Origin of the sequence: Parasphingorhabdus sp. (assembly GCF_039939955.1) — a bacterium.
GTDB lineage: Bacteria > Pseudomonadota > Alphaproteobacteria > Sphingomonadales > Sphingomonadaceae > Parasphingorhabdus.
Map to the genome: position 1 here is coordinate 918,491 of NZ_JBDVHS010000005.1, position 112,904 is coordinate 1,031,394.

Here is a 112,904-nt window from a genome sequence, read left to right on the forward strand (position 1 = left end):
CGGCGTGACGTCGGGCTTTGAGACGGTCGGACATCGGTTCCACCATCAGGGCGCGGTAACGGTCGCCAATGCGTCTGACTATGCGGGCGCGCTGAAAGCGGCGCATGTTCTCGTCGACCATGAAGAGCGTCAGAATATCGTCCGCGACGGTGCCGCCAAGGCCGCATCGGATGCGGGCCTGGATCTGGTCGAAGACGAAGGGTTGGTGATTGAGAATGCCGGCCTGACCGAATGGCCTGTACCTTTGCTCGGCGGCTTTGACCCGGCGTTTCTGGATGTACCCGAAGAGGTGATCCAGCTGACCGCCCGGGTGAACCAGAAATATTTCATCTGCCGCGACAAAAAAGGGGCTCTGGCTCCGAATTTTGTCTGCACGGCGAATATCGACGCCAGCGATGGCGGTAAAGCAATTGTCGCGGGGAATGAAAAAGTCCTCGCCGCGCGGCTCTCCGACGCGAAATTCTTCTGGGAACTGGACCAGAAGACCAAGTTGGAAGAGCATGCGAAGAAATTGAGCAACATTGTGTTCCACGAGAAATTGGGAACGGTTGCCAACAAGGTAGAGCGTGTGGCCAAGCTGGCTGAGTGGTTGGCGTCTTTAGAAGGGACTGGGTTACTCCGTGCCAACCCGGAACAGACCAAGCAGGCCGCACGTCTCTGCAAAGCTGATCTCGTCACCGAAATGGTCGGCGAGTTCCCCGAGCTGCAAGGCTTGATGGGCGGCTATTATGCAGAGAAAGAAGGGCTTCCCGTGGAAGTCTCAAACGCAATCCGCGATCATTATAAGCCGGTCGGGCAGGGCGATGATGTACCTACCGATCCGGTGACGGTTTGGGTGAGTTTGGCGGACAAGCTGGATACTATTGCCTCATTTTTTGCGATTGATGAAAAGCCCACAGGCTCCAAGGATCCTTTTGCTTTGCGGCGAGCGGCGCTCGGCGTCATTCAACTAATAACTTCCAATGAACTTCGTGTTGGCTTGGAGGGCGCTGTTGCTTTTGCCTACATCAAACTGCTCGAAGCTCATGTCGAGCGCGTAGAGGGTTACCAAGAGGCAGGAGTTGCGAGGCATCCAGAATGGAAGTCACCATTCAACTGGGACGAAGGAGCAGAGGATGAGTTTGTGCGATCCGTCTTGGGATTCTTCGGAGATCGTCTCAAAGTCCAGCAACGCGAAGCGGGCGTCCGCCACGATCTCATCGACGCGGTGTTCGCACTCGGTGGCGAAGATGATCTGGTGCGCTTGCTGGCCCGGGTAAAAGCGTTGCAGGCCTTTGTCGAAACCACGGACGGTGGAAATTTACTCGCAGGCTACAAACGGGCTTCGAATATTTTGAAGAAAGAAGCCGGAGATCGCTCGTCTGACGATCAAAAGGCGCAACCGCTATCCTACACGCCCGAAAAAGCGGAAAAGGCTCTCATAGACGCTCTGGACGCAGCACGACCGAAAGTGACCACGGCGATCGAGGCAGAGCAATTTGAAACCGCGATGACCGCGCTGGCGGTCTTGCGCGCGCCGATTGACCAGTTTTTTGAGGATGTGACCGTGAACGACGATGACAACGATAAGCGTGAAGCCCGGCTAGCCTTGCTGGCGCGCTTCCGTGATGCGGTGCATCAAGTCGCCGATTTCTCGCAGATTGAGGGCTAGAGGATATTTTATTCTTAACAGTGTAAAGTTTGTAAAGTTTAGCTGAGGGCTTTTTTATGACATTGACGGAGCAGGCAAACAAATGACCCAATATGTATATCGTTTTGGCGGCGGTATGGACGCCGATGGTGCTCCGACGGACTCGACAGAAGCCCGCAACTTGCTTGGTGGCAAAGGCGCCAATCTCGCTGAAATGGCCAATATTGGATTGCCGGTTCCTCCCGGGTTCACGATTTCCACGGAAATGTGCACCGAATATATGAACAATGCTGGGCAATATCCCGACAGTTTAACCGCCGAAGTAGCACAGGGCGTCGCCCATATTGAGGCAGTGACGGGAAAGAAATTTGGCGATGCCGCCGATCCTTTGCTGGTTTCGGTGCGCTCGGGCGCCCGCGCTTCCATGCCCGGCATGATGGATACGGTTCTCAATCTCGGCCTCAACGACGAAACCGTGGAAGGCCTCGCCAAGACCTCCGGTGACGAGCGTTTTGCCTGGGACAGCTATCGCCGTTTCATCCAGATGTATTCCGACGTGGTGCTGCAACTCGACCATGACGCATTTGAAGAAGCGTTGGAAATAGCCAAAGAAGACAATGGATTCTTCACCGATACTGAGATGGAGTCTGAGCATTGGAAGACTTTGGTGGGCGAATATAAATCGCTGGTCGAGGAACAATGGGGCAAGCCATTCCCGCAGGATGTGAATGACCAGCTTTGGGGCGCCGTTAGCGCTGTCTTTGGCAGCTGGCAGGCGGATCGGGCGAAAGTCTATCGGCGGTTGAACGATATTCCGGCCGAATGGGGCACGGCTGTCAATGTGCAGGCGATGGTGTTCGGCAATATGGGTGAAACCAGCGCGACGGGAGTGGCCTTCACCCGCAACCCGTCGACCGGTGACAGCGCTTATTATGGCGAATGGCTGATCAACGCACAGGGCGAGGATGTGGTTGCCGGGATTCGGACGCCGCAATATCTTAGCAAAGCCGCTCGTGAAGAAGCCAATGCCAAGCCGCTTTCGATGGAAGAGGCCATGGCGGACACCTATAAAGAGCTGACCGATGTCTTTGACCTGCTCGAACGCCACTATCGCGATATGCAGGATATTGAATTTACGGTAGAGCGCGGAAAACTGTGGATGCTGCAAACCCGCTCGGGAAAGCGCACCGCCAAGGCAGCACTCAAGATCGCTGTGGATATGGCTCATGATGGCCTGATCACCGAAGAAGAAGCGGTCCTGCGCGTCGATCCGATGGCGCTCGACCAGCTGCTCCACCCGACACTGGATCCCGAAGCCACCCGCGATGTGCTGACCACTGGTCTGCCAGCCTCGCCGGGGGCTGCCAGCGGTTTGATTGTCTTTGATAGCGATACCGCCGAGCGGCGCACCGAAATGGGCGATGATGTCATTCTGGTGCGGACCGAGACTTCGCCGGAAGATATTCACGGCATGCACGCCGCAAAAGGCATTTTGACAGCCCGTGGCGGCATGACGTCACATGCCGCCGTGGTCGCCAGAGGCATGGGAAGACCTTGTGTTTCCGGTGCTGGCACGGTTTCTATCAATAACGAAACGAAGACCATGAAGGTCGGTGATCGCGAATTGAAAGAAGGCGACATGCTGACCATCGATGGCAGCAATGGCGAGGTGATGGCCGGTCGCGTTGCAACGATCCAGCCGGAACTGGTCGGTGATTTTGGCGTGTTGATGGTCTGGGCTGACAAAGTTCGCCGTCTTGGCGTCCGCACCAATGCGGAAACGCCTCTCGATTGCCAGGTCGCGCGTGATTTTGGTGCGGAAGGCATTGGCCTGTGCCGGACCGAACATATGTTCTTCGATGCCAACCGCATTACCGCCGTGCGCCAGATGATTCTCGCTTCAGACGAAGCCGGCCGCCGAGAGGCGCTGGCGAAATTGCTTCCCGAGCAGCGTGACGATTTCCGTCAGATATTTGAAGTCATGGTCGGCTTGCCGGTGACCATCCGTCTGCTCGATCCGCCGCTTCACGAATTCCTACCGCATCACCAGTCGGAATTTGAGGAAGTTGCAAAAGCCGCTGATGTCGGCGTGGAGACCCTGAAACAACGAGCCAGCGAGCTCCACGAGTTCAACCCGATGTTGGGCCATCGTGGCTGCCGTCTGGGCGTCACCTATCCTGAAATCTACGAAATGCAGGCACGGGCGATTTTTGAAGCGGCTTGTGAAGTCGCCGAAGCCAGCGGCGAAGCCCCGATTCCTGAAGTCATGATCCCGCTGGTCGCCACGGCGCGCGAGCTGGAATTGATGAAAGATGCGGTCGATCGCATGGCGAAGGAAGTATTTGCCGAAAAAGGTCGGGAGATTGAATATCTTGTCGGCACGATGATTGAATTGCCACGCGCGGCCTTGATGGCGGGTAATATCGCTGAACATGGCCAGTTTTTCAGCTTTGGTACCAATGATCTGACCCAGACGACATTGGGCGTCTCCCGCGATGATGCCGGGCGTTTCCTGACCCAATATGTCGACAAGGGCATTTTCCCGCGCGATCCGTTTGTCAGCCTTGATATTGAAGGCGTGGGCCAGTTGATCGAACTGGCAGCAGAGCGGGGCAGGGCAACCCGACCCGATATCAAACTTGGTATTTGTGGCGAGCATGGCGGCGATCCGGCATCAATTGCATTCTGCGAGAAAACTGGCCTGGATTACGTCAGCGCGTCTCCATATCGCGTGCCAATTGCGCGGCTAGCGGCGGCGCAGGCGGCCCTGTCGGAAAAATAGAATTTATGGCTTGCCAGCGGGTTATTCACCCCCTATCTGCACCGTCTGGTTAGCGCCCATAGCTCAGCTGGATAGAGTGCTTGACTACGAATCAAGAGGTCGGGAGTTCGAATCTTCCTGGGCGCGCCATTTACCGTTTCATTTTTGATATTCACAATCATTGATTGTGAAGGATGTCGGATCAGCAGTTCATTGGTTATGTTGGTTGGTAAGCCCACTCGATGGTGCGGACACTAGCATAGTTCCCGTTCCACGAGCCGGGTTGTTATTTTGAACTGACTCTATAATTTATCCGGGATCGGAGAGAATTATCATGAAATGGATGTTGATGCCTCTTCAGCGATATGCAGATTTCAGCGGGCGGTCGCGCCGCAAGGAATACTGGATGTTCACATTGCTGAATTGTATAATTAGCGCGATTTGGACGGCGGTGGTAAGTTTTCACATCTATCGAGAACTGATTGAAGTTGGAAAAGCGGGGGCTGTGTCGATCGACAAACTCGACCTTCTACCCAGCGGCATGATGACAATATTTGTCGTTTATGCCTTAGCCGCGTTCATTCCGAGCTTGGCCGTAATGGTCCGTCGTTTTCATGATCTCGGCAAACCGGGTTGGTTTGTTCTGTTCGGTCTGATTCCAGTTGGAGGGTTCGTTTTACTTATTTTTATGTGCCTAGATGGCATGCGCGGCAAAAATCAATACGGGCCTGACCCCAAGGCTGATAGCAGCCGCAAAGAAGCTTTTGGCTAAGGCTAGCAGGTAATCGATAGGGTAGTATCTAGAATTTATCGGTACTCAGACCCTTTTGGAGCCCATTCTCAAAGCATCGAAAGTCAGATCATGGCCTAAGGTGCACTTGCGCTTGGCCTGTTGCACGCCTAGTTCATCCGGGTTGCACTTGATCAATTGAAGGACCTGTCTTGGCTGATTATTCCCATTCTATAGAAGAGGCGCTTGCAGAGCGTGAATCCAAGAAAATTGCGGTTCCGGACGATGTTCAGGAGGCGGTGAGAACATTGCTGCGCTGGGCCGGTGATGATCCCGAGCGGGAGGGTCTGGTCGACACGCCAAAACGCGTAGCGCGGGCGTGGAAAGAATATTGCGAAGGCTATGCCGAAAACCCGGCCATGCACCTCGCGCGGACCTTTGAAGAGGTTGGCGGCTATGACGAGCTCGTGCTGCTGAAAGACATTCCGTTTCATTCGCATTGCGAGCACCATATGGCGCCGATTATCGGCAAGGCCAGCATCGCCTATATGCCGACGGATAAAGTTGTCGGCATTTCCAAACTTGCCCGTGTTCTACACGGCTTTGCGCGGCGGCTTCAGGTGCAGGAACGACTGACAGCGGAAGTTGCCGAATGTATCTGGGAAAATCTGAAGCCCCAAGGCGTAGCGGTGGTGATCGAGGCCAGCCATAGCTGCATGACCGCTCGCGGCGTGCGTACGCCTGGTGTCGGGATGGTGACCAGTCGGTTGCTCGGCTGTTTTCTGGACGATGCCCGCAGCCGCAAGGAAGTTATGAGCCTGATGGGCTATTGAGCAGGCGCTTGCCCCGGCGGGTTATGCCGCAGCATGAAATCCTCTGATTATCTGGGCGCTTTTTGATGTCACGCCGCTCAACCGAGTTTGCGGCGGACAAAGAAAAAGCCCGGATCTGGAAAACCGTCTTGCGACAGTTCCGACCCGGGCTTTCAATATCAAAGTCAGAATAGGACTATTCCTTGGTTTCGGCGTCGTCCTGCTCTGCTGTTTCTTCTGTTTCTTCAGCATCATCTGTTGCTTCTGCATCAGCTTCAGCAGCTTCTTCGCCGTCATCTTCGCTATCAGGGGATAGGGCTGCGGCGGCCAGCTCAGCTTGCTCTTCTTCAAACATCTGCGCGATGACATCAATGCCGTCTTTTTGCAGATCAGCTTCGTCGTCCGAACGGGCGACATTTGCTTGAATAGAAACGTTGACTTCCGGGTGGAGGCGAATGCGGACATCGAAAACACCGAGCGTTTTGATCGGTTTTTCCAGAATGACCATGCTCTTCTCAACCGTAGCGCCTTCAGCAGCCAGGGCCTCGACGATATCGCGTACTGAAACTGAGCCGTAAAGCTGTCCGCTAGCAGACGATGCACGGATCAGAATGATCTGCTTGCCATCTACGTTTCCGGATGCCGATTCGGCTTCCTTACGCTTCGCTTCATTGTCCGCTTCAATCTGTTTGCGATTGGCTTCAAAGACCTTCTTGTTCGCTTCATTGGCGCGAAGAGCTTTTTTATTGGGCAGCAGAAAATTACGAGCATAGCCGTTTTTGACGGTGACGATGTCACCAATGCTTCCGAGTTTCTCTACTCGTTCGAGCAAAATAATATCCATTGTTTCGCTCCTATTTCACGAGGTAAGGCAGCAGACCAAGATGGCGGGCGCGTTTGATAGCTCGGGAGAGCTCGCGCTGCTTCTTGGCAGAAACTGCAGTGATACGACTTGGTACGATCTTGCCGCGTTCGGAAATGAATCCTTGCAGCGTCTTCACGTCTTTATAGTCGATGGGTTTTGCGTTTTTGCCGGAAAAGGGGCAGCTTTTGCGGCGACGGAAAAATGGACGTCCCATGTTTTAACTCCTTCTCTGGCTTAATCTTTGTCGAAATCGCGGCGCGGTTTGCGTTCACGATCACGTTCGGGTTTGCGCATCATTACGGACGGGCCTTCTTCATGCTCGTCAACGCGGATGGTGAGAAAACGAATGACGTCTTCACTGATCCGGGTCTGGCGCTCGAGTTCCGCGACAACACTGCCGGGTGCGTCGAGACGCAGCATGACATAATGTGCTTTGCGATTCTTTTGGATTTTATAGGCGAGCGTACGCAGGCCCCAGGTTTCGGTCAAAACGACCTTGCCTTCATTATCTTCAACAATTTTGGTAGCTTCCTGCGCGAGGCTATCGACCTGAGACTGGCTCAAATCCTGACGCGCGAGGAAGACATGCTCATACATTGGCATGCAATCATTCCTTCATTTACCACCGATCGCTGACGCCGCACCATGCAGACACGCCCCTCCGGCTTTCTCTGTTTTCCAGGTGATTCGGACGAGCCGGATCACGCGGAAGCGGCGCCTATGGCGGAATTATGAGGCTAATGCAAGGAATCTGTGGACGGTTTGCTTCATTTTGAAAGCAGACCGCCCAAAATCCATCTTTTGCCAAGTCAGTTGGTCAAGAACCACCATGCTGGCACCGCAAACACAGCGTAGGTCGTGAACATCGCAACCCCTCTGGGCGCGGGCACGAGCGGCACAAATGTCATTGAAAAAGCATGGACGATACGGCCAATGACAAAGGCTCCGCCTAACCAGCAAAGCAGTGTCGCTGGAGCGCCCTGTAATTCCATAAGAGCGATGAGGACGACGGCGAATGGCGCATATTCGATGAAGTTTCCAAAGGCTCTGACGCTATTTCTCAGCATTTCATCGCCAGTATCGCCGAATACCGCTTTGTGAATGACGCCGGCCTTTACGCCTATCATGGCTCTTCGGGCGGATATGTGAATGGTGAGGATTAATCCCAGTAGGGCGAGGCAGGCGGCCATTGTTGAGGTTATCGGTAAGTCCATAATCTATCTCCTGAATTGTGATGAAAGATGCACATCTAATCGGTGAAGGGATCCCTCCCATCCGCTACGGTGGCGTTGGGTCATGCCGGCTCCGTCCAGTCTTGTGTGGGTTAGAGAAAGACGGGTCCCGACCGGGTCGTCAAAAAATTCCACAAGCACATGACTGTCGATGCCGGCATGCGGGTCTGGTTCCTGCCATTGCCACGAGAAGCTCAGGCGATCTGGCGGTTTGATTTCGAGGAACTGGCCAGTGAGCCGTAACTCTCCCTCGCCGGGAACTTCAAACCCATATTCGTAGCCGCCTTCGATGATGAAATTGAATTTGTGGACCGACATATGAATTGCATCGGATGGCGAAAGCCACTGCGCTAAAGCTTCCGCCGAACTAAACGCGTTGAAAACTTTGTTGCGGGGATGGTTATATGTGCGCGTCAGAGCAACGGTGGATGGACTTTTCACTTCACTCATCTAGATAATCTTCCAAACGGTCGAGGCTGCCGCTCCAAAGCAACTGGTGACGCTGGACCCAATCGCCCAATTGTTTCAGCATCAATAGATTGGCTTGGAAATAATGCTGCCGTCCTTCAACACGGCGGTTTATCAGCTTTGCATTTTCCAGCGTCTTAATATGCTTTGATATGGTCGGCTGTGCAGAATCAAAAGCGTCGAAGAAAACGGTCGCCGTTTCTTCCGATCCTTCCTGAAGCATAGACAATATGCTTCGTCTGGTCTTGTCACCGAGGGCCCGAAAAGCCTTGTCCAAATCTTCATCGATATACATAGCCATATAGCTATATATTAGTTTGATTTTGTCAATAGCCCTATTTGGGGAAGAGGTTCAGCTTCCGTGCCTAGCCCAAATATCTCAATTATTTTAACGTCTTATCGAAGATATTCTGGATGGATTCCAAGATTTTATACGAGCAAATATCCACCATCGACCGTTATGATTTCGCCGGTCATAAAGGCGCCAGCCTTGCTGGCTAGCAGGAGTGCCGGACCCATAATATCCTCGTCATTTCCCCAGCGGTGCAGCGGGATCATTTGGATTTCGCGGTCATATTGCTTTTTGTCTTGCTCCACCGTGCTCGTCATTTTCGAATGGAACCGACCCGGCGCAATGGCGTTTACGCGGATGTTGTCGTCGGCAAGCAGGCTGGCGAGGTTGCGGGTGAGCTGGTGAATGGCCGCCTTGGATGTACCATAGCTGATGCCGCTTCCTGCGCTCCCCAAAATGCCCGCTATCGATCCGATATTTATGACCGAGGCGCTATTCTCTGCCGTCGCATTGGCTTTGAGCAGCGGCAAAAGCTGTTGGGTAAGGAAGAAGGGCGTTTTCACGTTCAGGTCCATGACCTTGTCCCAGCCTATTTCTGGAAATTCCTCGACCGAGGCCATCCAGCCGGTGCCGGCATTATTGACCAACACATCAATATGCTCTTCCCGTTCGGCCAGCGCTTTTGCAAATGCGACAATCGCTTCTCCGTTGCTCATATCGCCAGGAAGCGCAACGCATTCGCCGGTGTCTGTCAGGTTGGACAGTTCGTCAGCGGTTTGCTGACATTCTTCGGCTTTGCGCGCAGTGACATATACTCTTTTTGCTCCGGCATTCAGAAAGGCGCGGGCCATGGCTTTGCCCAAGCCTCTGGAGCCTCCTGTGATAACGCAGATTTTGTCGTCCATGGAGAATAGATTATTTTGCATAGGAAGCTTTCTACTAGATTTTGATGCTATTTCTTACGGCCCAAGAAACCGAACATATCGCCGCCAATTTTGCGCATCTGGATTTCCTCTGCACCTTCGGTGATCCGATAGCGTCGGTGATGGCGGTAAATATGTTCAAAGGGCGTGTGGCGAGAATAGCCCATGCCGCCATGGACCTGCATCGCACGGTCTGCGGCATCGCAACATAGGCGGTTCGCACGATAGTTACACATGCTGACCTGAGCCGAGAGATATTTGGCGACATCGGGTTTCGGCATCGTGTCCATCTTGGCGGCCGTGGCATATATCAGCTGACGGAGCATCGCTGCTTCGGTGTGTAGTTCGACAAGCGGGAATTGAATGCCCTGATTGACCGATAATGGCTTGCCGAATGGTTTCCGTTCTCCGGCATATTTCACGGACTCATCGATACAAAATTGCGCCGCACCCAGCGATGAGGCGGCTTGGCGTATTCTATTCTCATGCACAAAATGCTGCGCGCAGGCGAGGCCCATGTCGAGGTCGCCAAGCACCGCATCAGCCGGAATCCAGACGTTGGTGTAGGAGCATTTCGGATGATCGGTGGGCATGTTGAATGTCCACATATATTCACCGATCTCGAAGCCTTCTGCATCTACGGGCACGATGAAGCAGCCAATACCCTTGGCATCGCCATCCTTGCCGCTGTGCCGGGCAAAGGTCATTACGTGCGATGCTTTGTGCAGGCCGGTCGTCCACATTTTATTGCCGTTGATCAGCCAGCCATCCACCCCGTCACGGGTTTCCCGAACGGCGGTTGTGTCCATCCAGGTTGCGTCAGAACCGTGATCTTTTTCGGTCAGGCCAAAGCACCAACCCATTTTGCCCGCTAACATTTCGGGAATATAATCGCGCTTTTGCTGTTCGGTACCGAAGTCCCGCAGCATCAGAGGTTGTACGAGATTGCCGACAATGGAATTTTCATTCTGCAAGTCGTTGTGCAGGCCCAAACCCTTGTGCGCCAGATGTTCGCGGATGCGTGCCATGCCGAGATTAGTCCCGTCTTGCCCGCCGAATTCCTTGGGTAGGGCATAGCGATAATGGCCCGCGGCATCGGCGGTCTTGCGCATTTCGACCAGCAATGCTTCCCACTCTTCGGTCGGTAATCCCTGATCTGCCCAATTGGTTCGTGCATCTTCCCGCCGGTGGTCGAAGAAGCGGATATTGTCATCGCGCTGTTCGATCGGTTTGATTTCGGCTTCGATGAAGCGATCGAGGACGTCGAGATAGTCTTCAATTTCCTGCGGGATTTCGAAATTGCTCATGATGGGTTCCATTTTTTAAGTGCGACTTTCAGACCGGCATATTTGGGTTGATCGATGGATAAACGTTCGAGAGCGGATAGCCGTAGATGATCCCAAATCGCCGGAGCCGTGACAGCGATACAGCCGTTTGAAAGTCCGCTGCAAAGCTGTCCATGATCATATCCGATAGCGGCCAGCCGGCTATTGGCGGCATCCCGGAAAACGGGACCCCATTCGGCTTGCCGTTTTGCGATTCCGAGCGCGTTGCCGGCAACGCGAGACTGGAACTTGTCATGGCCCTTGAGGTCGGGTTGGACCTGTGTGCTGTTCCATTCTGTCAAAGCCGTTAGAAGCTCGCCATAGCCGGTCTCGCCGATGATGGCGGCCTCTTCCGGCGCCGACCAGTCAAGCGGCGTGCAGATGTGATCGGGCAGGACTTCTTCGAGAAGCAAGGCCAGGTCGACTTCCACTTCGGATACACGGCGACCGATGACTGTGCGTTCCAGCGAACGGTCGCCATGGCTACGCCAGATCTGCCCCATCACCATGCAGGCGACCCCCCACCACAGGGTGGAATAGACGAGCCAGAATCGAAAGCGGTCAGGGTCTACATCGGACCCGCTTGCTTTTGCATAGGCCGTTAAAAAGGCTTCCGCGCTGTCGAAACCTCCGGCCAGTTTTTCATAATGGCCGAATCGCCAACTGGGCGTACACAAATAGGCCAAGTCCTGAACAGGGTCGCCGATCCGGACCAGCTCCCAGTCGAGCACTGCGGAAAGTCCCTGATGGTCGATCATCAGATTGCCCATACGAAAATCGCCGTGCACTAGATATTTGTCAGCCGCGTCCGGCGCGTTCTGGTTCAGCCAGTGGAAGGCATATTCATATATGGGAATTTGCCCGCCAATTTCGTCATATTTGTCTTTCTGGAGCTGGATCAGTTCCGCCGGAGAAAAATATTCGAGAGATGAGGGCAGGGCGTCGACAGGTATCTTGTGAATAGCCGCCAGTTCCTGCGCGCAATTTTCGGTTAACTTGCTTTCGGCTTCGGCAAATTCCGGGTTTCCTAGAATTTTATGCGGTAGGGTTTCTCCCTCCGCTTTCGTCATGATGAAGCCTTCACCAAGGCCGTGCTCTGGCCTTATCCGGCCGCGAACCTGCGGGGCGGTGACTCCGGCGGCACACGCCAGTTCGATAATATCGGCCTGGACCGCGAGCGGAACTCCGCGCAACCCGTCATCATCCGAAGACAGACCGTTTGGCAGGCGGCGCAAAACAAATTCTTCGGTGCCATAGGAAAAGGCCCAGCTTTCCATGCTAGCGCCACCAGACAGTCTCCGTAGCTGGTCGAGTTTTCCGCCCGCACCATATGTTTCGGCGCAATATGCAGCCAGTTTTCCTTGAAACCCCTCATCCGTCATAAAGATGGCTTAATCGCGCGATTAAAAATGCGCAATGATTTTACTGAGAGTGCGCGGTACTTGCATGACCAATCAATCGTGCCTAATTCCCCAATCATATTAGAGAACTGGGGGTCATCATGCGTGCATTTATTTTTCCGGGACAGGGTAGCCAGGCCGTTGGCATGGGCAAGGCGCTTGCCGAAGCAAGCAGCACCGCGCGGGAAGTGTTTGAAGAAGTAGATCATGCGCTGGAGCAAAATCTGTTTCAGCTGATGTGCGAAGGGCCTGCAGATGAGCTGACCCTGACGGAAAACGCCCAACCGGCGATCATGGCCAATGCCATCGCGACTTTGCGCGTGATGGAAAAGGAAGGTGATAAATCCCTGGGCGACCTTTGTTCTTATGTGGCGGGCCATAGCCTTGGTGAATATAGCGCATTATGTGCTGCAGGAGCCTTGAATCTGACCACCACGGCGAAATTGCTGAAACTTCGCGGTCAATCGATGCAAAAAGCAGTGCCGGTGGGCGAGGGTGGCATGGCCGCTTTGCTTGGAGCCGATATCAAAAAGGCTTCGGCGCTCGCGAAAGCATCGGCGCAAGGCGAGGTTTGTACCGTAGCCAATGATAATGATCCCACCCAAGTCGTCATATCCGGCCATATGGGCGCGATTGAGCGCGCCATTGCAGCAGCGAAAGAGCATGGCATCAAGCGGGGCATCTTGCTTCCTGTGTCGGCGCCATTCCATTGTTCTTTGATGGGGCCTGCCGCTGAAGCGATGGAAGAGGCCTTGGCAGAAGCAAGTCTGCTGCCACCGGTGGTTCCCGTTTTTGCCAATGTTACCGCAGGACCGGTTCCCGACGTTAATGACATTCGCAATCTGCTGGTTCAGCAAGTGACCGGAACGGTCCGCTGGCGGGAATCGGTCGGTAACATGGCGGAAACTGGCGTCGAGCAATTTGTGGAGTTCGGCGGCAAGGTCCTCACCGGAATGGTCAAAAAAATTGCCCCCGATGCGGAAACCGTCAGTCTTATTTCAATGGATGATATCGAGAGTTTCCTGAAGGACACCTGAATTGACAGACATTGGAGCTATCGAAGTTATTGAGATTACGACTGAAAATCAGTCGGTCATGCATGTTGTCGCCGATGACCTGTTTGATGCACCGGTGCAGTCTAATCTGTTGCAGTCCTATCTGGCTGAAGAAACACATTGGCTTGTCGCTGCCGTGCTTGATGGCGTGGTGATTGGGAAAGCAACCGCCATGGTCCATCGGCGACCGGACAAGGAAGATGAGCTTTATCTGGATGAGATTGATGTAATTCCGGAACTCCGCCGCAAGGGTATTGCCAAGATGATCCTTAAGAAAGTCTTGGAAATGGCCGAAGACTGGGGCTGCGAAGAGTGCTGGCTGGGAACCGAAAAAGACAATATACCGGCCAGGAAACTATACGAATCAAACGGTGCGAAACCGGAAGATTTCGTGCTTTACTATCTTGAATATTGAGGAAATTTGCATGTTTGATTTATCGGGAATGACAGCGTTGGTGACCGGAGCATCGGGGGGTATCGGATCAGCAATAGCCAAATCTCTGGCCGCGCAAGGTGCCACCGTGGCCCTTTCCGGAACCCGTGAACCGGTGTTGGAGGAGCTGGCATCCCAATTGGCGGGCGAGGGACATATTGTCATGCCCTGCAATCTATCAGATGCCGCAGAAGTGGACGCCTTGGTCCCGGACACATTGGCGAAGCTCGGTAAGCTGGATATATTGATCAACAATGCTGGAATCACCCGCGATGGACTGACCATGCGGATGTCAGACGAAGATTTTTCCGATGTCATTCGCGTCAATCTCGAATCCGCATTTCGCCTCATTCGGGCTGCTGCGCGTCCCATGATGAAAGCCCGCACGGGTCGCATCATTTCAATCAGCTCTGTCGTTGGCGCGACTGGCAATCCGGGCCAAGCCAATTATGTGGCATCCAAAGCCGGTCTGGTGGGCATGTCCAAGGCATTGGCGCAGGAATTTGCGTCGCGCGGTATCACCGTCAATTGTGTCGCCCCCGGATTTATTGAATCGCCAATGACCACGGCACTGACCGACGCGCAAAAAGACGAAATCAATCGCAAGATTCCAGCCGGAAAAATGGGAATCGGTGATGATATCAGTGCTGCGGTGGTCTATTTGGCTAGCGAAGAAGCCTCTTATGTTACTGGTCAGACCCTACATGTGAATGGCGGTATGGCGATGATTTCCTAGGGCTTTGCCTAAAAACATGATTTCGGGTGCGATTTCGGCTTCACGGACACTTGCAAGGCGCGCGCCACCGCACTAGGACAAATTTTGAAATTCATTCCTAACGATAAAGGACCTCTCATGAGTGAGACTGCAGACCGCGTAAAAAAGATTGTTGTTGAGCATCTGGGTGTTGAAGCCGACAAAGTAACCGAAGAAGCTGCTTTTATTGATGATCTGGGCGCTGACAGCCTTGACATTGTTGAGCTGGTTATGGCGTTTGAAGAAGAATTCAGCGTCGAAATTCCAGACGATGCAGCTGAAAAAATCGGCACCGTTAAAGACGCGATCGATTTCATCGACAAAAACAAGGGCTAATTGATTTTGGGGTGCTGCTATAGAAATGGCTGCGCCTCAGAGCCAATGATCGCTGAAAAACAGCAAAACGGCTCACCGGCCCGGGAGGAAAGTCCCGAATTCGGTGGCCGTTTTTTGATTGGGGCAAGGGACGCCCGCTAGGAGAAGTTTGATATGCGCCGTGTAGTTGTAACCGGATTGGGCTTGGTAACGCCGCTGGGCGGGGATGTCGAAACGACCTGGAGCAATATACTGGCTTCCAAGTCAGGTGCCGGGAAAATCACACATTTCGATGCCTCCGATCAGAAATGTCACATTGCCTGTGAAGTGAAACCCGCAGACCATGAGTTTGGTTTTGATCCCAATTTGCGCGTTGATCACAAGGTACAACGGCAAGTCGATCCCTTCATCATCTATGGTGTTGATGCAGCAGGGCAGGCGTTTGAGGATGCCGGTTTGCTGGATATGTCGGACGAAGATAAATTGCGTACCGGTTGTTCAATCGGTTCAGGCATTGGTGGCCTTCCGGGCATTGAGAAAGAATCTCTCGTGCTTGCGGAACGAGGCCCAGGCCGCGTCAGCCCTCATTTTGTGCACGGTCGCCTGATCAATCTGATTTCCGGTCAGGTTTCGATCAAATATGGTTTAATGGGTCCCAACCACGCCGTTGTGACCGCTTGCTCCACGGGAGCGCACAGCATCGGTGATGCCGCGCGCATGATCGCTTTGGACGATGCCGATGTCATGTTGGCTGGCGGCGCAGAAGCAACGATCTGCCCGATTGGCATTGCCGGTTTTGCACAAGCGAAAGCGCTGTCCACGAAACGCAATGATGATCCTACGGCGGCATCCCGTCCCTATGACAAGGACCGTGATGGTTTCGTGATGGGTGAGGGCGCTGGTGTGGTGGTTCTCGAGGAATATGAGCGGGCCAAGGCGCGTGGCGCCAAAATCTATTGCGAAGTGGTCGGCTATGGCTTGTCGGGCGATGCCCATCATGTGACGGCGCCACATCCGGAAGGCATTGGTGCGTATAATTCGATGGCTATGGCGCTCAAACGCTCCGGCCTGACAACGGCGGATATTGATTATGTGAATGCCCATGGCACGTCGACCATGGCTGATGTGCTGGAATTGGCAGCTGTACGCCGCCTGTTCGGCGATGATATCGCGACCATGTCGATGAGTTCTACCAAATCGGCAATCGGCCATTTGCTTGGTGGTGCCGGCGCTGTTGAAGCGATCTTCAGTATCTTGGCGATCCGGGATCAGACTGTTCCGCCGACGCTCAATCTGGAAGATCCAGAAGATGATTGCGCAGGCGTTGATCTGGTACCGAAATTTGCCAAGCAGCGCGAAGTCAACGCGGTGCTCAGTAACAGCTTCGGCTTTGGCGGAACCAATGCCAGCGTCATTATGAAAGCGGTCTAGCAATGCGCCGTTTCGGTTGCCTGACATTGGTAGCGGCGGCGATTGTTACGGCTCTGCTCGCGGGAAACTTCCTTTATGGTTGGTACGCTAGTGGGCCGTTGGAACAGCAGCGCACGGTCATTATCAAATCAGGCTCCAGTCTGGCTATGGCGGCTCGGACTATGGAATCAGAAGCGGTTATAGAATCCGCCGATAGCTTTTTAACGCGAGCGAAAATCCTTGGTGGCTCCGAACCGATTAAGGCCGGAGAATTTGAAATACCTGCTGGCGCCAGCAACGCTGTGATTCTCGACATTCTGCAAGGTGGCAAAGCGGTACAGCGCCTGATCTCGATTCCCGAAGGTACGCCCTCAATTCTCGTTTATGAAAAGTTGATGGCCGAAGAATTGCTGATGGGCGATATTGCGGTGCCGGAAGAAGGCTCGGTCCTGCCTGACAGCTATAGTTTTGAACGTGGCGAACAGCGGGCAGCGGTGTTGCAGCGTATGCAAAAGGCGATGGATGAAACGCTTGCTGAGCTTTGGCCCAATCGCACTGAAGAAAGCGTGGTCAAGACGCCTGAAGAAGCCGTCATTCTCGCGGCAATAGTCGAAAAAGAAACCGCCTTGGCGAGGGAACGCCGGACGGTCGCAGGCGTCTATAGCAATCGTGTTCGCAAGAATATGATGCTGCAAGCTGATCCGACGATCATTTATCCCATCACCAAAGGTAAACCGCTAGGGCGCCGCATCCGCCAATCGGAAATCGCGCAGGTCAACGACTATAATACTTATGCGATGGTTGGTTTGCCCAAGGGACCGATTGCCAATCCGGGCAAAGCCTCGATCGAGGCGGTGTTGAACCCCGCGAAAACCAAAGCGCTTTATTTTGTCGCAGATGGCAAGGGCGGCCATATCTTCGCGGAAACGCTGAAACAGCATAATGCCAATGTGGAGAAATGGTTCGCCATTCGGCGCGAACGGGGCGAAATGTAACCCTTTTTTCGTCGGGCTATGCCTTGGTATCCGCACGATTTAAGAGCTTCTGCGCTTCCTCGCTGATATTTCTGATGACCTGTTCAGCGGGCAGGATGTCGTTGATCAGGCCAATGCCCTGACCGACCGTTATATGGGCTTTGTCATAATCGCCTTGTTCTACGCCGTTCAGATAATCGTCGATTGCCGCCGCCGGGTTGGCGCGAAGCTCATCGATCCGGCCTTCCCACTTTTTGTGCAATTGATTTCTGATCGCTCGAAAGTCTAAATGTTTTGGCCAGTTCTTGCTGCGCAAAATATCAAAGATGCTGCTGCGCCCGGTATCATCCCCCGTGGCGGGAAGTGCGGCTCTTTTTGCGCTCGTCGCGGCCAGGGATTCTCTGGTCGCCCATAGTCTGGATCCAATCAAAGCGCCGTCCGCGCCCAACATCAATGCGGCTGCAAGGCCCCCCGACCGTCGGTAATGCCGCCAGCAGCCAGCAAATGCGTATCGGGGGAATGTTTGGCAAGCCAATCGGCAATTTCGGGAACAAAGGTGAAAGTGCTGCGGCCCTCAAAGTCATTCATACCATGGCCACCGGCTTCGGTTCCCTGCGCGACGATGACTGATGCACCGGCATCCACCGCTTGGGGAAGCTGCGCCATCGTCTGGATTTGGCAAATAACCGGTATCTTCCGGTCACATAATATCTTGGAAAAGGGCGTTGGATCACCAAAGGACAGCATCATGGCCGCGGGTCTATGGTCTTGATCCAATATCCAGTCGAATGCGCTTCGGTCCTCTTCGAGTTTCCACGAGATAAAGCCGCAACCAAGCCTCGACAGGTCCTGCTTATTGTCGCCTAGCAGGTTGATTCCATCATTATATTCGCGCTGCGTCCAGTCGAGATTGCCATAGCCGCCGCCGACCAAGCTCAGCGATCCCGCTCGGGCGCAGGCGGCGGCAAGTTTGCCGCCTGTGGCCAAAGCCATGGGCGCCAAAGCAATGGGGCTGGATAGATTGAACCGCTCAGCAAATCTGCCGTTAATCAATGGCTGTTGCATAAGCTGCGATGATATCCGTTCTAATAATCAAACCGCGCTTTCAAACTTTCGCGCGCTGCCCGATATTCTTCCGTAAACTGGTCGACCATGTCCTGTACGCTCATCACGTCGTTGATCAGGCCGATACCCTGGCCGCAGCCCCAGATGTCTTTCCAGGCCTTCTTCTCGGTATTGCCACCAGAACCAAAGTTCATGGTCTTATAGTCGCCCTGCGGAAGATTGTCCGGGTCCAGACCCGCCTGTTCAATCGACTGACGCAGGTAGTTACCCTTCACGCCGGTGAACAGGTCAGAATAGACGATGTCGGAGGCTTTGCCCTCGACGATGCCTTCTTTGTAGCCTTGATCCGCATTGGCTTCTTTGGTCGCGATGAAAGCCGAACCGGCATAGCCAAGATCGGCACCCATGGCTTGGGCTGCCAAGATGGATGCACCATTGCCAATAGAGCCTGAGAGCGCCACGGGGCCATCAAACCATTCTCGGATTTCCTGCATCAAGGCAAATGGGGACAATGTACCGGCATGGCCACCAGCGCCAGCGGCAACCGGAATGAGGCCTGTCGCGCCTTTTTCAATCGCTTTATGCGCAAAGCGGTTGTTAATAACGTCGTGCAGCGTGATGCCGCCCCAGCCTTTGACTGCCGTGTTGAGGTCTTCAATCGCGCCGAGTGAGGTGATGACGATCGGCACTTTCCATTTTGCGCAAGTCGCCATGTCCTGATCGAGCCGGTCATTGGACTTGTGCACGATCTGGTTGACCGCAAAAGGGGCCGCCGGCTTGTCGGGATTGTCCCGGTTCCACGCCGCCAGCTCTTCAGTAATCTGGTGTAGCCATTCATCGAGCATCGACTGCGGACGGGCGTTCAGGGCGGGGAAACTGCCGACGATACCGGCCTTGGACTGGGCGATCACCAATTCCGGCCCCGATACGATAAACAAAGGAGAACCGATGAGCGGTAGGCGAAGATTGTCGAAAATGGCTGGTAAAGTCATAGAATTCCCGATCTGAAAAATGATGCCACCGCAATAAACGATGCGGCGGCATATTCTACTGTTATTTTAATTGAACGCTTAAATGCGGTTCACGGCGCTGAGCAGGGCTTCAACCGAAGCCCGCGCAACATCGCTGTTGATTCCGACGCCATAAAATTCTTTGCCATCACTCGATTTGCATTCCACATAGGCCGCGGCCTGTGCATCTTTGCCGGACCCCAGCGCATGTTCGAAATAATCTTTTATTTCCAGCGTGATACCAAGAGCCGATGATACGGCGTCTACCACACTGGAAATCAGGCCATTGCCACGGCCGCTGACCGATATTTCGCCATCCGGACCTTTTATCTTGCCGACAAATATCCGTTCGCTACCGGTTTTGCGCTCTTCATAGTCGACCAGCTCATATTGACCGCTGCCGTCGAGATGATAGCGCCTTTGGAAGGCGTCCCATATGTCCGTGGCCGACAGTTCGCGGCTTGTTTCGTCGGCCAGTTCCTGCACCGTACGGCTGAAATTGGCTTGCAGACGTTTGGGCAGTTTGAGCCCGTAATCCTGTTCCAATATCCACGCGATACCGCCCTTGCCGGATTGGCTGTTGACGCGGATAACCGCTTCATAATCGCGGCCAAGGTCGCGCGGATCGATCGGCAGGTAGGGAACATTCCAAATTTCGTCATTGCGCTGTTCTTGCGCAGCAAAGCCTTTTTTGATCGCGTCCTGATGCGAACCGGAGAAGGCGGTGAACACCAGTTCCCCAGCATAAGGATGGCGCGCCGGGACCGGCAACTGGTTGCAATATTCGACGGTCTTGACGATCTCATCCATATTGGAAAAATCAATCTCTGGATCAACGCCTTGCGTGTATAGATTCAGGCCCAATGTCACCAAATCGACATTGCCGGTTCGCTCGCCATTGCCGAACAGGCAGCCTTCGACCCGATCCGCACCAGCCATCATGCCAAGCTCGGATGCCGCGATGCCGGATCCCCGGTCATTGTGCGTGTGCAGGCTGACGATAACATGCTCGCGCTTGCTGATATTCGTGCACATCCACTCGACCTGATCGGCATAAATATTGGGCGTTGCCGCCTCTACCGTGGCGGGCAGGTTGAGGATCATCGGCTTTTCTGCTGTTGGTTCGATGATTTCCATGACCGCTTCGACGACTTCCAGACTGAAATCCAGTTCGGCGGTTGAGAAGGTTTCCGGCGAATATTCGAAATGCCAGTCGGTATCGGGATATTTTTCTGCTTGTTCGCGCAAAATCGTTGCGCCTTCCCTGGCAATATCCTTCACGCCCTGCTTGTCGAGCCGGAACACGACATCGCGCCAAGCCGGAGAAACCGCGTTATACAGATGGACAATTGCCGACCGCGCACCTTCGAGGCTGGCAAAGCTGGTTTCTATCAGGTCACGGCGGGACTGGGTCAGTACCTGAACCACTACATCATCCGGTATCTTGCCGGATTTGACGAGACCGCTGATAAAATCAAAATCGGTAGCACCGGCGGACGGAAAGCCGACTTCGATCTCCTTGATCCCCATTTTGATCAGCAGTTCGAAGAAGCGTTGTTTCTTCTGCGCATCCATCGGGTCGATCAGCGCCTGATTGCCGTCACGCAGATCGGTGGAGAGCCAACGCGGGGCCTTGTCTATGGTCCGCGACGGCCATTGTCGGTTGGGCAGGTCGATCTGCGGGAAAGGGCGGTATTTTTGCGACGGGTTCTGATGCATGTCTTCACTCTTATGCTGCTAGAAGATGCGCGCAAGGCACAAATTCGTTGGTTTGCTATAATATCTGGAAAATCATCCCTTAGGCGGGGCGCTGCACCTTTTCGGCAGCAGCATTGGTACGCCTAAGGGCGTATAAGTCGTAGCAGCAAGAGAGCTTGTGACCGTGTCATGCATTTGGTTCTATCTGGACCGGCAGATAAATCAACCACCCGAATTGATTTTTTTGCCGAAGCAATGCTGATCGCTATTGAATGGATGCGAGCCGGAGCGCACGATTGTGACGCCCCGGCTCGCTATGTCCTTAGTTCTTTTCTTTGTCGACCAGTTGGTTGGCGCCAATCCACGGCATCATAGCGCGGAGCTCGGCACCTGTTTTTTCGATTGGATGCGCTTCGGCTTGTTTGCGAGCCGCTTTTAATTCTGGCTGTCCCGCACGGTTGTCGAGAACAAAATCCTTCACGAAACGACCGGACTGGATGTCGGCCAATACCCGCTTCATTTCCGCCTTGGTTTCGTCGGTGATGATCCGTGGACCAGTTGTGATATCGCCATATTCCGCAGTGTTGGAGATGGAATAGCGCATATTGGCAATGCCGCCTTCATAGAGCAGGTCGACGATCAACTTGGTTTCATGCAGACATTCGAAATAAGCCATTTCTGGTGCGTAGCCTGCTTCGGTCAATGTTTCGAAACCGGCTTGGATCAAATGGGTGATGCCACCACAGAGTACCGCTTGCTCGCCGAACAGATCGGTTTCGCATTCTTCGCGGAAATTGGTTTCGATAATGCCGGAGCGTCCGCCGCCAACGCCGGAAGCATAAGCGAGGGCAACATCATGGGCATTGCCGGACACGTCGCGATCAATTGCGATTAGGCAAGGCACACCGCCGCCGCGTTGATATTCGCTGCGCACCGTATGGCCGGGGCCTTTGGGGGCAATCATGATCACGTCGAGATCTTCACGGGCTTCGATCAGTCCGAAATGGATGTTGAGGCCGTGGGCGAAGGCGAGGGCGGCACCCTCTTTCATATTCGCGTGCAGATCATCGGCATAAATAGCTGCCTGATGCTCGTCCGGCGCGAGGATCATGACGATATCAGCCCATTTCGCGGCATCCTGGTTGGTCATCACTTTGAAACCGGCGTCTTCAGCCTTTTTCGCGGTTGCCGAACCAGCGCGCAGTGCAATGGCGACATCTTTGACGCCGCTATCGCGGAGGTTCTGCGCATGGGCATGGCCCTGGCTGCCGTAACCGACAATTGCGATTTTCTTGCCGGTGATTAGGCCGAGGTCTGCATCGGCGTCATAATAGACTTTCATTTTTCTTCCTTAACTTTCAGATGATAGCGAATAGGGTTAGGGCGCCCACTGCGGTCAGCATCGGCCAGCCGATATGTTTGCCCTTGGTAATAATGGCATCATAAATGCCTGAGATTAAGAACGCCGACCCGGTAACCGCCAGCAGGGCGATATCGGCTTCGGCAAAATCATAGGCGGACTTCGCCAGTATAAAGGTCGCAATCAGGCCCAATATGCTGGTGAAATGCCATGCAAAGCGGGTTACCTGTTTTGCGAGATCATTGCTCATGACGCCGTCATTGGAATGGACCAATGGACCAATCAGGCGTTTTTCTCCAACGATGGAATGGACGAGCAACGTCGCAAATCCCAATATCGCAGCCATCGTGAGCAAAATCTCGCTCATGCAGCGTCTGGCCCCCGGCCGATAGCAACAACGCCAGTGCGGCCAACTTCGACCAAGCCAACTTCGCGCATCAGGCCAACGAATGTTTCAATTTTCTCTGGAGCTCCAGTAATCTCGAAGACAAAGCTTTCCGTCGTCGCATCAACAACCCGTGCGCGATAAATATCCGCTAGGCGCATAGCTTCGATGCGATTTTCACCCTTGCCGGCGACTTTTACCAGGGCCAGCTCGCGCTGCACATGGGGGCCAGATTCTGTCAGGTCGCGAACGCTATGCACCGGTACAAGCCGATCCAGCTGTGCGATAATCTGCTCAATGACATGGGGCGGGCCGTTGGTAGCGATGGTGATACGGCTGATCGCATGATCTTCGCTAATGTCGGCGACGGTCAGGCTCTCGATATTATAACCACGCGCGGTAAACATGCCTGCGATCCGCGCCAATATACCGGCCTCATTGTCGACCAATACGGCCAATACGTGACGTTCGACGGCTTCTTCGTGAATATGCATCAGACAAGTGCCTTTGCTTGATCATCCATAGTGCCCTTTACGTCGGCTTCGGAAAGAAGCATTTCGGTATGGGCGGCACCCGATGGGATCATCGGGAAACAATTGGCCAGTTTGGCAACGCGGCAGTCCACGAGAACCGGACCATCGGTCTCTAGCATTCTTTCAATGCCCGTTTCCAATTCCGCGTGGCTTTCGATCCGGATGCCGGTCCAATCATAGCTTTCAGCCAGCTTCACAAAATCCGGAAGGCTATCGCTATAACTATTTGAATAACGGCTTTCATAGGTCAGTTCCTGCCATTGGCGGACCATGCCCATATATTCATTGTTGAGGATGAATATCTTCACCGGCAAACGATATTGGGATGCCGTGCCCAATTCCTGAATATTCATCTGGATGGATGCTTCACCGGCAATATCGATTACCAAGGCATCGGGATTGCCAAGCTGTGCACCAATGGCGGCAGGCAGGCCATAGCCCATGGTACCCAGACCACCGCTGGTCAGCCATTTATTGGGTTTCTCAAAATCAAAATGCTGGGCCGCCCACATTTGATGCTGCCCCACTTCCGTCGTGATTATCGGCGAGCGTTCATGGGTCGCTAGCCACAATTTGCGAATGGCTTCCTGTGGCATGATTTCCTCATTGCTCTCAGGATAATCAAGGCAGTTGGTTGTCCGCCAACCTTTGATCCGTGACCACCATTCCGCATGGTCGGGCGTCGCAAAGCGCCGGCCCTTTAGAACCGCGATCAATTGTTCCATGATCTTACCAACGTCGCCGACAACCGGCAGGTCGACGCGGATGGTTTTATTGATCGAAGATCGGTCAATATCGACATGAATCTTCTTACTATTGGGCGAAAAGGCATCAATTCGGCCCGTTATCCGGTCATCGAAGCGAGCACCGAGGCAGACAACAAGGTCGGCTTTGTTCATCGCCATATTGGCTTCATAGGTGCCGTGCATACCCAGCATGCCCAACCATTTGTCAGAAGAAGCGGGGAATGCGCCCAATCCCATCAGCGTTGACGTCACAGGACATCCGAGCAGTTCAGCTAGCTCCCTAAGGGTCTTGCTGGCTTTCGGTCCGCTGTTGATGATCCCGCCGCCTGTATAAAGGACCGGTGCCTTGGCCTCCATGATCATTTCCGCTGCGGTATTAATCGCTTTGAAATCACCTTCAATCTGCGGCTGATAGCGAGAATTTCCTTTGCCAGCATTGGGGCTATATTCAACCGCCGCAACCTGAACATTTTTCGGAATGTCGATAACGACCGGACCGGGGCGGCCCTGCGTCGCGATATGAAAGGCTTCCTCAACAACACCAGCTAGATCGTCCGGCTTTTTCACCAGATAATTATGCTTGGTGCAATGGCGCGTAATGCCAACGGTGTCGGCTTCCTGAAAGGCGTCTGTACCAATCAGATTGGTTGCAACCTGGCCGGTTATGACAACCATTGGGATGCTGTCCATCAAGGCATCGGTAATGCCAGTCACTGCATTGGTCGCACCGGGGCCCGATGTTACCAATACGACGCCGGGTTTGCCGGTGGAACGGGCATAGCCTTCTGCTGCATGGGTGGCGGCCTGTTCATGACGCACAAGAATGTGCTTCATTTTTGGATGCTCATATAGCGCATCATAGATTGGAAGCACGGCGCCGCCGGGATAACCGAACACGGTATCCACGCCTAGATCCAGCAAGGTTTCGACCAATATGTCGGCGCCGCTTTTTTCGGCCACATCATGCTCCATTGACTGTATGTTTCGCGCTGCTTGCCCGCCATGATGCACTGCAACACAATAGGCAAGAGTTTGTTAATTCGCAGGCTCGGTACATATTTGAATATGTTATGTCAATAACTATTTACGTAATAATATTTCAAATATACCCTCTATATCGTTATTTAATGCCTTATGAATCCGAGGCCAATCCGCCGGACACTGGTTCCGGAACCAGGTATATTGGCGTTTGGCGTAACGCCGTGTTGCAATCTGGGCTTGTTCGACAGCCATTTCTTTGCTGGTTTCGCCGCTAAGCCATCCGGCCAGTTCTGCTACGCCAATCGCTCGCATAACCGGCTGATTATCGGCCAAATTTCGTTCCAGTAGGCGTTCAACTTCATCCGCTGCGCCTTGCTCTAGCATCTGATGCAACCGCAAGTCACAGCGCTGGTACAACCATTCGCGTGGCGGTAGCAGTACCAAAGGATGCAGTCTGATTTGGTCGCCGATGCCACCTAGTTTGTGCTTTTGCCATTGGTCCAGCGTTTGACCGGTGGATTGGACCACTTCCAGTGCGCGTTGAACGCGGGTGCGATCCGCAGCGTTCAATCTTTCGGCGGAAAGGGGGGCAAGGTCCTGGAGGGCATGATATGCTTCCAACGTTTCCATTTTCCTGATTTTCTGCCGAATTTCCGGATCGATTTCTGGAATTGGTGCGATGCCGTCGAGTAGAACCCGGACATAAAGACCGGTTCCGCCAACCAATATAGGTAATTTGTCACGATCATGCGCGTCGGCGATTGCTGCCCTGGCGTCACGGGCCCAGCGTGCGGCTGAGCAGGAGTCTTTGCCGTCAATATAACCGAAAAGCTGATGTTCAATTCCCTCCATTTCGGCATCACTGGGCCGCGCGCTCAAGACTCTCAGATCGCTATAGACCTGGGCGCTATCCGCATTGATGATCACGGAGGGTTGCTTTTTGGCAATTTCCAATGCCAATGCGGATTTGCCGCTGGCCGTCGGTCCAACGACCAGTGCAACATTCTTGTCTTGTTTTGGAGAAATCATGTTCATCGCCACGCTCATAGCAAAAGTTTCTCTGAATGAGAGAGATATTCAATCGGCGATAGCCAGGTTTGATGCAAGCGGTGCAGCAGTCATCCGTCAGTCCGACGTTATTGATGGGCGGGTGCTGGATATCTATTTTCAAGGCGATCCCATCGCGGCACGCGCGCATCTCGAAACGATAGAAGGCGAAATTGACGTTGCGGTACAGCCGGAAGCCAATCGCCTCAAAAAACTGCTGATTTCAGACATGGACAGCACGATGATTACCGTCGAATGTATCGATGAACTGGCGGATTATGCGGGAATAAAATCGCAAATTGCAGAAATCACTGAGCGTGCGATGCAGGGTGAACTGGATTTTGAAGAAGCTCTCCACGGTAGAGTAGCGCTTCTCAAAGGGTTGGAGACCTCTGCTATCGGGCAATGCTTGGACGAGCGGGTTACCAATATGCCGGGTGCAGAAACGCTTGTCGGAACAATGGTGCAGGGTGGTGCCGCGACTATTCTCGTCTCTGGCGGATTCACAAAATTTGCGAAGCCTGTCGCCCAAGCCATTGGATTTGAGTCCTTTCATGCCAACGTCCTGGGAGAAGATGGCGGTCTTCTTACCGGCAAGCTGGATGGCCCGATTGTGGATTCGTTCCGCAAGGACGAGCTGCTGCAATCGGTCGCAAAAGAGCAGAATCTCCCATTGGAGCAATGTATGGCGGTCGGTGATGGCGCGAATGATATCCCGATGCTGCAACGGGCTGGTCTCGGCGTTGCCTATCATGCCAAGCCTAAGGCAGCGCAAGCCGCAGATGTCGCGATCCGCTATAATGATCTGACTGCTTTGCTATATATTCAGGGAATTGCAGCTGACCAATGGGCTGTGAAATAGCCGCTATCTAACGTCGTTTTGATATGCAATCATTGCCCGAGGCTTTCACGCGGGCGCACATGGCGTTGGCTTCCGCTCTTGTTGCAAACGGCCCGGTTTGCAATCGGGTGATAGCGCCAGCCTTGACCAGATAGGGCTGCAGTCCAGACAAAGCAGAAACACTGCCTTCTAAACGGTTCCAGAGGTTTTTTGCTTTGTTCGCATCGCTAAATGCTCCCAATTGGACACGCCAATCGCCGTCCTTTTTCGCCGGAGCAGGGGTAGGAGCCGCGGCTACGACCGGCGCGGCGGGAGCGGGTTGTGGTGTAGGGGCATAGGTCACGCCAGGAGATGTTGGAGCAGGGGACGGTGTCGGAACCGGAGCTGGAGCCGGAATTGGAGTGGGTGTCACTGCTGGGCGAGAAGGCGGCAATTGCGCCGTTTGTACCGCCCCGGTTGCTTGTACAGGTCGTAGGCCAGCAATTTGTGCTGTTCTAACCCGTTTTTCATCCTGCTCCATCTGACCAGCCAGCTCGATGGCCCGTCGCCGTTCTTCTATGGGAATGAAGCGATCCATCTGGGCCAGATTGGATGATGCTTGCGGCAGGCCTTGCGCCGATGACCGGGTCATTAGAGCATAAGCCTTGATCCAATCTTTCTCGACGATATCGCCGTTAAAATATCCTGTGCCTAGAACATATTGCGCTCTTTGCTCACCACGGCTTGCCGATGCCTGTAGATAGGGCAATGCTTCCGTCTGGCGATTGCTTTGAAACAGCAATAGTCCATAGTTGTCATTGGCTTGTAGATGACCTTGGTCCGCGGCTTGTTTGTACCACTTTTCTGCTTGTCCCAAATCCTGAGGAACACCGCGGCCTAGCTTATAAGCTTGTGCAAGATTGAACTGCGCGTCGGCATCGCCGTTGTTGGCAGGTTCGCGCCATTCACCAATTGCCGCTTGATAATCACCACGGCCCCACGCATCGACGCCAGCTTTGACATCTGCAAATGCTGGTGTTGAAAATAAAATCAACGCTAAGCTGAGTAGGGGAGTGATAGGGCGCCTGGCCTTGGTCATGGGACATTCCTTGGTGATCGTTAAACAACAATAACGTGATGTTAGCCACTTTTACAGTGCTAAACCGCGGAGACTCCCCAAGTCTAGCAAAAACTGGGACTGGCCTTGTCGTTTCCTCCAGTTGCTGGACGGAGAATGTAATTTCTAACGGGAAATTCATCGGGTGCTTGTTAACCCTATTTTAGCCCTGTTCTGTCACAAAAGAGCCCGAATAGAGATTTCCGGGCAAATTTTGCCGTGATTGAACAAGGGGAAGAGCGTGCGAGTTCTAGCGATGGCTTCGCAAAAGGGTGGATCCGGCAAGACTACATTGTCGGGGCATCTGGCTGTACAGGCGCAATTAGCAGGGGCTGGTCCCGTCGTGCTGATCGACATCGATCCGCAAGGGTCTTTGGCAGATTGGTGGAACGAAAGAGACGCGGATCTACCGGCATTCGCTCAAACGACAGTATCCCGCTTGGCCGCCGATCTAGCGATATTGCGGCAACAGGGTTTCAAACTAGCTGTCCTTGACACTCCGCCTGCCATCACGATGGCGATCCAAAGTGTGATTTCGGTGGCGGAGCTTATCGTTATCCCAACCCGTCCCAGTCCACATGACCTTAGAGCAGTGGGTGCAACGGTCGATCTGTGCGAACGGGCCGGCAAACCACTGCTGTTCGTCGTCAATGGGGCAACCCCTAAAGCCAAAATTACTTCCGAAGCCGCCGTCGCGCTGTCTCAGCATGGTACGGTAGCTCCGGTTACGGTTCATCATCGCACCGACTTTGCCGGTTCCATGATTGATGGACGGACTGTGATGGAAGTCGACCCCAAGGGTCGCTCAGCGCAGGAGATCGTCCAGCTATGGTCTTATGTTTCTGATCGGCTTGAGAAGAATTTCCGTCGGACAATCTTCAGCACTCCCACGATGGCACAAAATGTCAATCCGGGCGTCCCAAGACCGGGGGGTAATTTTGGCCGCCGGGTGGTTGGTTCGTAATGGGAGAAGCAGAGAAAATGACTGAACCAAAGCCATTCGCGTCTCTTTCGTCCAGCTTGCTGGCTCGAAAGGGTGGTGCAAAACCCGCTATGCGTCGTCAAGGCCTGACAGGTGTTCCCGAAACCCCACCGGCAGAGGCTAGTGATGTGCAGGAGGATCTGGGTTGGAATGATATGGGCTATGATGTTGACCCCGATCATGACGCGCATCCAATAGAGAGCGTTCACCATAATCCTTTAGCAGGAGCAATTCCAAACCCTGGCTCTGCCGTACGGCAACAGCAGGAAGAAATTGCGGCCAAATTGGGCGGTGTGTCGATTGAAGAAGTGGACGATAAAGAGGATGAGGCAGAGCTTATTGGTGTGCCCGTACCACCCACTGTTTCTAGCGAAATTCAGCCGCTGGACGAGAATTCAGTGATATTGGGGCCCGTCGGAAGCCAGCCGCTAAAAAACGACAAACCGAGCCGGGCGAAGAAGTCTCGGACGCGGAAAGCAAAAACGGCATTCACACTGCGTCTTGATGCTGAACGGCACCTGAAATTGCGGTTGGCGACGGCAATAAAGAACGTCTCGGCACAGCAGTTGGTAACCAAAGCTATGGACGAATATTTGAGGACTATCCCCGAATTGGATGACTTGGCCGAGCGCGTTCCATCACGTGGAGCTGCTTGAGTAGGCTTGAAGTGAATATTGAACAGAAACGACTGACTTTTATTGCGAGGGCATAAAAATGAAACGCAACGTAATTTTGAAAATGGCAGCTTCTTCGATGGTTTTTGCTACCGTATTGACGGGCTGCGGGCCTTTTGGAAGTGGCTCTGTCGCGTCGGCTGCAAGCAAGCCTGTATCGGTTAAAGAGGCAGCGAGATATGCAAAGAAGGCGAAAAAGGCATTGGCCAAAGGCAATGTCGACGCTGCTATCTCATATGCTGAGCGGTCGGTAGCCGGTGTCGGAAGTGATCCGGAAACGCGGGCTCTTCTCGGTCAGGCATATTTGTCAGCCGGTCGCTTGGCGTCGGCTGAACGCAGTTTTCAGGATGCGATAGAGCTGGGGCAATATGATGCGCGCACAATATTAAGTCTTAGCCTCGCGCAATTGGGACAAGGCAAGGCAGATAAAGCCAATGCTCTTATCGTCAATAATCGTCAGTTTATTCCAGCTGCCGACTACGGGTTGGCGTTGGCCCTCACCGGCGATAGCAAGACTGCGGTTACGGTGCTTGAACAAGCCATCCGTCAATCGAATGTTACCGGCCGTACGCGTCAAAATCTTGGTTTGGCCTATGCGATGGACGGTCGCTGGAAAGAAGCGAAACTGATGGCGGTGCAAGATGTTAGCCCTGCATCGGTCAACGAGCGCATTATGCAATGGGCGCAAATGGCTCGTCCTGATGCTTATCAAGCCCGTGTTGCGACAATGCTCAACGTGACGCCAATTGCCAATGATCCGGGGCAACCGGTCCAGTTGGCTCTCAGGTCGGCTTACGCGCCTGCGAGCGTAGCAATGTCATCAGAAGCCGATTACGGCCGCGAAGTCGCCAGCTTTGATCGTGATACGCCGCTGCCAGCTATTGGACCGGCGCCGAAGGCGCAAGGCGATGTTGATTTCCTAGCGCAGGAAAATAATGTCAAAGTGGCGACTGTCGCGGTTCCCGCAAGCAAAGCCGCCGTAGAGGCGCCGGCTAATGTTCCGGTGATCAAGGCTGATGTGAAGCCAGTTCGCGTCGCTCCGAAACCAAAATTCGTTGTCGAAAGCACGAAGCCGGTTCCTGTGCGGGCCGCTGCCGTTCAGCCTGCAGCTGTTGCGAAGCCGGTGTTGAGAAAAGTAGCTTATCAGCCGGCCGTGAAGCGCAACATTCCATCATCTGGTACACATATGGTGCAGCTGGGGGCTTTTTCGTCTGCAGCAGCAGCACAACGTGCTTGGGGTATATTGTCCACGAAAAACACCGATCTGAAATCGTTCAACTACGCAAGTTCAAAAATCAACGTGAAAGGCCGAACCCTCTATCGTTTGGCAGCGATCGGTTTTGGTAATGCGCAAACGGCTGAAGCAATGTGTTCCGGCATCAAGGCAAAGGGCGGAAGCTGTATTGTTCGCTACACCAAAGGGGTCAACAAAGTTGCACCTATGCGGATGGCTAGCCGAGCGCCGAGAAAACTCGCTTCGCGCTAATCCGACTGTAATTTCAATGAGGGCGGCGAGCTAATAGGCTCTGCCGCCCTTATATATTGCATATACCCGTCCTTGAACCGGTAAGCCGTCAAAAGGTGTGTTGCCTGCTGATGCGGCCATTTTTCGTTTGTCGACCTGCCAAGGGCTATCCTCGTCGATCAAAATGAAATCTGCTTCATATTCGGGTCGTAATTGGCCGGCTTCAACGCCGAGTATCCTCGCTGGATTGGCAGAGAGAAGTTCAAACAGTCGGCCAATGGAAATCGTGCCGTCTCGTACCAGAGTAAAAGAGAGCGCGAGCAGAGTTTCTGCGCCTGCCATCCCGGGAGCAGCCTCTGCATAAGGTAGTCGTTTGTCTTCTGCGCCGCGTGGATCATGTCCGGATGCAATGACGTCGATCGTGCCATCTTTCACGGCAGCAATGCAGGCTAGTCGATCCTCTTCACTTCGTAAGGGAGGCGAGAGCCGGGTAAAGGTACGAAAATCACTGACGGCAATATCGGACAAGAGGAGATGTGCTGGAGTTACGCCGCAAGTTACCGGAAGCCGGTCGGCTTTCGCGGCACGAATAAGGTCGAGGCCGCCCTTGGTGGTAACTTGACGGAAATGAACATGCGCGCCGGTTTCACGGACCAGCGCAATATCACGGGCGATGGCAATGGCTTCGGCCGCAGCGGTGGCGCTTGTTAATCCCAGTCGGGTTGCGGTTTCGCCATCGGTGGCGACGGCACCATGGGTCAATCCGGAATCTTCGCTGTGAACAATCAACGGCATGTCGAGAGACCGGCAATATTGCATAAGCCGGAGCATGATTCCGCTATCGGATATCCACTGCCTGCCTGTAGCGACGGCCTTTGCGCCGGATTGTTTCATCAAACCGATTTCAGCGAGCTGTTTACCCGCCAGAGCTTTTGTCGCGGCAGCAATCGGGTGCGACCAAAGGTCTGGCTTACCCTCAACGGCATTATGTTTGATCATTGCCGGCAAATCGAGAACAGGAGATTGATCCGGCATCAACGCGGCCCGCGTTATTCCGCCGAAATGGAAAGCCGGTTTGTCGATCGCGAAAACACCAAGATCGATAATCCCCGGCGCCAGTAGCTTGCCTTTGCAGTCGATGTCCTTGCTTGATTCGGAATCTGGGATGGTATCGATAGAAGCGATCCGATCGCCATCGATAACCAAGGCGCCTTCTTTAGGCTGCGCTTCGTCCGGCAAAATCAATCGTGCGTTGGAGAAAATCTGTTTCATGACCAGCCCTCCACATCGCGAGACTTGCGAGTCAATACGTCTAGGCAAGCCATTCGTACGGCGACCCCCATCTCGACCTGTTCGGTAATCGCAGATCGCTCGATATCATCTGCTACATCGCTGTCTATCTCTACGCCGCGGTTCATTGGGCCCGGGTGCATCACCAGCGCGTCCTTGTTTGCGAGCGCCAGACGTTCGCGGGTCAATCCGTATAGATGATGATATTCGCGGGGGCTGGGTATGAAATCACCGTTCATCCGTTCATTTTGGAGCCGAAGCATCATCACCACGTCGCTGCCTTTCAGGGCTTCGTCAAAATTGGTGAACACCTCGACATTGAACCGGTCAAGCGCGGCAGGCAGCAGGGAAGGGGGAGAACAGACCCTTACCTTTGCGCCTAGAGTTGTCAGGCAATAGATATTGGAGCGGGCGACCCGGCTGTGCATCACGTCACCACATATCGTAACTGTCAGTCCGCTGATCTCTCCCTTGCGCCGCTGGATGGTGAGCGCGTCTAGAAGGGCTTGCGTAGGATGTTCATGACTGCCGTCACCGGCGTTGAGCACCGGGCAGTCAACCTTGTCCGCAATCAACTGCACTGCGCCGGAACTGCCGTGGCGGATAACAATAGCATCCGCCTTCATCGCGTTGAGCGTGACCGCAGTATCGATAAGGGTTTCGCCCTTTTTGATGCTCGATTGAGCAGCATGCATGTTCACGACATCGGCGCCCATCCGCTTTCCGGCAATCTCGAAGGACAGCAAAGTCCTGGTGCTGTTTTCGAAAAAGGCGTTGATGACGGTAAGGCCATCCATCCGGTTTGCATGCTTGCTGGATTTCTTGTTGAGATCGACCCATTGTTTGGCCTCCTCGAGCAGAAATAATATCTCCCAGGGGCGCAGTCCGGCGATACCCAATAGATGACGATGAGGAAAAGCATCCGATCCAGCGGGAAACGGTTGCGACGATGCGGTTTTTTTCGATGTCATTAAAGCGGGTTCTATAGAGTCATCATGGCAGTGCGGCAAGCCTATCAATGGCCCCTTGTAAAATATAGGCGGCGGCCATCTTGTCGACGACCTTGGCCCGTTTCTTCCGACTGACATCCGATGCAATAAGATCGCGGGTTACTGCTTGGGTGCTCCACCGTTCGTCCCACAGCAATATAGGAATACCCAGCGGTCGTAGATTTTGTGAAAAGGACCGCGCCGCCTGGGTTTGTTGGCTCTGACTACCGTCAAGATTTAGCGGCAAGCCTCCCACGATCCCGACGATGTTTTGATCTGCAATCACGGTTTTGATGCGTTCCAGGTCTTTGGAAAATTTTCGCCGCTCTATCGTTTCGGCTGCTGTTGCGAAGGTCCAGTGGGAATCGCACAAAGCCATTCCGACGGTTTTCGTGCCGATATCAAGGCCCAGCAGCCGACCGCCGTCCGGGATGGCCTGCGCGAAAGTCGCGACATCATCTGTGATCAATCCGCTAGAAATGACACCATCCTCCTGTGTGCATCGGCGCGTATGTTGGCCCAGAACAGGTTATAGTCGTAAACGTGGTAATTGTTGCCGGGTAAAGCGTAGGGACCGATTTCGGGTGGATCTCCGATTAGCAGAAAGCCACGGTTATCGCATCTTGCCGGAACCGCGCCCGCGACCAAGCTTGCGTCGTTCAAATCTTCGTTCGGAACTAGGGTTCCCAGGTTGCCCGCCGCTTTGGCTGCCGAATCAATATCGCCATTGATCGGGTTGCTACACAATAAGCGGGTGTCTTTGCGGGGTTGACCATTGAAGCCAACGGTCATGTTATAGACGTCGAGAATTCGCTCATAATCAGCGGGTTCTGCAAAGCTCTGCCAAGCCAAAATACAACCTGTTTGGTAAGATGTTTCGCAGATATTGAGACCCATTTCCGGAATGTCGGTTTCTGCGGACACCGGCCAGCCTACGACATAAGCGGCGATAATTCGGTTGGCGAGCGGTGTGCCCGCTACCCGGTCTTTGAGAAGGTTGGTAAGGTGCAGACTGCCTTGGCTGTGTCCGGCCAATAGGATCGGTTGATCATCGGGAATGTGCGCGACGAAATAGTCAAACGCTGCCAATATGTCTTGATACGCGGCGTCTAAAGCCTGCTGGCCTTCCGGTTTGTCGGTTAGGAATGCTCCGAGTGTCGCCTGCCGGTAGCGCGGGGCCCATATGTCCCCGATGGCGCTAAATGCACTGGCCTGGCCTTTCAGGAAGGTTCGCGCGCGATCCTGCGATTCCTTGTCATCCAAAGATGCGTTCCAGCGATTCTTCTTCAGAAATGAAGTCGGATGAGCGAAAAAAACGGCGGCCTTTCTTTCGCCGGGAAATGCTGTGTCCGTTTCCTCAAAGCCTTGAGGAAGCCAAAGGGCAGGGTTGCCTTCGACCAACTCGGGACGCGCAAGCCACATTTCTTCGTCAGCATATAGGCTGGTTTGAAAGGCTTCCTGAGCCGTGAACTCGGTGTCCGGTACAAAGGCTACTTCCATCAACTCGTCGCCATAGAGGCGAAAAACAAATGCGCCGGCGAGCACGAGAACAACCATGCTTGCGACAAAATAGAGAAACTTTCGGGCCAAAATATACTCCAACAAGATTATAGCAGCTTCAATCCGCTTGAAGCGGCTTCGCGCCAGTGCTAGCGGCGCTCGGTACACAATTTAATTCCGAAATACCCGAAAAAAGATGAACTGAAAAAGAATGTATCATGTCAATCGATAAGGAAACCGTCAAAAAGATCGCCAGCCTTTCAAGGATCGCGATTACCGAACCCGAGGCAGATGCCTTCGTGCCGGAACTCAATCAGATTTTGGGTTGGGTCGAGCAATTGAGCGAAGTGGATTGTTCTGGGGTTGAACCGATGACTGCGGTTATCCCGAACAAACTGCGGTTGCGCGACGATGTCGTTACCGATGGCAAGATTCGTGACAAGGTGCTGGCAAATGCACCGGTCGATGAACACGGCTTTTTCGCGGTTCCCAAGGTGATCGAATAATGACCGATATATATGAACTCGGTATAGCCGATATCCGAAATGGCGTTGCTGGCGGCGATTTTACCGCAACAGAAGTTGCCGAGACCTTCATTGCTCGCGTGAGTGCGGCAAAGTCACTCAATGCCTTTCTGGTTGAAACGCCGGAACATGCCCTTGCGGCCGCCGATGCGGCTGACAAAGCAAAGGCATCGGGCGATACGCTAGGCAAGATGGCTGGCGTGCCGATTGGCATGAAGGATCTTTTTTGCACAGAGGGCGTTGCAACGACGTCGGGTAGCTTGATTCTGGAAGGCTTTACGCCGCAATATGAATCGACCGTCTCATCAAACCTGTTCAAGGCGGGCGCCGGAATGCTCGGCAAGCTCAATATGGACCAGTTCGCGATGGGTTCCTCGAACGAGACCAGCGCATTCGGCAACGTGATTTCGCCCTGGCGGCGCAATGATGGCGGTAATGTCGATCTCGCTCCTGGCGGTTCGTCGGGTGGCAGCGCTGCGGTTGTGTCCGGGCGCATTGCGCCCGCCGCAACTGGTACAGACACTGGTGGTTCTATTCGCCAGCCCGCCGCTTTCGTTGGCATCACCGGCTTCAAGCCAACCTATGGCCGCTGCTCGCGCTGGGGCACGATTGCTTTTGCCAGCTCGCTCGATCAGGCAGGCCCGATGGCCCACGATGTGCGCGATTGCGCGATCATGCTGGAATCCATGGCTGGCTTTGATGCGAAGGACTCGACCTCGCTCAACCTGCCTGTGCCGGATTGGGAAGCGGCGCTGAACAGCGACCTCTCAGGCAAGAAAATTGGTATTCCCAAGGAATATCGCGTCGACAATATGCCGGAAGAAATTGATGCGCTGTGGCAAAAAGGCATTGAGATGCTGAAAGATGCCGGGGCGACGATCGTAGATGTCTCGCTGCCGCACACTAAATATGCGCTGCCAGCTTATTATATCATCGCGCCGGCCGAAGCATCGTCCAATCTGTCGCGCTATGACGGCGTGCGGTACGGAATGCGCGACTTGCCGGACGGCGCAGGACTGCAGGACATGTATGCCGCTACCCGCGAAGCCGGTTTCGGACCGGAAGTGAAGCGCCGGATCATGATCGGTACCTATGTGCTCAGCGCAGGCTATTATGATGCCTATTATACCCAGGCGCAGAAAGTTCGGACGCTAATCTCGCAGGATTTCGACAAGGCCTGGAATAGTTGCGATTTGCTGCTGACCCCGACCGCGCCGAGTGCTGCCTTCGGACTGGGCGAGAAAAGTGATGATCCGCTGGCCATGTATTTGAATGATGTGTTCACGGTGCCGAGTTCGTTGGCTGGATTGCCAGCGATGTCGGTTCCTGCTGGATTGGACGGCAAGGGACTGCCCCTTGGTCTTCAGATCATCGGCAAGGCATTGGACGAACAGAGCGTGTTTAACGCAGGCTTGGCATTGGAAGAACGCGCCGGATTTGTCGCGAAACCGGAGCAGTGGTGGTAGAAATGACTGAATCAACATATCTTATACAGGGTGCGACCGGTGATTGGGAGGTCGTAATCGGCCTCGAGGTCCACGCCCAGATCACTTCCGAATCGAAACTCTTTTCCGGGGCTTCCACAGAATTTGGCGCAGAGCCGAATACACAGGTCAGCCTCGTTGACGCGGCCATGCCCGGCATGCTGCCGGTGCTGAACGGCGAATGCGTCCGCCAGGCGGTGCGCACGGGATTGGCGATCAATGCTGAGATCAACAAATATTCGCGCTTTGACCGCAAGAATTATTTCTACGCCGATCTGCCGCAGGGCTATCAGATTTCGCAGCTATACCACCCGATAGTGGGCGAGGGCGTTATCCAGATTTCTCTCGATGAGAAAGATCCCGATGCCCACGGCAAGGCCATTGGTGTCGAACGCATCCATATCGAACAGGATGCCGGCAAGTTGATGCACGATCAACATCCGACCATGTCTTATGTCGATCTCAACCGTTGCGGCGTCGCGCTGATGGAAATCGTGTCCAAGCCGGACATGGCATCCCCGAAGGAAGCGGCGGCCTATGTCCGCAAGCTGCGTTCGATTCTGCGCTATGTCGGGTCGTGCGACGGCAATATGGAACAGGGCTCGATGCGCGCCGACGTCAACGTCTCTGTTCGCAAACCGGGTGGTGAGCTGGGTACGCGGACCGAGACTAAGAATGTGAACTCGATGCGCTTCATCCAGCAAGTGATTGAATATGAAGCCCAGCGTCAGGTCGATGTTATCGAGGATGGCGGTGAAGTGGTTCAGGAAACCCGCCTGTTTGATACGGATAAGGGCGAAACGCGGTCCATGCGCTCCAAGGAAGACGCGCACGACTATCGCTATTTCCCCGATCCCGATCTTTTGCCCCTGGAATTGGAAGATGATTTCATCTTTGACTGCAAGGCAAGCCTTCCGGAATTGCCGGATGAAAAGCGCGCGCGGTACAAGAAGGTTCTTGGCCTCAGCGCCTATAACGCGGCCGTTCTAACAGCAGAGCATGAAACAGCGCTGTGGTTTGAGGAACTGCTCGAAACCACCGATCAGCCGGAAAAAATCGCCAGCAGTGCAGCCAATTGGGTGACGTCCGAACTATTCGGTGCGCTCAACAAGAAAGGCGTCGGCATAGAAGATAGCCCGGTCTCTCCGGCTCAAGCGGCAGAATTGCTGGGATTGATAGCCGATGGGACAATTTCCGGAAAAATCGCCAAGCAGGTGTTCGAAATCATGCTCGAAACCGGCGACGGTGCCGCGAGAATCGTCGAGGAGCAGGGCCTCAAGCAGGAATCCGACACCGGCGCGATTGAAAAAGTGATTGCGGACGTAATGGCGGCCAACGAAGACAAGGTCGCCCAATATCGCGACGGCAAGGACAAGCTGTTCGGTTTCTTTGTCGGTCAGACGATGAAAGCAATGCAGGGCAAAGCCAATCCTCAGGTGGTGAATGAACTGTTGAAGAAGGTTCTTGATAACTGAGATTAATTATTCGATTATGCGCTATAAAGCAGTGTCTGGGGGGGGGGAATGCTAAAATTTCTGTTAGTTGCTTGCACGCTTATATTTTCAACTGCAGCAGTACACGCGCAGGAAAAGGCCGGTATTAGGGAAGGTTTTGAAGCTGCGGATATAAGTGGCGAAAAAATAGTTTTGTTCAGACCAGATATTCAGGTTGGCGAACAGTCTATGGGGGGAATGTTCGAGCCCCGCGCCGAATGGACCACTGAAGCACGACGATTGATAGAAGCCGAATTGGAAAGAGCGCAGGCGCGATTGACAAACGAGGTCGTTAAGTTACCTGAACTTTACGGTGATGATGCCGATTTGCTAGCGGAACATCAAGCTCTGTTCGAAACTGTTATTGACGCAATTGTCGAGTATCAGTTTTTCGTAGGAAACCGCCTGCCGACCCAGAAAAAGGGTTCATTTGATTGGACGCTCGGAACGGGTACCGCGCGGTTGGCAGAGCTTAGCGGCGCCAATTATGGGTTGTTCATTGTTACAGAAGACCATTATGGTTCTACCGGCCGCAAGATTCTACAGTTTGCTGCCGCCGGTCTATTTGGGGCAGGAGTTCAGTCTGGTGTGCACAAAGGAGCTGCAGGATTGATCGATCTCCGCACCGGCAATATTTTATGGTTGAATGCTGATCTTCAGATGGGCGGAGACGTGCGGGATCCAGATGGAGTCGAAAAACGTGTTGGTCAGTTGTTGGAGGATTTTCCGGGCAGTGTGGATGAAGGTGAATGAGGTACCATGGCCCCACACTTAGATTTCTAGGATTAATTGGCTGTTTTACTAGCGCTTGTTTCCTTCCAGCTTATGCTTCTGAAGTTCGCCCAACTCTTCCGCCGTTCGAACATGCCTACGAACCGCGTGACTTGGACGAACGAGGTTTGTGGCAAAAATGGGACGAGTATGAGAAAGAATTCGCACGGAGCCCGGCAGTTTATCACGCACCGGATCTCGTAAACTATGTAAAAGGCGTCTTGTGTGAGACTGTTGGCCCTGATCGGTGCGGTGCGACGCGAATTTACATAGTTCGCGATATAAGTTTCAATGCTTCGATGGCTCCGAACGGCATAATGTCCGTGAATACGGGGCTTTTGTTACGAGTTAAGAACGAGGCAGAGCTGGCGTCAGTTCTTGGGCATGAATTTGCACATTTTGAACAACGCCATTCTTTGAATAGTTTTAAGAAACGGCGGAGGGGCTCGGATTTAGTGAGTTGGATGACTATCGCCGCGGGAGTGTCGATCGCAGCCAGTGGATCGGGAGGCTATCAACATCATCGCGATTATCGAACATCAATTTATGGAGACGTCTATCGATATAAGCGTGATCAAGAGCGCGAATCTGACATTTTGTCATCTCAATATTTGGTAATATCACCCTATTCGAGTGCTGCTGCTGCGCATGTATGGTTGCGCTTATTGGACGAGGATGCTGAACAAGCGCGGGAAAGAAAACGCAGCCGGCGAAGGCAATGGACCGGTTGGGCCGATAGCCACCCATCGTCGTTTGAGCGCGCAGACTATCTTTCCCGATTAGCAGACGAGGCAAATGACGAGGGCGTTTACAAAACTTCGGAATATGTGGAAGCAATAGGTCCCCACTTGCCCGAATTTTTTGACGATCAATTGCAGCGGAACGATTTTTCGGCCACCAAATTTTTATTGGAGCAGATAGCGCAGGATGGTTGGACGCCTGATCTCTTGTTTCTTCAAGGTGAGCTTTATCGGAAACGTGGTAACCCGAGGGATCTGGTAACCGCTGCAACTGCCTATTTAAACGCGATCGAAGCTGGCTATGGAAATGCAAATGCCTGGCGAGGTTTGGGCTTATCGCAAATGCGAAGCGGAGCACAAGCTGAAGGCAGGCAAGCACTGCAAACCTATATCAGTATGGCTCCTGATGCTCCCGATGCATCAATGATGATTATGCTGATCGGAGAGGAACAATGAGTTTGTCTGTTGTCAAAGTGGCTATTGCTGCAACTGTCTCGTTTCTGCTTCTTTCGAGCCAAGTTGTTATGGCAGGTTGGAAACATATTAAAATAGAAAGCAATGAAGTAGGCAAAGGCGGAATGACTGTCGTTCCCCTTACTGAATGGAACCGATGGTCAAGGCGCGAATCTAAGCGGGGGGAATCTTGGACGAAAAACGGGTTTCCATTGAACCGGATTGATTTCTTTACCCAGATTGAAGCCGGAGATTCGATCTACAAAGAAAGAAGCAAAAAATATCAGCCGCTGCCCAAGTTTCAGTCAGATATGCTGCTCCCGGATTTGGCAGAGTTATTTAAAGCGAACTTCAGTATCGTGAATAATGCCACCGGCTTTGAAATTACGAAGCTAGAGCCAGCGAAGCTTGGGGTGGCCCCAGGATTGAAGGTTAGTTATACATATCTTCGTCCAAGCGACCCTCTTACACGTCTTGGAGAAGCGCGTATGGCGGTTCACAATGAACGCCTCTACATTATCAATTACACTGCTCCGCAACTTCATTATTTTGACGGTAGTATTTTAGAGGCACGGGCAATCATGGATAATGTTACCTTGAACTGATCCCAAGATTTGTTTTTGCTGGTATCCAAGGCATCTATCCCCGTTTCCCCTCTTGCCCTCAACGTACCTTTACGCTAGGCGCGCGGGTCAATCGTACTTCGATAGAGTTTTGACGACTTAACTGGGCGGGCGTGGCGGAATTGGTAGACGCGCCAGATTTAGGTTCTGGTATCTTCGGGTGTGGGGGTTCGAGTCCCTTCGCCCGCACCAAGTAAGTCTCAATATCTATCGGAAAACACCGAATATGAAGGCATCAAAGGATAGTCATGCAGATTGTTGAAACGCTGAACGAAGGTCTGAAACGGGCCTATGAAATAAAGATCACCGCGAAAGATATCGAATCGCGTGTTGATGCCGAAGTTAAAAAAATGGCACCGCAGGTGAACATGCCGGGCTTCCGCAAGGGCAAGGTCCCAGCGAATCTCGTGCGCAAGATGCACAATGATGCCTTGATGCAGGATGCTTTGAGCAGCACCGTACAAGAAAGCATCGAAAAAACACTGGCCGATAACAAGCTGCGTCCTGCGATGCAGCCTAACGTCAATCTTGATGACGGCTATGAGCCTGGCAAAGATGCGAATGTTAAGATCGACCTTGAAATCCTGCCGGATGTTCCGACACCGGACGTTGAAGGTCTCAAGCTAGAGCGGCTCCAGGTTGAAGCGGACAAGAAAACCGTTGATGAATCTTTGCAGAAATTCGCTGAGAGCCAGAAGCAGTTCGAAACCGCAGCCAAGTCTTACAAGGCGAAGCTTGGTGACCAATGCTTGATCGATTTTGAAGGCAAAGTTGATGGCATTCCGTTTGACGGCGGTACCGGCGAAGGCATGGCGATCGAACTGGGCTCCGGTCGTTTGATCCCCGGCTTTGAAGATCAGCTGGTGGGTAAGAAAGCCAATGACGAAGTGCTCGTCAAAGTCACCTTCCCGAATGATTATAATGTCGAAGACTTGAAGGGCAAAGATGCCACTTTCGACGTTGTTGTTGGTGAAGTGCAGAAGCCCAAAGCGGCCAAGGCCGATGACGAGATGGCCAAGTCCATGGGACTAGAAGGCATTGATCAGCTTACCGAATTGCTCAAAGGGCAAATCGAGCAGGAGCTTAACGGCCTGACCCGTACGCATATGAAGCGCAAGTTGCTTGATCAGTTGGCTGCAAGTCATGATTTTGAAGTGCCTCCTGGCATGGTCGAAGCTGAGTTTAACCAGATTTGGCAACAGCTTGAGCAAGAAGCTGAGCAGGAAGAAGATTCCGCAGCGGCGCGCAAGGAAATGGAAGACGAGAAGGACGAATATCGCGAAATCGCTGTTCGTCGCGTTCGTCTTGGACTGTTGCTGTCAGAAATCGGCCAAGCCAATGGCGTCGAGGTCAGCCAGCAGGAAATGTCCATGCTGATCCAGCAGGCGTCTCAGCAATATCGCCCTGAAGACCGTGATCGGTTCATGCAGTATATCCAGCAGGATCAAATGGCTGCTGCTCAGCTTCGTGCGCCGATGTACGAAGACAAGGTCGTCGACTTCCTGTTTGAAAAAGCGGACATCACCGATCGCAAAGTCACTCGTGAAGAGTTGGAAGCTGCGATTGAGGCCGAAGACGAAGCGGAAGCTAAGCCCGCTGCCAAGAAGAAAAAGGCACCAGCCAAAAAAGCCGCTGCGAAAAAGCCTGCTGCGAAAAAGGCTCCGGCCAAAGCCGCCGCTAAGAAGGCACCGGCAAAAAAGGCTGCTGCTAAGGCTCCTGCCAAGAAGCCAGCGGCGAAAAAGCCCGCGGCAAAAAAGAAGGCACCAGCCAAGAAATAATGTAATCATTCCACCGGGCAGGAAATTCCTGCCCGGTGGAGAATATTAGAAGTTAGAAGCTAACTTCGCTCGCCTTCTCGATGACCGTACCAAGTATTCCATATTCTTTGGCTTCGTCGGTCGACATCCAATAGTCGCGATCAATGTCCTTCATGACGCGGTCCAGCGATTGTCCAGTTGCTTTGGCAATTTTCTCGGCAATTCTTGTCCGCATTTTGACGATCTCTTCTGCTTGGATAGCAATATCCGAAGCTTTGCCACCGGCGCCGCCAGAGGGTTGATGGATCAAGAAGCGGGTGTTTGGCAGGCAGAAGCGCTGCTCTGGTGCTACGCCCAAGAAAATATGAGTGGCGATGCTGGCGACCCAGCCGGTGCCGACAACGGCGACAGGAGAATCGATATAGTTGATGAGATCATGGATCGTATCACCGGATTCCACATGACCGCCGGGAGAATTGATCATCAAGCGAATGGGATCATTGCTCATATGATCAAGATAGAGAATTTGGGCCGTTACACGTTCCGCCAATTTCTGGTCGACGCCACCAAATATCAGAATAGTACGCGTTTCGAGAAATTTGTTCATCATCATAGCCATTGGATTCGGACTGTCATTGTCCTCTTCGTTGTAAAATGGTGCAATGGATGGCGAAAATTGTGGCATGAAAGTCTCCTGAAAAGGGCGAATATGGTGTTTGGAACCCTCTTAGACTGAGGATAATTCGCGCGCAATGTCATGTTGGTGCAATCGGGGGTTGATTGCGAGGCGTAGAGACCAGATATAGGCTGTCATTAAATAAAGGAATTTTCATGAACCCGTTTGATTTTGGCGATCGCGATCCTGTTGTGGACGCCCTTGTTCCCGTTGTTATTGAACAATCTAATCGCGGTGAGCGCAGCTTTGATATTTTTTCACGCTTGTTGCGGGAACGGATCGTGTTTGTCACCGGACCGGTCGAAGACGGGATGGCATCAATCATCACCGCCCAATTGCTGTTTTTGGAGTCGGAAAACCCTAAGAAAGATATTTACCTATATATCAACTCGCCCGGTGGTGTGGTGACGGCAGGCATGGCGATCCATGACACGATGCAATATATCCGGCCTCGCGTTGGTACGGTTTGCGTCGGGCAGGCGGCTTCAATGGGAAGCTTCCTTCTTGCTGCCGGCGAACCCGGAATGCGGATGGCGACAACCAACGCTCGGATCATGGTGCATCAGCCATCCGGTGGTGCGCAGGGCATGGCCTCTGATATCGAGATTCAGGCGAAAGAAATCCTGCGAATTCGTTCCAGAATGAACGACCTTTATGCGAAATATACGGGAAAACCGGTGGCAGAAATTGAGGAGGCCATGGATCGTGACACGTTCTTGGAAGCCGATGAAGCAAAAGCCTTTGGTATTGTTGACGAAGTCTATGACAAGCGCCCTGTGCCGGCAGAAGATACTAAATAAGGGTTATCGCTCCCCTAAATGAAATTTAAGCCATATTTGATATGGCTTGCTTATTCGCTCGGAAAGCCGCCGAAAAAAGCGGTGGCAATTTGGAATTTGACGGTTAGATTACGACCCTGACCGGTTTTTAAGGACTTTTTATGACGAAATTGACGGGATCTGATTCGAAGAGCACACTATATTGCTCTTTCTGCGGAAAGTCCCAGCATGAAGTCCGCAAATTGATTGCTGGACCTACGGTTTTCATCTGTGATGAATGCGTAGAGCTTTGCAATGACATCATCCGTGAAGAAACCAAAGGTGCCGTAACCGGTCGTAAAGATGGTGAAGTGCCTTCACCGCAAGAAATTTGCGATGTGCTGAATGATTATGTGATCGGACAAAACCGCGCAAAACGCGTTTTGTCGGTTGCTGTTCACAATCACTATAAGCGACTCAATCACGCCGCAAAATCCGGCGATATTGAACTGGCAAAATCGAACATCTTGCTGGTCGGCCCTACGGGTTGCGGTAAGACTTTGCTGGCGCAAACACTGGCGAAGACATTTGATGTGCCCTTCACCATGGCCGACGCGACAACTTTGACCGAGGCCGGCTATGTCGGTGAAGATGTCGAGAATATCATTCTAAAATTGCTTCAGGCATCCGACTATAATGTTGAGAAGGCCCAGCGCGGTATCGTCTATATCGACGAAATCGACAAAATTAGCCGGAAAGCGGAAAATCCTTCGATTACCCGCGATGTGTCGGGTGAAGGCGTCCAGCAGGCGCTGCTCAAGCTTATGGAGGGCACGACTGCAAGCGTTCCTCCGCAAGGTGGGCGTAAACACCCTCAGCAAGAGTTTCTGCAGGTTGATACCACCAATATCCTATTCATATGCGGCGGTGCCTTTGCTGGTCTGGAAAAGATCATCGGAGATCGTCTGGAAGGCAAGTCTATCGGTTTCGGCGCGCATGTCGCTGCTCCCGAAGAACGTCGTATCGGCGAGTTGCTATCGCAAGGTGAGCCCGAGGATCTGCTGAAATTCGGTCTGATCCCGGAATTTGTTGGTCGTTTGCCGGTCATCGCTACGCTTGAAGATTTGGATGTCGACGCTCTCGTGACGATTCTCCAAGAGCCAAAAAACGCACTGGTGAAACAATATCGGAAACTGTTCGAGTTGGAAGATGTCGGATTGACCTTTACCGATGATGCGTTGGTCGCTGTCGCCAACAAGGCAATCGAACGGAAAACCGGTGCACGTGGTCTACGCTCTATCGTTGAGAATATCTTGCTCGACACCATGTTCGATCTACCCGATTTCGAAGGCGTTGATGAAATTGTGATCGACAAAGATGTCGTCGGCGGCACGAAAGAGCCGGTGAAGGTGATCGCGAAAAGCAGCAAGGCTAAGAAAGAAGACGCGGCTTAGCACAGTCTTGGCGGCTAAAACCTCATTTGTAGATACAGCTATCTAGCTTGTCGCGTTTCACAATGTTGATCCGTGCCGCGATTGTATTGCCATAGCGCCGGGTAAAGCCGCTGGCACCGATGACGGCGCGTTTCTTGGGCAAGGGCAGGGCGGCGGCTATGCGAGCGGCCTCTATCCGGGTCAAATCCTTGGCATCTTTTTGGAAGTAACGCTGTGCACCCGCTTGGACACCATAGGTACCAATACCGGTCTCTGCGATATTGAGATAGACTTCCATGATCCGTTTCTTGCTCCAGATAGCCTCAATCAGGAATGTGAAATAGGCTTCCAGCCCCTTGCGAAAATATCCGCCACCTTGCCAGAGAAAGGCATTTTTCGCGACCTGCTGAGAGATGGTTGAGGTCCCTCTTATTCTGCCACCCTTGGCATTTTGCTCAAGCGCTTTCTGTATCGCGTCGGCATCAAAGCCATCATGGCTGCAAAATTTGCTATCTTCGGCCGCAATAACCGCGCGCGCCATGTTGGGAGAAATATCGCCAAAGCTCGTCCATTCCTTGGTGATGCCGTTTTCGTCCATGACCATGGTTGCGGTGATCGGGGGCGGGACCAGCGCGTAAATTCCGACCGATGCGACCGTTATCAGAACAAAATGGATTGATAATTTAAAGAGAAATTTGATGACCCACATGATTACCTGCCTAAATGCAAAACGCCCCGAAAACAAATGCTGTTTCGGGGCGTCTTAGAGTTGGCTTTAGATTAGGCTTGAAGGATCAAGTCGCTGTAAGAAGCTGCTTTTCTCCAGCAATGCGGAGCATGGCCTTTTGCAATTTCTCGAAAGCGCGGACTTCGATCTGACGAATGCGTTCGCGACTGACTTCATAGACCTTGCTTAGATCTTCGAGTGTTTTTGGGTCTTCCGACAGACGGCGCTCAGCAAGAATATGCTGCTCACGTTCATTGAGCGATCCCATTGCTTCGGTTAGCATTTCATGGCGGAAGTCGGCTTCCTGAGCCGCCGCGATGGATTCATCGTGCAACGGGCCATCATCTTCCAAAATATCCTGCCACTGGCTACCTTCGCCATCTTCCGACGAAAGTGTCACGTTCAGCGAAGCATCGCCGCCCATGGACATGCGGCGGTTCATATTGACCACTTCATGTTCGGCAACACCAAGATCGGTAGAGATTTTCTGGACATCTTCCGGAGACAGGTCGCCGTCTTCGAAGGCATCCAGATTATTTTTCATCCGGCGCAGGTTGAAGAAAAGCTTCTTCTGTGCGGCGGTGGTGCCCATTTTCACGAGGCTCCAGCTACGCAGCACATATTCCTGGATAGATGCGCGGATCCACCACATCGCGTAGGTCGCGAGACGGAATCCCCGATCGGGTTCAAACTTTTTAACGCCTTGCATCAGGCCGACATTGCCTTCGGAAATCAGGTCCGAAACGGGCAAGCCATAGCCGCGAAAGCCCATCGCGATCTTCGCAACGAGTCGCAGATGCGACGTGACCAGCTGAGCTGCTGCTTCCTGATCCTTATGTTCAGAATAGCGTTTCGCCAGCATATATTCTTGTTCGGGTTTCAAAATCGGAAATTTACGGACTTCCGAAAGATATCGGTTCAGGCTCGCGTCCCCCCCTAAGGCAGGGATTTTTGCCGGAACATTGCTACCATTAGCCATTTTAGTTCCTTCTTTGTTGTGCCTCCGGGCCTCATCAAGCACCCTTTGGTCAAAAGTAGATATAAGGTGTCTTCCTTATATACGCAACTTTATGAATAGTTCCTGCATATCGTCCGGAAAACCAACAGAAAATGACAGTTTTTCGTCCGTTATGGGATGAACAAATCCAAGATTAGCAGCGTGTAAGGCTTGGCGTCCAAATTGAATATCTTTTCGCCGGGAAAGCAATGATTTTCGACGAGTGCCATATAGGGGGTCTCCAATCAGGCTGTGGCCGATATGAGCCATATGGACTCGGACCTGATGTGTTCGCCCGGTTTCGAGCGTGCATTCTACCAAAGCCGCCCCGTCGAGCGTTTCCTTGACCGTATAGTGGGTCATAGCCGATTTGCCTTTGTCATCGCCCACCACCGCCATTTTCTTGCGATTGACGTTGCTACGGCCGATATTGCCTTCAATCGTCGCGGATGCCGGATTGGGGCGGCCATTGGCGATGGCCAGATAGCGGCGTTCAATATCATGTTTGGCAAACAGGGCGCTCAAACCCTGATGTGCTGCATCGGTCTTGGCTGCAACCATCAATCCAGATGTGTCTTTGTCGATCCTATGGACAATTCCCGGGCGGGCGACACCGCCAATACCCGATAGCTGTCCTTCGCAGTGGTGCAGCAGCGCATTCACCAAAGTGCCATCCGCGTGACCTGCGGCGGGATGAACAACTAGGCCGGGTGGTTTGTTAACGATGATCAGATGGGTATCTTCAAAAACGACATCAAGCGGGATGTTTTGGGGCAAAGCAGGGCCAGAGATTGGCTCTGGTATGGTGAGTTCAAACGCTCTCCCGGCCAGTTTTTTGGCGGACGGATCGGTAAAGACTGTTCCGTCGATCGTCAGGTTTCCCGAGGATATGAGCGATTTGACCCGCTCTCGCGACAGGCCATCCACAACGTCCGTTAATGCAGCATCGAGGCGCTGTTTTTTTTGCGTCTCGGGTAAGTTTCCGGATATGGTGGATTGCTCAGCATTCATCGCGTAGATGTGGGCCATGCAACTCCTTATATCAAGCGCGATGTTGGTCGAACTTCAGCAGTTGGCTCTGGATGCCGCACCAGCGGAAACGTGCGGTATATTATTTGGTGAGGATGGAAAGGTCAGCGGCTATCGTGCAGCGCAGAATGTCGCCGATGATCCGTCTAGGCATTTCGAAATAGATCCAGCAATTTTGATCGAAACGGAGCGGGATAGCCGGAATGGCGGTAAACCGATTTTGGGCTATTATCATTCACATCCGGTTGGACCAGTGAGACCATCTATAACCGATGCTGAAAGCGCAGCTCCCGACCATCGGATTTGGTTGATTTTGAACGGCCGTGATGCTGCGGCGTGGCGTGCAGTGGAAGATGGCGAAATTTACAGTCGGTTTGACGCGATCGTGCTTGATTGCTTTGGAGCAAACGGCCAAACAGTCGAAGAGTAGAAATCATAGTTTGAGGGCGCGTTTATATGTCGAATGATGAAGTTGATCTGGCAGCTCTGCTTTGTTCGAAAATATGTCATGACTTGCTGAGTCCAGTCGGCGCCATAAATAATGGGCTAGAATTGCTTGAAGATGAAACGGATCCGGTCATGCAGGACCGTTGCATGAATCTGTTGGCCGATAGCGCCAGGACTTCGGCAGAAAAGTTGAAATATTTCCGACTGGCCTTTGGCGCAGCGGGCGGTTTCGGGGACCAAGTCGATCCAGCCGAAGCGCGGCAGTTGGTGCAGTCTTTGATCGAAGAGTCTGGAAAAATCACTTTGGGTTGGGCACTGCAAGGAGAGGCTCTACCGAAAAAGGTGATCAAGATTCTTCTAAATCTTGTGCTGATTGCAAAAGAATCATTGGTCCGCGGCGGCAATCTTGATGTTGGCGCCGAACAAGGTGATCTGGGTATCGAAGTTGTTATTCGGGCGGAAGGTACAAGAATTGCGTTGGATGATGGTATTCGATCGGCTTTGGATGGAACAATCGAACCGTCGGAGCTGAGTGCACGGACGGTTGCGGCTTGGATGACCCGCGAACTGGCGTTGAAAAATGGCGGAGATTTACGAATTTCTCCAGAATCAACGACAGAATTGCTTTTGGGCGCTATCGTCACCGCCTGAGTTGAAGAAAGGGAGGCTTCCATGGATGTGATACAAACGCCCTCTCCCAATTACGACGAACGCAAATTGCCAGTCAGTATATTGGTCATGCATTATACGGGCATGAAGGATGCGGCATCTGCGATCAATTGGTTGGCCAATCCCGATGCCAAAGTGTCGGCTCATTATGTGGTGACTGAAGACGGACAGGTCGTTCAGATGGTCGACGAAGAAAAACGGGCATGGCACGCCGGTCGTGGTTCCTGGCGCGGTATAACCGATGTGAATAGCGCCAGTATCGGGATAGAAATCGTCAATCCGGGGCATGAATGGGGCTATGTACCATTTCCGGAAGAACAAATGGATGCGGTCACGCGGCTTGCCCATGCAATTGTTGAGCGACATGCCATAGTGCCATCGAACGTGATCGGACACAGCGATCTAGCGCCGGCCCGGAAACAGGATCCGGGAGAGTTATTCGACTGGGATCGATTGGCGCGTCACGGCATCGCTTTGAAAAAACCCAGCTTGAAACTGGGTGATCCGCCATGGACAGATGGTGGTTTCATGCTGGCGCTGGAGCGTTTTGGTTATGATATTGGCGACCAGACAGAAGCAGTCATTGCTTTTCAGCGCCGGTTTCGGCCCAAGAATATCGATGGCGTGATTGATGGCGAGTGCCGTTCTCTGCTTTTGTCTTTAATGTTGGACAGAGAGCGCGGAATCTCTAAATAGGGCGGACCAGAGGGTCGGCCAGCCGTCCGCCGAAGCTTTAGCGAAGGTGGAAGGAAAGTCCGGGCTCCACGATTAAAAGGTGCCGGATAACGTCCGGCGGGGGTAACCCTAGGGAAAGTGCAACAGAAAGCAGGTCGCGACGATTTCGGTCACGTGACAATGAAAGGGTGCGGTAAGAGCGCACCGCGGGGCTGGTAACAGCTCTGGCACGGTAAACCCCACCTGGAGCAAAACCAAATAGGGGCGGCTTATGGCTTTTTCGGCTTGCTGCCCGGGTTGGTTGCTTGAGCCACGTAGCAATACATGGCCTAGATGAATGGCTGGCTATTCCGTTTCGGCGGATGGACAGAACCCGGCTTACAGACCCTCTGGCTTCATCTTTGCGGTAGTAGTCCTACCCATCTTTTGTTAAAGAGCGTGTCATGCCGAAAGCAAAACGATCCGATAACTGGGGTTTTCCTCGATGGGGAAGCTACGAGAGTTCCCGTGAAGCGGAGCAGGTCAAACTTTGCGACCGTCATGGCTGCAACGAAGTAGGCAATTGCCCGGCACCCAAATCTCCAAATAGCCCGGAGCGCTGGCATTTTTGTCAGACCCATGCCGCTGAATATAATCGGGGTTGGGACTATTTTGAAGGTCTAGGCAAGGAAGAGCGCAAAAAGCGAGAAGCGGATGAGCAGCGCGATGCCAATGCCTATCAGGAGGCCGCGCATTATAGCTGGATGGGGTCGGGTGATGGCAGTCGTTCGCGCGATGAAATGACCGCTCTGGAAATTTTTGACCTAACTCCCGATGTCGATTTTGATGCGGTAAAAAAGGCATGGCGATCGATGGCCAAGGAATATCATCCGGATGTTAATCCTGGAGATGAAGAAGCTGCTAAGAAATTTCAGGCTGCACAGGCCGCTTTCGATGTTCTACGAATTGCCGAAGAACGCCGCGTCTGGAAACCGGTTTAAACCTATTGAAGCCGTGATGCGGTCTGTTGAATAAGCGCGATCATATTGGGAATGCCCTGGGTCCGGTTTGAGCTCAGTTGATTTTTCAGATCAAATGGCTCTAGAACATTAGCAATATCGATGTCGATGATTTGCTCTGCGCTTTGATCTTGTACCGTTTCCAGAACCAAAGCGATAATACCTTTGGTTATCGCAGCATTGCTGTCCGCCAGAAAATGTAGTCGGCCGTCATCCAGTTGTGTGGGATAGACCCAAACCGAAGCAGAGCATCCGCGAACCAGTGTTGCGTCGGTTTTGAGGGCATCCGGCATGCTATCAAGCTGCTTACCAAGGTCAATCAGCAACCGATAGCGATCATCGGGTTCCAAAAATTCATATTCTTCGATCAGGTCGTCAATTTTGCTCATGCGATGCCCGCTAGCAGGGCAGGGGAATGTCGTCATCCCCTTTTGAGCGGTAGTGCCACTAAAGCTCCACGCCCGCCGCAATTGCTTCGAGGTTGCGGATGCGTTCTTTGAGGTCGGCAACCTCGATACGAGATGTTGCTGTCGGGGGATTGTCACCACGTTGCTGTTCGAGCTCGCGAGACTTAAGCGCGATCCAGTCGCGCCATCCGCGTAGAGCAACGAGAGACAAAACAGTGAGGCCGATTAACGAAAAGGCCGCGGTGATCATATAAAGAGCAGGTTCTTGCATTGTGCTTGTCCTTCAACTTTCCAGACCGGGTTAACGGTCGCGCAATTTTTCGATTTCATTTTCCAATTCACGGGCACCGCGATCATCGGTGGCGATTTTCTCGAGAACGGCGACGCGCTCTTTGAGATATTTGACTTCTTCCTTCAGCCGGCCAGAGTCAGGATCTTGAACGACCACTGCATTGCCGTCTTCATCCTCGGAAATCCCATTTTGCGCGCGATAGCGGGTACTAAGGACTTTTCCGACGGTTACGACCACGATGATGGCTACGACCATTTCAAATGGATTCATTTATAAACTCCCTTCAAACTTCTTCGCGTCAAATCAGCTGTCGCGTAGTTGTTCAATTTCACTTTCAAGCTGCTTTGTGCTGTGGCTGTCGGTTGTGATTTGCTCCAGCACCGCGACGCGGTCCTTAAGATATTTGATTTCTTCCCGCATGCGTTCCGCGTCGGCGTCATGCGTAGTTGGCAGCTCTCCCCGCATCTTGAGCATTTTACGCTGATGACCAGTCCAGATCGCTAGGCCTGCCACTGCAAATGCTCCAAATGGTATGAGTAGAGGGATGATGCTTTCCATCAATTAAAATCCTTTAGTTCGCGCGCTTGTCGCGCAGTTGATCTATTTCCTGTGTCAGGCGGTGGCTGTCGTCGGTGACGATCCGTTCGACATTGGCCAAACGGTCTTTCATGGATCCAACTTCGGCGCGCAGCTCGGCGTTTTCATTGGTCAGCAATTTGACCCGCTCGGCCGCTTCTTGATCTGTCTTGGGATAGACTGATTTTCCCCATTGGTTTTCCAACGGATATCCATTTTTGATTCGCATCCAGGTTGTGGCAACCCAACCGACCGTGATGGCAATACATCCAACAGCTAGCATTGGGGCAAGCTGAATAAAAATTGCGGCTTTATCCGGGTCCATTAGTTCTTCTCCCTTAGGGTTTCAATTTCATCTGCGGTACGTGTGGCTGGGTCGGTGGCGATCCGTTCGAGCACTTGTAGGCGATCTTGCAGGCGATCGATTTTACCGACCAGCTCTTCATTCTCGCTGGACAGAAGCTCGATTTTCCGCTGCTCATCCGGACCCGCTTTGTTGGTTTTTCCACCCCATTCATCTTCTAGTTCATAACCATGTTTGGCTCTAATCCAGTTGTTTAGGATCCACCCTCCGTAACTGAGGGCAATGATGGCGATGACAAATTCGGGACTTCCCCAACTCATATTCAATCTCCCTGTTCAGGCGCTCAGCGCAGGTTTTCTATCTCGTTCGACAGCGTCGTGTTTTTGCTGGTGTAGTAAAGTTCCATATCAGCCAGCTTGCGATCTATTTCCCGGAAACGTGATTTGATATCGCGAGTAGTGCGGCGAGGGGACTGACGGACCCCTTGCCAGAATTTGGTGTCTTCTGGATCGCTAAGATATAGGCCGATTGGCTTTGGATCCGATATTTTGGCGGCTACCCAATAAGCGATCAGCGTCCACGGGAAGGCGAAGGTTAACGTGGCAACGATGGCTGCCAAACGAACCCAGGCTACGTTGATCCCCGTATAGTCGGCGATTCCGGCACAGACACCACTCCATTTTGCGCGCTGTTTATCGAGATAAAATTTGGTGCGTGAGGAGCTCATGATGGGTGCCTTTCTTTTTTCAGAAGTTCGTCAAAATTTTCGAGCGATGGGGCGGTGTCGGTGCTCGGAGCAGGAAGTCCGGATTGACGCCAATCAGGATTGTCCGCCGCCATTATCCGTTCAATCGTATCCATCCGATCATCCAGACGACGCGCCATGTGGTGCAATTCTTCCAAGAGGTTCTCGTCCTCGTTGGTAATGGTCGCTGCGGTTTTCCATTTGGTGACATAATGAAAGATCAGCCATGGGAGTCCGATGAATAATGTTCCCATTACGATGGGAACAATGATGAATTCTTCCTGCATTATGCGTCACCTTTTTTCATAGCAGCCTTCATGGCTTCCAATTCTTCATCAACTTTGTCGCTGGATTCCAGTGCAGCAATTTGATTTTCTAAGCTCTGCGGCTCTCCGCCCATATTCAGCGAGTCAGCCCGGCCTTCTGCAAAGTCGACTTGACGTTCAAGATATTCAAAGCGTGAGAAAGCATCTTGAACCTTGTCACCATTGTACATTTCACGAAGCTTCACTCTGTTTTCAGCGCTTTCCAGTCGATTGACCAAGCTGCTCTGGCGCGAGCGCGCTTCTTGGAGTTTCTTTTGCAGTTTTGCGATATCACCTTCGGATGCGCGGAGCGTATCGTCGAGAACCTGAATTTCCGCTTTCAATTGCGCGGACATGTCGTCGGCTTTGCGCTTTTCGACCAGTGCAGCTTTTGCAAGGTCTTCGCGGTCCTTCGATAAGGCTAGCTGGGCTTTTTCATTCCAGTCATCTTTGAGATGTTCCAGCTTATCAATATGCCGACGCATTTCTTTTTGATCGGCGATGGTGCGAGCTGCGGAAGCGCGAACTTCGACCAGGGTTTCTTCCATTTCCAATATGATCATGCGGATCATTTTTGACGGGTCTTCCGCCTTATCCAGCATGTCCGTTACATTGGCGGCGATAATGTCGCGTGTTCTTGAAAAAATACCCATGTACATACTCCGGTTACGTCTATGGTTGTGTCTGAACTTGTTAGAACCTTCGTTCGATATTTGCTCTACATCAACCGTTTCAATTTCGAAAGGTGGCCGGGACCTTACTTCGGCAAGGGGGAAAGAAGTGGTCCCGGCCATTTTGTCTGTCATGCTCGGTAACCTATGGTAACAAAGCTGACAGCGGGGGAACTGGTTTCGTTGCTGGTTGCAGTATCTTCAGCCTGAGCAGGCCCGACTGAACTAATCAAAATGGTTACGCCAAAAAGCAAAACCGAGATGATTGCGGAAACATCGGTGCGGCTCAGTTTGTTCGTTGCGGTCATGTTTTCCTCCAGATGCTGGTGTGTTTCGTATATGAAACCAACATTGCAGAAGCCGTGCCAACTCTTATAATCTATTGATATAATTAGATTATATTGTTTTTGCCGGAAAAATCACATAGTATTAATTGCTATTTAGTGGGATTTTGCACTATATGTTGGCTATGGAACGCGAAGGTCAATTTGTCGGAGAATCGGGTGCCTTTCTCGATGCTGTAGAAAAAGCCAGTCGAGCGGCGCCATTGGATCGCCCTGTGCTTGTAGTCGGAGAGCGGGGGACGGGCAAGGAACTCATTGCCGAGAGGCTGCACCGACTGAGCATGAGATGGGATGGTCCGTTTGTAACGCTCAATTGTGCAGCGATGCCAGAGACCTTGATTGAGGCGGAATTGTTCGGCCATGAAGCGGGAGCTTTCACCGGCGCTACAAAAGCGCGGGTAGGGCGGTTTGAGGAAGCGGATGGCGGAACGCTGTTTCTAGATGAACTGGGAACATTGTCGACGGGCGCGCAAGAGCGATTGCTCCGTGCAGTGGAATATGGCGAGATCACCAGAATCGGATCATCGCGGCCTCAACGGGTCGACGTGCGTATCGTCGCGGCAACCAATGCTGATCTGCCGAAAATGGCGGACGAGAATAAATTTAGAGCCGATTTGCTTGATCGTCTGTCTTTTGAAGTTGTCACGTTGCCGCCGCTGCGTTTTCGCGAGGGCGATATACCGGTGTTAACAGACTATTTTGGTCGTCGAATGGCCGCAGAGTTAGAGTGGCCTTCATGGCCGGGGTTCGGGCGCTTAGCGAACGAAGCACTGAATCGACACGAATGGCCGGGCAATGTCCGGGAATTGCGGAATGTGATCGAACGTGCTGTTTATCAATGGAATGACCATTCGATGGCCGTGGATCATGTTGTATTCGATCCCTTTGAATCTCCTTGGAAACCTAAAGAGGCGAACGCCACGCTGGAATCTGGTGTTGCGGCGTCACCAACGACAGAAGTTCCGCCAACACCCGTCGAGGCGGCTTCGGTAGAACCCGTGTTTCAAGACGTGGATGATATGAAAGAGGCGGTCGAAGCCTATGAAAAACGGATATTGGAGGCCGCGCTGGCCAAATCGCGCTACAATCAACGGCAAACAGCCAAGGCGTTAAACCTGACCTATGATCAGCTGCGTCACTCGCTAAAAAGACATGATTTATTGAAGACATAAAAAAAGGGGCCAGCCGGCCCCTTTTTCTTGTCTTGTCCGAGGGCCTTAGCCGCCGTTGAAGCTTACCATCGTGTAGAACATCGGCAACGACAACAAGGTGTTTGTGCGCGATGCGATCATCGCCATTTTCCCTGCAGCTGCTTTTGCATCCGCTTCAGCGGGAACAATGCCGAGAACCTTCTTTTGGTTTGGCCAAATGATGAACCAGACATTGGCAGCCATGATGATGGCGATCCACATGCCGATACCGATCATCCGATATGGTCCCTGCAGAACCATCGCCTGATGGACGTAGCCTGATAGATAGGCAACGAGCAGTCCGGTGATTACGGTGAACAGCGCTGCCCAGCGAAAGTAGAACAAAGCCGCAGGAGCAATATGCTTCGAAACAGCCGGTTTTGCTTCATCCGGGATGTTGGGCATCTGTGGGACTTGCACAAAGTTGAAATAGTAGAGCAGGCCGATCCACAACACGCCAAAGAACAAATGTGCCCAGCGCATGACAGAGTTTGCCGTTACTTCGCCGGGATGCAGGCCCAGCGCCACCGCGACGGTCAGTAAAAGGCTGACGATCATCACTGCGTTTAGATTTCCAAAAAATTTCGCCATTATTCATCCCCCAAAGAGCTAATTTTAAATTGCAAAGGAACTTTATGCCGCGACCTGCCGGTTGTCACGAAAAAATGGACTTTTTTTGAATAGGCTAGGCGAATAGCCCAACAATTATCCTTGCATATTTTTCGCTAATCATGCGTTGACACGGCGCATCCAAAATCTGGAGAAAACAAGATATGGCCTTTGAACTTCCCCCTCTCCCTTACGAAAAAACAGCATTTGGTGATTTGATCTCCGAGGACACATTCAACTATCACCATGGCAAGCACCATAATGCCTATGTCAGCAAGACCAACGCCGCGATTGATGGCACGGATCACGAAGGCAAAAAGCTATCGGAAATCATTAAAGCTGCGGATGGCGGTCTGTTTAACAATGCTGCTCAGGTTTGGAACCACAGCTTTTACTGGCTGTGTTTGTCGCCGGAGAAAAAGGAAATCACCGGAGCGTTGAAGAGCCGTCTTGAAGACAGCTTTGGTTCGATTGAGAATTTCAAAAGCCAATTCAAAAACGAAGCGACCGGGCATTTCGCCAGTGGTTGGGCTTGGCTAGTGCTTGATGGCGAAGAGCTGAAAATTACGTCCTATCACGATGCCGACACGCCAGTAGCTCATGATGTCAAGCCGTTACTTACGCTCGATGTCTGGGAACATGCCTATTATCTGGATTACCAGAATGCCCGTCCGGATTATGTTTCTGCGCTGCTCGACAATGCGATTGACTGGGACTTTGTTGCGTTGAACCTTGACGGAGAAGGCGTTAGCCGCGCTGACCAAGGCTAAAGACGGATAGGAACATCAGTTAAGCCGCGTCCTGATCTTCAAGGTGTGGCTTTTCTTCGACCGAAAAACCATGTTTTATCAGCATGGGGATATTGGCAATCGCGAAAATGAACGATGCGGCGGTCACGCCCCAGACCTTGATGGTCAGCCACCAGTCAAAGCTCAGCGTGGCAACCATGAGTTCGTTGATCACCGCCATTGCGGTGAAAAACAGAGCCCAGTTACGCGATAATTTCAACCAGCCTTCGTCGGTCAGCCCTTCAAACGCTGCTTGAAGCAGGCTTTTGAGCATAGCTTTTCCGCGCAATAGGCCAACGAACAATATGGTCGCAAATCCGGTATAGATGATGGTTGGCTTGTGTTGAATGAAGCGCGGATCGTTAAAATAGATGGTGAGGGCGCCGAAACCGAGGATCAGGATCGCCGACATCCACATCATCGGAGAGATTTTGCCCAGTTTCCATTTGGAAACGATCATAGCGATGACAATTGCGATCATGAAGGCGATCGTGCCGTATATCGCAGAGGTAATCGGATTACCTTCGGGCGCTCCGAACTTATAGACTAGAAAAAACACCAGCAATGGACCGAAATCAAGCGCGAAGCTTAGGCCTCGCTGCTCTGGCTGCGTTTCTTGAACTGCGGTTTCTTTTGTCATTTTTCTATCCCAGCGATGGCTGCCGCCAAATCTTCCGCCTTGAATGGTTTCAAGTCTTCTATGGTTTCACCGATCCCGATGGCATGGATCGGTAAGCCGAATTGTTTTGCGGCCGCTACCAAGACCCCGCCACGTGCGGTGCCATCGAGCTTGGTCATGATAATCCCGGTCACTTTGGCGACGTCTTGGAAGACTTCTATCTGCGAAAGTGCATTTTGCCCGGTCGTTGCGTCCAGGACAAGAACGACGTTATGCGGTGCCTCAGGATTGAGACGTCCTAATACCCGTCTGATCTTATCCAGTTCATCCATCAACTCGGTTCGGTTCTGCAGGCGTCCGGCCGTGTCTACGATCAGAACATCGGTCCCCGTTGCCGTCCCTTGTTTTACGCCTTCATAGACGATGCTGGCACTATCTCCGCCTTGCGGGCCGCTGATGATAGGAATGCCCAGTCTTTCGGCCCAAATCTTTAGCTGGCCAATGGCTGCAGCCCGGAACGTATCGCCTGCCGCCAGCATGACCTCATAATCCTGTTCCTGGAACAGGTGGGCTAGTTTAGCAATCGTGGTGGTTTTGCCCGAGCCATTGACACCGATGACCAATATCACTTGGGGGCGTGGAAATGCATCTATTTCGAGCGGAATGGCTACCGGTTCCAATATGGCTGCAATTTCGCGCTGGATGATTTCTTTGACCGCATGCTCGCTCAGCCCTTTTTCAAACCGCTCGACCGCAAGCTTCGCGCGGATAGATGCAGCGGTCGCCGGACCAAGGTCCGACATGATCAGCGCGTCTTCTATATCGTCGAGCGTCGCATCATCCAGCTTGGCCTTGGTGACCAAACCTGTCAGGTTCTCGGTAAGCCGTGATGATGTTTTGCTGAAGCCGCCAAACAGACGGTCTTTCCAACTATTTTTTTCGGTCACGCCGTTACCCTGCCAATCAACTGTTTGTCTTGTTCATCAATAATTTCAACGGGGACAATTTCGCCCTTTTTGGCGGTACCATCCAGCCGTACGCGTACGAAATTCTCGGCATAGCCAGTGTTCCCGGAGACTTCGGCGAGTACCTGCTGACTTGAACCCACTAAGGATTGTCGCCATTTTCCAGCGCGTTGTGTGGCGGCTTTGCGCAGTAATCTTGCTCTTTCCTTGATCAACTTGCCATCAACCTGCGGCATTTTCGCTGCCGGCGTGCCCTGCTTGGGGGAATAAGGAAAAATATGACCATGAACAATGTCGCATTGTTCAATCATGGACAGGCTATTGGCGAACATCGCGTCATCTTCGGTTGGAAATCCGGCAATGATATCTGCACCTATTGCGATTTCAGGCCGTTTTGCTTTCAACCGCTCAACAAGGGTGATCGCCTGTTCCCGGCTGTGTCGGCGCTTCATGCGTTTCAATATCATATTGTCACCAGACTGGAGCGACAAATGCACGTGGGGCATGAGCCTTGCTTCTCCGGTCAGCAGATCAAACAGCCGATCATCAATTTCGATACCATCCAAAGATGAAAGCCTAAGTCTCGGCAAGGTAGACACATGTTTCAAAATACGCTCAACCAACATGCCCAGCGTTGGCGCGCCAGGAAGATCCGGACCATAGCTGGTGACATCAACACCGGTCAGGACAACCTCCTGAAAGCCCTTGTCCACCAGATCCTGTACTTGTTCGACCACGATGCCGGCGGGCACAGACCTGCTATTGCCGCGGCCATAGGGAATGATACAGAAGGTACAGCGATGGTCGCAGCCGTTCTGAATTTCAACAAAAGCACGTGACCGATCCGCAAAGGCGCTCACCATATGAGGGGCGGTCTCGGTGATCTGCATGATATCGGAAACCCGGATATCCGGGCGATTGCTTTGCAAGCCTAGTTTGAAATTGGCCGCGTCATATTTGTCGAAATTGCCAACCACGGCGCTGGTTTCTGGCATTTCGGCAAACATTGCCGGATCAACCTGTGCCGCGCATCCGGTGACAATGATATTCTTGTCCGGATTGTCTTTTTTGGCCCGGCGGATGGCTTGTCGGGTTTGCCGGACCGCTTCGTTGGTTACCGCGCAGCTGTTGATGATGATCAGATTGTCACCTTCGATATTGTTGGCGCTCAGGTTCTGCTGCAAGCTTTCACTCTCGGCGATGTTCAGCCGACATCCCATGCTGATCATTTCTGGGCGGCTCATTCGAACTGCGCCCAGTCTGCTTCACCCGCGTAGACATAGGTCGTCGGGCCTTGCATTTCGATGTTCTCGCCATCTTCCCAGGAAATTACGAGCGATCCACCGGGTAGTTTTACTTGTACGGGGCTATTCACCAAGCCGCGCTTGATCGCGGCGACAGCAGTCGCGCAAGCACCGGTTCCGCATGCCTGAGTCAGTCCGACGCCTCGTTCCCAGACGCGCAAATGGATCACACCATCTTCTATGTTCGCGACATTCACGTTCACCTTCTCGGGGAACAGCGGATCAACTTCTATCATGGGTCCTAGCCGATCAAGCTCTACGACAGCGCTATTGTCGGTAAAGAAGATGATATGGGGGTTGCCGACGTTGACGGCCGCTGGGTTTTTCAAATCCTCCCAGCCAACCGGCATATCAAGTGTATCCATTGCGTAGGCGAGGGGGATGGACTGCCACTCGAAACGGGGCTCACCCATATCAACAATGGCGCCATCGGCGGTTTCATTGCCAATGATGGTACCGCCATCGGTTTCGATCCGGGTTGTATCGCCGATCAGTTTCGCGACACATCGCGATGCGTTGCCGCAGGCTTCAACCTCACTACCGTCGGCATTGAAGATCTGCATCTTGAGATCCGCATTTTCGGAGGGGTGCAAGACGATCAGTTGATCACAGCCTATTCCGCTGCGGCGGTCTGCAATGGCTGCGGCCTGCGTTCTCGACAATTCCAATTCTTTCGCGCGCGCGTCGATAATGACAAAATCATTGCCCAATCCATGCATTTTGTGAAAGCGTCCGGTGGTCATGAATGGCGATTTAGGGATGCAGTTCCCGTGTGTCCAGCAATTCGGCTCTCGGCAGCGGCTACTGCGCAGTCTAGCCTGCCTTTTGTTCGAGATTATCCGGCGAAGTTAAGCCGGTTTCTTTCGATTGCAGCGGCTCAGTTGCTTTGAGCTTCTCGGCAACCAGCAAATTGCGCTCGGCCAAAAATTCATGTGTCTGCTGACCAGACAGTGGGCGGCCATAATACCAGCCTTGCCCTTTGGAGCAGCCGATATTGCACAATGCTCTCTCGGTGTCCTTGTCTTCGATGCCTTCTGCTGTAATCGGCATGCCAAGGCTTTCTCCGAGACCCGTGATCGCCTTGACGATTGCTCTGCTTTCCGGATTTTGCAGTATGGAAGTCACGAAGCTGCGATCTATTTTGATCCGGTCAAACGGCAGCGCGCGAAGATGAGCGAGTGAACTGAAGCCCGTCCCGAAATCATCCAGCGCGATTTTAATGCCCTGATTTTTCAGGCTGCCTACAATGGATTGTGCCAAATTGAGGTTCTCAAACAACGAGCTCTCGGTGATTTCAATCTCTAAGCGGCTCGGTGGCAAGCCGGTTTCGACCAGTAGTTTGACGATTTTTTGCGCAACCCACGGATCAAACAACTGGATGGGTGGGATATTGATGGAGATCGTTAGGCTAGGATCCCAGTTTTTGGCATCCTCGAATGCCTGTTGCATGATGCTCAAAGCGAGTTCACCGATCATGCCATTTTCTTCGGCAACCGGAATGAAGATTTCAGGAGAGACAAGCCCTTGGGTAGGAGATTTCCAGCGAGCCAGTACTTCAAACCCGGTCAATTTTCCGGTCGTTAGATCTACTTGCTGTTCATAATATGGTACAAACTCGCCGTCGATGACGCCTGAGCGGATACCGGCTTCCAAACTGCTGCGGGTTTGCAGGACCTGTTCCATGTCAGGATCAAACCAGCGATATCGGTTCCGGCCTTGTTTTTTTGCGCTATACATTGCGACGTCGGCGCGACGCATCAATATGTCGACCCCGGCCGTTTCTGTATCATAGCGTGCCATCCCGATAGACGTTGTCACAACAAGACTGGTGCCATTTTCGAGGATCGGCGACGCGATAGCGTCAATCAAATCGTCGGCTATTTTGTCGACCATTTCCGGTCGCTCCGGATCGAAGATGAATGCGCAAGCGAACTCATCACCACCTAGCCGCGCCGAAACGTTGTTGGGTGGTATGATGCGCGTTATTCGATTTGCCACTTCTTTCAATACCACGTCGCCGGCACTGTGCCCGTGGGCATCGTTGATATTTTTGAAATTGTCGAGGTCGAGCATCATGAACGCAATGCTTTTCCCATTTTGCTGGGCAATATTGATCATGTCGGCAGTTTTTTCGCCAACGGTCCTGCGATTTAGGAAGCCGGTTAGGGGGTCGGTTATCGCAAGAGAATGGGCGATCTCTTCAGCAGCGGCTCTTTCTTTGATTTCCTCGACCAAGTCCTTGTAACGCCGCCATCCGAATAAGATCAGCGCTATGTTCAGCAATAATGCCGAAACCAGCATATTGTCGCCAACGCTGGCCTGACCAGATAGAGAATCAATGGCATCCGATAAAACGCCACCGCCGGTGCTGCCGAATAGTAGAATTGCGAGCAGGACAATGATACCCGTCAAGACATCACGTCTCACGGATATTTTATGTCGGTCCTTATTCAACCTTTGGTTCTGATCGACTACTGGTCGAGCCATCATAATTCCCTGCTATTCTCGTAATACTATTAGCCAATAGTTCTCAATTTCTAGTTAACGCTCGTATGTCTTTGCATGAAAATCCGGGCTTGCGATTATCAAGAAACTGCACTAGTAGCCCGCCAACAACGGCAATATTTATGTTGCCTATTCAGTTTAGAGTTCGAAAAACTCACACGCCGGTCAGCGAGGTTTCGCCCACCGGCGCTTTTTGCGTTGGCCTGTAAAATGGTCATTTTGAAGAAGGAAGGCGGGAACATGTTTGATAAGTTAAGCGACCGCCTTGGCGGAGTTTTTGAAAAGCTACGAGGCCGCGGTGCGCTGCGCGAAGACGATGTTCGTGGCGCTATGCGTGAAGTACGGATTGCGCTGCTCGAAGCCGATGTCGCACTGCCGGTCGTCAAAGAATTTGTTGAAAAAGTAACTGAACAGGCGGTCGGCCAGTCGGTGCTAAAATCGGTGACACCAGGGCAACAAGTGGTCAAAATCGTCAATGACGGTATTGCCGAGATGCTGGGGTCGGAAGTTAGCGCGCTTGACCTATCTGTCGCGCCGCCAGCTGTTGTAATGATGGTGGGCCTGCAGGGCTCCGGTAAAACGACGACGACCGCGAAGATCGCGAAACGGCTAAAAGACAAAGACAATAAAAAGGTCATGATGGCCTCGCTTGACGTTAATCGTCCGGCGGCACAGGAGCAGTTGGCCGTATTGGGCGAGCAGATAGATGCTGCTACGTTGCCGATTGTCACTGGTCAGCAGCCGGTAGAGATCGCCAAGCGTGCGCTGCAAGCGGCCAAATTACAGGGCTTTGATGTCCTTCTTCTGGATACTGCGGGCCGACTTCATGTTGACCAGCAGTTGATGGACGAGATGAAGGCGGTTGCCGACATCTCTACACCACAAGAAACGCTATTGGTTGTTGATGCACTGACAGGTCAAGATGCCGTCAATGTTGCGCAGAACTTCTCTGATCAGGTTGATCTGAGTGGTGTTATCCTCACCCGTATGGACGGCGATGCACGCGGCGGCGCAGCTCTGTCGATGCGTGCGGTGACTGGTAAGCCGATCAAATTTGTCGGTGTCGGTGAAAAAATCGACGCATTGGAAGAATTCCACCCGGAACGCGTTGCGGGCCGGATTCTTGGCATGGGCGACGTGGTCAGTCTGGTCGAGAAGGCGGCGCAAGTCGTCGACAAGGAAGAATCCGAAGCGCTTGCCGAGAAGATGCTCAAGGGGCAATTCGATCTTAACGATCTGCGCTCGCAGCTGAACCAGATGACGAAAATGGGTGGTCTGGGCGCTATGGCATCGATGATGCCCGGCATGAAAAAGGCAAAAGCGGCAATGGCTGGCGGCGCGATGGACGAAAAGGTTCTCGTGCGGATGGACGCGATTATCGGTTCGATGACCAAGGAAGAGCGGACCCGTCCGGGTTTGCTTAATGCCAAGCGTAAACGGCGGGTGGCCATTGGTTCCGGTACCACGGTGCAGGACGTCAACAAGCTGCTTAAAATGCATCAGGAAATGGCCAAGGCGATGAAGCGCATCAAAAAGATGGGTGGAATCAAGGGATTGATGTCGATGTTTGGCGGCGGTGGCGGAGCCGCTGGCGCCGGTATGGGCGGCCAGGATGGCGGTATGGCAGGCATGCCGGGGCTTCCCGATATGTCGCCCGGCGGTCTTCCACCAGATTTAGCGAATTTATTGAATAAGAAGAAATGATCGTAACAATTGAATTTTTGAATTTTTAGAAAGGTTTATTACAATGGCAGTAGCAATGAGAATGTCCCGGGGCGGTTCCAAGAAACGTCCTTATTATAGAATCGTAATTGCGGACGTCCGCGCACCACGTGACGGTAAGTTCATCGAACGGATCGGCAGTTATAACCCGCTGCTCGCGAAAGACGACGAGAAGCGCGTTGTTCTGGACACAGAGCGTGCGAAACATTGGTTGGAAATGGGCGCAAAACCTTCTGACCGTGTTGCTCGTTTCCTTGACGCTGCTGGGTTGATGAAGCGTGAAGCGCGCAACAATCCAAACAAAGCCAAGCCAGGTGAAAAAGCTACCGAGCGTCTAGAAGAGAAAGCTGAAAAAGCAGCTGCTGCTGAAGAAGCCGCTAAAGAAGCTGCTGCGGCTCCAGCTGAAGAAGCTCCGGCTGAAACACCAGCGGAAGAAACACCGGCTGCCGAAGAAGCTGCACCTGAAGCTGCACCTGAAGCTGTCGCTGAAGAAGCACCAGCGGCTGAAGCGGCTCCTGCAGAGGAAGCAAAAGCTGAAGAAAAGTCCGAGGGTTAATCCTTGGATACGGTTGATCCGGACAAACCCGTCCCCCTTGCCGTCATCATTGGCGCGCATGGGGTGACCGGGGAAGTCCGGCTCAAGCTATTTTGCGAAGGGCTGAATAGCCTTAAGCAACATAAGTTGTTCAACGGTGGCGCTCTGACGCTTAAATCCGTTAAACCCCATAAAATGGGGGCAATTGCCCGGATATCCGAAATCACGGACCGCAATGGTGCCGAAGCTGCACGCGGTACGGAGCTTTCCGTTCCGCGTTCCGCTTTGCCTGAACTTGGCGATGACGAATTCTACCATATCGATATTATCGGCTTACGCTGCGTCTCTGACGCTGGCGACGAATTAGGCAAAATATTTGCCATTTACGAATTTGGCGCAGGCGATGTGATAGAGATTGAACGCGCCAACGGAAAAAAATTCATGGTTCCAGTGGGCGCAATCGATATGGGTAATGATCCAGTAATTGTGGAAGCGGAGTTTGTGGAAGAATGATAGCTCCTATATTTTTCATAATATTGATCGTGTTGTTGGTCGCGCTGCCAGCATTTGCGGGTTGGTCTCTGAGTCAAAAATATGATCAGCCTATCCGTATGATTTGCACGATATTATTGGGGCAGATGATCCTGACGCCAGGAATGTTGCTAATTACTCTCTCGGACAATCAGGCGATGACCGAGAATCCAACAAAGACAGTGATGGTTTATGCTGCCATGGCGCTGATGATCTCTATTATGACCTTTGTTATCTTAGAGATCAGGAAAACGCGGCTAGGCAAATGACCTTCACCGCCCAGATTCTGACGCTTTACCCTGAAATGTTTCCAGGGCCGCTCGGCACATCCTTGGCGGGCAGGGCGATGGAGGAAGGGAAGTGGGCCTGCGATACGATCAACCCACGCGAATTTGCGACGGATAAGCACCGTAGCGTCGACGATACGCCAGCAGGCGGCGGTGCCGGGATGGTTTTGCGGGCTGATATCATGGCTGCGGCCGTGGATCATGCGCTTGAGAAACAGGAAAACGCCCCGATTCTCGCGATGACCCCACGCGGCAAACCGCTCACACAGGCGCGTGTGCGTGAAATTGCCTCCGGTCCCGGCGTCACCATAATCTGCGGCCGTTTCGAAGGATTTGACGAACGTTTGTTTGATGCCCGCGACATCGAACAAGTCTCCATCGGCGATTATGTTCTATCCGGCGGAGAAATGGGCGCTTTGGTGCTTTTAGACGCTTGCATTCGCCTGCTTCCCGGGGTAATGGGCGCGTCTTCTAGCGGAGATGACGAGAGTTTCGAACACGGAACACTCGAATATCCGCAGTATACCCGGCCTCAGAAATGGGAAGGGCGTATTATCCCTGAAGTCTTGCGATCGGGGGATCATGCGAAAATTGATGCTTGGCGGAAACAAAGGGCAGAGGAAGATACACGGCTAAGGCGGCCGGATTTATGGGAGCGTCACAGGGACGGTCCGGATCAGTCGCCCTCTGGTGCGCAGGAAAAAGATAAAGATAAGGAATAGGTCATGAACCTGATTCAAACACTAGAAAAAGAAGCTGTCGAAGCATTTGTCGCTTCTAAAGATATTCCCGAATTTCGCGCTGGCGATACGCTGCGCATCGGTGTTCGCGTTGTTGAAGGCGAACGCGTTCGTACCCAGAATTTTGAAGGTGTGTGCATTGCTCGGACCAATCGCGGCATGGGCTCCAATTTCACCGTACGCAAAATGTCGTTCGGTGAAGGCGTTGAGCGTGTGTTCCCGCTTTACTCCCCGAACATTGAAAGCATTACCGTGGTTCGCCGCGGTATCGTGCGTCGTGCGAAGCTATACTATCTTCGTGGACGGACTGGTAAACGGGCCCGTATTGCGGAGCGCCGTTTGAACCAGCCTGCGAAAGGCACTGAAGCAAAATAATCAACGCTTCATACAAGTTTCAAACAGCCGGTTCTCCCCATACGGATAACCGGCTGTTTTAATATCAGGAACAGGAAAAGTTTCATGGGTTACAAAATTGCAGTTGTTGGTGCCACGGGCAATGTCGGGCGTGAAATGCTCAACGTTTTGGTCGAGCGTGAATTTCCCTATGACGAGATCGCCGCTGTTGCGTCATCGCGTTCTCAGGGTAGCGAAATTGAAATTGGTGAAACGGGCAAGATGCTCAAGGTTCAAAATATCGAACATTTCGATTTTGCGGGCTGGGATATGGCTCTTTTTGCTGCTGGCTCCGGCCCGACAAGCGAATATGCGCCGAAAGCCGCGGCTGCGGGGTGTGTTGTGATCGACAATAGCTCGCTCTACCGGATGGACCCGGACGTGCCGTTGATCGTTCCAGAAGTGAATCCGGAAGCCATTAGTGATTATACAAAGCGCAACATCATCGCGAACCCGAACTGCTCGACTGCACAGATGGTTGTCGCACTGAAGCCATTGCATGACGCTGCGACGATTAAACGCGTTGTCGTCTCAACCTATCAGTCGGTTTCTGGTGCTGGCAAAGGCGGCATGGACGAACTGTTTGAACAGTCTCGCGCGATTTTTGTCGGTGATCCCAAAGACAATAATGTGTTCACCAAGCAGATCGCGTTTAACGTAATCCCGCATATCGATGTTTTTCTCGACGACGGTTCGACCAAGGAAGAGTGGAAAATGGTCGTTGAGACCAAGAAGATTCTTGATTCCAAGATCAAGCTCGCCGCCACTTGCGTCCGTGTCCCGGTATTTGTTGGCCACAGTGAGTCGATCAATATCGAGTTTGAAAACGAACTGTCTGCGAAGGATGCGCAGAAAATTCTGCGCGACGCGCCTGGCATCATGCTGGTCGATAAGCGGGAAGATGAAGGCTATGTCACACCGGTTGAATGTGTCGGTGATGGAGCGACTTTCATCAGCCGTGTGCGCGAAGATCCGACGGTTGAAAATGGCCTGAACATCTGGTGCGTTAGCGATAATCTGCGCAAAGGCGCGGCGTTGAACGCGGTGCAGATTGCAGAGCTGCTTGGTCGGAAGCATCTGAAAAAGGGCTAATTTGCTTCGCCGTTTGTCTGTACATAGGTCTGATATTGCAACTTGCCTTTGCAGCCATTCTCGGTGCAGTAACCGTGCATGACATTGAAAGCAGACGTATATTGGTCTTTCCGCTCGCCTTATAGCTATTTGGCGACCCGGCGTTATGTAGCGCTCACTCAGGAATATGATCTTCAGATCAACCAGCGGTTTGTTTATCCGCTGGCAATTCGGGAGCCCGATTTCTTTGAGAAAAATCATCCCAATTGGCTGAGCTATACGTTCAAAGATATTTTTCGCGTGGCCCAGCACATGGGGATCCCGATGGCGCCGCCCAATCCTGATCCGATCGTGCAGGATATGGCGACCCGTAAAATTGCTGACGAGCAGCCCTATATTTTCGAACTGACCCGTATGGGGCAGGCCGCGTCGCGGCGCGGTAAGGGGCTGGAGTTTGCCAATGAAGTTTCGCAGTTGATCTGGGGCGGAACCGCAGGCTGGAATGAAGGCGATCATCTGCAAAAGGCGGCAGAACGAGCGGGACTTGATCTCGCAGAACTGAGAGCCGAAGCGGAAGCACAGGCTGATGACTTGGACGCAGAAATAGCGGGCAATCAAATAGCACTGGAAGCTGCGGGGCACTGGGGCGTGCCGACGCTGGTTTTTGACGGCGAACCGTTTTTTGGTCAGGACCGGATAGATGTCGCGGTTTGGCGTATGGAGCAGCAGGGGCTTAGCCGCCGATGAGCAAGCCAGTAACGGGTGGTTGCCAGTGTGGCGCTATCAGATATGCGTTTCAAGGGCCGGTACCACCCGCTTATGCCTGTCATTGCGGCGAGTGTAAGAAACAAAGCGCCAGTGCTTTTTCGATGTCGATTCCGATGCACTATCAAACTCTTGCAGTGACGGGGAATTCGACCTCATTCCAGACTGAATCCTTCAGTGGGAAGATCAAGCATAATTTCTTCTGTGGCAATTGCGGAACGCGTCTTTGGCATAGCGGCAACAATCCGCCTGACGCGATCACCTTAAAGGTAGGTACTCTTGATGAATCTTCAGGCATAACGCCTCGTGGCCACTTGTGGGTGTCGAAGAAGCAGCAAGGGATTGAACTTGACCCTGCAAGTGATCAACAGATGACGCAGCCAGAGGATTTGATCGAGTGGCGAGCGCAACTGGGAACAAGCAAATGACGACAGTGAACTGGGACTTTTCCTCCTTTGATGGCGTGAAACTCAAAATTCATGAAATGGGAGAGGGGCGTCCCGTACTTCTGCTGCATGGCCTGTTTTCCAACGCCGATACCAACTGGATTAAATTCGGTCATGCAGGGAAGCTGGCGGAAGCCGGTTACCGGGTGATCATGCCCGACCTGCGTGCCCATGGCGAGAGTGAAGCTCCGCATGACCCGGATGCCTATCCCGATGATGTGCTGGTGAAAGACATTTTGGCCTTGATCGAACATCTGCAACTGTCGAACTATGATCTCGGCGGTTTCTCGCTTGGTGCCCGGACGACGGCTCGGCTGCTTGTCAGCGGGGCTCATCCGGCCAAGGCGATTCTCGCGGGCATGGGACTTCAGGGGCTGGCCGGATGGAAGCGGCGTCAGGAGTTTTTCCAGGAAGCGATCCGGCTTAAGGACAGCGCCAAGCGTGGCGACCCGCATTGGCTCGCTATCCAGTTTATGAAGAGCCAGAAGGTCGACCCCGTGGCGGCAAGTTTGTTGCTTGCGACATTTTCCGATATGGATCCCGCCGATGCCGCAAGCATAGAGACCGAAACATTGGTGCTGTGCGGAAGCGAGGATCGCGACAATGGCGATCCGGAAGAACTGGCGGCGATTTTGCTCAATGGCCACCATGTTGCCATTCCAGGCACCCATATGAGCAGCGTGACCAAGGTAGAAATGACTCAGGAAATGCTACGCTTTCTGGTCGGATAGGAGGGACAATGTCGACACTGTATAACTGGCGGAATTTTTGGATTTTCTGGGGCGGTGGATTGCTGCTCTTTGCCTGTATCATCCTGTCCAACGGGGCACTGGAAACGTTGGCATCTCCCAACGGGATACTCGATCACCAAAGCGCGGGAACGGCGGAGCGGGTCAATGCAATCCAGGAAAGCTGGGCAGCTGCCGGGGCGCTCGCAATGGCGCGCTGGGGGATGATCGGCGATCTGATTTTCATCACTCTCTATATGTCCGGCGGCATTATCGGCGGACGACTGATCTGGCAGCAGGCCAATTCGCCAATGCTCAAGAAGGTCGGTTTGCTGTGCGTCGTGAGCTATTTTGTCTTTGGTCTAACCGATTATATCGAAACGGTCTGTCAGCTGATCCAGCTGGTAAAAGAACAGGGCAGCGACATTCTCGCTGCGACGGCTGCTCTGGCGAAGCCATTTAAGGTTGCGAGCTGGATTGTCGGCACGATCGCGATGATCGCCGCGCTCATCTGGAGATGGCGCGAAACGCGGGCTTGACCGGCGGGGAATAAAGTTTCAATTTTAACTAAAATATCAACAGTTGAGGATATCGATATGAAAACTGCTGCTTCGATCGTCGCCATTGCTGCCATGGCGCTTGCCACACCGGCCTTGGCCAAACATCATGAAAATGAAGGGGCTGAGACAAGTGCCCCGACTGCTGCCGACGCCAGACAATTTGTCGAGGATACTGAACAGCAGATGTTCGACTTTTCGATCGATGCCGGGCGGATATACTGGATCAACTCCAACTTCATCACCGACGACACCGATGCCTTGGCTGCCAAGATCGGCGCGGAAGGCACCACGATGTCGGTGAACGCGGCTATCGAAGCGGCGAAGTTTAACGATGTCGAAAATCTGGACGCCGTTACGCGCCGCAAACTTGACAAATTACGCGGCGGAATCGTGCTGCCGGCACCGACGACAGAGGGCGCCGCGACGGAATTGAACGAGATCGCCACGAAGCTCAACTCGGCTTACGGCAAGGGCAAGGGCACGCTGAACGGCGAGGAAATCAACGGTTCGGATATTGAAGCCGCAATGGGCACCAATCGCGACCCCGAAGAGCTCTCCGAAATGTGGGCGAGCTGGCATAGTAATGTAGGCGCGCCGATGAAGGATGATTATGCCCGGATGGTCGAAATCGCCAATGAGGGCGCCCGGGAACTCGGTTTCGCCGATGTCGGCGCGATGTGGCGTTCCGGCTATGACATGCCGGCTGATGATTTTGCCAAGCTGACCGACCAACTATGGGCACAGGTGAAGCCGCTTTATGACCAGCTGCATTGCTATACCCGCGACAAGCTCAACGAAAAATATGGTGACGCTGTACAGCCGGAGACTGGAGCCATCCGCGCCGACCTTCTGGGCAACATGTGGGCGCAGGAATGGGGTAATATATATGATATCGTCGCACCGGAAGGCGCTGGCGATATCGGCTTTGATACAACCGACCTGCTGACGACCAATGGCCATGATGCCATGAAAATGGTCAGGGCAGGTGAGGGTTTCTTCTCGTCACTGGGTTTTGAGCCCCTGCCGGAAACTTTCTATCAAAGATCTCTATTCACGAAGCCGGCAGATCGCGAAGTGGTCTGCCATGCCAGCGCATGGGATATCGATAATAAAGACGATATCCGGATCAAGATGTGCATCAAGGTGAATGGCGATGATTTTGTCACCATCCATCACGAACTTGGCCACAACTACTACCAGCGCGCCTATAACGAGCAGAGCTATTTGCATCTTGATGGCGCCAATGATGGCTTCCATGAAGCGATCGGAGATATGATCGCGCTCTCGATCACGCCGGAATATTTGGTTCAGGTCGGCTTGCTCGACGCGGATAATGTTCCAAGTGCCGATAAGGATGTCGGCCTTTTGCTTCGTCAAGCGATGGACAAAGTCGCTTTCCTGCCGTTCGGTCTGCTGGTCGACAAATGGCGCTGGGGCGTATTCAAGGGCGATATCGCGCCTGCCGATTACACCACGGCATGGCATGATCTGAAACTGGAATATCAGGGCATCACGCCGCCGGTTGAACGGCCTGCTGATGCTTTCGATCCTGGAGCGAAATATCATATACCGGGCAATACGCCTTATTCACGCTATTTCCTTGCCCGGATTTTGCAGTTCCAATTCTACAAGGCTGCTTGCGATGAAGCCGGATGGACCGGTCCACTGCACCGTTGTTCTTTCTACGGCAACGAACAAGTAGGGGCGAAACTGAACGCGATGCTGGAAATGGGGGCATCCAAGCCTTGGCCCGATGCGCTCGAGGCTTTTACCGGTACCCGTGAAATGGATGGATCAGCCATGATCAGCTATTTTGCGCCATTGATGGACTGGTTGAAGGATGAGAATGCCGGAAAATCTTGCGGATGGTAGATACTAAAAGGCCGGCGGGAGAATAACTTCCGCCGGCTCCTATATTATGTGATTTTTATTAAAGCTGGTCGAGCATATATTCTGCTGCACTGACTTTAAAGTCACCAGGTGCCTCGACATTTAGCTCTTCAATAACACCATCATTGATGATCATCGAGAAGCGCTGGCCGCGCGTACCAAGGCCAAAACCTGAACCATCCATTTCTAGGCCAACAGCTTTTGCAAAATCCCCATTGCCGTCGGCGAGCATCGTGATGTCATCCGATCCGGAGGCGCCATTCCATGCGCCCAATACAAAGGCGTCATTCACCGCGGTGCAGGCAATTTCATCAACGCCTTTTGCTTTGAGGTCTGCCGCTTTTTCCACATAGCCGGGAAGATGTTTGGCCGAGCAGGTTGGGGTATAAGCGCCGGGTACCGAAAATAGAGCTACTTTCTTACCCGCAAAATATTCGCTGGAGCTCACTTGCTGTGGGCCTTCTGCGGTTGCCTTCACCAGATTAACTTCTGGAATTTTATCACCTTTGTTGATCATCATTTGCTCCTTATCTCAATTGGGCTTCGAACATTTGCCTCGATAGAGATAGTGGTGTCAGCCGCGGGCAATTGCAAGCAACCAGCCAAACAAATCCCCTGTGCATTTTGCCATGGGCAGTTCATATTTGCATCGCTATGCATATCTAGATGCACAATCCCATCTTCTTTTCCGGACAATTTCTCCTCGCAACACCGGGAATGGCTGATCCCCGATTTGCACGGTCGGTGCTGGCGATATGTTCGCATGATGAGAACGGAGCGCTTGGCATTAACATCGGCGAGACCGTCGATGGCATAAGCTTTCATGGGATTCTGAAACAGTTTGATATCGATCCAGGCAAAGCTCCAGATTGTTCAGTGTTTCTTGGCGGACCAATGGAAACGCAGCGGGGTTTCATCATCCATAGTCTGGATATGAACCTGTCGGATACGCTGCAAGTGGGGGAGTGTTGGGGGTTGAGCAGTTCCATCGATATGTTGAAAGCTATCGCGCAAGGCCGCGGTCCGAAAGAATGGATCATTGCTCTGGGCTATTCAGGATGGGGAGAAGGTCAGCTTGAAAGTGAGCTGACCCAAAATGGCTGGTCTATCGCCGAAGGGTCTCCTGATTGGTTATATGAGAAGAGCTCGGACGACAAATGGCTGATGGCTTGGCAAGCACTTGGCATTGACCCGATGAAACTGTCTGCCGGATTTGGTAGCGCTTGACCGTTTGATTGTTGCGAACTGCGTGGCTGAAGCCTCATAAAATTTCACATATAAAGACATCTTTATATTTGCTTCTAAATTCATGAGGCGCTAAAGGAATAGCTTGTTGCCGCACCGGATCGCCCGTGCGGCATTTCGTTTTTCAAGGAGAATATCAGTGGCCACCGCAGCTCAAGATTATGTCATTAAGGACATTTCCCTCGCCGATTTCGGACGGAAGGAAATTGAAATTGCTGAAACCGAAATGCCGGGCCTGATGGCTCTGCGTGAAGAATTTGGTGCAGACAAGCCTTTGAAGGGCGCACGGATTACCGGTTCGCTGCACATGACCATTCAAACAGCCGTTTTGATTGAAACCTTGCTTGATCTTGGCGCCGAAGTGCGTTGGGCGTCTTGCAATATTTTCTCGACCCAAGACCATGCAGCAGCAGCTATTGCCGCTGGTGGAACACCGGTTTTCGCCATCAAGGGCGAAACGCTGGAAGAATATTGGGCTTATGTTGAGCGTATTTTTGACTGGGGCTCTGATCAAACCTGTAACCTGATCCTCGATGATGGTGGCGATGCTACCATGTTCGCGCTTTGGGGCGCTCGGGTTGAAGCGGGCGAAGAATTGTTCAAACCTGAAAATGAAGAAGAAGAAGTCTTTGTTGCTACTTTGACCCGCTTTTTGGCGGAACGTCCTGGTTATCTGACCAAGACCGTCGAAACCATCAAGGGCGTTTCGGAAGAAACCACCACCGGTGTTCACCGTCTTTATGAACTGGCCAAAATCGGAAAACTTCCTTTCCCGGCGATCAATGTCAACGATAGTGTGACCAAATCGAAGTTTGACAATCTCTATGGCTGTAAAGAGTCATTGGTTGATGCAATCCGCCGCGCGACCGACGTTATGCTTGCCGGTAAAGTGGCAACTGTCGCTGGTTTCGGTGACGTTGGTAAAGGTTCTGCACAATCTCTCCGCAATGGCGGCGCTCGCGTGCTGGTTACCGAAATTGACCCGATTTGCGCGCTTCAAGCCGCAATGGAAGGCTTCGAAGTTGTGACAATGGAAGAAGCCACCCAACGGTCGGACATTTTCGTGACAACAACCGGTAACAAAGACGTTATCACCGTCGATCATATGCGGGCGATGAAAGACCGGGCGATTGTCTGCAACATCGGCCACTTCGACAGCGAGATCCAGATCGGCGGTCTGAAGAATATGAAATGGACCGAAATCAAGCCACAGGTTGATGAAGTTGAATTTCCTGACGGGAAGAAGCTGATCGTTCTGGCTCAAGGGCGTCTGGTTAACCTTGGCTGTGCGACGGGTCACCCGAGTTTTGTGATGTCCGCTAGCTTTACCAACCAGGTATTGGCGCAGATCGAACTATGGTTGCGTCCGGAACAATATAAGAATGATGTCTATGTTCTGCCGAAACATCTCGATGAGAAGGTTGCCGAATTGCATCTCGCTAAATTGGGCGTGAAACTGGATAAGTTGAGCCAGGAACAAGCCGATTATATCGGTGTTCCAGTCGAAGGCCCATTCAAGCCGGAACATTATCGCTATTAAGCGGGTCTACTATTGGAAATCAAAAACCGGGCAATGTGAACGACATTGTCCGGTTTTTTTATTTTAGCGGGATGTGAACCGGGTCTTCCATTTGTCAGGATTTCCGGGAAACTCAGGCCAGAGATTTTGCGATAGGGCCCGTGCGCTGACTGATTTTATGCCCGCTTGTTTTTCATACATCCAATAGTTTCGCAGGATGATCGATACATATCCGCGGGTCTCGACATAGGGAATGCTCTCCATGAACAACAGGGGATCGCCATTGTCCTGTACTTCACTATTCCAGCGCTTAACCGCGCCCGGACCGGCATTATAGGCGGCAGCGATCTTCGGTAGTTTGCCACCGGTGATCGATGATTTTCCAAGATATTCTAGATAAGATTGACCATATTCAAGATTGGTCGATGGCTTGAACAAATCCGTTTTCTTGAATTTCGAACCATTGGCTTTTGCGATATCGCCAGCAGTGCCCGGACGGACTTGCATCAATCCGATTGCATTGGCCGGGCTCACAACTTGGCTGCGAAACGAGGATTCCTGTAGCGTATGGGCATAGACAAGCGCTGGGTCGACCCGCCAGCCGCCGTCGGGCTTCCATTTCGGCGCAGGAAACCGAGCTTGAACATCGGGTTTTGTCCCGCGCGGTGCGTTGTGGGCCAGCCATAATTGGGTGCGCGGTAGATTAATCTCGCGCGCCAGTTTGATCAGGGCAGGGTGATCGCTCTTTGGACCGATCGTGGCCTGGTGACGAAGCACTTCATCTGCCAACTGTTCTTCACCAATCTCAACCAAAGCGATGGCGGCACGAACATTCTCATGACGCTTGAGGGCGCGCCAGTCGGACTTCTCGAATGATTCCGCGGTGTCGGAGCTGCTCGCTTCCATGCCAAGGGTTTGAGCCGCGAGCAGGCCATAAAAGCTGTCGTCTAGCCGCGCAGCGGTTTGCAATTTGCCCTGAACTCTCTCAGGTTGACCGCATTTCAGATCAGCGCGTGCGCTCCAGTAGAGCCCGGCAGCTTTCAATCCCCTATTGGCGGCTGTCCGTCCGACCTTTTCGAAAGCAGCGCTCGCAGAACCGCAATCGTTCAGGCGCCAAGCGGCCAATCCCGCAACCCAATCTGCATGGACGACCCATTCGCCCGCACCATTTTGAGCACGCCGGGCCATTCGTAGAGCGGCGACATTGTCATTTTCAATATAGTGAGACCAAGCAATCCGCTGTTCCAGCTCCGTGCGGCCTTGGGAGGACATGTGTTTCACATTATCGCTCAGCAGTTCTTCGGCGCGTTGTGGATTGTCATTCTTGATAAAATCAATGATCTGGCCACGAACGTTATTTGCAACACTATCAGACGCGACATTCTTTGGTTTGGAACGCACCGGGGAGCCTGGAACCCATGATAGATTGCGTCGCTGTGGAAGGCTTGGCAATAGTTGGGCGCCGCGTTTCTGCGCCAAACGGCCCAATTGGGCGGCTTGTGGTATTTCGGGTGCTTCATTGACTAATGTCAACAACGGACCCAATTCAGCACGGGGACTGTTGGCCGCCAAAAAATATTCTGCCTGTGCGATAGATTTGAGCGGACCCGTCGGTGCGGTGTCCATCAAGTTTTTCGCAGTATCCCATTGATTATCGCTCATCGCCGAGAATAGAGCGCGATAATGGTCGGATTGCTTCCGTTTCAGCTGTGATGGAACATCCTTGGCAATGGACGCGCTATTGTAGAGCACGGCGCCATCATCGGCGAGCGCGGGCGTTGCAACCAGAGTAAGAAGCGAAGCAGTCAGTGCAAATTTCAGTTTCACGAGGCAGAAATCCTTGTCAGCATTTGCAAATCTTTCCAAGCTTCGGCCTTAAACAATGGCCGCTCGATCAAGATCCGCGGATGAAACGTAACGATTGCCTCTGTTTTTGATGAACTATGGTTAATAAATTGTTTATTTTTGCGCGCGGACAACAGGTCTTCGCCAAATATGATCTTGGAAGCCAGATCACCAAAGCAGATGACGCGCTTGGGTCGCACCAATCCGATGTGATGAAGCATGCGCTTATTGAGACTGGACCAATGTTGTTCATCAATTCTGCCGTCAATGGATGCTGATACGGCAATGGTCGCCAGATAACGCTGTTCCGAATCGCATCCGATTGCAGACAGCATCTTGTCGAGAAGCGTCTGATTTTGAGGATTGAACAGTTGCAGCCCAGAATTTTGACTTTTTTCCGGCATCGCGGAAATAACCATGACTTCCGGCTCCAAGACACCTTGCGGAGCCACTCTATTTCTCGACCAGTTCGCTTCAATCAGACCATTGTCATTCGCCAACCACGCGACAAAAGCTTCATGATCGGTAGGCAAGACTTCCTCTGCAACGGGAGCCATCACCTTCTCGACTGCCTGTTCCGTAACGGCAGCTGGTGGCGGCGTTTCCACGACTGGTGTAGCTGGTTCTTCCGCTAATAGTGCCGTCGGTTGATCGGCATAGTTGAGGTCGACGCCAGCCAGCGACCACCAGTTCTGTAGGCTGTGGATCATCGATTCAGTCGATGAATTTGTCGTTGGAGAGGCAATTAATTTCATTTATGTATAGAGTCATGAGTTGACGAATAGGTCAATTGGCGGGAAAGCAACTTCCTGACCAGTGGGTTGCGGTTTGCGACAGACCGAATGTACAGGATAATATAAGTAAGAATTGTAGGAAAAGCGACATGAGCGAACGAGAGTCAATGCCTTATGATCTGGTGATAGTCGGCGGAGGCCCTGCGGGTCTCAGCGCGGCCATCAGGTTCAAACAATTGGCGGATGAGGCCGGTAAAGATCTCTCGGTCTGTATTTTGGAAAAAGGGTCTGAAATCGGCGCGCATATTCTTTCCGGTGCAGTTATCGATCCCAAAGGGCTGGACGAGCTTTTCCCGTCATGGCGCGATGAAGACTGCCCCATTGCAAAAACACCGGTAATCGAGAACCATCACTGGGTCTTGACCAAGAAGAAGAAATTCTCGCTGCCGCATATCATGACACCGTCGTTCATGCACAATAAGGGAACCTACACAGGTTCTCTTGGCAATTTGTGCCGCTGGCTCGGTGAGCGCGCCGAAAATATGGGCATTGAAATTTTTCCCGGCTTTGCAGCCGCCGAAATATTGTACAATGATGATGGGTCGGTCAAAGGTGTCGCCACCGGAGACATGGGCGTGGCGCGTGACGGCAGCCATAAACCAGACTATGAACCGGGTCTTGAGCTTCATGCAAAATATACGTTTTTTGCTGAAGGCGCGCGCGGTCATTTAACCAAGATTCTGAAGAATGAGTTCGCGCTGGATGCCGACAGCCAGCCGCAGATCTATGGTCTAGGCATCAAAGAGCTCTGGGACATTGAGCCAGAGAAACACGTCGCTGGACGGGTAATTCATACACAGGGCTGGCCGCTCAGCGAAGGCGCCAATGGCGGTGGTTTCCTCTATCATCAGGCTGATAATCAAGTCGCACTCGGCTTTGTGACGTGGCTGAACTACGAAAATCCGCATCTTTCGCCCTTTGAGGAAATGCAGCGTTGGAAGCAGCATCCTGAAATTCGCAAGATATTGGAAGGCGGCAAACGGGTTTCCTATGGCGCGCGTGCTATTAACGACGGCGGTTTTCAGGCCGTTCCCAAATTATATTTCCCAGGCGGCGCATTGATCGGCTGTTCAGCAGGTTTCGTAAACGTACCGCGGATCAAAGGTACGCATACCGCGATGAAGACCGGTATGATGGCTGCAGAAGCAGCCTATGAGGCAATTGTAGCCGAGCGTGAAAGTGACGAGCTGACCGCTTATGGAACCGCTTATGAGAATAGCTGGGTCCGGGAAGAATTGCGGGTCGTTCGCAATGTCCTTCCGGCTGTCGAGAAATATGGTGATTTCCTCGGTACGATAATATCCGGGATCAATATGTGGGCAGAGCATCTCAAGATCAAAATGCCGTTCACCATGAAACTGCATCCGGATTGGTCGCGCCTGAAACGGGCCGAACATTGCGTGAAGATTGAATATCCGAAACCGGACGGAGTGATTAGCTTTGACCGCCTGTCGTCGGTTTTCTTGTCGAACACCAATCACGAAGAGGACCAGCCAGTCCATCTGCAACTGAAAGATCCTTCGGTTCCGGTTGATGTAAACCTTCCGGTCTTTGCGGGGCCATCGGCACGCTATTGTCCGGCAGGAGTATATGAATTTGTGGAGGATGAGGCAGGTAATCCGAAGTTCCAGATTAACGCACAAAATTGCGTTCACTGTAAAACTTGTGATATCAAGGACCCGTCCCAGAATATCAATTGGGTTGTGCCGGAAGGTGGCGGAGGTCCAAATTATCCGAATATGTAGTCTCGGTTTCTACTCGCTACTCGCCATTGGGTTGAGCAGTACGCCAGCGATGGCCAATCGCGGAGACGGCGCAGCAGCAATAACTCGATTTGTGGAAGCCCGGCTCGCGGAATCGTCCAATGAGCTGCAGGTGGCATCTGCCCTTTATGCCGAGAGTATGAAAAAGCAGCCAGACAATGCGCTTCTGGCCGGCAAAGCCTATGGCAATGCTATTGAAGTTGGTGATTTCGGGCTTGCGTTGAAAGCGGTTCGTACTTTGCAGGCACATGGTGCACCAGCACCCGAAATGCCGCTCTTGCCGTTTGCAGAAGCTTTCGCTCAACGCGATTGGAAGAGCGCAGATGCGGCGATAAGCAATTTGGAGGCTCTCAAAAACTTTGCCTTCATGAAGCCATTTTTGGAAGGCTGGATTGAAATTGCGCGAGGGCGCGACGGGAATAGAAGCCTTGTTCGGGCGCAGTCCAACAAGACCGGCAAATATTATCTCGAAGAGCATGTTATATTGAGCAAGTTGGCAAGCCGGAAGGAAGCCGATGCAATGGGCTTGCTGGTCAGGATTGTCGAACGCAATGACCCTCGTATGGCGCCGATACGGATAATCGCCGCTCGGCATTTTTGGGCTATTGATGATCCAAAAACAGCGCGGGCCATTCTAAAAACACCCTCTTCCGGACCAGAAGCGCGGTTGTTACAGCAGATCGCAGCCGGTCAAAAAAAGCGTGTGGCACAGAAAGTCACGCCATCCATTGGTCTGGCGTTTCTTTTCGAGAGATTTTCTAATGATCTGGTGGCGCAGCAGGGGCAATTTTTGTCTCAAGTCATGGCACTGGCCGGTGGCCGGATCGCGGTTGCCTCAGACTATGCCCATTTGACGCTTGGGCGAGCCTATTCTGCGGCAGAAAACCATAGATTTGCAGTTTCAGAATATGCGCAGGTTCGCCGTGAGAGCCCTTATTATCTGGTGGCATTACGATCGGAGGTCGCTAGCCTTGATGCCGATGAGCAATATGATCAGGCCATAGCCCGGCTGAACAGCGCCCTGAATGAAAACCCCACTGCTCCCGAACTCTATATGTTGAAAGGCCAAGTCTTGAGAGCGCGGGACGAAGATGCCGCTGCAGCGACTGCCTTTGAATCAGCAATTTTACTGGGCGAGAAATTAAAACGGTCAAATGCGGTTATGGCTACTTATTGGCTGGCTCTTGGCGGGGCTCAGGAGCAAGCGGGTATATGGCCTGCGGGCTTGCAATCCCTGCAAAAAGCGAATGAACTGCTGCCCAATTCACCCACGATTTTAAATTATCTGGGCTATGCCCAACTTGAGCGCCGCGAAAATAAAGAAAATGCCGTCGCTGCGATTAAGCAGGCCCATGAACTACGTTCAACATCGCCAGCAATTACCGACTCTCTCGGTTGGGCCTATTTCATCACGGGGGACTATGAGCGGGCGGTTACCTATTTGGAAACCGCTTTGGCCGGGCAACCACAGGATCCGACGATAAACGAGCATCTCGGCGATGCCTATTGGACTGTTGGACGCGAATATGAAGCGCGCTATGCTTGGAAATCTGCAAAGCTATTCGCTGATGAGGAAAATTATCAGCGTCTAACCACCAAGATAGATGTGGGCTTGCGGCCTGACCTCGTTTCTCCCTGATGTCTGATACAGTGTTGAAGGCCAGTGATAGCGAAACGGCCTATGCAAAAATCAATTTGGCACTGCATGTCCGTGGGCGCCTGGACAATGGCTATCACGATATTGAAACGATATTTGCCTTTCTGGACAAAGGAGACTTGGTATCTGTAGCGCCCGGTGACGGTTTGAAACTCGATATCGATGGGCCTTTCTCTGATGGTTTGAGCGAAACGGAAAATTTGATCTTGCAAGCGGCTCGGCGTCTGGCGGAGGTGTCTGGGGTGGATAAAGGCGCCTACTTGCACTTGGACAAACAGCTACCAATCGCATCCGGGATTGGCGGCGGTTCTGCCGACGCTGCGGCAACGCTCCGGCTGCTGAACCGTTTCTGGGGGTTGGACCTTGCGCTTGATACACTAGCTGAAATAGCCAAGCCGCTAGGAGCGGATGTTCCGGCGTGCGTGATTAGCCAGACTTGCAGCGGGACCGGTATCGGTCATGATTTAACGACCATCGCTGATCAAGATTTACGCGAATGCACCGCGCTTTTGATCAATCCGATGATCCCGGTGTCGACAGCGGACATATTCAATAGCTGGGATGGCGTTGATCATGGTCCACTAAGCAATGACTCGGTCCTTGTGGCGGCTAAAAAGGGGCGGAATGATCTACAACCGCAGGCTGTCGCTTTGGTGCCAATATTGTCGGATGTTCTGCAATTGCTCGGTGAATGCGAACCCGTTATCGCCCGCATGTCTGGGTCGGGTGCTACATGTTTTGCCTTGTTTGATACGCCGGGCGTGACCCATGATGCCGAACGCCACTGCCGACGGGCGATGGATAATAGCTGGACGATGATCGGGAAGTTTCGATGACAGATGCTTTTGAAATATCCGGTACGCCTTCCAAAGGCGGCATATTGGTCGTGGTCGACCATGCTTCCAGTCATATACCGGATGATATTGATCTGGGTATTTTGCCCGAATATGAGAATGATCATATTGCCTTTGATCCGGGTATCGCGCCAATCGCGCGTCTAATGGCTGAGCATAGCGGGTATCTGGCAATTCTCAGCACGGCATCCCGGATGATCGTCGACCTCAATCGCTATCCTGACGAAGCTGCTGTCATCGTCGAAAGCAGCGATACCATCGAAATCCCTGGAAACCGACTGTCCGCGGAGGACCGGCAAGCGAGGCTGGATCGTTTTTTTACGCCCTATCATGATCGGGTGGCAGGGTTGATTGCGGAGCTCAGACCGGCGGTGGTTGCTTCCCTGCACAGTTTTTCTCCAACGCTCCGTTCCCATCCCCAGATGGAGCGGCCATGGGATATGGGCATCATGTATAATGACCATCAGGCGACCCCACATTTGGCCTTGCAGTTTCTGGGGGAAGAAGGAGAGCTGATCATCGGCGATCAAAGGCCCTATTCAGGCAAAGATCTCAACGCGACGATGAACCGCCAATGCGAAGCCATTGATCAGCCCTATTTCGGTGTGGAAATTCGGCAAGACCTGATCAGGGACGAGATCGGACAACGCCGTTTCGCTGATATTTTGTTGCGTAGTTGCGATAAAATAAGAACGGCTCTTGCTTAACCGGCGGACTTTTGGAAGGACGATCCGGAAATTGCCAAATTGGAAGCCAGAATGACCAACAGATTCGATAAATCCCGATTGCCAAGCCGTCACGTCAGTGTTGGCCCTGAACGCGCGCCTCAGCGTAGCTACTATTATGCAATGGGAATGACCGAGGAAGATATTGCGAAGCCCTTCGTCGGGATTGCATCTGCGGGCAATGACAGCGCGCCTTGCAACACATTGCTCGATGGGCAGGCCGATATGGCCCGCGAGGGCGTTGTTGAAGGCGGCGGAACCCCGCGGCGTTTCAACACGATCACCGTCACAGACGGCATCGCGATGGGGCATCAGGGCATGAAGGCGTCGCTGGTCTCGCGGGAAGTCATTGCCGATAGCGTCGAATTGAGTGTTCGGGGCCACTGCTATGACGCAGTTATCGGTTATGCCGGTTGCGACAAGAGTCTGCCCGGGATGATGATGGCGATGCTGCGGCTGAATGTGCCGTCGATCTTTGTCTATGGTGGTTCGATCCTTCCCGGACGTTTCCATGACGAGGACGTTACCGTCGTCGACGTTTTTGAAGCGGTTGGCCAGCATAGTGCGGGCAATTGTCCTTTGCAGGAACTGATCGAGCTGGAGAAAGTTGCTTGTCCGGGCCATGGTGCTTGTGGCGGGCAGTTTACTGCCAATACTATGGCTTGCGTTGCCGAGGCGATCGGACTGTCCTTGCCAAATAGCAATATGGCACCAGCGCCTTATGAGACCCGCGACGATATGGCAAAAGCCGCAGGCCGTCAGATCATGAACCTGATCGAAACCAATTTGCGGCCGCGGGATATCTGCACCAAAGATGCCTTCATCAACGCGGCTCGGGTGGTCGCTGCTACGGGCGGCTCAACCAATGCGGCCTTGCACCTTCCGGCGATGGCCAGCGAAGCCGGCATCGATTTCGACCTGTTCGATGTTGCAGAGATTTTTAAAACCACGCCCTATTTGGCGGACCTGAAACCGGGCGGCAAATATGTCGCCAAGGACATGCATGATGCGGGCGGCGTCTATATGCTGATGAAGACGATGATGGACAATGGCCTGATGAACGGAGACTGCATCACCGTCACCGGCAAGACGCTGGGCGAGAATATCGACGAGATCGTCTGGAATCCGGACCAGAAGGTTATCTATGACGTGCAAAATGCGATCACCCCGACCGGCGGTGTCGTTGGCTTGCGCGGCTCTCTGGCTCCAGAAGGCGCCATTGTGAAAGTCGCCGGTATGGCGCGTCTGCAATTTCGTGGCCCGGCGCAGGTCTTTGAATGCGAGGAAGATGCGTTCACCGCGGTTGAAGAACGAAAGATTGAGGAAGGCTCCGTTGTTGTCATTCGCAATGAAGGGCCCAAAGGCGGTCCTGGTATGCGTGAAATGCTGGCGACCACCGCTGCGCTTTATGGTCAGGGCATGGGCGAGAAAGTCGCGCTTATCACCGACGGCCGTTTCTCGGGTGCGACCCGCGGATTTTGTATCGGTCATGTCGGTCCGGAAGCTGCCGATGGCGGACCGATCGGTTTGATCGAAGAGGGTGATATCATCAATATCGATGCCGAAGCCGGTATCATCGATCTGGAAGTTGATGAGGCGATTTTGGCCGATCGTCGAACAAGATTTACACGACGTGAAACCGATTATGGTTCAGGGACATTGTGGCGTTATGCACAGAATGTCGGCCCAGCCTATAAAGGCGCGGTCACGCATCCCGGAGCCAAAGCAGAGAAGCATGTCTACGCCGATATTTAAAATTACCGCGTTGGCAATGTTGCTAACGGCCTGCGACAATCGGGCAGACAATGGCGCGCGAACGGATGCCGAACAGCAGAGTAAAGACGAACCGATCAAATGCGCGGTCAACGGCACCAGCGAGTTTGTGCGTGATTGTGCCATCGAGCGATTGAGCGGTGACGGCAAGGTTACCCTGATCATTCGTCATCCCGATGGCGGTTTTCGTCGGTTCAATATCCTGACCGATGGGCATGGTTTGGAAGCGGCGGATGGTTTCGAAGCGGCCCGGATTTCGATCGTCGAAGATGGCGAAATTTTGGTTCAAGTGGGTCCCGATCAATATCTGTTACCCGCGCGGATCAAGCCTGGCGCGGAAACCATCGTCGATGAAAATCCCGGCCCAGTCGGTAATTAGAGGCGGGCTTGCTTAACCATGGAAATATATTGACCGCCGCAGAAATGCAGTCGGCGGAACATGTTTTGATGGACAAGGGTATATCGGTTCAGGAATTGATGCGCCGTGCGGGGCAGGGCGCTGCACAAATGATCTGGAGGATTGCGGTTGACCTTCCGACATTGGTGCTATGCGGCCCGGGCAATAATGGAGGTGATGGCTATGTCATCGCACAATGGTTGCTCGAAAAGGGCGTTGATGTTCAGGTCGCTATGGCAGCGGAACCAAAAACAGAGGCGGCTCAACATGCCAAGTCTCTGTGGCGTGGGGAAACACAGAAACTATCCGATGCTCAGCCCAGAACACAATTTGTCGATTGTCTTTTTGGCACCGGATTGACGCGTCCGATTGCCGAGCAGTGGTTCCAGCATATTTTGCGTCTCTCTACCGGAGCAAAACGGCGGGTAGCGATTGATCTCCCCAGCGGCGTTGAATCTGATGGTGGCATATGTGTGAACGAGATACCGGCATTTGATACAACCATCGCGCTGGGCGCATATAAGCCTTCCCATTTTCTGGAACCGGCTCGGTCAAAAATGGGAAATGTCGTCGGCATAGATATTGGTGTCAGAGCAAGCAGCAATCTGGATGTTGTGGCGAAGCCCCGGCTATCTGCTCCGGATGCGCAGGATCACAAATATAGTCGTGGCCTGGTCGCTGTGGTTGCGGGCGCGATGCCCGGAGCAGCGCAGCTCACGGCAATGGCGGCTCAGAAATCGGGAGCCGGTTATATCAAAATCTTTGCACCGCCCGGCTTTGCTACGCCGCACCCCAGTATTGTCGTCGAAACGGTGCGGGATGGAAACGGGCTTCGGGAGAAGCTGGCCGATAAAAGGATTTCAGCCCTTGCCGTTGGCCCGGGACTGGGGCGGGATGAACGGGCAAGCGACATGTTGCACGCGGCACTCGCATCCCGTGTACCGCTGGTGTTAGATGCCGATGCACTGACGGTCGCTGGATCGCGATTTTCAGACTTGGTAGCAACGCGCTCTGCGGACACGATTGCAACGCCGCATGCGGGGGAATTTACTGGCCTGCTCCTTGATGCTTTGCAAAATAGGATCGAAGATAGCCGCAATCTAGCGCGACGCTCGAAGGCCACTATCCTACTCAAAGGTGCGGATACGGTCATTGCGGGTTGCGACGGTAAAACATCCATACCGGCCTCAACCTGTTCATGGCTCTCGACGGCAGGAACCGGTGATGTCCTGACGGGAATCATTGCAAGCCGGTTGGCAAACGCTGTCAGTGGCTATAGGGCGGCCTGCGAAGGTCAATGGCTGCATAGCCGGGCCGCAATATTGGCGGGACCGGTCTTTTCGCCAGAAATGTTGATCGACCAATTACCCGCCGCTCTGCAGGAATGTTTATGACCGAGACGACCGATCCCGACCTTATCATTCGCGTCGCCGCAAAGGGTGACGGGGTAACCTCTGACGGTCGCCATATTGCCTTTTCTGCGCCGCTGGACCGGTTGAACGAAGATGGTGGGCTGATCAAAGGGCCGCATCATGTTGAGGCGCCCTGTCAGCATTTTCAGGTCTGCGGCGGTTGTAGCCTGCAACATCTCGATGAACAGAGCTATACGCAGTTCCTGACAGACCGCGTTGCCTATGCCTTGGAAGGGCAGGGATTGGTCGCAGACGTGATGCATCCGCCTCAGATATCTCAACCAAAGAGCCGTATTCGCGCCAGTTTGCGGGCGGCAAAGCTTGGTGATCAACTCAAGCTTGGGTTCAGCGGCGCGGGTAGTCACCGGATCATCGATCTCCAGCAATGCGAGATTTTGGCACCCGAACTGTTCAGCCTCATCGCGCCTTTGCGGAAATTCCTAAAGAAGGCCGCTCGCCGCAAGCATGATATGAACATTGAAATGACACTGGTTGATCAGGGTGTTGATCTGTTGATCAGCAACTATGAACCGGATGGCTTAGAAGAACATGAAGCCTTGTCCAGCTTTGCCGAAACCAACGGGCTGGCGCGCCTCTCGGTGGATGGCGGCTATGGCCCCGAAACGCAGTGGGAACCAGAGCCGGTGACCGTCAGCTTTGGTGGGATAGCCGTTAGTTTTCCCCATAGTGCATTCTTGCAGCCGACACATGACGGCCAGCAGGTGCTTGTGTCGGCGATGCGCGATGCTGTTGGAGAGGCACGCCTCGTTGCCGATCTGTTTGCGGGACTAGGGACATTCACATTGGCGCTGGGCGACGACAAGAAAGTCTATGCAGCCGAAGGCGCTCGGGACGCGATCGGTGCGCTAAAGATGGTTGCCAATCATTCAAGCCGGCAGATTTTTTGTGAGCATCGCGATTTATTTCGCAGGGCGCTTAGCGTCGAAGAGCTTAATCGCTTTGATGCGGTCATCCTCGATCCGCCACGGGCGGGTGCGCGAGACCAGATCATGCAGCTTGCGCAATCAGACGTCGAGAAAATTTGTTATATCAGCTGCAATCCGGCCAGTTTTGCGAGAGACGCAAAGCAGCTTTGTGATGCAGGCTATCGGCTTCGGCAAGTCTGGCCGGTGGGACAGTTTCTATGGTCCACCCATGTAGAGATTGTATCAAGCTTCACACGATAATTAGGCTCCGGCGTCGGAAATCAGGACGCCAGAGCCCGTTGTTTAGTGGAATACCGCCAGAGCCGCATGGATTGCCAGAGCGATGATGCACAAGCTAGACAGAGCAAATACGCCAAAACGATAGAGCACGCGGTTGCTGGTCACCTGGATAAGGCTGTGGAGGACACGCAAGCCGACATAGACCCATGCGATGGTTAGATTTAGGCCATTTCCCTGTCCGGCAAGGATCAAAACGACACAAACGGCATAGAAAAGCGTCGGTTCGGTAAGCAAATGGTTGTAATTATGCGCTTTCCACTGAACTTCGGGTGGGAGCAACTCGTCAAGATCGCCGCCCTTGCTGCCAACCAGATTGGCGGAGTCGATTTTGGCTTTGTTCATCGCCGGTATTCGCGTGACATACATCCACAGCCACATCAGCATCGTCCACAAGATGAGTGCAACCATAGGCTGTAGCATTGAACTATTATCCATATCTATATCTCCCCGTTAATTGTCGTGATGTATGAAATTTGTGGCTTAGAAAAGCGTTGCCCAGACAGCATTGATCGCCATGATGAATAGGCAAATTGTCGATGCGATGAACAGCAGGAGCCGAAATTTCACTAGATTGACAGTGGCTTGCCAGATGCTGTGAACGATCCTGATGATAACATAGGCCCACGCGAGATACTGGTTGAGGCCATGACCTGCATCGGCAATCGCGAGTATAACAACCGTGGCGTAAAACAGGGTCGGCTGTTCCATTAAATGGGTGTAATTATGAGATTTCCAATTCACCTGATCAGGTATCACACCCTCTAGGTCGCTTCCTCGGCCGCCAGGCTTGGCTTTGGAAAGATCTGTTCCGGTTTTTGCTATGGCGGGAAATCTTGTTCCGGCCATCCAGAACAGCATGATGAGGGACCATAGGACCAGAACAGCCGCTGGTGCCAATATTGCAGTATCCATGATTCTTGCTCCCCTTTGACGAGGAGGAAACTGCGTCAGTTATATTCAATTGTCAAATGCAACTGAAAATGCCGATCAAGCGCCCGGAAATGACACCACATTATCCCGGTCCGAGCGGTCCAGATTTGCGCCGACATATAGGCTCGCCATGGGTTCATCAGCGACATCATATTCTTCGCTGCTGCCATAGCCGTTGAATTTCGTCCGCATGGCCGAACCATAAGCGCCAAGCATGCCGATTTCGATATAATCTCCGGCCTTAATGTCGTCGGGCAGAGCAAAGGGGCCTGCCATGAAATCCATGTCATCGCAGGTCGGTCCGTAAAAACTAAAACCGGTTGTGGTCAGATTGTCTGATTCCACGCCAATTTGCCGGACTGGAAAACGCCAACCTATATGGGCCGCATCAAACAAGGTGCCATAGGCCCCGTCGTTGATATAGAGCTCATTGCCACGACGGCGCTCAACCTTGACGATCAACGAGCTATACTCGGCGGACAAAGCGCGTCCTGGCTCGCACCATAGCTCTGCGGAATAGCTAATCGGTAAATCCTCGAACGTCCGGTCGATGGCGGTAAAATAATGGTTGAGGGAAACCGGCTCCAGATCGGGATAGATTGACGGAAATCCGCCACCCACGTTGACAATATCGACGGTTACTGAGGCGCCGACAATAGCGGTACGGACGCGCTCCAGAGCGTGAACGAAAGCAAGCGGCGTCATCGCCTGACTGCCAACATGGAAGCAAATGCCCAGGCTTTCCGAGGTTTGCCGGGCGCGCTGTAGCAATTCTATGGAATCATCGACATCAATGCCGAATTTAGAAGCCAGACTGATTTCGGCAAATTCCGATGCCACTTTGATCCGTACACAAAGCGTCAAATCATCAGCATGCTCGGTACCAAGTTCGATTTTTTCTAGTTCTTCGAGACTGTCGAGCGAGAATATCCGCACGCCATGGTCGTGATATGCTTCTCGTATCGACGCGAGTTGCTTGATCGGGTTCATGTAGCAAAGCGTTGCCTGTGGCAGTGTCGTACGGACAAGGCGGACTTCGTCGATGGAAGCCACGTCAAAATGGGTAACGCCTTCTTCCCACAGAATTTGCAGCAGAGCCGGCGAGGGGTTTGCCTTTACCGCATAGAGAGATTTTCCGGGAAATTGCTCGACGAAATAACGCGCCGCGCGCCGGGCTGCATGAGGCCGGTTCAGTAGGACGGGAATGTCGGGACTAAGGGCCTTCGTCAGCGCCTCAGCATCATGGTAATTGTGCAACTCAAGGGACCCCCTATCGGCCAAGATCGATTGAGCTGCCTTGCGGTTTTGCAAGCGACCATGGGGCAGCGAAGCGCGGCTATATTGCCGGTTTTCTGATCTGTAAAGACCCGCCGATAGAGAAAATGGAAGAATAGGTCAATTTTCTAGCTCAACCGATCACGAAAGGTCGTCCAATCGAAGCTTTTTAGGCATTTTAGGTCATCATTTTCGCTGTTCCATAGCCAGATCGATGGCAGGGGGACGCCGTTAAACGTGTTGGTTTTGACCATTGAATAATGCGCTTGATCGAGAAAGGCGATCCGCTGGCCGATATGCGGCTCATCGGGCAGGACATAATCGCCGATAATATCCCCGGCCAAGCAGCTGGGTCCCCCAAGGCGGATGGCGGTGCCTTCGCTCCGTTCACCCAGCATTGCCGGGCGATAGGGCGCCTCGATAACGTCCGGCATATGGCAAGTCGCGGAGATATCCGTGATAGCAACGGGCATGCCATTGTCGAAAATATCGAGGATTTCTCCCACTAATATACCGGCATCCAGTGCAACGGCTTCCCCAGGCTCCAGATAGATGTCGCACCCAGACTTGGCTTTTAGATCTTTAAGAAACGCAACCAGCGCCTCCCGATCATAGTCGTCGCGAGTGATATGGTGCCCACCACCCAGATTGATCCATTTCAGCGAACCGAAATGTGGCGCGATGTGGGGCTCCACCTTCTCCCATGTCTGCTGGAGCGCATCAAAGCCCTGTTCGCACAGATTGTGAAAGTGGATGCCGGACAGATGCTCGAAATGATCAGGATTCAGCTGGTTTACGGGAAAGCCCAGCCGGCTATGCGGTTGGCTCGGATCATATTTCTCCGTTTCGCCCAGCGGGATTTGCGGATTAATTCTTAAACCAATATCTGAACTATCGAGTGGAAGATTTTGATTAAAATCATTTTTCCATCGTTCTATCTGAGCCGGATTATTGAATGTGATATGCGCCGATATCTCGCTCAGCTCGGCCAGATCATCCGCTTTATAGGCCGGAGAATAGGTGCTGATCGGTCCGCTGAAATGCGTCTTGGCAAGCCGCGCTTCCCACAGGCCGGAAGCACAATAGCCATCGAGATATTCGTCAATCAGTGGTGCGAGCGACCACATGGAAAAGGCCTTGAGAGCGAGCAGGACCTTGGCCCCCGACCGCTCCCTGATATCGGCAAGAATTTCGAGATTTCGGCGCACCGCAGCCTCATCCACGACAAAGGCAGGCGAGGGCACCCGGCCCAAATCAAAATGCGCAAAAGCGCCGGGATCGCCTGCTTTCGTTTCCATATCAAAAGGCCAAAGATGCTTCCATCTCTTCCAATGTCCACGGCAAGCCATGTTGATTCAGCATGTCCATGAACGGATCCGGGTCGAACTGCTCCATGTTGAAAACGCCATCACCTTTCCACTGACCAGACAGCATCAACGCCGCGCCAATCATCGCCGGAACCCCGGTCGTATAGCTAACGCCCTGATTGCCGGTTTCCTCAAACGCGGCTTCATGACTGCAGATATTCTTGACGTATAGGGTCTTCTCAACGCCGTCTTTCATCCCCGTTGCAATGACACCGATGTTAGTGTTGCCCTTGGTCGTTTCACCGAGGCTGGCGGGCTCGGGGAGCACGGCTTTCAGGAACTGCAGCGGAATAATCTCACGGCCTTCGTACATCACCGGATCAATCCGCGTCATGCCGACATTCTGCAGCACTTCAAGGTGGGTGAGATAGGCATCGCCAAAGGTCATCCAGAAGCGAATACGCTGGATTTCCGGGATATGTGTCTTCAGCGATTCAATTTCCTCATGATACATGAGGTACATATTTTTCTCGCCGACAGCCTCGAAATCAAACGCCTGTTTCTGTGAAAGAGCCGGTGTTTCCACCCAATCCCCATTCTCCCAATGGCGGGCAACCGCAGTGACTTCCCGGATATTAATTTCAGGGTTGAAATTGGTCGCAAAATGCTGGCCGTGATCGCCGCCATTGCAATCCAGAATGTCGACGGTGTCGATCCGGTCGAAATGGTGTTTTTTCAGCCAGCTGGTGAAAATGCTGGTCACTCCGGGATCGAATCCAGAGCCAAGCAGCGCCATGATCCCGGCATCCTTGAAACGGTCCTGATAGTCCCATTGCCATTTATATTCGAACTTTGCTTCATCGCGTGGTTCGTAATTGGCGGTATCGAGATAGTGGGTTCCGGTCGCAAGGCAGGCGTCCATGATATGCAAATCCTGGTAAGGAAGGGCCAGATTAACGACCAAATCGGGCATTTCCTGCTTAATCAATGCAGTCAGCGCCGGAACATCATCAGCATCAATTTGTGCTGTTCGAATATCGACGCCTGTGCGCTGTTTAACCGATGCTGCAATGGCTTCGCATTTCGACAAGGTACGGCTAGCCAACAGGATCGCGCTAAAATGCCCGCTGTTGGCTGCGATCTGTTGTGCCATTTTATGCACTGCTACCGAACTGACGCCGCCTGCGCCGATCACCAATATTTTGCCCATGATTACACTCTAAACGCTGGAGAAAAGATAATCCCGCATATAGAGGGAGACTATGACAGAGCAATACCTCTTGGACCCTGACCGACAACCCACGCTTGCGGGGGTAAAAAGAGCAGCAGAAAAAGTCGCATCTATTCTGCCGCCTACACCGCTTTTGCCGCTTGAAATCGACGGCAAGACGATTTGGTGCAAGGCGGAACCGCTGCAACCAATTGGCGCTTTCAAAATTCGCGGTGGCTGGCATCGTCTCACCGACCTAACCGATGAACACCGTAAAAATGGCGTTGTCGCATTTTCCAGTGGAAATCATGCACAAGGCGTGGCTTGGGCCGCCCGTAAGCTAGGCGTATCAGCGACCATAATCATGCCTGAGGACGCTCCTAAGGCGAAACTAGAGAACACCCGGGCATTGGGTGCCAAAATCATAACTTATGATCGTATGGGCGGTAATCGAGAGCAATTGGCCGCAAATCTATCGCGGGATACAGGAGCGGTCGTCGTTCCGAGCTTCGACGACCCATGGGTTGTTGAAGGGCAGGGGAGCTGCGGCCTCGAAATACGAGAACAAATGATCGCGCGGACCGGCTCCGCGCCCGACCAGCTTGTCGTCTGCTGCGGTGGCGGTGGTTTGGCGAGCGGCTCAGCGCTTGCCAATCCGGATGCAAAAATCGCGGTGGTTGAGCCGGAAGGCTGGGACGATATGAAACGATCGCTGGAAGGGGGCACTATCGTTCCGGTGAAGGAGAATCCACCCGCAACAGATTGTGACGCACTGCAAACGTTATTGGTATCGCCGATTACTTTCGCGATATTACACCAAAGAGAAGCCACTGGGATCGCTGTTTCGACCGCTGAAGTGCATCATGCAATGCGCGTTGCGTTCAAAAAATTGCATATCGTGGTTGAGCCTGGCGGGGCTGTTGCCTTAGCGGCGATATTGGCTGGCAAAGTTGCAATTTCGGATCGGACGGCCGTTACGCTGTCCGGCGGCAATGTCGACAATCAGCTATTTGCGAGGATAATCGCGGACGGTTAAGCTGCAATCGCTAGCTCAAGGTCCATTCGACCCCAAATTTCAACCAATGCGTGGGCCAAGTCTTTCATCATCGCTTCGCTATGCGCCGGACCCGGGGTGAACCGCAGTCGTTCGGTGCCGCGTGGTACCGTTGGGTAGTTGATGGGTTGCACGTAGACGCCATATTCAGCGAGCAGAATATCGCTGATTTTCTTTGCTTTCACAGGATCACCCACGAGCAGTGGAACGATATGGGTAGAGGAATCCATCACCGGCAAACCAGCGTCTGCAAATAGATCTTTCAGCATCTGGGCGGCGGCCTGTTGACCATCGCGTTCTTCGGTCGACTGTTTCAAGTGACGGATGCTTGCCAATGCACCGGCTACAAGAACCGGCGACAGGCTGGTCGTGAAGATGAAGCCGGGCGCATAGGACCGGATCACATCAATGATTTTCTGATCAGCAGTGATATAGCCACCCATCACGCCCACTGCCTTGGCCAAGGTGCCTTCGACAATTGTGATCCTGTCGGCGGCTTTGTCGCGTTCCGAAATACCGCCACCGCGTTTCCCATACATGCCTACGGCATGGACTTCATCGCAATAGGTGAGGGCGTTATATTTGTCCGCCAGATCACAGATAGCGTGCAATGGTGCGACATCGCCATCCATTGAATAGATGCTTTCAAAGGCAATAAGCTTGGGAACGTCGGGGTCTTCGGCAGCAAGCAATTCTTCCAGATGAGCCAGATCATTATGCCGGAAAACACGTTTTTCACAGCCACTGTTCTTGATGCCGGCAATCATCGATGCGTGGTTCAGCTCATCAGAAAAAATAACGCAGCCTGGCAATATCTTGGTCAGCGTAGAAAGGGTCGCTTCATTCGAAACATATCCGGAAGTAAAAAGCAGCGCGCCGGATTTTCCGTGCCAATCGGCCAGTTCCCGCTCCAGTTGGATATGATAATGCGTGTTGCCGCCAATATTGCGTGTTCCGCCTGAACCGGCGCCAACGTCATGAAGTGCATCTTCCATCGCCGAAATCACATCGGGATGCTGTCCCATCGCTAGATAATCGTTCGAGCACCAAACGGTGACGGGTTGCGGGCCATTGTGATGGGCGAAACAACGGGCATTGGGGAAAGAGCCCTTGTTGCGCAAAATGTCGATGAATACCCGATAACGTCCTTCGGCATGAAGCCGGTCAATCGCTTGGGAAAAAACTTTATCGTAGTCCACTATGCACCAAATCTGTTCTTGCGGTCTGCTTGGAAAGGCCCTTAGCGGCCTTTTTCTAGAAATTCCAGCGCAAACCACTCGCAATAAGAGATGTTTTCCATATGGTTACAATGTTTGGAATCTATCGATGCCATATACCTCAAAAGCGGGTTTGTAGGGTTTGATATCGGCAAGATCACCCGTGGTGACAAAGGTCCCGCCTTGGCCCTCACTTGGCCATGAAATCGTTTTTGTCAGATAGGCTATCCGGCGTGCAATGCCTTGAGCGCCATCGATAAATTGAAGCGGTCGGGGGGCGGCCTGCTGCAATTCTTGCCGTAGTAGCGGAAAATGGGTGCAGGCTAGAATGATCGTATCTATCTGCTCGCCCCCGTCCTGATTGAGTAATCCCGATATCGCTTCTTCAATGATTGTGGAATCTGGTTTTTCTCCTCGTAGCTTGGCCTCTGCAGCATAGACGAGTTCAGGTGCCCCGTGGCGGAGCAATAGCTTGTCGGCAGCAAAATCAGCGGCAAGCTTGTCGACATAGGGTTGGCGAATGGTCGCCTTTGTGCCCAGCAGTCCTATTGCTCCGGTTTTTGTCATTTCGCTGGCTGGCTTTATCGCGGGTACCGTTCCGACGACGGGAATGTTCAAAGCAGACCGCACGTGATCGAGCGCGATGGTGGAGGCGGTATTGCAGGCAATGGTTGCCAATCCAGGCTTATATCGCTCAACCAATCGGCCAAGAAGAGCGGGAACGCGCGATGCTAGCTCTATTTCGGATTTCATCCCATAGGGCATGCCTGCATAGTCTGCTGCATAGACAATTGGCGCATGGGGAAGCAATTTGACGGTTTCTTTCAACACAGAAAGCCCCCCGACGCCGGTATCGAAAAACAACAAAGGTGGGCATTCGCCAATCTGCGTTTTGGTCATAAATTGCTCATAGCCAGATTTGCGGAGAAACGGCAACAGCTTCGGTTCGTCTGACAGGCGTTTGACCTTAGCTGTTTTTTACGACCTATTACTTGCTCATCATCAAGCATGAATATAGCGCAGTCGAAACAAGGGGTATTTCACGTGCAGTCTATTTGGATGGAACCAGTATTGGCGTTGTTGTTCGGCTATTTGCTGGGTTCTATCCCTTTTGGATTAGTGTTGACCCGTCTGTCCGGTGGTGGCGATTTACGCCAAACAGGATCGGGTAACATCGGAGCAACCAATGTGTTGCGTACCGGTAACAAAGCGCTCGCGGCCCTGACACTCTTGCTGGACATGGCCAAGGGATATGCGGCGGTCTATCTGGCTTTGCAGGTTTCTGGAGGCCTTGGCGTGCTTGCAGGGCTTGGAGCCTTTATCGGCCATCTCTACCCGGTTTGGTTGAGATTCAGCGGAGGCAAAGGCGTTGCAACGTTGCTGGGGGTCACGGCCGCTTTGATCCCGACCGCAGGGTTGATATTTGCGGTCACTTGGCTCGCATCCCTTGTATTTTGGCGATATTCCTCCGTAGGAGGGATGCTTGCTGCGATATCCGTACCTGTTGCAGCATTTGCCTTGGGGGAATATTCGATGATCCCCATGTTCGTTGGTCTTGCGCTACTCGTGTTGTGGAAGCACCGATCCAATGTTGAGCGACTTATCGCGGGTGAAGAACCAAAGGTTGGAGCCACGAAAAGAGATTGAAGTGGATGGTCTAAGTAAGGAATCGTTCGACCGACTTCAGCTTATTCGATCCGAGAATGTCGGGCCTGTAACCTACCAGCAATTGATCAAGAGATTTGGGTCTCCCGCCGGCGCATTGAAAGCAATTCCTGATCTCGCTGCGAGAGGCAGTAAACGGTCGCCCCGCATCGCAAGCGCCAAAAAGGTCAATGCCGAGCTAGAGGAGGTTCGTAAGCTTGGAGCCGAATTGCTGTTTCTGGATGATCCTGCTTATCCAGCCTTACTGGCCGAGATCGGCAATCCACCGCCGCTGTTACTTTGTCAGGGAGATCTTGAGCTTCTTAAGAAACCGATGGTGGCAATTGTGGGAGCACGAAATGCATCTGCAGCGGCGTGCCGCTTTGCACGCGATCTCGCAAACAACCTCGTAGATGCAGGTATCTCCATTGTCTCAGGTCTGGCGAGAGGCATTGATACTGCGGCGCATCAAGGTTCCTTAGGGAAGGCAACCATCGGCGTTATTGCCGGTGGTCTAGATGTTTTTTATCCACCGGAAAATGAAGCTATTCAACGGACAATATCCGAACAGGGGCTGTTATTGGCGGAACAACCGCCAGGAACGGAACCCCGCGCTCGGCATTTTCCTTATCGCAATCGTATTATCGCCGGGCTGGCTAGGGGAACGGTGATCGTTGAAGCAGCGCCGCGTTCTGGCTCTCTGATCACGGCAAGATTAGCAGCGGAGTCCGGTAGGCAGGTCATGGCTATCCCGGGGTCTCCGATTGATCCGCGATCGAGAGGTTGCAACATGCTGATCCGGGAGGGAGCAAATCTGGTGCAGTCAGCTGACGATATACTGGAACTGATCCGCCATTTTGACGATCGGGCAGAATTCTTGAACCCTGCCAGTGAAACGCAGGGTGATGTGGGAGATGTGATAAACCAAACTGCAGATAGTCTAGGTTCTGACGATTTGGAGGGTGAACCCCTTCTCGACCTCCTCAGCGTGACGCCGGTGACTGTTGATGAGCTCGTTAGACAATCTGGCTGGTCGCCTGCATCGGTGCAATTTGCTCTGCTGGAACTGGAACTTGCGGGGCGTCTGGTACGTCACGCCGGGGCTCGGGTCAGCCTGTTAAACTGAGTGTTCGTCGACAAGCTATATTTTATGCCATTGACAAAAATCTTCAATCAGGGCCTTGACCTATACCCAAACCCTGTCACAGCCTTGCGCGTATACGTGAGAACAACGAAAATCGGAACATATGCAGCTAGTCATTGTTGAATCACCCGCCAAAGCCAAAACCATCGAAAAATATCTGGGATCAGATTTCAAGGTATTGGCGTCCTACGGCCATATCCGCGACCTTCCGCCTAAGGATGGCTCTGTTGACCCAGACGATGGCTTTGCCATGACGTGGCAAAATTATGCCGACAAAACGAAGCAACTGAAAGCTATCTCCGACGAGTCGAAAAAGGCAACGCGTTTGATTCTCGCGACTGACCCTGACCGAGAAGGGGAAGCAATTAGCTGGCATGTACAGGAAGTATTGCGAAAGAAAAAAGCGCTTCCGGAAAAAGTTGACCGCGTTACGTTCAATGCGATTACAAAATCTGCAGTGACGGAAGCCATGGGGCAGCCGCGGTCTCTAGATGAAAACCTTATCGACGCGTATCGCGCCCGTCGAGCGCTCGACTATCTTGTTGGGTTTACCTTGTCTCCAGTGTTGTGGCGCAAGCTTCCGGGAGCGAAATCGGCAGGCCGTGTTCAATCTGTTTCCTTGAAGCTGATTGTTGAACGGGAGCGAGAAATCGAAGCGTTCATTCCAAAAGAATATTGGTCTGTTACCGCGCAGATGGAGCAGGCGGGCCAAGCATTTGAAGCGCGGCTAACAATCCACGACGGCAAAAAACTGGGCAAAATGGATCTCGCGAACGAAGATCAGGCCAATTTGGCGAAAGCCGCGGTGGAAAATGGATTGTTCACGATCGAAACGATCGAAACGAAACCGCTCACTCGGAATCCACCACCACCATTTACAACTTCGACTCTTCAGCAGGAAGCCGCACGAAAATTGGGCTATTCTGCTAGTCATACCATGCGCATCGCACAGCAATTATATGAAGATGGTGCGATTACCTATATGCGAACGGACGGCGTCCAGATGGACGGCAGCGCCATTTCTGCGGCGCGCAAGGCGATCGCGGACCGCTATGATGCCAGCTACGTTCCGGACAGCCCACGCGTCTACAAAAGCAAGGCCAAAAATGCGCAGGAAGCGCATGAAGCCATCCGCCCTACCAGTTTCACGCAAAGAACTGTCGGTAGCGGGGATCATGCAAAACTCTATGATCTGGTGTTAAAGCGCGCGATGGCGAGCCAAATGGCTTCCGCACGGCTTGAACGTACCACGGTGGAAATGCTTGATGGGACTGGAAAAACAGGACTGAGAGCAACAGGCCAAGTCGTGAAATTTCCAGGATTTTTAGCTCTTTATGAAGAGGGCCGAGATGACGATAAGAGCGAAGATGGTGGTTTACTGCCTGCGATGTCCAAAGGGGATAGTCCAGCCAAGAAAACCGTCGATGCGACACAGCATTTCACTCAGCCACCACCACGTTACAGTGAAGCCAGTCTCGTCAAGAAGATGGAAGAATTGGGGATCGGACGTCCGTCTACCTATGCCTCTATCATCAAGACGCTCAAAGACCGCGCTTATGTCCGGATAGAGAAAAATCGTTTCTTTGCGGAAGAGAGCGGGCGCCTATTAACCGGGTTTCTTGAACGGTTTTTCGAGCGCTATGTGGCGTATGACTATACCGCTGGCCTGGAAGATGAGCTCGATGACGTGAGTGGAGGCCGTGCCCAGTGGCAGGCGATCCTGGAAGCGTTTTGGCATGATTTTAAGCCGAAGACCGTTGAAGTCATGGAAAAAATGCCATCTGAAGTCACCGCGGAACTCGACATATTCTTGGGTTCATACCTGTTCCCGGAAAAAGAAGATGGAACAGATCCGCGCCAATGCCCGCGCTGCAACGAAGGTAAATTAGCGCTGCGTGGCGGTCGATTTGGTGCTTTTGTGGCTTGTTCCAACTATCCTGAATGCAAATTCACCCGGCGATTTGCACAAGGTGGTGGCGCGAATTCGGATGAAGATGAAGGCCCACAAGAATTGGGTGTCGATCCGGATACCGATGAGAAAATTACCAAAAAAGTAGGACGCTTTGGTCCCTATGTTGAAAAAGGGGAAGGCAAAGAAGCCAAACGATCGTCCATCCCGAAGGATATTCCCGCCGAAGACTTCGGGCTTGAATGGGCTGTTAAGCTACTTTCTCTGCCACGCGAAGTCGGCATCCATCCCGAAACCAGTGAGCCGGTAAACGCTCAAATTGGCCGCTATGGCCCCTATTTGAGCCACAATGGCAAATCCGCTAGGTTGGAAAACACGGTCGAAGTCTTTGAGATCGGTATGAATGCTGCTGTTGCAAAACTGGCGGACGCCGCAAAAAATGGTGGTGGCCGTGGTCGCGGGAAAATGGAGCCGCTTAAAATTTTGGGCAAACATCCACGTACCGAAGAAGAAATAAAGTTGATGGATGGCCGCTATGGTCCTTACGTCACTGACGGTACAACCAATGCATCCTTGCCGAAGACCGTTGATAAGGATCAGCTGACGCTTGAAGAGGCGGCCCAACTTATCGATGATCGTGCTGCCAAAGGTCCGGCAAAGAAGCGCAAGAAAAAAGCGGCACCCAAGAAGAAGGCTGCCGCAAAAAAGAAACCGGCTGCAAAGAAAAAACCAGCCGCGAAAAAGAAGCCTGCGGCCAAGAAAGCTCCAGCAAAAGATAAAACGGAATAGAGTGCAATTAGCAGTGGTCAGGCCGGTTAGGCTTGCTGATCAGTTTTGCGGGTCAGAATGGCCCCATTTCTCTCTTTTGCGGTAGAGGGTAGATGGGCTGACACCAAGTACCCGTGCGGCCTTGGTTAAACTACCGTTGCACTTATCAATCGCCCGTTGAACGACGAGCTGCTCGATTTCGTTGAGTGTCATGCCATCAAGCGCATCTAGGCCTAGGGACGGTATTTCTCTTTCAGTGATACCAAAGCCATGTGTCTGTTGAGGGGCGGTTTGTTGCGTTGGCGCTGTGGCCGACCGATTGGCGAATTCAGAAATGATGCTGGCCTCTAGATCCGGTCCACTAAACATTACTGTTGCCCGCCGCATAAGGTTCTGCAGTTCGCGCACGTTACCTGGCCAGTTATGGCTTTCAAAACTATGAGATAGTTCAGGCGTCAGGGGGGCAAAGGTTTTGCCCTCCTCTTTTCCAAATTTAGCCAAGAAACTATTGGCAAGTAGCGTTATGTCACTGCCTCGTTCCCGCAAAGCTGGCAGTTTTATTGGCACAACCGCTAAACGGTAGAACAAATCCTCCCGGAACCGACCTTGTGCGACTTCCAATGCTGGATCCCGATTGGTCGCGCATATTATGCGGACATCGACGTTCTCGGGGCGCGTTGCACCAACCCGTTGGACCGTTCCTGTTTGCAGGAACCGGAGCAGTTTGACCTGCAATTTGAGTTCCATCTCACATATTTCATCGAGAAAGAGCGTTCCCCCATGTGCCGCCTGAACCGCACCAACGCGGTCCGAGATCGCACCTGTAAAAGAGCCTTTGAGATGTCCAAATAGTTCTGATTCCAGTAAGTCTTCAGGAATTGCTCCGCAGTTGATGGCGACAAATGGCTTTTTCCCACGGGGGCCAGATTTGTGGATTGCGTCGGCGCAAACTTCTTTCCCGGTGCCACTTTCTCCGGTGATGAAAATCGTCGCTTTGGAATGGGAGACGTTTCGGATCTGGCGATAAACCTCCCGCATTGGGGGGCTGTCACCGATAAAACCTTCAAGCGCCTCATCGGTCTTGGCGGATTTGGGGAGATCGGTGGTTTGTTGTTGTGCGAGCTCTGCTACTTCGGCTGCTCCCTGCATCGCGGTTACTAGCCGGGCAGGGGAGAGCGGTTTTACCATATAGTCATATGCGCCTAAGCGCATCGCTTCGATGGCTCGATTGATCGAACCATCAGCGGTAGCGACGATGACCGATATCTGCCCGATCAGATCGGCCTCATTTTCTAACCAGTCAAGGCCGTTGCCGTCCGGTAACTGCAAATCTAGCAGGGCAGCCGAGAAACTCGAACTGTCTTGCCGGAGCTCGGTGCTGGCATCAGCCAAATTGTCGACTATGACGCATTGAAAGCCGGCGGATTCAAGGTGACCCGCATAGGCAATGGAGAGCGAAGCGATATCTTCGACGATTAAAATTTTCTGGCTAGCCAACTGATTACCCTTTGATCGTAAAAGTTGCAGATTTTCCGTCTTCGGCGCAGTCCCACTCCAAGGTTCTCTGATCATCATAATGACTCATGCACCCTTCAACCAACCCGTGGGCAATGGCGGCCATGGGTCGATGGGACTCGTAACGAACTCTCGTTGTCCCATTTTCAACATCAGCACTCACTTGGGGTGGTTGCGCATCGGGATATAATACACACACTTCAGTATGAATATGGCTGCCGACATGGGTGAGAAGATCTTCGGCTGTTTTGTAGGATTCCATGATGTGAGGATATAGAATGGTGAAGCGATTATAGAGATATTTCCCAAACAACCGACAAAGCTCGGCCGCCTCTATACCCGATTGCTCGGATGCTTGCCCCACCATGGCCAACGCATATTCCGAAGGGTAGTTCCCGATGGACGTGAACGCACCTTCATTGGGTAGCGCCGCCCCGGTTATCACCTGATCGGCAAATTCCGGTGACTGAACCTTTTCCATAAACCGTACTAACTCTGTGAAGATCACGCCCTTCATAATATTTGCTCCTGATTTCAAACTGTCGTTTATTACGGTTTACAAGCAGTATTTATGCCAAAATGCGAATGGCGGAATTCAGCCACTTTCAAAGCCTTTATTGCAAAGTGAATATATCTCTAATTGCAATATGCAACAAAAAGCTTTGCAAATTGCAAATATACACCAGGATTTTTCCGTCAGAAACCACATTAGCACTGTAAATCGCGCAAAACTGCAACTGGCATGGTGGTTGCAATTCTAGACCTGAACGAAAAAATTTAGGTATTTGACCATGTACAAATCAATTTCGCTTTTGGCTTCCGCGTCACTCCTCTCGGCTTGCGCAACAATGGAACGTCCATCGAACGTAAGTGGCAGTCAATATGCGCCGCAGCAATTTGAACGCTCAAGTGAAACCTATGCCCAATGTCGGACAGCCTTACCTCCAATTGCAGACTTGCCAGCTAATGAAGTGGCTTCCCACGTTCTTACCAGCACGCCAGATTTACTAGCATCGGGTGACCGCGTCCGGTTGAAGGTTGCTGGCGACGAAGAAAGCCTGTCGCGGGTCTATGTACTGGCGGCGAATGGCACGATTGCCTTGGATGGCAGGTTGCCGGTTCATATTGCAGGTAAATCAATTGTTGAGGCCGAAAAGCACATCTCGCAAAAACTGCTGTCGGAAGGCCTTATCCGTGGGCTAAAAAACAGTGTTCGGCTGCAACTGCTCGAACTAGGCGGGGTCAGCGTCGCTATAAGTGGCGCAGTGTTCCAACCCGGCATGATCAAGGTGGGACAACGCAATGCGGAGACCCGCGGGGTCAATTTGAACAATAGCGATTCTGGCGATCAGAATGCCAATCGATCGCTTACAACGACGTTGCGCGCTGCGGGCGGTGTGCGTCCAGACGCCGACCTTTCTTCAGTGTATGTCATTCGAGGCGACCAATGGTCCAGAATCGACGTCAGCGGTGCGATTTACGGAAATTCTATCGACGACGTCCCGTTGACGGCAAACGATCGCATTATCGTTGGATCGCGTGAATGTTTTCAAGAAGCCTTGGTGAAGCCGTCTCAGATTACCGCACCGGGAATCAGGGTATATATGTCAAACCTTTCTCGTCCGGCGAGCAACAACGCGTCTTCCGCGATCAACCGCGATGCGACGAACCTTCCATATGGAACGCGGCTTTCGCAAGCAATGTTGGCTGCGAACTGTGTCGGTGGATCTGCAATGAACGCTGGTCGAAGAGTGGTGTTGATGTCGCGAAACCCGATCAACGGCAAGTCGGTCGTTATCCAACGGTCCGTCGAAAAGTTGGTCCGGAATGCCGACCGCGATAACAAAGACCCGTATCTAATGCCTGGCGATGGCCTGACTTGCTACGATAGCTTCGCGATGAACCTCCGCGATGTGATTAGCTTGGTCGGGCAAACCGCGTCTCCTTATGTCCTTCTGAACAGTATTGATTGATCATGAAACACGAACTTATCGAACTGCCGGGATTGCCCGAACGTCTTTGGACTGCCCTCAAAAACAGGCCGCCGATGCGTATGCGTCACAAGCGTTACCTGAAAACTGCCGGGATTTGGATCGCGGTGATCTGGGTATTGACGGCGTTATATCTTGCTTTGGCGCCCGATCAATATCGGAGCAAATTCACTCTGATATTGCCAGGTTCCGGAGCAGGTGGGTCGCTAAATGTCGAGAACATCGGACAGGCGCAATCCTCCGTATCCTCTGCGTTCTCTAGCGCTAGTCTGAGTCCTACTGAAAATTACAAACGTCTTTTGATGACGGATATTACCATAAGAGAAAGTGCCGAGAAAACCGGTGACGAAGCAAAATCTTTTCCTAGTCCCAAGGTTCAGCTGATTGATCAGACAAACTTGATTCAGATCGAGGTATCGGGGCGAAGCGGCGAGCAGGCTCATAAACGGGCGATTGCGCTGAAAGACAGCTTTCTCGAGCAACTCGATAATCTCCGGAAAGATGAAGCAGCAATGCGGGAAAGTTCCGATGAGAAGAATCTTGTTTCTCTAGAAAAGAAAGTGCGGACAACACAGCAGGCGCTTCTGGATTTTCAAGCGAAAACGGGATTGGTGTCCTTGGATCAGTTCAACACACGGATCGCCGATATGGATGCTTTGCGCCAACAAGAGCGGGAAGCTCGCGTGGCATTGTTGCAAACCTCAGCGGAGTCCGGACGTTACGCCTCGATATTGGGTAAAGGCGTAGGCGGCGCGAATACCGCATTGCGTTTGCGTTCTGATCCTGTCTTTCAACAACTCGCTGATCGTTACGCAAAAATGGAAGTTAGCGCGCAAGAGAAAGAAGCAACACTGGGAGATAATCACGGTGACCTGGTTCAGGCCAATAGTGAGCGCGACCAACTAAAGAGTGCATTGGTTAAACGCGGCCGTGCTCTAACCGGTTTGAAGGCCGACGTGATATTGAAGAACGTCGATATAACCGTATCGGATGGTCGCGCGAACTTGATGCAGGGTATGGTTATCGCCAATTCCAAAAGCGCCGGCGTAAAAGCCGGGCTTTCTGAAATTCGTAAGGATATTGCGCGGCAATCCCAAAAAAGCGAGAAGCTCGTTCAACAGGCTTCCGAGTTAGCGGATTTGGTACGGGATCATCGAGTGGCGGAGGCGGTATTTTCGTCTGCTTTGGCGCGGATAGATACCAATAAGCAGGATCCCTTTGCATCCTACCCCTTGGTACAAACTCTCGAACAACCATCGCTACCGCAATCTCCATCGAGCCCGTCGGCCATACTCGCGATTGCCGGAGCTATGGGTAGCACAATCATCATCTTGATCGGACTGGGACTCTTATGGTTCAGACGACCAATCATCCGCAAAATAGCTCCGAACGTATAGTCCACCTGAGCATAATAGCCACATGGCTATTATGGCTGGTTGGTGGACTATATATTGCTGGGCCCGTTTTGGGCGCCGTACTCGCGCTTCAAGCGGTCTATTTCTATTATATTACGCCGGCGTTGCCGAAAGAAAAACGCCTAGCGTCACCACATAAGTCCATCAGCATATGGTTGATTGCGATGTTTGCGATGCTGGCAATCCTTGTTGTCGGCCATTTGAATTTTGGCCTTGGAACCGCGGCAACAATCAAATCTTCTATTGGCTGGGCCAAGGGATGGTTGTTGATCGCGCTCTTTATCTTCGCTGGCGCTGTCCTGCCGATCCGTCCTGAAATTATTTACCGGGCGATTTGCAGAGTAGGCAAATATACGATTTTTCTCCTACCGTTGTTTTTGATCGCTCCTTTCATCGGATTACCGGACACTCTCTGGGTTTCTCCTTTGAAAGTTTTTGGTGGTTCGGGCTCGGAATATTTCAAAGCAACGCTCTACACGTTGGAGCATGGCTCTGGAACGCCGCGCTGGCAGTTTTTTGCGCCATGGTCTCCTGCTGCTGGGATGGTCGGCCTAGTCTATTTGATCTGCTCCTTACAAGAACGAGATACGCGGTGGAAAGCTTGGGGCGTTGCTGCTGCGGTGGCGATCATCCTCATGTCGCAATCCCGACTGGCGTTAGTCGGGTTGATCATCATCGTGCCGATACCTTTGATTTTCAAACAAATCACTCAACCGATGATTTGGTTTTTTGTGTTGCCGTTCGTTCTTTTGGCCGGTTGGTTTGCTTTGGACATTTTAGAGATGCTTAATCTAGCCAAAGCGGAGTTTTCAGGAGCGCGCGCGGATTCTACCCGTGTGCGCGAAACGCTTGGACGCATTGCGGTCGAGCGGTGGCAAAGTGAAGCATTTTGGTTCGGGCACGGTGTCGTCGAACGCGGCCCGCATCTGGTCGAATATATGCCCATTGGGAGCCATCATACGTGGTATGGATTGCTCTTCGTGAAAGGCATATTGGGCCTTATCGCATTGGCAATGCCGCTCTTCCTGAGCTTCTTCCTGTTACTGCGCTCCGCATTCAGCTCAAATCTTGGTCGAGTGGGGCTATCGATGGTCACCCTTTTGCTGATGTACAGCTTCGGCGAAAATTTGGAGTCACTGGCTTATTTATATTGGCCAGGCCTGGTGGTTATCGGCATGGCTTTACAAGCCTGCCAAGCAAAGCAGTCGAGCTAATTCAGAACATATAGGTGGTTGAAGACCCGATTGTAGCTATGAGCTGAGCAGGCCTCTCTGCAAACGGTGATCAACGGGAACGGTCGCCGTCACGCCATGATAGTTATTCGCTATACCGATCTGATCGTTCGAGCTATGGATAGCCATGCGTCAACAGCGAACTGTAGATATCAATCAACCTTATAGAACGCGTTCATGCTTGGTCGCCCGGTGTACCCAATCCATTTCATCAACATATGTGATTGTTTCTCCGCTGCACGGCGTACTCCACTACTCATAGTCGGACCGTTGCACGAAAAATGGCCCCCACGATCGTGAGGGCCATTCTTCTGGTCAATCGGTAACTGGTGGTGTTATTATCCAGTCATGCTGCTTTCAATTGGGGCTTATCAAGCTCGAGCTTTGATAGCATATCAAGCCACGCTTCGATGCGTTGTTCGGTAACGCGAAGGCAGTCATCTCGGCCAGCAACTGACATTTGGACAAGCGGCAAATGCCGTATCTGCTTTAGCAATCTAACCACCACTGCATTGTCCTCAAAATCGACAACCAGGCCGGCATCGCTAACCTGCTCTGGTAAGCCGCCGGCGTTGGAAACAAAGATCGGACGGGCGGCCAAGCGAGCTTCTGTCGCCACTAGGCCATAGGCCTCAAACTGTGATGGCACAGCGATGATGTCGCATTGCTTATAAAAATCGGCCAGTCGGCCCACCTTGCCAAAAAAGGAGATATTGGCATTGTCGGCAGCGAGCTGCTTCAACTTTGTCTCATCCGGTCCAAATCCGCCGATGCGTAATTTGACCTCGCTCTGTTCACCCAAGGAATTGAACGCGTTTATCAGTTGTTCGAATCCTTTCTCTTGAACAAAACGGCCATAAGTACCGATGGTAATGGGATCTTTCTGCGAAAAATGCGGACGGAAAAGTTGTGCCAGACCCTGCATGTCACTCCAGGGATAGATCACCGCCAATTTAGGATCTTCCAACCCAGTCGCGCCTTGCAGCCACATAGCCTGTGCTTCAGAAACACATATTACGCGATCGAAAACTCTATGCGCGAGTTTTAACATTGATCGAAAGCGTCCTTTCTCTGGCACATTTATCTGCTCCCATTCTTCCGAATAGCTATGCTGCATAAGGATGAGCTTCGCTTTGGGGTTTTTTGAAGCCAGAGAGTATAGAAACGGCATCGTTTTCCAGCTGACGGAAAAATGTACCACGATAGCTGATGCATCAAATCTTGGTGCGATGCTCCACTCCGGATGCACCTCTTCGACAGAAAAACTATAATGCCGTTCCAAGGTGGGGTTTCGGAATAGTTCTAAACTCTTGGTGACGCCCCCTAGGGAAATATCATCTAATAAATGGACGATTTTTGGCAAATTGTTCATGCTACTGCCTTTCCGCCGGTCCACGTTCCCGCGAGTTTCCTAACAAAGGTTGTCGGTAGATATCTCATCGCGGTTGCGGCCGATAACGTGACGAATGACTTAACTGGTTCTTCTATGATCGGGGTTGATGAGAAGGAGAATGATTCCTTGAATAATGACAGTGCGAATGCTCCTTCGCCCATTTGAATGGCACGCCGTGCAAGATATCGTAGCTGATATGCCCGCGCCTCGGCGCCAAATTGCTGGATAAATCCAGGTGCATAACTAGCGGTCTTGTCGATGACGCGGTTCCAGCTGTCATATTGCGCCGCAATATTCGCGGATAGGCCGCCGGAAACAATCCGATAGCGGGTAAGTAAACCATTGATGCCTTCAAAAACAATTCGGCCAGTCAACGCCATCCGTATCCAAAGCTCGATATCTTCAGATTGACGATAAGTTTCGTCAAAAAAGCAGAGACGTCTTGGTTCGTCGCGGTGATTGAAAGCGATCGCTTCTAGTGCGGACCGTCGGATCACCGGTGCGGATCCGTTGCCGATCGGATTACGGGTCAGCACATCTTTTGCGGTAATATTTTCTAGCTTGGGACGCTGCGCTTGGCGCAACATGGCACCATTTTGGTCCATGAATCGCGAACCGCTATAGCTGACGCCGACGTGGGGATTGTTATCCAGATGGATTTTATGCAGCGCCAGTTTTTCAGGTTCCCAGCTGTCATCGGAATCCAAAAGTGCGATATATTCGCCCCGTGCTTCCATTATACCGGTGTTTCGAGCGCCCGCGAGACCGCGATTGGCTTGCGATACAATACGGATTCTGGTGTCATCAAATGATGTGCAAATTTCGACACTCATATCCGTTCCGCCATCATCGACGATGATCAGTTCAAAGTCGTCAAACGTTTGCGCGAGAACCGATTCAATCGCTTCTGCGACATATTTTTCGACATTATATACGGGCATTACAACAGAGATTGCTGGGTTGTTCATAACGGGTTCCTTGTCTGTATCTTTGAAAATTAGGCGAACAGGTTGATGCGAGCAAAACGTGGCATCGCGAGCGCTGCGAAGGCGGACAGAACGGTCAACCAACCGCGTTTTGGATCATCGAGAAACGCCGAGCGATCTGATCGAATGCCTTTCAGCGCATAGGCCAGCGCTGTTTTTGCTGGAGCGCCGGCCCGAAGGGCACGCCGCGAGAGATAGCGACAGAATATCGCTTCTGCAGATCGAACAGCATTTCCATTCGCATATTTGGCGGCAAGTCTCCGCCAGCCGGCGTACATAGCCGGCAAATCGACCGAAAGACCTTTTGGACTTAGTCGATAGTCGACAAGCTGGGCATCGAACCCTTGAATGAGATGACCAGCATTCGCGATGCGTGCCAACCACTCCTGATCTTCTGCATAAGACATGTCGGGGAGGAAATTACCCACTGCATCAATCACTTTTTTCGACACAACAACATTGGACATTGTGCAAGTTGGGTTTTCCGCGATGACTTGATCAACGGTCAACGGATCTCGCTTGATTTTCGAGTGTGTCTTTGCGTCGTGACCATCAGCAGCTTCGCTGCCGATAAATGCTATTTTTGCATAGCTTGCAGAAATTTCACTTCGGCGATCGTGAAAAACACTGTGGATTGCCAGCTTGTGAGCCGTCCACATATCGTCGGAGTCCATAAATGCTACCAACGTGCCGCGGGCCAACTCTAATCCAAGATTGCGCGCTGCAGAGACGCCCTTATTCTCCTGTGACACCAACTTGATACGTTGATCTTCAGCAGCGAAAGCCATCATTATCGACAGGCTATCATCGGTCGAACCATCATCAATCATGATGAGTTCAAAATCACGGAAGGACTGGGCCAACACGGAGCGAACCGTGGCTGGCAGATGGTTTTCCGCATTGTAGACAGGCAGAATGACTGAAAAATGTGGATTGTTCATGATAGTTTCTCCCGGCGAATAGAACGCCAATCGGTGGTGACTGTGATTAGAAAAAGGATGATGATTGATGTTGTGCCGCTGACCCATCCGATCGCGGCTTCGATCAGACCGAGTTGAGCACCGGCGAACATCGCGCTTAATGTTGCGACACAGACCGTAAGGCCTATCCAGACGTCGAGGTTCGCGCGGTCAGTGGCCCTAAGAAAGGCAGATGTAATGGCACCCAAGACCAGAGGGATTCCTGCAAGAGACAGAATTTGAATGAGTGGAATAGCATGAGCCCAATGATCGCCGAAGATCAGTGGAACATATATAGGCGCGAGGATGAACTGTGCCGCGGACAAGCCTCCAAACACAATCAGTCCCATACAGATAATGAAGTTTAGGGCGTCTTGCCGTTGGGTTTGAGCGCCCGGGTTGCAGAGATACGGATATATCACGGTACCAAAGGCAGTGGCCAAGGCTCCGATGATCCCGATCCCTGCATTAAAAGCGAAATAGTAGCTGCCGAGAGCGGTAACGCCCAGAAACCCGCTGATGATCAGCTTATCTAGATTATTTCTCAGAGCGAGAAGAATGTCCGTGGCCAAAATCGCAACGCCAAAGCTCAATATTTCTGTACGACTGACAAAACCCTTGGCCGGGTCAAACGACCAGTCCTCAGCCTTGCGCATCATGATTAACCAAAGGGGGGCCGTAAGCAGTTTCGGCAGAACAATAGCCCAGGGATTTGCCCATGCGAGAACCAGTACGCCGGTGATAAGGTGATCAGCGATCGTTTGAGACGCGCCGATTTTTGCTACCGTTGGGAGCTTTTTTGCGCGCATCAGGCGGAAGCATTGGACTAGCCCTCCGGGCATGAAGAAGTAGACACCGCATAGTGCGGCAAGCATTTTGGCAGCGAGGGGCTGATCAAAGCCCATATGAAGAATGCCTGCGACACAGAACTGGATAAGCGCCACTGCGGTGCACCATTTCCAAAAAATCTTATAGGCGGAATTGCATATGCGTTCGAGCAAGGCTTCTGGAGCAACGATAATTTTTTGACCGACGCCGATATTGGCGATGACGCGGATCAGCTCAAATAGACTGAGGGTAAGAGCTGCAACGCCGACAAGTTCCGGGACCAGTTGTCGTGCAATGACGACCACAACCAATATGCGAACGATGCGGTTCACCATCTCGGCCGATCCAAACGCCATCAATGCACGGATTATAGGCCGTGCATCAGAGCTTTTGAATTTTGCTAATGTGAAAGTCATAAATATGTTCCCGAATTGGATCGGGATACACAGTTCAAATGCCATGCCAGTTTGCAAAAACACCGGAATTCAGCCTGATTCATTGGTTACTGCGTTTTTTGGAACCTTGAACCTTTCGCAAAGTGGGCGGGATCTATTGCATTTTGCAAAAAGAGTAGCGTTTTGCGTTGTCGGTATTGGAGCCGGTTCCAGCGTTAACCTAATAATCTATTGATATTTAAGGATTACTGAAATCTGGCACGGGAAATGCTCAGTAGGTTTCAAATCAAATTTGGAGTTTCATCATGAGCCTTTATCATTCCGCTGCCAGTTTTTCCGAAAGTGAAGCTCGGCAAGTCTCACATCACTTGATCGGTCGTTCCTCAATATCGGAACTTGCGGTGTCGCTGTACGATGATAACGCCACTTCACTTTTTGATCTCACACTAGCCAATGGTTCGTTGGATCAAGTCGGAACGCAGATTGTTGATGCGGCATCTAACGGTGATCGCAATATCATCCAGTTTGTAAACGCGCACTGCGTGAACGTTATGCACAAGGATAAACAGTATCGTGAGGCGCTGAACGAAGCGGGTGTTCTACTGCCCGATGGTTCAGGCTTACGCCTTGCCGGAACGCTGGCGGGGTCTGGCGAGCTTAGCAACCTCAACGGAACGGACCTTTTTCCTCATATTTGCAAAGCGGCAGCACGCGCGCAGCAGTCGATATTTCTCCTAGGCGGTAGCCCTGGTATCGCGTCTGCTGCAGCCAATAATATGCGCAAAAGATTTCCAGGGCTGCGTTTCGCAGGAACTCAAAACGGATATTTTTCAGATATATCAGATGAGCAGGTCATTGATATTATCAACAATTCGGGCGCATCAATCCTGATGGTTGGCATGGGTGTCCCTATGCAGGAAAAATGGATTGCCAAATATCGCAATCAGTTGACCGTACCCGTTATCATGGGTGTTGGTGGACTGTTTGACTATTATTCCAACAGTATCGCTCGTGCTCCCCAGATATTGCGCGATATGGGTTTGGAATGGGGCTGGCGGTTGGCCATGGAACCCCGGCGCTTAGCAAAGCGCTATATATGGGGTAACCTCCGTTTCATTGGCCATGCCGTCGCCCATGCTTTCGTCGCTCGCGGGCATGCAGAACGTTATGCTGCTGCATCAAAACGTAGCTTAGATCTATCTATAGCTTTGCTCGCGTTGGTAGTTCTTGGACCTTTGGCAGCTGCAATTTGCCTGTTTATCACCATGGAGGATCGAGGTTCGCCTTTCTTCCGACAAACCCGGATCGGCGCCGATGGTAAACCGTTCAAAATATGGAAGTTTCGTTCCATGTATAAAGACGCAGAAGCGAGAAAGGCTGGTCTTTCAGAGCAGAACGAACGAGATTCGGTATGCTTCAAAATGAAGAAAGACCCACGCGTAACATATGTTGGGAAATTTATCCGTCGGTTGTCGCTGGATGAACTCCCTCAGATTTTGAACATTATCTCTGGTGAGATGTCGATCGTAGGTCCGCGTCCAGCTCTACCAAATGAAGTGCTATCTTACGCTGACAAAGAGCGTGGCAGACTACGTGGCAAGCCAGGATTGACATGTATTTGGCAGGTTTCGGGTAGGGCGGATATCCCGTTTGCGAAGCAAGTCGATATGGATCTAGATTATCTAACGAGCAAGTCTCTGCTCAAAGACCTAAAACTAATCACCCAGACCGTTCCTGCTGTTCTTACCGGAAGGGGTGCCTATTAAGCTCCGGGCACCTGCTCCTAGCCATTCGCCGGCTTTCCCCTTATCTCAGCCGGCGAATGGCACTTATCGTGAATTCCAAAATATCTTGGATAGGCAATAGTTCACTAGCATCACCAATTTTGCCATTTTGATGAACGGAATCAATTTTTTCCAAAAGAGAATAAGCGCC

The 112,904-nt window shown here is 52.4% G+C and carries 119 protein-coding genes, 2 tRNA genes and 1 other RNA gene (2 of these 122 running past the window's edge); 62 read left to right on the forward strand and 60 right to left on the reverse strand.

The features are described from left to right. The 5 genes from glyS to folE all read left to right on the forward strand — a co-directional run. Positions 1–1,651: the 3' portion of a glycine--tRNA ligase subunit beta gene (gene glyS / locus ABJG22_RS09615; RefSeq protein ID WP_348020343.1), read on the forward strand. The gene continues 521 nt to the left of window position 1, outside the view; the window shows 1,651 of its 2,172 coding nt (coding positions 522–2,172); its start codon lies off the left edge, out of view; it ends in the stop codon at positions 1,649–1,651. Between the two features lie 82 nt (positions 1,652–1,733). Beyond that, positions 1,734–4,412: a pyruvate, phosphate dikinase gene (gene ppdK / locus ABJG22_RS09620; RefSeq protein WP_348020011.1), complete on the forward strand. Its 2,679-nt coding sequence runs from the start codon at positions 1,734–1,736 to the stop codon at positions 4,410–4,412. A 52-nt stretch (positions 4,413–4,464) separates the two neighbouring features. Then, positions 4,465–4,541 (forward strand) — tRNA-Arg (locus ABJG22_RS09625). A 184-nt stretch (positions 4,542–4,725) separates the two neighbouring features. Beyond that, on the forward strand, positions 4,726–5,163 hold the full coding sequence (locus ABJG22_RS09630; protein WP_348020012.1) for a DUF805 domain-containing protein: 438 nt from the start codon (positions 4,726–4,728) through the stop codon (positions 5,161–5,163). A gap of 191 nt (positions 5,164–5,354) precedes the next feature. Next, entirely contained in the window at positions 5,355–5,954 is a 600-nt protein-coding gene (gene folE / locus ABJG22_RS09635) for a GTP cyclohydrolase I FolE (RefSeq protein WP_348020344.1), read from the forward strand. Positions 5,955–6,129: 175 nt separating this feature from the next. Here the strand turns inward: folE and rplI are convergent, their stop codons facing one another. The 9 genes from rplI to ABJG22_RS09680 form a co-directional block, all read right to left on the reverse strand. Then, on the reverse strand, positions 6,130–6,777 hold the full coding sequence (gene rplI, locus ABJG22_RS09640; RefSeq protein ID WP_348020013.1) for a 50S ribosomal protein L9: 648 nt from the start codon (positions 6,775–6,777) through the stop codon (positions 6,130–6,132). Between the two features lie 10 nt (positions 6,778–6,787). Continuing rightward, on the reverse strand, positions 6,788–7,012 hold the full coding sequence (gene rpsR / locus ABJG22_RS09645; RefSeq protein ID WP_067199291.1) for a 30S ribosomal protein S18: 225 nt from the start codon (positions 7,010–7,012) through the stop codon (positions 6,788–6,790). A 20-nt stretch (positions 7,013–7,032) separates the two neighbouring features. After that, positions 7,033–7,401, reverse strand: a complete 369-nt coding sequence (gene rpsF / locus ABJG22_RS09650) for a 30S ribosomal protein S6 (RefSeq protein ID WP_348020014.1) — start codon at positions 7,399–7,401, stop codon at positions 7,033–7,035. A gap of 206 nt (positions 7,402–7,607) precedes the next feature. Further along, on the reverse strand, positions 7,608–8,012 hold the full coding sequence (locus tag ABJG22_RS09655; RefSeq protein WP_348020015.1) for an MAPEG family protein: 405 nt from the start codon (positions 8,010–8,012) through the stop codon (positions 7,608–7,610). Positions 8,013–8,015: 3 nt separating this feature from the next. Beyond that, positions 8,016–8,480, reverse strand: coding sequence for an SRPBCC domain-containing protein (locus tag ABJG22_RS09660; protein ID WP_348020016.1), 465 nt, complete (start codon positions 8,478–8,480; stop codon positions 8,016–8,018). Beyond that, positions 8,473–8,799 (reverse strand): metalloregulator ArsR/SmtB family transcription factor, encoded by a 327-nt coding sequence (locus tag ABJG22_RS09665; protein WP_348020017.1) that lies wholly within the window; start codon positions 8,797–8,799, stop codon positions 8,473–8,475. The genes ABJG22_RS09660 and ABJG22_RS09665 overlap by 8 nt, the downstream gene beginning before the upstream one ends. Positions 8,800–8,927: 128 nt before the next feature. Next, entirely contained in the window at positions 8,928–9,716 is a 789-nt protein-coding gene (locus ABJG22_RS09670; RefSeq protein ID WP_348020018.1) for an SDR family oxidoreductase, read from the reverse strand. A gap of 26 nt (positions 9,717–9,742) precedes the next feature. Further along, positions 9,743–11,020, reverse strand: coding sequence for an acyl-CoA dehydrogenase family protein (locus ABJG22_RS09675; RefSeq protein WP_348020019.1), 1,278 nt, complete (start codon positions 11,018–11,020; stop codon positions 9,743–9,745). Continuing rightward, complete coding sequence (locus tag ABJG22_RS09680; RefSeq protein WP_348020020.1) at positions 11,017–12,420, reverse strand: phosphotransferase family protein; 1,404 nt, start codon at positions 12,418–12,420, stop codon at positions 11,017–11,019. Before ABJG22_RS09680 ends, ABJG22_RS09675 begins: the two co-directional genes overlap by 4 nt. A 119-nt stretch (positions 12,421–12,539) precedes the next feature. Here ABJG22_RS09680 and fabD point away from each other — a divergent pair, with 119 nt between their 5' ends. From fabD to mltG, 6 genes are all read left to right on the forward strand, one after another. After that, positions 12,540–13,475: an ACP S-malonyltransferase gene (fabD, locus tag ABJG22_RS09685; protein ID WP_348020021.1), complete on the forward strand. Its 936-nt coding sequence runs from the start codon at positions 12,540–12,542 to the stop codon at positions 13,473–13,475. 1 nt (position 13,476) lies between these two features. After that, positions 13,477–13,908 carry a GNAT family N-acetyltransferase gene (locus ABJG22_RS09690; protein WP_348020022.1) on the forward strand — a complete coding sequence of 144 codons (432 nt, stop codon included), beginning with the start codon at positions 13,477–13,479 and terminating at the stop codon, positions 13,906–13,908. A gap of 10 nt (positions 13,909–13,918) precedes the next feature. Continuing rightward, positions 13,919–14,662 (forward strand): 3-oxoacyl-[acyl-carrier-protein] reductase, encoded by a 744-nt coding sequence (gene fabG / locus ABJG22_RS09695; RefSeq protein WP_348020023.1) that lies wholly within the window; start codon positions 13,919–13,921, stop codon positions 14,660–14,662. 117 nt (positions 14,663–14,779) lie between these two features. Then, positions 14,780–15,016: an acyl carrier protein gene (locus tag ABJG22_RS09700; protein ID WP_089132491.1), complete on the forward strand. Its 237-nt coding sequence runs from the start codon at positions 14,780–14,782 to the stop codon at positions 15,014–15,016. Positions 15,017–15,169: 153 nt separating this feature from the next. Beyond that, entirely contained in the window at positions 15,170–16,426 is a 1,257-nt protein-coding gene (fabF, locus tag ABJG22_RS09705; RefSeq protein WP_348020024.1) for a beta-ketoacyl-ACP synthase II, read from the forward strand. Between the two features lie 2 nt (positions 16,427–16,428). Further along, complete coding sequence (gene mltG, locus ABJG22_RS09710) at positions 16,429–17,400, forward strand: endolytic transglycosylase MltG (protein ID WP_348020025.1); 972 nt, start codon at positions 16,429–16,431, stop codon at positions 17,398–17,400. A 16-nt stretch (positions 17,401–17,416) separates the two neighbouring features. Here the strand turns inward: mltG and ABJG22_RS09715 are convergent, their stop codons facing one another. The 9 genes from ABJG22_RS09715 to miaA all read right to left on the reverse strand — a co-directional run bounded on the left by ABJG22_RS09715 (position 17,417) and on the right by miaA (position 26,192). Beyond that, positions 17,417–17,830, reverse strand: coding sequence for a nitronate monooxygenase (locus ABJG22_RS09715; RefSeq protein ID WP_348020026.1), 414 nt, complete (start codon positions 17,828–17,830; stop codon positions 17,417–17,419). Further along, entirely contained in the window at positions 17,830–18,444 is a 615-nt protein-coding gene (locus tag ABJG22_RS09720; protein ID WP_348020027.1) for a nitronate monooxygenase, read from the reverse strand. Before ABJG22_RS09720 ends, ABJG22_RS09715 begins: the two co-directional genes overlap by 1 nt. Positions 18,445–18,464: 20 nt before the next feature. Further along, complete coding sequence (locus ABJG22_RS09725; protein ID WP_348020028.1) at positions 18,465–19,436, reverse strand: nitronate monooxygenase family protein; 972 nt, start codon at positions 19,434–19,436, stop codon at positions 18,465–18,467. Between the two features lie 78 nt (positions 19,437–19,514). Continuing rightward, entirely contained in the window at positions 19,515–21,173 is a 1,659-nt protein-coding gene (gene leuA, locus ABJG22_RS09730) for a 2-isopropylmalate synthase (RefSeq protein WP_348020029.1), read from the reverse strand. A 301-nt stretch (positions 21,174–21,474) separates the two neighbouring features. Beyond that, the gene (gene ilvC, locus ABJG22_RS09735; RefSeq protein WP_348020030.1) at positions 21,475–22,494 is read right to left on the reverse strand and encodes a ketol-acid reductoisomerase; all 1,020 of its coding nucleotides are present in this window, start codon (positions 22,492–22,494) and stop codon (positions 21,475–21,477) included. A 16-nt stretch (positions 22,495–22,510) separates the two neighbouring features. Further along, positions 22,511–22,879: a hypothetical protein gene (locus tag ABJG22_RS09740; protein ID WP_348020031.1), complete on the reverse strand. Its 369-nt coding sequence runs from the start codon at positions 22,877–22,879 to the stop codon at positions 22,511–22,513. After that, the gene (gene ilvN / locus ABJG22_RS09745) at positions 22,876–23,391 is read right to left on the reverse strand and encodes an acetolactate synthase small subunit (protein WP_348020032.1); all 516 of its coding nucleotides are present in this window, start codon (positions 23,389–23,391) and stop codon (positions 22,876–22,878) included. The genes ABJG22_RS09740 and ilvN overlap by 4 nt, the downstream gene beginning before the upstream one ends. Continuing rightward, a complete protein-coding gene (gene ilvB / locus ABJG22_RS09750) occupies positions 23,391–25,136 on the reverse strand; it encodes a biosynthetic-type acetolactate synthase large subunit (RefSeq protein WP_348020033.1) in 1,746 nt (581 codons plus the stop codon). Before ilvB ends, ilvN begins: the two co-directional genes overlap by 1 nt. A 120-nt stretch (positions 25,137–25,256) precedes the next feature. Continuing rightward, positions 25,257–26,192 carry a tRNA (adenosine(37)-N6)-dimethylallyltransferase MiaA gene (gene miaA / locus ABJG22_RS09755; RefSeq protein ID WP_348020034.1) on the reverse strand — a complete coding sequence of 312 codons (936 nt, stop codon included), beginning with the start codon at positions 26,190–26,192 and terminating at the stop codon, positions 25,257–25,259. Between miaA and serB the strand changes: the two genes are divergently transcribed. Next, on the forward strand, positions 26,185–27,066 hold the full coding sequence (gene serB, locus ABJG22_RS09760; RefSeq protein WP_348020035.1) for a phosphoserine phosphatase SerB: 882 nt from the start codon (positions 26,185–26,187) through the stop codon (positions 27,064–27,066). The two genes, miaA and serB, sit on opposite strands and share 8 nt — an antisense overlap. Positions 27,067–27,073: 7 nt before the next feature. Here the strand turns inward: serB and ABJG22_RS09765 are convergent, their stop codons facing one another. Next, a complete protein-coding gene (locus ABJG22_RS09765) occupies positions 27,074–28,123 on the reverse strand; it encodes an SPOR domain-containing protein (RefSeq protein ID WP_348020036.1) in 1,050 nt (349 codons plus the stop codon). Positions 28,124–28,382: 259 nt separating this feature from the next. On the opposite strand from ABJG22_RS09765, the gene ABJG22_RS09770 reads away from it, so the two are divergent. From ABJG22_RS09770 to ABJG22_RS09780, 3 genes are read left to right on the forward strand one after another with little or no spacing between them, the layout of a single operon-like run. Continuing rightward, positions 28,383–29,105 (forward strand): ParA family protein, encoded by a 723-nt coding sequence (locus ABJG22_RS09770; RefSeq protein ID WP_348020037.1) that lies wholly within the window; start codon positions 28,383–28,385, stop codon positions 29,103–29,105. Positions 29,106–29,122: 17 nt separating this feature from the next. Then, positions 29,123–29,779, forward strand: a complete 657-nt coding sequence (locus tag ABJG22_RS09775; RefSeq protein WP_348020038.1) for a hypothetical protein — start codon at positions 29,123–29,125, stop codon at positions 29,777–29,779. 58 nt (positions 29,780–29,837) lie between these two features. Continuing rightward, positions 29,838–31,283, forward strand: a complete 1,446-nt coding sequence (locus tag ABJG22_RS09780) for an SPOR domain-containing protein (protein ID WP_348020039.1) — start codon at positions 29,838–29,840, stop codon at positions 31,281–31,283. Positions 31,284–31,313: 30 nt separating this feature from the next. On the opposite strand, the gene ABJG22_RS09785 is transcribed toward ABJG22_RS09780, so the two are convergent. Genes ABJG22_RS09785 through ABJG22_RS09800 form a run of 4 tightly spaced genes read right to left on the reverse strand, consistent with a single transcriptional unit; the run spans position 31,314 to position 35,146 of the window. After that, the gene (locus ABJG22_RS09785; protein ID WP_348020040.1) at positions 31,314–32,534 is read right to left on the reverse strand and encodes a dihydroorotase; all 1,221 of its coding nucleotides are present in this window, start codon (positions 32,532–32,534) and stop codon (positions 31,314–31,316) included. Then, positions 32,531–33,523, reverse strand: a complete 993-nt coding sequence (locus ABJG22_RS09790; protein ID WP_348020041.1) for an aspartate carbamoyltransferase catalytic subunit — start codon at positions 33,521–33,523, stop codon at positions 32,531–32,533. The genes ABJG22_RS09785 and ABJG22_RS09790 overlap by 4 nt, the downstream gene beginning before the upstream one ends. A 22-nt stretch (positions 33,524–33,545) precedes the next feature. Continuing rightward, entirely contained in the window at positions 33,546–34,010 is a 465-nt protein-coding gene (gene ruvX / locus ABJG22_RS09795) for a Holliday junction resolvase RuvX (protein ID WP_348020042.1), read from the reverse strand. After that, entirely contained in the window at positions 34,007–35,146 is a 1,140-nt protein-coding gene (locus ABJG22_RS09800) for a DUF3089 domain-containing protein (protein WP_348020043.1), read from the reverse strand. The genes ruvX and ABJG22_RS09800 overlap by 4 nt, the downstream gene beginning before the upstream one ends. Before the next feature lie 113 nt (positions 35,147–35,259). Between ABJG22_RS09800 and gatC the strand changes: the two genes are divergently transcribed. The 8 genes from gatC (at position 35,260) to tig (ending at position 42,907) form a co-directional block, all read left to right on the forward strand. Further along, entirely contained in the window at positions 35,260–35,547 is a 288-nt protein-coding gene (gatC, locus tag ABJG22_RS09805) for an Asp-tRNA(Asn)/Glu-tRNA(Gln) amidotransferase subunit GatC (protein WP_348020044.1), read from the forward strand. Continuing rightward, positions 35,547–37,031 carry an Asp-tRNA(Asn)/Glu-tRNA(Gln) amidotransferase subunit GatA gene (gene gatA, locus ABJG22_RS09810; protein ID WP_348020045.1) on the forward strand — a complete coding sequence of 495 codons (1,485 nt, stop codon included), beginning with the start codon at positions 35,547–35,549 and terminating at the stop codon, positions 37,029–37,031. Before gatC ends, gatA begins: the two co-directional genes overlap by 1 nt. 2 nt (positions 37,032–37,033) lie before the next feature. Further along, positions 37,034–38,524: an Asp-tRNA(Asn)/Glu-tRNA(Gln) amidotransferase subunit GatB gene (gene gatB, locus ABJG22_RS09815; protein WP_348020046.1), complete on the forward strand. Its 1,491-nt coding sequence runs from the start codon at positions 37,034–37,036 to the stop codon at positions 38,522–38,524. A 48-nt stretch (positions 38,525–38,572) separates the two neighbouring features. After that, a complete protein-coding gene (locus ABJG22_RS09820; RefSeq protein ID WP_348020047.1) occupies positions 38,573–39,295 on the forward strand; it encodes a hypothetical protein in 723 nt (240 codons plus the stop codon). Next, positions 39,292–40,509, forward strand: a complete 1,218-nt coding sequence (locus ABJG22_RS09825) for a M48 family metalloprotease (RefSeq protein WP_348020048.1) — start codon at positions 39,292–39,294, stop codon at positions 40,507–40,509. The genes ABJG22_RS09820 and ABJG22_RS09825 overlap by 4 nt, the downstream gene beginning before the upstream one ends. Next, positions 40,506–41,111: a hypothetical protein gene (locus tag ABJG22_RS09830; RefSeq protein ID WP_348020049.1), complete on the forward strand. Its 606-nt coding sequence runs from the start codon at positions 40,506–40,508 to the stop codon at positions 41,109–41,111. Before ABJG22_RS09825 ends, ABJG22_RS09830 begins: the two co-directional genes overlap by 4 nt. A gap of 125 nt (positions 41,112–41,236) precedes the next feature. Continuing rightward, positions 41,237–41,321: transfer RNA gene (locus ABJG22_RS09835), tRNA-Leu, on the forward strand. 56 nt (positions 41,322–41,377) lie between these two features. Beyond that, positions 41,378–42,907 (forward strand): trigger factor, encoded by a 1,530-nt coding sequence (gene tig, locus ABJG22_RS09840; RefSeq protein ID WP_348020050.1) that lies wholly within the window; start codon positions 41,378–41,380, stop codon positions 42,905–42,907. Between the two features lie 52 nt (positions 42,908–42,959). Here the strand turns inward: tig and ABJG22_RS09845 are convergent, their stop codons facing one another. Further along, positions 42,960–43,571: an ATP-dependent Clp protease proteolytic subunit gene (locus ABJG22_RS09845; protein WP_348020051.1), complete on the reverse strand. Its 612-nt coding sequence runs from the start codon at positions 43,569–43,571 to the stop codon at positions 42,960–42,962. Between the two features lie 146 nt (positions 43,572–43,717). On the opposite strand from ABJG22_RS09845, the gene ABJG22_RS09850 reads away from it, so the two are divergent. Then, complete coding sequence (locus ABJG22_RS09850; RefSeq protein WP_348020052.1) at positions 43,718–44,362, forward strand: ATP-dependent Clp protease proteolytic subunit; 645 nt, start codon at positions 43,718–43,720, stop codon at positions 44,360–44,362. Positions 44,363–44,502: 140 nt separating this feature from the next. Continuing rightward, positions 44,503–45,774: an ATP-dependent Clp protease ATP-binding subunit ClpX gene (clpX, locus tag ABJG22_RS09855; protein WP_348020053.1), complete on the forward strand. Its 1,272-nt coding sequence runs from the start codon at positions 44,503–44,505 to the stop codon at positions 45,772–45,774. Positions 45,775–45,796: 22 nt separating this feature from the next. On the opposite strand, the gene mtgA is transcribed toward clpX, so the two are convergent. The 3 genes from mtgA to ABJG22_RS09870 form a co-directional block, all read right to left on the reverse strand. Beyond that, the gene (mtgA, locus tag ABJG22_RS09860; RefSeq protein WP_348020054.1) at positions 45,797–46,462 is read right to left on the reverse strand and encodes a monofunctional biosynthetic peptidoglycan transglycosylase; all 666 of its coding nucleotides are present in this window, start codon (positions 46,460–46,462) and stop codon (positions 45,797–45,799) included. An 85-nt stretch (positions 46,463–46,547) separates the two neighbouring features. Next, entirely contained in the window at positions 46,548–47,459 is a 912-nt protein-coding gene (gene rpoH, locus ABJG22_RS09865; RefSeq protein WP_348020055.1) for an RNA polymerase sigma factor RpoH, read from the reverse strand. Between the two features lie 75 nt (positions 47,460–47,534). Then, positions 47,535–48,488, reverse strand: a complete 954-nt coding sequence (locus tag ABJG22_RS09870; RefSeq protein ID WP_348020345.1) for an RluA family pseudouridine synthase — start codon at positions 48,486–48,488, stop codon at positions 47,535–47,537. 16 nt (positions 48,489–48,504) lie between these two features. Here ABJG22_RS09870 and ABJG22_RS09875 point away from each other — a divergent pair, with 16 nt between their 5' ends. The 5 genes from ABJG22_RS09875 to ABJG22_RS09895 all read left to right on the forward strand — a co-directional run bounded on the left by ABJG22_RS09875 (position 48,505) and on the right by ABJG22_RS09895 (position 51,277). Continuing rightward, positions 48,505–48,936 (forward strand): M67 family metallopeptidase, encoded by a 432-nt coding sequence (locus ABJG22_RS09875; protein WP_348020056.1) that lies wholly within the window; start codon positions 48,505–48,507, stop codon positions 48,934–48,936. 26 nt (positions 48,937–48,962) lie between these two features. Then, the gene (locus ABJG22_RS09880) at positions 48,963–49,604 is read left to right on the forward strand and encodes a histidine phosphotransferase family protein (RefSeq protein WP_348020057.1); all 642 of its coding nucleotides are present in this window, start codon (positions 48,963–48,965) and stop codon (positions 49,602–49,604) included. A 21-nt stretch (positions 49,605–49,625) separates the two neighbouring features. Then, positions 49,626–50,318, forward strand: a complete 693-nt coding sequence (locus ABJG22_RS09885; protein ID WP_348020058.1) for an N-acetylmuramoyl-L-alanine amidase — start codon at positions 49,626–49,628, stop codon at positions 50,316–50,318. Between the two features lie 6 nt (positions 50,319–50,324). Further along, positions 50,325–50,694, forward strand: an RNA gene (gene rnpB / locus ABJG22_RS09890) — RNase P RNA component class A. A gap of 46 nt (positions 50,695–50,740) precedes the next feature. Next, positions 50,741–51,277: a DnaJ domain-containing protein gene (locus tag ABJG22_RS09895; protein ID WP_348020059.1), complete on the forward strand. Its 537-nt coding sequence runs from the start codon at positions 50,741–50,743 to the stop codon at positions 51,275–51,277. Positions 51,278–51,279: 2 nt separating this feature from the next. Here ABJG22_RS09895 and ABJG22_RS09900 read toward each other — a convergent pair whose 3' ends face one another. The 10 genes from ABJG22_RS09900 to ABJG22_RS09945 all read right to left on the reverse strand — a co-directional run bounded on the left by ABJG22_RS09900 (position 51,280) and on the right by ABJG22_RS09945 (position 54,903). Continuing rightward, entirely contained in the window at positions 51,280–51,684 is a 405-nt protein-coding gene (locus ABJG22_RS09900) for a SufE family protein (RefSeq protein WP_348020060.1), read from the reverse strand. Between the two features lie 58 nt (positions 51,685–51,742). Continuing rightward, positions 51,743–51,973 (reverse strand): hypothetical protein, encoded by a 231-nt coding sequence (locus ABJG22_RS09905; protein WP_348020061.1) that lies wholly within the window; start codon positions 51,971–51,973, stop codon positions 51,743–51,745. 30 nt (positions 51,974–52,003) lie between these two features. Continuing rightward, the gene (locus tag ABJG22_RS09910) at positions 52,004–52,264 is read right to left on the reverse strand and encodes a hypothetical protein (protein WP_348020062.1); all 261 of its coding nucleotides are present in this window, start codon (positions 52,262–52,264) and stop codon (positions 52,004–52,006) included. Between the two features lie 33 nt (positions 52,265–52,297). After that, a complete protein-coding gene (locus tag ABJG22_RS09915; protein ID WP_348020063.1) occupies positions 52,298–52,552 on the reverse strand; it encodes a hypothetical protein in 255 nt (84 codons plus the stop codon). A gap of 13 nt (positions 52,553–52,565) precedes the next feature. Next, a complete protein-coding gene (locus ABJG22_RS09920; RefSeq protein ID WP_348020064.1) occupies positions 52,566–52,895 on the reverse strand; it encodes a hypothetical protein in 330 nt (109 codons plus the stop codon). Next, positions 52,895–53,194, reverse strand: coding sequence for a hypothetical protein (locus tag ABJG22_RS09925; RefSeq protein ID WP_348020065.1), 300 nt, complete (start codon positions 53,192–53,194; stop codon positions 52,895–52,897). The genes ABJG22_RS09920 and ABJG22_RS09925 overlap by 1 nt, the downstream gene beginning before the upstream one ends. A gap of 23 nt (positions 53,195–53,217) precedes the next feature. Then, positions 53,218–53,601, reverse strand: coding sequence for an envelope stress response membrane protein PspC (gene pspC / locus ABJG22_RS09930; protein WP_348020066.1), 384 nt, complete (start codon positions 53,599–53,601; stop codon positions 53,218–53,220). Beyond that, positions 53,598–53,906 (reverse strand): envelope stress response membrane protein PspB, encoded by a 309-nt coding sequence (gene pspB, locus ABJG22_RS09935; RefSeq protein WP_348020067.1) that lies wholly within the window; start codon positions 53,904–53,906, stop codon positions 53,598–53,600. The genes pspC and pspB overlap by 4 nt, the downstream gene beginning before the upstream one ends. Next, the gene (gene pspA / locus ABJG22_RS09940) at positions 53,906–54,577 is read right to left on the reverse strand and encodes a phage shock protein PspA (protein WP_348020068.1); all 672 of its coding nucleotides are present in this window, start codon (positions 54,575–54,577) and stop codon (positions 53,906–53,908) included. Before pspA ends, pspB begins: the two co-directional genes overlap by 1 nt. A gap of 149 nt (positions 54,578–54,726) precedes the next feature. Then, positions 54,727–54,903 (reverse strand): hypothetical protein, encoded by a 177-nt coding sequence (locus tag ABJG22_RS09945; RefSeq protein ID WP_348020069.1) that lies wholly within the window; start codon positions 54,901–54,903, stop codon positions 54,727–54,729. A gap of 161 nt (positions 54,904–55,064) precedes the next feature. On the opposite strand from ABJG22_RS09945, the gene pspF reads away from it, so the two are divergent. Then, complete coding sequence (gene pspF, locus ABJG22_RS09950; RefSeq protein ID WP_348020070.1) at positions 55,065–56,111, forward strand: phage shock protein operon transcriptional activator; 1,047 nt, start codon at positions 55,065–55,067, stop codon at positions 56,109–56,111. 45 nt (positions 56,112–56,156) lie between these two features. Here pspF and ABJG22_RS09955 read toward each other — a convergent pair whose 3' ends face one another. Next, positions 56,157–56,720: a urate hydroxylase PuuD gene (locus tag ABJG22_RS09955; RefSeq protein WP_348020071.1), complete on the reverse strand. Its 564-nt coding sequence runs from the start codon at positions 56,718–56,720 to the stop codon at positions 56,157–56,159. Positions 56,721–56,902: 182 nt separating this feature from the next. Between ABJG22_RS09955 and ABJG22_RS09960 the strand changes: the two genes are divergently transcribed. Beyond that, positions 56,903–57,508 (forward strand): superoxide dismutase, encoded by a 606-nt coding sequence (locus tag ABJG22_RS09960; RefSeq protein WP_348020072.1) that lies wholly within the window; start codon positions 56,903–56,905, stop codon positions 57,506–57,508. A 19-nt stretch (positions 57,509–57,527) separates the two neighbouring features. Here the strand turns inward: ABJG22_RS09960 and ispZ are convergent, their stop codons facing one another. The 5 genes from ispZ to ABJG22_RS09985 form a co-directional block, all read right to left on the reverse strand. Beyond that, the gene (gene ispZ / locus ABJG22_RS09965) at positions 57,528–58,166 is read right to left on the reverse strand and encodes a septation protein IspZ (RefSeq protein WP_348020073.1); all 639 of its coding nucleotides are present in this window, start codon (positions 58,164–58,166) and stop codon (positions 57,528–57,530) included. Next, positions 58,163–59,092, reverse strand: coding sequence for a signal recognition particle-docking protein FtsY (ftsY, locus tag ABJG22_RS09970; protein WP_348020074.1), 930 nt, complete (start codon positions 59,090–59,092; stop codon positions 58,163–58,165). The genes ispZ and ftsY overlap by 4 nt, the downstream gene beginning before the upstream one ends. Further along, positions 59,089–60,354 (reverse strand): tRNA (N(6)-L-threonylcarbamoyladenosine(37)-C(2))-methylthiotransferase MtaB, encoded by a 1,266-nt coding sequence (mtaB, locus tag ABJG22_RS09975; RefSeq protein WP_348020075.1) that lies wholly within the window; start codon positions 60,352–60,354, stop codon positions 59,089–59,091. The genes ftsY and mtaB overlap by 4 nt, the downstream gene beginning before the upstream one ends. Then, positions 60,351–61,157 carry a diaminopimelate epimerase gene (gene dapF / locus ABJG22_RS09980; protein ID WP_348020076.1) on the reverse strand — a complete coding sequence of 269 codons (807 nt, stop codon included), beginning with the start codon at positions 61,155–61,157 and terminating at the stop codon, positions 60,351–60,353. The genes mtaB and dapF overlap by 4 nt, the downstream gene beginning before the upstream one ends. A 70-nt stretch (positions 61,158–61,227) precedes the next feature. Then, positions 61,228–62,826 carry an EAL domain-containing protein gene (locus ABJG22_RS09985; RefSeq protein ID WP_348020077.1) on the reverse strand — a complete coding sequence of 533 codons (1,599 nt, stop codon included), beginning with the start codon at positions 62,824–62,826 and terminating at the stop codon, positions 61,228–61,230. 333 nt (positions 62,827–63,159) lie between these two features. Here ABJG22_RS09985 and ffh point away from each other — a divergent pair, with 333 nt between their 5' ends. The 12 genes from ffh to ABJG22_RS10045 all read left to right on the forward strand — a co-directional run bounded on the left by ffh (position 63,160) and on the right by ABJG22_RS10045 (position 72,569). Further along, positions 63,160–64,623 carry a signal recognition particle protein gene (ffh, locus tag ABJG22_RS09990; RefSeq protein WP_348020078.1) on the forward strand — a complete coding sequence of 488 codons (1,464 nt, stop codon included), beginning with the start codon at positions 63,160–63,162 and terminating at the stop codon, positions 64,621–64,623. Between the two features lie 43 nt (positions 64,624–64,666). Beyond that, positions 64,667–65,197: a 30S ribosomal protein S16 gene (gene rpsP, locus ABJG22_RS09995; protein WP_348020079.1), complete on the forward strand. Its 531-nt coding sequence runs from the start codon at positions 64,667–64,669 to the stop codon at positions 65,195–65,197. A gap of 3 nt (positions 65,198–65,200) precedes the next feature. Beyond that, positions 65,201–65,689, forward strand: coding sequence for a ribosome maturation factor RimM (gene rimM / locus ABJG22_RS10000; protein ID WP_348020080.1), 489 nt, complete (start codon positions 65,201–65,203; stop codon positions 65,687–65,689). A gap of 35 nt (positions 65,690–65,724) precedes the next feature. Next, positions 65,725–65,976 carry a hypothetical protein gene (locus tag ABJG22_RS10005; protein WP_348020081.1) on the forward strand — a complete coding sequence of 84 codons (252 nt, stop codon included), beginning with the start codon at positions 65,725–65,727 and terminating at the stop codon, positions 65,974–65,976. Beyond that, positions 65,973–66,716, forward strand: coding sequence for a tRNA (guanosine(37)-N1)-methyltransferase TrmD (trmD, locus tag ABJG22_RS10010; protein ID WP_348020082.1), 744 nt, complete (start codon positions 65,973–65,975; stop codon positions 66,714–66,716). Before ABJG22_RS10005 ends, trmD begins: the two co-directional genes overlap by 4 nt. 3 nt (positions 66,717–66,719) lie before the next feature. Further along, positions 66,720–67,109 (forward strand): 50S ribosomal protein L19, encoded by a 390-nt coding sequence (gene rplS / locus ABJG22_RS10015; RefSeq protein ID WP_348020083.1) that lies wholly within the window; start codon positions 66,720–66,722, stop codon positions 67,107–67,109. Between the two features lie 84 nt (positions 67,110–67,193). Continuing rightward, positions 67,194–68,219, forward strand: coding sequence for an aspartate-semialdehyde dehydrogenase (locus ABJG22_RS10020; RefSeq protein ID WP_348020084.1), 1,026 nt, complete (start codon positions 67,194–67,196; stop codon positions 68,217–68,219). 78 nt (positions 68,220–68,297) lie between these two features. Continuing rightward, positions 68,298–68,945 carry a DsbA family protein gene (locus ABJG22_RS10025; RefSeq protein ID WP_348020085.1) on the forward strand — a complete coding sequence of 216 codons (648 nt, stop codon included), beginning with the start codon at positions 68,298–68,300 and terminating at the stop codon, positions 68,943–68,945. Next, entirely contained in the window at positions 68,942–69,391 is a 450-nt protein-coding gene (locus tag ABJG22_RS10030) for a GFA family protein (protein ID WP_348020086.1), read from the forward strand. The genes ABJG22_RS10025 and ABJG22_RS10030 overlap by 4 nt, the downstream gene beginning before the upstream one ends. After that, on the forward strand, positions 69,388–70,140 hold the full coding sequence (locus ABJG22_RS10035; RefSeq protein ID WP_348020087.1) for an alpha/beta fold hydrolase: 753 nt from the start codon (positions 69,388–69,390) through the stop codon (positions 70,138–70,140). Before ABJG22_RS10030 ends, ABJG22_RS10035 begins: the two co-directional genes overlap by 4 nt. An 8-nt stretch (positions 70,141–70,148) precedes the next feature. After that, on the forward strand, positions 70,149–70,676 hold the full coding sequence (locus tag ABJG22_RS10040; RefSeq protein ID WP_348020088.1) for a hypothetical protein: 528 nt from the start codon (positions 70,149–70,151) through the stop codon (positions 70,674–70,676). Between the two features lie 57 nt (positions 70,677–70,733). After that, positions 70,734–72,569, forward strand: coding sequence for a M2 family metallopeptidase (locus tag ABJG22_RS10045; protein WP_348020089.1), 1,836 nt, complete (start codon positions 70,734–70,736; stop codon positions 72,567–72,569). A gap of 58 nt (positions 72,570–72,627) precedes the next feature. Here ABJG22_RS10045 and ABJG22_RS10050 read toward each other — a convergent pair whose 3' ends face one another. Beyond that, the gene (locus ABJG22_RS10050; RefSeq protein ID WP_348020090.1) at positions 72,628–73,107 is read right to left on the reverse strand and encodes a peroxiredoxin; all 480 of its coding nucleotides are present in this window, start codon (positions 73,105–73,107) and stop codon (positions 72,628–72,630) included. A 197-nt stretch (positions 73,108–73,304) separates the two neighbouring features. On the opposite strand from ABJG22_RS10050, the gene ABJG22_RS10055 reads away from it, so the two are divergent. Further along, a complete protein-coding gene (locus tag ABJG22_RS10055) occupies positions 73,305–73,814 on the forward strand; it encodes a YqgE/AlgH family protein (RefSeq protein WP_348020091.1) in 510 nt (169 codons plus the stop codon). A 157-nt stretch (positions 73,815–73,971) separates the two neighbouring features. Next, entirely contained in the window at positions 73,972–75,372 is a 1,401-nt protein-coding gene (ahcY, locus tag ABJG22_RS10060; RefSeq protein WP_348020092.1) for an adenosylhomocysteinase, read from the forward strand. A gap of 63 nt (positions 75,373–75,435) precedes the next feature. On the opposite strand, the gene ABJG22_RS10065 is transcribed toward ahcY, so the two are convergent. Together ABJG22_RS10065 and ABJG22_RS10070 are read right to left on the reverse strand one after the other, a co-directional pair. Continuing rightward, positions 75,436–77,178, reverse strand: coding sequence for a lytic transglycosylase domain-containing protein (locus ABJG22_RS10065; protein ID WP_348020093.1), 1,743 nt, complete (start codon positions 77,176–77,178; stop codon positions 75,436–75,438). Next, positions 77,175–77,906 (reverse strand): uracil-DNA glycosylase family protein, encoded by a 732-nt coding sequence (locus tag ABJG22_RS10070; protein ID WP_348020094.1) that lies wholly within the window; start codon positions 77,904–77,906, stop codon positions 77,175–77,177. Before ABJG22_RS10070 ends, ABJG22_RS10065 begins: the two co-directional genes overlap by 4 nt. Positions 77,907–78,079: 173 nt before the next feature. On the opposite strand from ABJG22_RS10070, the gene ABJG22_RS10075 reads away from it, so the two are divergent. Genes ABJG22_RS10075 through ABJG22_RS10110 form a run of 8 tightly spaced genes read left to right on the forward strand, consistent with a single transcriptional unit; the run spans position 78,080 to position 87,758 of the window. After that, positions 78,080–79,735 (forward strand): electron transfer flavoprotein-ubiquinone oxidoreductase, encoded by a 1,656-nt coding sequence (locus ABJG22_RS10075; RefSeq protein ID WP_348020095.1) that lies wholly within the window; start codon positions 78,080–78,082, stop codon positions 79,733–79,735. A 31-nt stretch (positions 79,736–79,766) separates the two neighbouring features. After that, positions 79,767–81,392 (forward strand): tetratricopeptide repeat protein, encoded by a 1,626-nt coding sequence (locus ABJG22_RS10080; protein ID WP_348020096.1) that lies wholly within the window; start codon positions 79,767–79,769, stop codon positions 81,390–81,392. Continuing rightward, a complete protein-coding gene (locus tag ABJG22_RS10085; RefSeq protein WP_348020097.1) occupies positions 81,392–82,246 on the forward strand; it encodes a 4-(cytidine 5'-diphospho)-2-C-methyl-D-erythritol kinase in 855 nt (284 codons plus the stop codon). The genes ABJG22_RS10080 and ABJG22_RS10085 overlap by 1 nt, the downstream gene beginning before the upstream one ends. Continuing rightward, positions 82,243–82,971 (forward strand): N-formylglutamate amidohydrolase, encoded by a 729-nt coding sequence (locus tag ABJG22_RS10090; RefSeq protein ID WP_348020098.1) that lies wholly within the window; start codon positions 82,243–82,245, stop codon positions 82,969–82,971. Before ABJG22_RS10085 ends, ABJG22_RS10090 begins: the two co-directional genes overlap by 4 nt. Before the next feature lie 51 nt (positions 82,972–83,022). Next, positions 83,023–84,744 carry a dihydroxy-acid dehydratase gene (gene ilvD, locus ABJG22_RS10095; protein WP_348020099.1) on the forward strand — a complete coding sequence of 574 codons (1,722 nt, stop codon included), beginning with the start codon at positions 83,023–83,025 and terminating at the stop codon, positions 84,742–84,744. Beyond that, positions 84,725–85,141, forward strand: a complete 417-nt coding sequence (locus ABJG22_RS10100; protein ID WP_348020100.1) for a hypothetical protein — start codon at positions 84,725–84,727, stop codon at positions 85,139–85,141. Before ilvD ends, ABJG22_RS10100 begins: the two co-directional genes overlap by 20 nt. A 29-nt stretch (positions 85,142–85,170) precedes the next feature. Then, positions 85,171–86,553 (forward strand): NAD(P)H-hydrate dehydratase, encoded by a 1,383-nt coding sequence (locus ABJG22_RS10105; protein WP_348020101.1) that lies wholly within the window; start codon positions 85,171–85,173, stop codon positions 86,551–86,553. After that, the gene (locus ABJG22_RS10110; RefSeq protein ID WP_348020102.1) at positions 86,550–87,758 is read left to right on the forward strand and encodes a class I SAM-dependent RNA methyltransferase; all 1,209 of its coding nucleotides are present in this window, start codon (positions 86,550–86,552) and stop codon (positions 87,756–87,758) included. The genes ABJG22_RS10105 and ABJG22_RS10110 overlap by 4 nt, the downstream gene beginning before the upstream one ends. Before the next feature lie 42 nt (positions 87,759–87,800). Here ABJG22_RS10110 and ABJG22_RS10115 read toward each other — a convergent pair whose 3' ends face one another. From ABJG22_RS10115 to ABJG22_RS10135, 5 genes are all read right to left on the reverse strand, one after another. Beyond that, positions 87,801–88,232: an MAPEG family protein gene (locus tag ABJG22_RS10115; protein ID WP_348020103.1), complete on the reverse strand. Its 432-nt coding sequence runs from the start codon at positions 88,230–88,232 to the stop codon at positions 87,801–87,803. Positions 88,233–88,277: 45 nt separating this feature from the next. Next, a complete protein-coding gene (locus ABJG22_RS10120; RefSeq protein WP_348020104.1) occupies positions 88,278–88,709 on the reverse strand; it encodes an MAPEG family protein in 432 nt (143 codons plus the stop codon). 75 nt (positions 88,710–88,784) lie between these two features. Beyond that, on the reverse strand, positions 88,785–89,984 hold the full coding sequence (locus tag ABJG22_RS10125) for a type III PLP-dependent enzyme (protein ID WP_348020346.1): 1,200 nt from the start codon (positions 89,982–89,984) through the stop codon (positions 88,785–88,787). A gap of 146 nt (positions 89,985–90,130) precedes the next feature. Next, on the reverse strand, positions 90,131–91,300 hold the full coding sequence (locus ABJG22_RS10130) for a carboxynorspermidine decarboxylase (protein WP_348020105.1): 1,170 nt from the start codon (positions 91,298–91,300) through the stop codon (positions 90,131–90,133). 1 nt (position 91,301) lies between these two features. Beyond that, positions 91,302–92,519 carry a saccharopine dehydrogenase family protein gene (locus tag ABJG22_RS10135; RefSeq protein WP_348020106.1) on the reverse strand — a complete coding sequence of 406 codons (1,218 nt, stop codon included), beginning with the start codon at positions 92,517–92,519 and terminating at the stop codon, positions 91,302–91,304. 52 nt (positions 92,520–92,571) lie between these two features. Between ABJG22_RS10135 and ABJG22_RS10140 the strand changes: the two genes are divergently transcribed. Next, positions 92,572–93,555, forward strand: coding sequence for a threonine/serine dehydratase (locus ABJG22_RS10140; RefSeq protein ID WP_348020107.1), 984 nt, complete (start codon positions 92,572–92,574; stop codon positions 93,553–93,555). Here ABJG22_RS10140 and hemA read toward each other — a convergent pair. Together hemA and murI are read right to left on the reverse strand one after the other, a co-directional pair. Further along, on the reverse strand, positions 93,552–94,772 hold the full coding sequence (hemA, locus tag ABJG22_RS10145; RefSeq protein WP_348020108.1) for a 5-aminolevulinate synthase: 1,221 nt from the start codon (positions 94,770–94,772) through the stop codon (positions 93,552–93,554). The genes ABJG22_RS10140 and hemA overlap by 4 nt on opposite strands. A gap of 105 nt (positions 94,773–94,877) precedes the next feature. Continuing rightward, on the reverse strand, positions 94,878–95,690 hold the full coding sequence (gene murI / locus ABJG22_RS10150) for a glutamate racemase (protein ID WP_348020109.1): 813 nt from the start codon (positions 95,688–95,690) through the stop codon (positions 94,878–94,880). 159 nt (positions 95,691–95,849) lie between these two features. Here murI and plsY point away from each other — a divergent pair, with 159 nt between their 5' ends. The 3 genes from plsY to topA all read left to right on the forward strand — a co-directional run bounded on the left by plsY (position 95,850) and on the right by topA (position 100,276). After that, positions 95,850–96,437, forward strand: coding sequence for a glycerol-3-phosphate 1-O-acyltransferase PlsY (plsY, locus tag ABJG22_RS10155; protein WP_348020110.1), 588 nt, complete (start codon positions 95,850–95,852; stop codon positions 96,435–96,437). Position 96,438: 1 nt separating this feature from the next. Next, the gene (gene dprA / locus ABJG22_RS10160) at positions 96,439–97,560 is read left to right on the forward strand and encodes a DNA-processing protein DprA (RefSeq protein ID WP_348020111.1); all 1,122 of its coding nucleotides are present in this window, start codon (positions 96,439–96,441) and stop codon (positions 97,558–97,560) included. A 121-nt stretch (positions 97,561–97,681) separates the two neighbouring features. After that, a complete protein-coding gene (gene topA / locus ABJG22_RS10165; protein ID WP_348020112.1) occupies positions 97,682–100,276 on the forward strand; it encodes a type I DNA topoisomerase in 2,595 nt (864 codons plus the stop codon). 39 nt (positions 100,277–100,315) lie between these two features. Here topA and ABJG22_RS10170 read toward each other — a convergent pair whose 3' ends face one another. After that, positions 100,316–101,752, reverse strand: coding sequence for a sigma-54 dependent transcriptional regulator (locus tag ABJG22_RS10170; RefSeq protein WP_348020113.1), 1,437 nt, complete (start codon positions 101,750–101,752; stop codon positions 100,316–100,318). Between the two features lie 4 nt (positions 101,753–101,756). Further along, the gene (locus ABJG22_RS10175) at positions 101,757–102,287 is read right to left on the reverse strand and encodes a heme NO-binding domain-containing protein (protein ID WP_348020114.1); all 531 of its coding nucleotides are present in this window, start codon (positions 102,285–102,287) and stop codon (positions 101,757–101,759) included. A 331-nt stretch (positions 102,288–102,618) separates the two neighbouring features. On the opposite strand from ABJG22_RS10175, the gene ABJG22_RS10180 reads away from it, so the two are divergent. Genes ABJG22_RS10180 through ABJG22_RS10190 form a run of 3 tightly spaced genes read left to right on the forward strand, consistent with a single transcriptional unit; the run spans position 102,619 to position 106,390 of the window. Continuing rightward, the gene (locus tag ABJG22_RS10180; RefSeq protein WP_348020115.1) at positions 102,619–103,743 is read left to right on the forward strand and encodes a polysaccharide biosynthesis/export family protein; all 1,125 of its coding nucleotides are present in this window, start codon (positions 102,619–102,621) and stop codon (positions 103,741–103,743) included. Between the two features lie 2 nt (positions 103,744–103,745). Continuing rightward, the gene (locus ABJG22_RS10185; RefSeq protein ID WP_348020116.1) at positions 103,746–105,158 is read left to right on the forward strand and encodes a hypothetical protein; all 1,413 of its coding nucleotides are present in this window, start codon (positions 103,746–103,748) and stop codon (positions 105,156–105,158) included. Continuing rightward, the gene (locus tag ABJG22_RS10190) at positions 105,113–106,390 is read left to right on the forward strand and encodes an O-antigen ligase domain-containing protein (RefSeq protein WP_348020117.1); all 1,278 of its coding nucleotides are present in this window, start codon (positions 105,113–105,115) and stop codon (positions 106,388–106,390) included. Before ABJG22_RS10185 ends, ABJG22_RS10190 begins: the two co-directional genes overlap by 46 nt. 364 nt (positions 106,391–106,754) lie before the next feature. On the opposite strand, the gene ABJG22_RS10195 is transcribed toward ABJG22_RS10190, so the two are convergent. From ABJG22_RS10195 to ABJG22_RS10210, 4 genes are read right to left on the reverse strand one after another with little or no spacing between them, the layout of a single operon-like run. Next, positions 106,755–107,780 (reverse strand): glycosyltransferase family 4 protein, encoded by a 1,026-nt coding sequence (locus ABJG22_RS10195; protein WP_348020118.1) that lies wholly within the window; start codon positions 107,778–107,780, stop codon positions 106,755–106,757. After that, a complete protein-coding gene (locus ABJG22_RS10200) occupies positions 107,777–108,769 on the reverse strand; it encodes a glycosyltransferase family 2 protein (RefSeq protein ID WP_348020119.1) in 993 nt (330 codons plus the stop codon). The genes ABJG22_RS10195 and ABJG22_RS10200 overlap by 4 nt, the downstream gene beginning before the upstream one ends. Positions 108,770–108,798: 29 nt before the next feature. Then, positions 108,799–109,728, reverse strand: coding sequence for a glycosyltransferase (locus ABJG22_RS10205; protein WP_348020120.1), 930 nt, complete (start codon positions 109,726–109,728; stop codon positions 108,799–108,801). After that, positions 109,725–110,990, reverse strand: coding sequence for an oligosaccharide flippase family protein (locus ABJG22_RS10210; RefSeq protein ID WP_348020121.1), 1,266 nt, complete (start codon positions 110,988–110,990; stop codon positions 109,725–109,727). The genes ABJG22_RS10205 and ABJG22_RS10210 overlap by 4 nt, the downstream gene beginning before the upstream one ends. A gap of 284 nt (positions 110,991–111,274) precedes the next feature. Here ABJG22_RS10210 and ABJG22_RS10215 point away from each other — a divergent pair, with 284 nt between their 5' ends. Beyond that, positions 111,275–112,735 (forward strand): WecB/TagA/CpsF family glycosyltransferase, encoded by a 1,461-nt coding sequence (locus ABJG22_RS10215; RefSeq protein ID WP_348020122.1) that lies wholly within the window; start codon positions 111,275–111,277, stop codon positions 112,733–112,735. A gap of 40 nt (positions 112,736–112,775) precedes the next feature. Here the strand turns inward: ABJG22_RS10215 and ABJG22_RS10220 are convergent, their stop codons facing one another. Continuing rightward, positions 112,776–112,904, reverse strand: the end of a protein-coding gene (locus ABJG22_RS10220) for an ATP-binding protein (protein WP_348020123.1). 2,040 nt of this gene lie beyond the right edge of the window; 129 of the gene's 2,169 nt are visible here — the last part of the coding sequence; its start codon lies beyond the right edge, outside the window; the stop codon is at positions 112,776–112,778.

Excerpts from the sequence above, each read along its gene's own strand:
- ppdK (WP_348020011.1), top strand. The coding sequence starts at position 1,734 with ATGACCCAATATGTATATCGTTTTGGCGGCGGTATGGACGCCGATGGT.
- ABJG22_RS09630 (WP_348020012.1), top strand. The coding sequence starts at position 4,726 with ATGAAATGGATGTTGATGCCTCTTCAGCGATATGCAGATTTCAGCGGG.
- rplI (WP_348020013.1), bottom strand. The coding sequence starts at position 6,777 with ATGGATATTATTTTGCTCGAACGAGTAGAGAAACTCGGAAGCATTGGT.
- rpsR (WP_067199291.1), bottom strand. The coding sequence starts at position 7,012 with ATGGGACGTCCATTTTTCCGTCGCCGCAAAAGCTGCCCCTTTTCCGGC.
- rpsF (WP_348020014.1), bottom strand. The coding sequence starts at position 7,401 with ATGCCAATGTATGAGCATGTCTTCCTCGCGCGTCAGGATTTGAGCCAG.
- ABJG22_RS09655 (WP_348020015.1), bottom strand. The coding sequence starts at position 8,012 with ATGGACTTACCGATAACCTCAACAATGGCCGCCTGCCTCGCCCTACTG.
- ABJG22_RS09660 (WP_348020016.1), bottom strand. The coding sequence starts at position 8,480 with ATGAGTGAAGTGAAAAGTCCATCCACCGTTGCTCTGACGCGCACATAT.
- ABJG22_RS09665 (WP_348020017.1), bottom strand. The coding sequence starts at position 8,799 with ATGGCTATGTATATCGATGAAGATTTGGACAAGGCTTTTCGGGCCCTC.
- ABJG22_RS09670 (WP_348020018.1), bottom strand. The coding sequence starts at position 9,716 with ATGCAAAATAATCTATTCTCCATGGACGACAAAATCTGCGTTATCACA.
- ABJG22_RS09675 (WP_348020019.1), bottom strand. The coding sequence starts at position 11,020 with ATGAGCAATTTCGAAATCCCGCAGGAAATTGAAGACTATCTCGACGTC.
- ABJG22_RS09680 (WP_348020020.1), bottom strand. The coding sequence starts at position 12,420 with ATGACGGATGAGGGGTTTCAAGGAAAACTGGCTGCATATTGCGCCGAA.
- fabD (WP_348020021.1), top strand. The coding sequence starts at position 12,540 with ATGCGTGCATTTATTTTTCCGGGACAGGGTAGCCAGGCCGTTGGCATG.
- fabG (WP_348020023.1), top strand. The coding sequence starts at position 13,919 with ATGTTTGATTTATCGGGAATGACAGCGTTGGTGACCGGAGCATCGGGG.
- ABJG22_RS09700 (WP_089132491.1), top strand. The coding sequence starts at position 14,780 with ATGAGTGAGACTGCAGACCGCGTAAAAAAGATTGTTGTTGAGCATCTG.
- fabF (WP_348020024.1), top strand. The coding sequence starts at position 15,170 with ATGCGCCGTGTAGTTGTAACCGGATTGGGCTTGGTAACGCCGCTGGGC.
- mltG (WP_348020025.1), top strand. The coding sequence starts at position 16,429 with ATGCGCCGTTTCGGTTGCCTGACATTGGTAGCGGCGGCGATTGTTACG.
- ABJG22_RS09715 (WP_348020026.1), bottom strand. The coding sequence starts at position 17,830 with ATGTTGGGCGCGGACGGCGCTTTGATTGGATCCAGACTATGGGCGACC.
- ABJG22_RS09720 (WP_348020027.1), bottom strand. The coding sequence starts at position 18,444 with ATGCAACAGCCATTGATTAACGGCAGATTTGCTGAGCGGTTCAATCTA.
- ABJG22_RS09725 (WP_348020028.1), bottom strand. The coding sequence starts at position 19,436 with ATGACTTTACCAGCCATTTTCGACAATCTTCGCCTACCGCTCATCGGT.
- leuA (WP_348020029.1), bottom strand. The coding sequence starts at position 21,173 with ATGCATCAGAACCCGTCGCAAAAATACCGCCCTTTCCCGCAGATCGAC.
- ilvC (WP_348020030.1), bottom strand. The coding sequence starts at position 22,494 with ATGAAAGTCTATTATGACGCCGATGCAGACCTCGGCCTAATCACCGGC.
- ABJG22_RS09740 (WP_348020031.1), bottom strand. The coding sequence starts at position 22,879 with ATGAGCGAGATTTTGCTCACGATGGCTGCGATATTGGGATTTGCGACG.
- ilvN (WP_348020032.1), bottom strand. The coding sequence starts at position 23,391 with ATGCATATTCACGAAGAAGCCGTCGAACGTCACGTATTGGCCGTATTG.
- serB (WP_348020035.1), top strand. The coding sequence starts at position 26,185 with ATGTTCATCGCCACGCTCATAGCAAAAGTTTCTCTGAATGAGAGAGAT.
- miaA (WP_348020034.1), bottom strand. The coding sequence starts at position 26,192 with ATGAACATGATTTCTCCAAAACAAGACAAGAATGTTGCACTGGTCGTT.
- ABJG22_RS09765 (WP_348020036.1), bottom strand. The coding sequence starts at position 28,123 with ATGACCAAGGCCAGGCGCCCTATCACTCCCCTACTCAGCTTAGCGTTG.
- ABJG22_RS09775 (WP_348020038.1), top strand. The coding sequence starts at position 29,123 with ATGACTGAACCAAAGCCATTCGCGTCTCTTTCGTCCAGCTTGCTGGCT.
- ABJG22_RS09780 (WP_348020039.1), top strand. The coding sequence starts at position 29,838 with ATGAAACGCAACGTAATTTTGAAAATGGCAGCTTCTTCGATGGTTTTT.
- ABJG22_RS09785 (WP_348020040.1), bottom strand. The coding sequence starts at position 32,534 with ATGAAACAGATTTTCTCCAACGCACGATTGATTTTGCCGGACGAAGCG.
- ABJG22_RS09790 (WP_348020041.1), bottom strand. The coding sequence starts at position 33,523 with ATGACATCGAAAAAAACCGCATCGTCGCAACCGTTTCCCGCTGGATCG.
- gatC (WP_348020044.1), top strand. The coding sequence starts at position 35,260 with ATGTCAATCGATAAGGAAACCGTCAAAAAGATCGCCAGCCTTTCAAGG.
- gatA (WP_348020045.1), top strand. The coding sequence starts at position 35,547 with ATGACCGATATATATGAACTCGGTATAGCCGATATCCGAAATGGCGTT.
- gatB (WP_348020046.1), top strand. The coding sequence starts at position 37,034 with ATGACTGAATCAACATATCTTATACAGGGTGCGACCGGTGATTGGGAG.
- ABJG22_RS09820 (WP_348020047.1), top strand. The coding sequence starts at position 38,573 with ATGCTAAAATTTCTGTTAGTTGCTTGCACGCTTATATTTTCAACTGCA.
- ABJG22_RS09825 (WP_348020048.1), top strand. The coding sequence starts at position 39,292 with ATGAGGTACCATGGCCCCACACTTAGATTTCTAGGATTAATTGGCTGT.
- ABJG22_RS09830 (WP_348020049.1), top strand. The coding sequence starts at position 40,506 with ATGAGTTTGTCTGTTGTCAAAGTGGCTATTGCTGCAACTGTCTCGTTT.
- tig (WP_348020050.1), top strand. The coding sequence starts at position 41,378 with ATGCAGATTGTTGAAACGCTGAACGAAGGTCTGAAACGGGCCTATGAA.
- ABJG22_RS09845 (WP_348020051.1), bottom strand. The coding sequence starts at position 43,571 with ATGCCACAATTTTCGCCATCCATTGCACCATTTTACAACGAAGAGGAC.
- ABJG22_RS09850 (WP_348020052.1), top strand. The coding sequence starts at position 43,718 with ATGAACCCGTTTGATTTTGGCGATCGCGATCCTGTTGTGGACGCCCTT.
- clpX (WP_348020053.1), top strand. The coding sequence starts at position 44,503 with ATGACGAAATTGACGGGATCTGATTCGAAGAGCACACTATATTGCTCT.
- mtgA (WP_348020054.1), bottom strand. The coding sequence starts at position 46,462 with ATGTGGGTCATCAAATTTCTCTTTAAATTATCAATCCATTTTGTTCTG.
- rpoH (WP_348020055.1), bottom strand. The coding sequence starts at position 47,459 with ATGGCTAATGGTAGCAATGTTCCGGCAAAAATCCCTGCCTTAGGGGGG.
- ABJG22_RS09870 (WP_348020345.1), bottom strand. The coding sequence starts at position 48,488 with ATGAATGCTGAGCAATCCACCATATCCGGAAACTTACCCGAGACGCAA.
- ABJG22_RS09875 (WP_348020056.1), top strand. The coding sequence starts at position 48,505 with ATGCAACTCCTTATATCAAGCGCGATGTTGGTCGAACTTCAGCAGTTG.
- ABJG22_RS09880 (WP_348020057.1), top strand. The coding sequence starts at position 48,963 with ATGTCGAATGATGAAGTTGATCTGGCAGCTCTGCTTTGTTCGAAAATA.
- ABJG22_RS09885 (WP_348020058.1), top strand. The coding sequence starts at position 49,626 with ATGGATGTGATACAAACGCCCTCTCCCAATTACGACGAACGCAAATTG.
- ABJG22_RS09895 (WP_348020059.1), top strand. The coding sequence starts at position 50,741 with ATGCCGAAAGCAAAACGATCCGATAACTGGGGTTTTCCTCGATGGGGA.
- ABJG22_RS09900 (WP_348020060.1), bottom strand. The coding sequence starts at position 51,684 with ATGAGCAAAATTGACGACCTGATCGAAGAATATGAATTTTTGGAACCC.
- ABJG22_RS09905 (WP_348020061.1), bottom strand. The coding sequence starts at position 51,973 with ATGCAAGAACCTGCTCTTTATATGATCACCGCGGCCTTTTCGTTAATC.
- ABJG22_RS09910 (WP_348020062.1), bottom strand. The coding sequence starts at position 52,264 with ATGAATCCATTTGAAATGGTCGTAGCCATCATCGTGGTCGTAACCGTC.
- ABJG22_RS09915 (WP_348020063.1), bottom strand. The coding sequence starts at position 52,552 with ATGGAAAGCATCATCCCTCTACTCATACCATTTGGAGCATTTGCAGTG.
- ABJG22_RS09920 (WP_348020064.1), bottom strand. The coding sequence starts at position 52,895 with ATGGACCCGGATAAAGCCGCAATTTTTATTCAGCTTGCCCCAATGCTA.
- ABJG22_RS09925 (WP_348020065.1), bottom strand. The coding sequence starts at position 53,194 with ATGAGTTGGGGAAGTCCCGAATTTGTCATCGCCATCATTGCCCTCAGT.
- pspC (WP_348020066.1), bottom strand. The coding sequence starts at position 53,601 with ATGAGCTCCTCACGCACCAAATTTTATCTCGATAAACAGCGCGCAAAA.
- pspB (WP_348020067.1), bottom strand. The coding sequence starts at position 53,906 with ATGCAGGAAGAATTCATCATTGTTCCCATCGTAATGGGAACATTATTC.
- pspA (WP_348020068.1), bottom strand. The coding sequence starts at position 54,577 with ATGGGTATTTTTTCAAGAACACGCGACATTATCGCCGCCAATGTAACG.
- ABJG22_RS09945 (WP_348020069.1), bottom strand. The coding sequence starts at position 54,903 with ATGACCGCAACGAACAAACTGAGCCGCACCGATGTTTCCGCAATCATC.
- pspF (WP_348020070.1), top strand. The coding sequence starts at position 55,065 with ATGGAACGCGAAGGTCAATTTGTCGGAGAATCGGGTGCCTTTCTCGAT.
- ABJG22_RS09955 (WP_348020071.1), bottom strand. The coding sequence starts at position 56,720 with ATGGCGAAATTTTTTGGAAATCTAAACGCAGTGATGATCGTCAGCCTT.
- ABJG22_RS09960 (WP_348020072.1), top strand. The coding sequence starts at position 56,903 with ATGGCCTTTGAACTTCCCCCTCTCCCTTACGAAAAAACAGCATTTGGT.
- ispZ (WP_348020073.1), bottom strand. The coding sequence starts at position 58,166 with ATGACAAAAGAAACCGCAGTTCAAGAAACGCAGCCAGAGCAGCGAGGC.
- mtaB (WP_348020075.1), bottom strand. The coding sequence starts at position 60,354 with ATGAGCCGCCCAGAAATGATCAGCATGGGATGTCGGCTGAACATCGCC.
- dapF (WP_348020076.1), bottom strand. The coding sequence starts at position 61,157 with ATGACCACCGGACGCTTTCACAAAATGCATGGATTGGGCAATGATTTT.
- ffh (WP_348020078.1), top strand. The coding sequence starts at position 63,160 with ATGTTTGATAAGTTAAGCGACCGCCTTGGCGGAGTTTTTGAAAAGCTA.
- rpsP (WP_348020079.1), top strand. The coding sequence starts at position 64,667 with ATGGCAGTAGCAATGAGAATGTCCCGGGGCGGTTCCAAGAAACGTCCT.
- trmD (WP_348020082.1), top strand. The coding sequence starts at position 65,973 with ATGACCTTCACCGCCCAGATTCTGACGCTTTACCCTGAAATGTTTCCA.
- rplS (WP_348020083.1), top strand. The coding sequence starts at position 66,720 with ATGAACCTGATTCAAACACTAGAAAAAGAAGCTGTCGAAGCATTTGTC.
- ABJG22_RS10020 (WP_348020084.1), top strand. The coding sequence starts at position 67,194 with ATGGGTTACAAAATTGCAGTTGTTGGTGCCACGGGCAATGTCGGGCGT.
- ABJG22_RS10025 (WP_348020085.1), top strand. The coding sequence starts at position 68,298 with ATGACATTGAAAGCAGACGTATATTGGTCTTTCCGCTCGCCTTATAGC.
- ABJG22_RS10030 (WP_348020086.1), top strand. The coding sequence starts at position 68,942 with ATGAGCAAGCCAGTAACGGGTGGTTGCCAGTGTGGCGCTATCAGATAT.
- ABJG22_RS10035 (WP_348020087.1), top strand. The coding sequence starts at position 69,388 with ATGACGACAGTGAACTGGGACTTTTCCTCCTTTGATGGCGTGAAACTC.
- ABJG22_RS10040 (WP_348020088.1), top strand. The coding sequence starts at position 70,149 with ATGTCGACACTGTATAACTGGCGGAATTTTTGGATTTTCTGGGGCGGT.
- ABJG22_RS10045 (WP_348020089.1), top strand. The coding sequence starts at position 70,734 with ATGAAAACTGCTGCTTCGATCGTCGCCATTGCTGCCATGGCGCTTGCC.
- ABJG22_RS10050 (WP_348020090.1), bottom strand. The coding sequence starts at position 73,107 with ATGATGATCAACAAAGGTGATAAAATTCCAGAAGTTAATCTGGTGAAG.
- ABJG22_RS10055 (WP_348020091.1), top strand. The coding sequence starts at position 73,305 with ATGGCTGATCCCCGATTTGCACGGTCGGTGCTGGCGATATGTTCGCAT.
- ABJG22_RS10070 (WP_348020094.1), bottom strand. The coding sequence starts at position 77,906 with ATGATCCACAGCCTACAGAACTGGTGGTCGCTGGCTGGCGTCGACCTC.
- ABJG22_RS10075 (WP_348020095.1), top strand. The coding sequence starts at position 78,080 with ATGAGCGAACGAGAGTCAATGCCTTATGATCTGGTGATAGTCGGCGGA.
- ABJG22_RS10085 (WP_348020097.1), top strand. The coding sequence starts at position 81,392 with ATGTCTGATACAGTGTTGAAGGCCAGTGATAGCGAAACGGCCTATGCA.
- ABJG22_RS10090 (WP_348020098.1), top strand. The coding sequence starts at position 82,243 with ATGACAGATGCTTTTGAAATATCCGGTACGCCTTCCAAAGGCGGCATA.
- ilvD (WP_348020099.1), top strand. The coding sequence starts at position 83,023 with ATGACCAACAGATTCGATAAATCCCGATTGCCAAGCCGTCACGTCAGT.
- ABJG22_RS10100 (WP_348020100.1), top strand. The coding sequence starts at position 84,725 with ATGTCTACGCCGATATTTAAAATTACCGCGTTGGCAATGTTGCTAACG.
- ABJG22_RS10110 (WP_348020102.1), top strand. The coding sequence starts at position 86,550 with ATGACCGAGACGACCGATCCCGACCTTATCATTCGCGTCGCCGCAAAG.
- ABJG22_RS10115 (WP_348020103.1), bottom strand. The coding sequence starts at position 88,232 with ATGGATAATAGTTCAATGCTACAGCCTATGGTTGCACTCATCTTGTGG.
- ABJG22_RS10120 (WP_348020104.1), bottom strand. The coding sequence starts at position 88,709 with ATGGATACTGCAATATTGGCACCAGCGGCTGTTCTGGTCCTATGGTCC.
- ABJG22_RS10130 (WP_348020105.1), bottom strand. The coding sequence starts at position 91,300 with ATGGAAACGAAAGCAGGCGATCCCGGCGCTTTTGCGCATTTTGATTTG.
- ABJG22_RS10135 (WP_348020106.1), bottom strand. The coding sequence starts at position 92,519 with ATGGGCAAAATATTGGTGATCGGCGCAGGCGGCGTCAGTTCGGTAGCA.
- ABJG22_RS10140 (WP_348020107.1), top strand. The coding sequence starts at position 92,572 with ATGACAGAGCAATACCTCTTGGACCCTGACCGACAACCCACGCTTGCG.
- murI (WP_348020109.1), bottom strand. The coding sequence starts at position 95,690 with ATGACCAAAACGCAGATTGGCGAATGCCCACCTTTGTTGTTTTTCGAT.
- plsY (WP_348020110.1), top strand. The coding sequence starts at position 95,850 with ATGGAACCAGTATTGGCGTTGTTGTTCGGCTATTTGCTGGGTTCTATC.
- topA (WP_348020112.1), top strand. The coding sequence starts at position 97,682 with ATGCAGCTAGTCATTGTTGAATCACCCGCCAAAGCCAAAACCATCGAA.
- ABJG22_RS10175 (WP_348020114.1), bottom strand. The coding sequence starts at position 102,287 with ATGAAGGGCGTGATCTTCACAGAGTTAGTACGGTTTATGGAAAAGGTT.
- ABJG22_RS10180 (WP_348020115.1), top strand. The coding sequence starts at position 102,619 with ATGGAACGTCCATCGAACGTAAGTGGCAGTCAATATGCGCCGCAGCAA.
- ABJG22_RS10185 (WP_348020116.1), top strand. The coding sequence starts at position 103,746 with ATGAAACACGAACTTATCGAACTGCCGGGATTGCCCGAACGTCTTTGG.
- ABJG22_RS10190 (WP_348020117.1), top strand. The coding sequence starts at position 105,113 with ATGGTTCAGACGACCAATCATCCGCAAAATAGCTCCGAACGTATAGTC.
- ABJG22_RS10195 (WP_348020118.1), bottom strand. The coding sequence starts at position 107,780 with ATGAACAATTTGCCAAAAATCGTCCATTTATTAGATGATATTTCCCTA.
- ABJG22_RS10200 (WP_348020119.1), bottom strand. The coding sequence starts at position 108,769 with ATGAACAACCCAGCAATCTCTGTTGTAATGCCCGTATATAATGTCGAA.
- ABJG22_RS10205 (WP_348020120.1), bottom strand. The coding sequence starts at position 109,728 with ATGAACAATCCACATTTTTCAGTCATTCTGCCTGTCTACAATGCGGAA.
- ABJG22_RS10210 (WP_348020121.1), bottom strand. The coding sequence starts at position 110,990 with ATGACTTTCACATTAGCAAAATTCAAAAGCTCTGATGCACGGCCTATA.
- ABJG22_RS10215 (WP_348020122.1), top strand. The coding sequence starts at position 111,275 with ATGAGCCTTTATCATTCCGCTGCCAGTTTTTCCGAAAGTGAAGCTCGG.